104 protein-coding genes and 1 pseudogene (2 of these 105 running past the window's edge) are annotated in these 112,528 nt (G+C 71.4%); 54 read left to right on the top strand and 51 right to left on the bottom strand.

Features of this window, described 5'->3' with window-relative positions:
- Nucleotides 1–732 carry the 3' portion of a phosphoglycerate dehydrogenase gene (gene serA, locus NYZ95_RS10400; RefSeq protein WP_262851545.1) on the top strand. The gene continues 513 nt to the left of window position 1, outside the view, so 732 of the gene's 1,245 nt are visible here — the last part of the coding sequence; its start codon lies beyond the left edge, outside the window; its stop codon occupies nt 730–732.
- Nucleotides 733–739: 7 nt separating this feature from the next.
- Here serA and NYZ95_RS10395 read toward each other — a convergent pair whose 3' ends face one another.
- From NYZ95_RS10395 to NYZ95_RS10360, 8 genes are all read right to left on the bottom strand, one after another.
- On the bottom strand, nt 740–1,279 hold the full coding sequence (locus NYZ95_RS10395) for a DUF1697 domain-containing protein (protein WP_262851202.1): 540 nt from the start codon (nt 1,277–1,279) through the stop codon (nt 740–742).
- Nucleotides 1,260–2,099, bottom strand: a complete 840-nt coding sequence (locus NYZ95_RS10390) for a hypothetical protein (protein WP_262851201.1) — start codon at nt 2,097–2,099, stop codon at nt 1,260–1,262. Before NYZ95_RS10390 ends, NYZ95_RS10395 begins: the two co-directional genes overlap by 20 nt.
- 22 nt (nt 2,100–2,121) lie before the next feature.
- Nucleotides 2,122–2,268, bottom strand: coding sequence for a GPGG-motif small membrane protein (locus NYZ95_RS10385; RefSeq protein WP_262851200.1), 147 nt, complete (start codon nt 2,266–2,268; stop codon nt 2,122–2,124).
- 113 nt (nt 2,269–2,381) lie between these two features.
- The gene (locus tag NYZ95_RS10380; RefSeq protein WP_262851199.1) at nt 2,382–3,092 is read right to left on the bottom strand and encodes a L,D-transpeptidase family protein; all 711 of its coding nucleotides are present in this window, start codon (nt 3,090–3,092) and stop codon (nt 2,382–2,384) included.
- Complete coding sequence (locus tag NYZ95_RS10375) at nt 3,092–4,132, bottom strand: class I mannose-6-phosphate isomerase (RefSeq protein WP_262851198.1); 1,041 nt, start codon at nt 4,130–4,132, stop codon at nt 3,092–3,094. The genes NYZ95_RS10380 and NYZ95_RS10375 overlap by 1 nt, the downstream gene beginning before the upstream one ends.
- Nucleotides 4,129–5,025, bottom strand: coding sequence for an aldo/keto reductase (locus NYZ95_RS10370; protein WP_262851197.1), 897 nt, complete (start codon nt 5,023–5,025; stop codon nt 4,129–4,131). Before NYZ95_RS10370 ends, NYZ95_RS10375 begins: the two co-directional genes overlap by 4 nt.
- Before the next feature lie 34 nt (nt 5,026–5,059).
- A complete protein-coding gene (locus tag NYZ95_RS10365; protein ID WP_262851196.1) occupies nt 5,060–5,533 on the bottom strand; it encodes a MarR family winged helix-turn-helix transcriptional regulator in 474 nt (157 codons plus the stop codon).
- 38 nt (nt 5,534–5,571) lie between these two features.
- Nucleotides 5,572–7,602 carry an NADPH-dependent 2,4-dienoyl-CoA reductase gene (locus tag NYZ95_RS10360; protein ID WP_262851195.1) on the bottom strand — a complete coding sequence of 677 codons (2,031 nt, stop codon included), beginning with the start codon at nt 7,600–7,602 and terminating at the stop codon, nt 5,572–5,574.
- Between the two features lie 26 nt (nt 7,603–7,628).
- Here NYZ95_RS10360 and NYZ95_RS10355 point away from each other — a divergent pair, with 26 nt between their 5' ends.
- The gene (locus NYZ95_RS10355; protein WP_262851194.1) at nt 7,629–7,880 is read left to right on the top strand and encodes an SCO4848 family membrane protein; all 252 of its coding nucleotides are present in this window, start codon (nt 7,629–7,631) and stop codon (nt 7,878–7,880) included.
- Here the strand turns inward: NYZ95_RS10355 and NYZ95_RS10350 are convergent.
- Nucleotides 7,837–8,409 (bottom strand): PadR family transcriptional regulator, encoded by a 573-nt coding sequence (locus NYZ95_RS10350; protein ID WP_262851193.1) that lies wholly within the window; start codon nt 8,407–8,409, stop codon nt 7,837–7,839. The genes NYZ95_RS10355 and NYZ95_RS10350 overlap by 44 nt on opposite strands.
- Nucleotides 8,410–8,459: 50 nt before the next feature.
- Nucleotides 8,460–9,554, bottom strand: a complete 1,095-nt coding sequence (locus NYZ95_RS10345; protein WP_262851192.1) for an FAD-dependent oxidoreductase — start codon at nt 9,552–9,554, stop codon at nt 8,460–8,462.
- Nucleotides 9,555–9,607: 53 nt separating this feature from the next.
- On the opposite strand from NYZ95_RS10345, the gene NYZ95_RS10340 reads away from it, so the two are divergent.
- Nucleotides 9,608–10,000 (top strand): VOC family protein, encoded by a 393-nt coding sequence (locus NYZ95_RS10340; protein WP_262851191.1) that lies wholly within the window; start codon nt 9,608–9,610, stop codon nt 9,998–10,000.
- Here the strand turns inward: NYZ95_RS10340 and NYZ95_RS20410 are convergent.
- On the bottom strand, nt 9,997–10,581 hold the full coding sequence (locus NYZ95_RS20410) for a YdeI/OmpD-associated family protein (RefSeq protein ID WP_262851190.1): 585 nt from the start codon (nt 10,579–10,581) through the stop codon (nt 9,997–9,999). The two genes, NYZ95_RS10340 and NYZ95_RS20410, sit on opposite strands and share 4 nt — an antisense overlap.
- Nucleotides 10,578–11,150 carry a dienelactone hydrolase family protein gene (locus NYZ95_RS10330; protein WP_262851189.1) on the bottom strand — a complete coding sequence of 191 codons (573 nt, stop codon included), beginning with the start codon at nt 11,148–11,150 and terminating at the stop codon, nt 10,578–10,580. Before NYZ95_RS10330 ends, NYZ95_RS20410 begins: the two co-directional genes overlap by 4 nt.
- A gap of 60 nt (nt 11,151–11,210) precedes the next feature.
- On the opposite strand from NYZ95_RS10330, the gene NYZ95_RS10325 reads away from it, so the two are divergent.
- The gene (locus NYZ95_RS10325) at nt 11,211–11,600 is read left to right on the top strand and encodes a YybH family protein (RefSeq protein WP_262851188.1); all 390 of its coding nucleotides are present in this window, start codon (nt 11,211–11,213) and stop codon (nt 11,598–11,600) included.
- A 3-nt stretch (nt 11,601–11,603) separates the two neighbouring features.
- Here NYZ95_RS10325 and NYZ95_RS10320 read toward each other — a convergent pair whose 3' ends face one another.
- From NYZ95_RS10320 to NYZ95_RS10295, 6 genes are read right to left on the bottom strand one after another with little or no spacing between them, the layout of a single operon-like run.
- Nucleotides 11,604–12,281: a response regulator gene (locus NYZ95_RS10320; protein ID WP_262851187.1), complete on the bottom strand. Its 678-nt coding sequence runs from the start codon at nt 12,279–12,281 to the stop codon at nt 11,604–11,606.
- Nucleotides 12,278–14,821 carry a sensor histidine kinase gene (locus tag NYZ95_RS10315; RefSeq protein WP_262851186.1) on the bottom strand — a complete coding sequence of 848 codons (2,544 nt, stop codon included), beginning with the start codon at nt 14,819–14,821 and terminating at the stop codon, nt 12,278–12,280. Before NYZ95_RS10315 ends, NYZ95_RS10320 begins: the two co-directional genes overlap by 4 nt.
- Nucleotides 14,822–14,834: 13 nt before the next feature.
- Nucleotides 14,835–15,479 (bottom strand): K(+)-transporting ATPase subunit C, encoded by a 645-nt coding sequence (kdpC, locus tag NYZ95_RS10310; RefSeq protein WP_262851185.1) that lies wholly within the window; start codon nt 15,477–15,479, stop codon nt 14,835–14,837.
- Nucleotides 15,480–15,499: 20 nt separating this feature from the next.
- Nucleotides 15,500–17,506: a potassium-transporting ATPase subunit KdpB gene (gene kdpB / locus NYZ95_RS10305; protein WP_262851184.1), complete on the bottom strand. Its 2,007-nt coding sequence runs from the start codon at nt 17,504–17,506 to the stop codon at nt 15,500–15,502.
- Nucleotides 17,503–19,164 carry a potassium-transporting ATPase subunit KdpA gene (gene kdpA / locus NYZ95_RS10300; protein WP_262851183.1) on the bottom strand — a complete coding sequence of 554 codons (1,662 nt, stop codon included), beginning with the start codon at nt 19,162–19,164 and terminating at the stop codon, nt 17,503–17,505. Before kdpA ends, kdpB begins: the two co-directional genes overlap by 4 nt.
- Complete coding sequence (locus tag NYZ95_RS10295; protein ID WP_262851182.1) at nt 19,164–19,253, bottom strand: potassium-transporting ATPase subunit F; 90 nt, start codon at nt 19,251–19,253, stop codon at nt 19,164–19,166. Before NYZ95_RS10295 ends, kdpA begins: the two co-directional genes overlap by 1 nt.
- 122 nt (nt 19,254–19,375) lie before the next feature.
- On the opposite strand from NYZ95_RS10295, the gene ilvA reads away from it, so the two are divergent.
- The gene (gene ilvA / locus NYZ95_RS10290) at nt 19,376–20,638 is read left to right on the top strand and encodes a threonine ammonia-lyase IlvA (RefSeq protein ID WP_308212232.1); all 1,263 of its coding nucleotides are present in this window, start codon (nt 19,376–19,378) and stop codon (nt 20,636–20,638) included.
- Nucleotides 20,639–20,659: 21 nt separating this feature from the next.
- On the opposite strand, the gene NYZ95_RS10285 is transcribed toward ilvA, so the two are convergent.
- Both NYZ95_RS10285 and NYZ95_RS10280 read right to left on the bottom strand, forming a co-directional pair.
- Nucleotides 20,660–21,151, bottom strand: coding sequence for a DUF4383 domain-containing protein (locus NYZ95_RS10285; protein ID WP_262851181.1), 492 nt, complete (start codon nt 21,149–21,151; stop codon nt 20,660–20,662).
- A 56-nt stretch (nt 21,152–21,207) separates the two neighbouring features.
- Nucleotides 21,208–21,528, bottom strand: a complete 321-nt coding sequence (locus tag NYZ95_RS10280) for a cupin domain-containing protein (RefSeq protein ID WP_262851180.1) — start codon at nt 21,526–21,528, stop codon at nt 21,208–21,210.
- Between the two features lie 116 nt (nt 21,529–21,644).
- On the opposite strand from NYZ95_RS10280, the gene NYZ95_RS10275 reads away from it, so the two are divergent.
- From NYZ95_RS10275 to NYZ95_RS10255, 5 genes are read left to right on the top strand one after another with little or no spacing between them, the layout of a single operon-like run.
- A complete protein-coding gene (locus tag NYZ95_RS10275; protein ID WP_262851179.1) occupies nt 21,645–25,523 on the top strand; it encodes a nitrate reductase subunit alpha in 3,879 nt (1,292 codons plus the stop codon).
- Nucleotides 25,524–25,538: 15 nt separating this feature from the next.
- Nucleotides 25,539–27,203 carry a nitrate reductase subunit beta gene (gene narH / locus NYZ95_RS10270; RefSeq protein WP_262851178.1) on the top strand — a complete coding sequence of 555 codons (1,665 nt, stop codon included), beginning with the start codon at nt 25,539–25,541 and terminating at the stop codon, nt 27,201–27,203.
- Nucleotides 27,203–27,841 (top strand): nitrate reductase molybdenum cofactor assembly chaperone, encoded by a 639-nt coding sequence (gene narJ / locus NYZ95_RS10265; protein ID WP_262851177.1) that lies wholly within the window; start codon nt 27,203–27,205, stop codon nt 27,839–27,841. Before narH ends, narJ begins: the two co-directional genes overlap by 1 nt.
- Nucleotides 27,838–28,575 carry a respiratory nitrate reductase subunit gamma gene (gene narI / locus NYZ95_RS10260; protein ID WP_262851176.1) on the top strand — a complete coding sequence of 246 codons (738 nt, stop codon included), beginning with the start codon at nt 27,838–27,840 and terminating at the stop codon, nt 28,573–28,575. The genes narJ and narI overlap by 4 nt, the downstream gene beginning before the upstream one ends.
- A 22-nt stretch (nt 28,576–28,597) precedes the next feature.
- Nucleotides 28,598–29,830 (top strand): MFS transporter, encoded by a 1,233-nt coding sequence (locus NYZ95_RS10255; protein WP_262851175.1) that lies wholly within the window; start codon nt 28,598–28,600, stop codon nt 29,828–29,830.
- On the opposite strand, the gene NYZ95_RS10250 is transcribed toward NYZ95_RS10255, so the two are convergent.
- The gene (locus tag NYZ95_RS10250) at nt 29,827–30,609 is read right to left on the bottom strand and encodes an alpha/beta fold hydrolase (RefSeq protein ID WP_262851174.1); all 783 of its coding nucleotides are present in this window, start codon (nt 30,607–30,609) and stop codon (nt 29,827–29,829) included. The two genes, NYZ95_RS10255 and NYZ95_RS10250, sit on opposite strands and share 4 nt — an antisense overlap.
- 109 nt (nt 30,610–30,718) lie before the next feature.
- Between NYZ95_RS10250 and NYZ95_RS10245 the strand changes: the two genes are divergently transcribed.
- From NYZ95_RS10245 to NYZ95_RS10215, 7 genes are all read left to right on the top strand, one after another.
- A complete protein-coding gene (locus NYZ95_RS10245) occupies nt 30,719–31,897 on the top strand; it encodes a CaiB/BaiF CoA transferase family protein (RefSeq protein WP_262851173.1) in 1,179 nt (392 codons plus the stop codon).
- Nucleotides 31,898–31,925: 28 nt separating this feature from the next.
- Complete coding sequence (locus NYZ95_RS10240; protein ID WP_262851172.1) at nt 31,926–33,068, top strand: acyl-CoA dehydrogenase family protein; 1,143 nt, start codon at nt 31,926–31,928, stop codon at nt 33,066–33,068.
- Between the two features lie 46 nt (nt 33,069–33,114).
- Entirely contained in the window at nt 33,115–33,534 is a 420-nt protein-coding gene (locus tag NYZ95_RS10235) for a universal stress protein (RefSeq protein ID WP_262851171.1), read from the top strand.
- Complete coding sequence (locus NYZ95_RS10230; RefSeq protein WP_262851170.1) at nt 33,531–34,265, top strand: MerR family transcriptional regulator; 735 nt, start codon at nt 33,531–33,533, stop codon at nt 34,263–34,265. Before NYZ95_RS10235 ends, NYZ95_RS10230 begins: the two co-directional genes overlap by 4 nt.
- A 40-nt stretch (nt 34,266–34,305) precedes the next feature.
- A complete protein-coding gene (locus tag NYZ95_RS10225; RefSeq protein WP_262851169.1) occupies nt 34,306–35,181 on the top strand; it encodes an alpha/beta fold hydrolase in 876 nt (291 codons plus the stop codon).
- A 115-nt stretch (nt 35,182–35,296) separates the two neighbouring features.
- Complete coding sequence (locus tag NYZ95_RS10220; RefSeq protein ID WP_262851168.1) at nt 35,297–36,508, top strand: acetyl-CoA C-acetyltransferase; 1,212 nt, start codon at nt 35,297–35,299, stop codon at nt 36,506–36,508.
- 36 nt (nt 36,509–36,544) lie between these two features.
- The gene (locus NYZ95_RS10215) at nt 36,545–38,746 is read left to right on the top strand and encodes a 3-hydroxyacyl-CoA dehydrogenase NAD-binding domain-containing protein (RefSeq protein ID WP_262851167.1); all 2,202 of its coding nucleotides are present in this window, start codon (nt 36,545–36,547) and stop codon (nt 38,744–38,746) included.
- Here NYZ95_RS10215 and NYZ95_RS10210 read toward each other — a convergent pair.
- Together NYZ95_RS10210 and NYZ95_RS10205 are read right to left on the bottom strand one after the other, a co-directional pair.
- Nucleotides 38,691–39,629 (bottom strand): cytochrome c oxidase assembly protein, encoded by a 939-nt coding sequence (locus tag NYZ95_RS10210; RefSeq protein WP_262851166.1) that lies wholly within the window; start codon nt 39,627–39,629, stop codon nt 38,691–38,693. The two genes, NYZ95_RS10215 and NYZ95_RS10210, sit on opposite strands and share 56 nt — an antisense overlap.
- Nucleotides 39,626–40,228, bottom strand: coding sequence for a DUF2243 domain-containing protein (locus tag NYZ95_RS10205; RefSeq protein ID WP_262851165.1), 603 nt, complete (start codon nt 40,226–40,228; stop codon nt 39,626–39,628). Before NYZ95_RS10205 ends, NYZ95_RS10210 begins: the two co-directional genes overlap by 4 nt.
- A gap of 47 nt (nt 40,229–40,275) precedes the next feature.
- Here NYZ95_RS10205 and NYZ95_RS10200 point away from each other — a divergent pair, with 47 nt between their 5' ends.
- The 4 genes from NYZ95_RS10200 to NYZ95_RS10185 all read left to right on the top strand — a co-directional run bounded on the left by NYZ95_RS10200 (nt 40,276) and on the right by NYZ95_RS10185 (nt 43,801).
- A complete protein-coding gene (locus NYZ95_RS10200) occupies nt 40,276–40,926 on the top strand; it encodes a GntR family transcriptional regulator (RefSeq protein WP_262851164.1) in 651 nt (216 codons plus the stop codon).
- Nucleotides 40,927–40,991: 65 nt separating this feature from the next.
- Nucleotides 40,992–42,428: an APC family permease gene (locus NYZ95_RS10195; RefSeq protein WP_262851163.1), complete on the top strand. Its 1,437-nt coding sequence runs from the start codon at nt 40,992–40,994 to the stop codon at nt 42,426–42,428.
- Entirely contained in the window at nt 42,425–43,309 is an 885-nt protein-coding gene (locus NYZ95_RS10190; protein WP_262851162.1) for a universal stress protein, read from the top strand. Before NYZ95_RS10195 ends, NYZ95_RS10190 begins: the two co-directional genes overlap by 4 nt.
- A 3-nt stretch (nt 43,310–43,312) precedes the next feature.
- On the top strand, nt 43,313–43,801 hold the full coding sequence (locus tag NYZ95_RS10185) for an Rv1443c family protein (RefSeq protein WP_262851161.1): 489 nt from the start codon (nt 43,313–43,315) through the stop codon (nt 43,799–43,801).
- An 11-nt stretch (nt 43,802–43,812) separates the two neighbouring features.
- Here NYZ95_RS10185 and NYZ95_RS10180 read toward each other — a convergent pair whose 3' ends face one another.
- Nucleotides 43,813–45,135 (bottom strand): SLC13 family permease, encoded by a 1,323-nt coding sequence (locus NYZ95_RS10180; protein WP_262851160.1) that lies wholly within the window; start codon nt 45,133–45,135, stop codon nt 43,813–43,815.
- A gap of 102 nt (nt 45,136–45,237) precedes the next feature.
- Here NYZ95_RS10180 and NYZ95_RS10175 point away from each other — a divergent pair, with 102 nt between their 5' ends.
- On the top strand, nt 45,238–45,912 hold the full coding sequence (locus NYZ95_RS10175) for a FadR/GntR family transcriptional regulator (RefSeq protein WP_262851159.1): 675 nt from the start codon (nt 45,238–45,240) through the stop codon (nt 45,910–45,912).
- 39 nt (nt 45,913–45,951) lie between these two features.
- Here NYZ95_RS10175 and NYZ95_RS10170 read toward each other — a convergent pair whose 3' ends face one another.
- From NYZ95_RS10170 to NYZ95_RS10150, 5 genes are all read right to left on the bottom strand, one after another.
- Nucleotides 45,952–46,986 carry a LacI family DNA-binding transcriptional regulator gene (locus tag NYZ95_RS10170; protein WP_262851158.1) on the bottom strand — a complete coding sequence of 345 codons (1,035 nt, stop codon included), beginning with the start codon at nt 46,984–46,986 and terminating at the stop codon, nt 45,952–45,954.
- On the bottom strand, nt 46,983–48,389 hold the full coding sequence (locus NYZ95_RS10165; protein WP_262851157.1) for a GH1 family beta-glucosidase: 1,407 nt from the start codon (nt 48,387–48,389) through the stop codon (nt 46,983–46,985). The genes NYZ95_RS10170 and NYZ95_RS10165 overlap by 4 nt, the downstream gene beginning before the upstream one ends.
- Nucleotides 48,386–49,294 (bottom strand): carbohydrate ABC transporter permease, encoded by a 909-nt coding sequence (locus tag NYZ95_RS10160; protein ID WP_262851156.1) that lies wholly within the window; start codon nt 49,292–49,294, stop codon nt 48,386–48,388. Before NYZ95_RS10160 ends, NYZ95_RS10165 begins: the two co-directional genes overlap by 4 nt.
- 10 nt (nt 49,295–49,304) lie before the next feature.
- Entirely contained in the window at nt 49,305–50,216 is a 912-nt protein-coding gene (locus NYZ95_RS10155) for a carbohydrate ABC transporter permease (protein ID WP_262851155.1), read from the bottom strand.
- 110 nt (nt 50,217–50,326) lie between these two features.
- A complete protein-coding gene (locus NYZ95_RS10150) occupies nt 50,327–51,625 on the bottom strand; it encodes an extracellular solute-binding protein (protein ID WP_262851154.1) in 1,299 nt (432 codons plus the stop codon).
- A 272-nt stretch (nt 51,626–51,897) separates the two neighbouring features.
- Here NYZ95_RS10150 and NYZ95_RS10145 point away from each other — a divergent pair, with 272 nt between their 5' ends.
- From NYZ95_RS10145 to NYZ95_RS10125, 5 genes are read left to right on the top strand one after another with little or no spacing between them, the layout of a single operon-like run.
- Nucleotides 51,898–52,746: an SDR family NAD(P)-dependent oxidoreductase gene (locus NYZ95_RS10145; RefSeq protein ID WP_262851153.1), complete on the top strand. Its 849-nt coding sequence runs from the start codon at nt 51,898–51,900 to the stop codon at nt 52,744–52,746.
- On the top strand, nt 52,743–53,414 hold the full coding sequence (locus NYZ95_RS10140; RefSeq protein ID WP_262851152.1) for a histidine phosphatase family protein: 672 nt from the start codon (nt 52,743–52,745) through the stop codon (nt 53,412–53,414). Before NYZ95_RS10145 ends, NYZ95_RS10140 begins: the two co-directional genes overlap by 4 nt.
- Before the next feature lie 17 nt (nt 53,415–53,431).
- Nucleotides 53,432–54,190: an SDR family oxidoreductase gene (locus NYZ95_RS10135; RefSeq protein WP_262851151.1), complete on the top strand. Its 759-nt coding sequence runs from the start codon at nt 53,432–53,434 to the stop codon at nt 54,188–54,190.
- 43 nt (nt 54,191–54,233) lie between these two features.
- Nucleotides 54,234–54,839 (top strand): flavodoxin family protein, encoded by a 606-nt coding sequence (locus NYZ95_RS10130; protein ID WP_262851150.1) that lies wholly within the window; start codon nt 54,234–54,236, stop codon nt 54,837–54,839.
- 12 nt (nt 54,840–54,851) lie between these two features.
- Entirely contained in the window at nt 54,852–55,325 is a 474-nt protein-coding gene (locus tag NYZ95_RS10125; RefSeq protein ID WP_262851149.1) for an aminoacyl-tRNA deacylase, read from the top strand.
- 1 nt (nt 55,326) lies between these two features.
- Here NYZ95_RS10125 and NYZ95_RS10120 read toward each other — a convergent pair whose 3' ends face one another.
- From NYZ95_RS10120 to NYZ95_RS10110, 3 genes and pseudogenes are all read right to left on the bottom strand, one after another.
- On the bottom strand, nt 55,327–57,639 hold the full coding sequence (locus tag NYZ95_RS10120) for a glycoside hydrolase family 3 C-terminal domain-containing protein (protein ID WP_262851148.1): 2,313 nt from the start codon (nt 57,637–57,639) through the stop codon (nt 55,327–55,329).
- A gap of 54 nt (nt 57,640–57,693) precedes the next feature.
- Nucleotides 57,694–58,681, bottom strand: a pseudogene (locus NYZ95_RS10115) (DUF2804 domain-containing protein).
- Nucleotides 58,682–58,685: 4 nt separating this feature from the next.
- The gene (locus NYZ95_RS10110; protein ID WP_262851147.1) at nt 58,686–59,510 is read right to left on the bottom strand and encodes an MOSC domain-containing protein; all 825 of its coding nucleotides are present in this window, start codon (nt 59,508–59,510) and stop codon (nt 58,686–58,688) included.
- Nucleotides 59,511–59,614: 104 nt separating this feature from the next.
- On the opposite strand from NYZ95_RS10110, the gene NYZ95_RS10105 reads away from it, so the two are divergent.
- The 10 genes from NYZ95_RS10105 to NYZ95_RS10060 all read left to right on the top strand — a co-directional run bounded on the left by NYZ95_RS10105 (nt 59,615) and on the right by NYZ95_RS10060 (nt 72,006).
- The gene (locus NYZ95_RS10105) at nt 59,615–60,214 is read left to right on the top strand and encodes a TetR/AcrR family transcriptional regulator (RefSeq protein ID WP_262851146.1); all 600 of its coding nucleotides are present in this window, start codon (nt 59,615–59,617) and stop codon (nt 60,212–60,214) included.
- Nucleotides 60,214–61,071: a TIGR03084 family metal-binding protein gene (locus NYZ95_RS10100; protein WP_262851145.1), complete on the top strand. Its 858-nt coding sequence runs from the start codon at nt 60,214–60,216 to the stop codon at nt 61,069–61,071. Before NYZ95_RS10105 ends, NYZ95_RS10100 begins: the two co-directional genes overlap by 1 nt.
- Nucleotides 61,068–62,843 (top strand): acyclic terpene utilization AtuA family protein, encoded by a 1,776-nt coding sequence (locus NYZ95_RS10095; RefSeq protein WP_262851144.1) that lies wholly within the window; start codon nt 61,068–61,070, stop codon nt 62,841–62,843. The genes NYZ95_RS10100 and NYZ95_RS10095 overlap by 4 nt, the downstream gene beginning before the upstream one ends.
- Nucleotides 62,840–64,042, top strand: coding sequence for an acyl-CoA dehydrogenase family protein (locus tag NYZ95_RS10090; protein WP_262851143.1), 1,203 nt, complete (start codon nt 62,840–62,842; stop codon nt 64,040–64,042). Before NYZ95_RS10095 ends, NYZ95_RS10090 begins: the two co-directional genes overlap by 4 nt.
- Before the next feature lie 10 nt (nt 64,043–64,052).
- Nucleotides 64,053–65,306: a winged helix DNA-binding domain-containing protein gene (locus NYZ95_RS10085; RefSeq protein ID WP_262851142.1), complete on the top strand. Its 1,254-nt coding sequence runs from the start codon at nt 64,053–64,055 to the stop codon at nt 65,304–65,306.
- Nucleotides 65,303–66,910, top strand: a complete 1,608-nt coding sequence (locus NYZ95_RS10080; protein ID WP_262851141.1) for an acyl-CoA carboxylase subunit beta — start codon at nt 65,303–65,305, stop codon at nt 66,908–66,910. Before NYZ95_RS10085 ends, NYZ95_RS10080 begins: the two co-directional genes overlap by 4 nt.
- Before the next feature lie 26 nt (nt 66,911–66,936).
- Entirely contained in the window at nt 66,937–68,955 is a 2,019-nt protein-coding gene (locus NYZ95_RS10075) for an ATP-binding protein (protein WP_262851140.1), read from the top strand.
- On the top strand, nt 68,952–70,121 hold the full coding sequence (locus NYZ95_RS10070; RefSeq protein WP_262851139.1) for an acyl-CoA dehydrogenase family protein: 1,170 nt from the start codon (nt 68,952–68,954) through the stop codon (nt 70,119–70,121). The genes NYZ95_RS10075 and NYZ95_RS10070 overlap by 4 nt, the downstream gene beginning before the upstream one ends.
- A gap of 40 nt (nt 70,122–70,161) precedes the next feature.
- Nucleotides 70,162–70,911: an enoyl-CoA hydratase-related protein gene (locus NYZ95_RS10065; protein ID WP_262851138.1), complete on the top strand. Its 750-nt coding sequence runs from the start codon at nt 70,162–70,164 to the stop codon at nt 70,909–70,911.
- A 123-nt stretch (nt 70,912–71,034) separates the two neighbouring features.
- Nucleotides 71,035–72,006: a TAXI family TRAP transporter solute-binding subunit gene (locus tag NYZ95_RS10060; protein ID WP_262851137.1), complete on the top strand. Its 972-nt coding sequence runs from the start codon at nt 71,035–71,037 to the stop codon at nt 72,004–72,006.
- 3 nt (nt 72,007–72,009) lie between these two features.
- On the opposite strand, the gene NYZ95_RS10055 is transcribed toward NYZ95_RS10060, so the two are convergent.
- Nucleotides 72,010–72,357, bottom strand: coding sequence for an ArsR/SmtB family transcription factor (locus NYZ95_RS10055; protein WP_262851136.1), 348 nt, complete (start codon nt 72,355–72,357; stop codon nt 72,010–72,012).
- 16 nt (nt 72,358–72,373) lie between these two features.
- Between NYZ95_RS10055 and NYZ95_RS10050 the strand changes: the two genes are divergently transcribed.
- Nucleotides 72,374–72,847: an SRPBCC family protein gene (locus NYZ95_RS10050; protein ID WP_262851135.1), complete on the top strand. Its 474-nt coding sequence runs from the start codon at nt 72,374–72,376 to the stop codon at nt 72,845–72,847.
- Here NYZ95_RS10050 and NYZ95_RS10045 read toward each other — a convergent pair.
- Nucleotides 72,838–74,214, bottom strand: coding sequence for a sensor histidine kinase (locus NYZ95_RS10045; protein WP_262851134.1), 1,377 nt, complete (start codon nt 74,212–74,214; stop codon nt 72,838–72,840). The two genes, NYZ95_RS10050 and NYZ95_RS10045, sit on opposite strands and share 10 nt — an antisense overlap.
- Before the next feature lie 2 nt (nt 74,215–74,216).
- On the bottom strand, nt 74,217–74,870 hold the full coding sequence (locus tag NYZ95_RS10040; RefSeq protein ID WP_262851133.1) for a response regulator transcription factor: 654 nt from the start codon (nt 74,868–74,870) through the stop codon (nt 74,217–74,219).
- 105 nt (nt 74,871–74,975) lie between these two features.
- Here NYZ95_RS10040 and NYZ95_RS10035 point away from each other — a divergent pair, with 105 nt between their 5' ends.
- The 5 genes from NYZ95_RS10035 to NYZ95_RS10015 all read left to right on the top strand — a co-directional run bounded on the left by NYZ95_RS10035 (nt 74,976) and on the right by NYZ95_RS10015 (nt 81,002).
- The gene (locus NYZ95_RS10035; protein ID WP_262851132.1) at nt 74,976–77,099 is read left to right on the top strand and encodes a TRAP transporter permease; all 2,124 of its coding nucleotides are present in this window, start codon (nt 74,976–74,978) and stop codon (nt 77,097–77,099) included.
- A 7-nt stretch (nt 77,100–77,106) separates the two neighbouring features.
- The gene (locus NYZ95_RS10030; protein WP_262851131.1) at nt 77,107–78,093 is read left to right on the top strand and encodes a TAXI family TRAP transporter solute-binding subunit; all 987 of its coding nucleotides are present in this window, start codon (nt 77,107–77,109) and stop codon (nt 78,091–78,093) included.
- 252 nt (nt 78,094–78,345) lie between these two features.
- The gene (locus NYZ95_RS10025; RefSeq protein ID WP_262851130.1) at nt 78,346–79,266 is read left to right on the top strand and encodes a MetQ/NlpA family ABC transporter substrate-binding protein; all 921 of its coding nucleotides are present in this window, start codon (nt 78,346–78,348) and stop codon (nt 79,264–79,266) included.
- A gap of 6 nt (nt 79,267–79,272) precedes the next feature.
- Nucleotides 79,273–80,301, top strand: coding sequence for a methionine ABC transporter ATP-binding protein (locus NYZ95_RS10020; RefSeq protein ID WP_262851129.1), 1,029 nt, complete (start codon nt 79,273–79,275; stop codon nt 80,299–80,301).
- A 50-nt stretch (nt 80,302–80,351) separates the two neighbouring features.
- Nucleotides 80,352–81,002 (top strand): methionine ABC transporter permease, encoded by a 651-nt coding sequence (locus NYZ95_RS10015; protein ID WP_262851543.1) that lies wholly within the window; start codon nt 80,352–80,354, stop codon nt 81,000–81,002.
- Nucleotides 81,003–81,054: 52 nt separating this feature from the next.
- On the opposite strand, the gene NYZ95_RS10010 is transcribed toward NYZ95_RS10015, so the two are convergent.
- The 3 genes from NYZ95_RS10010 to NYZ95_RS10000 all read right to left on the bottom strand — a co-directional run bounded on the left by NYZ95_RS10010 (nt 81,055) and on the right by NYZ95_RS10000 (nt 86,433).
- A complete protein-coding gene (locus tag NYZ95_RS10010; protein ID WP_262851128.1) occupies nt 81,055–81,279 on the bottom strand; it encodes a hypothetical protein in 225 nt (74 codons plus the stop codon).
- A gap of 92 nt (nt 81,280–81,371) precedes the next feature.
- Complete coding sequence (locus tag NYZ95_RS10005; RefSeq protein ID WP_262851127.1) at nt 81,372–82,595, bottom strand: FlgD immunoglobulin-like domain containing protein; 1,224 nt, start codon at nt 82,593–82,595, stop codon at nt 81,372–81,374.
- 157 nt (nt 82,596–82,752) lie between these two features.
- Nucleotides 82,753–86,433, bottom strand: coding sequence for an Ig-like domain-containing protein (locus NYZ95_RS10000; protein WP_262851126.1), 3,681 nt, complete (start codon nt 86,431–86,433; stop codon nt 82,753–82,755).
- Between the two features lie 291 nt (nt 86,434–86,724).
- Between NYZ95_RS10000 and NYZ95_RS09995 the strand changes: the two genes are divergently transcribed.
- From NYZ95_RS09995 to NYZ95_RS09985, 3 genes are read left to right on the top strand one after another with little or no spacing between them, the layout of a single operon-like run.
- Nucleotides 86,725–87,669: an aliphatic sulfonate ABC transporter substrate-binding protein gene (locus NYZ95_RS09995; protein WP_262851125.1), complete on the top strand. Its 945-nt coding sequence runs from the start codon at nt 86,725–86,727 to the stop codon at nt 87,667–87,669.
- Nucleotides 87,666–88,517 (top strand): ABC transporter permease, encoded by an 852-nt coding sequence (locus tag NYZ95_RS09990; protein WP_262851124.1) that lies wholly within the window; start codon nt 87,666–87,668, stop codon nt 88,515–88,517. Before NYZ95_RS09995 ends, NYZ95_RS09990 begins: the two co-directional genes overlap by 4 nt.
- A complete protein-coding gene (locus NYZ95_RS09985) occupies nt 88,490–89,203 on the top strand; it encodes an ABC transporter ATP-binding protein (RefSeq protein ID WP_262851123.1) in 714 nt (237 codons plus the stop codon). The genes NYZ95_RS09990 and NYZ95_RS09985 overlap by 28 nt, the downstream gene beginning before the upstream one ends.
- Nucleotides 89,204–89,233: 30 nt before the next feature.
- Here the strand turns inward: NYZ95_RS09985 and NYZ95_RS09980 are convergent, their stop codons facing one another.
- The gene (locus NYZ95_RS09980; protein WP_262851122.1) at nt 89,234–90,145 is read right to left on the bottom strand and encodes an ornithine cyclodeaminase family protein; all 912 of its coding nucleotides are present in this window, start codon (nt 90,143–90,145) and stop codon (nt 89,234–89,236) included.
- Nucleotides 90,146–90,272: 127 nt separating this feature from the next.
- Between NYZ95_RS09980 and NYZ95_RS09975 the strand changes: the two genes are divergently transcribed.
- Entirely contained in the window at nt 90,273–92,405 is a 2,133-nt protein-coding gene (locus tag NYZ95_RS09975; protein ID WP_262851121.1) for a HelD family protein, read from the top strand.
- Between the two features lie 31 nt (nt 92,406–92,436).
- Here the strand turns inward: NYZ95_RS09975 and NYZ95_RS09970 are convergent, their stop codons facing one another.
- The gene (locus NYZ95_RS09970) at nt 92,437–92,946 is read right to left on the bottom strand and encodes a flavodoxin family protein (protein ID WP_262851120.1); all 510 of its coding nucleotides are present in this window, start codon (nt 92,944–92,946) and stop codon (nt 92,437–92,439) included.
- 96 nt (nt 92,947–93,042) lie between these two features.
- Nucleotides 93,043–95,127: a discoidin domain-containing protein gene (locus NYZ95_RS09965; protein WP_262851119.1), complete on the bottom strand. Its 2,085-nt coding sequence runs from the start codon at nt 95,125–95,127 to the stop codon at nt 93,043–93,045.
- Between the two features lie 140 nt (nt 95,128–95,267).
- On the opposite strand from NYZ95_RS09965, the gene NYZ95_RS09960 reads away from it, so the two are divergent.
- From NYZ95_RS09960 to NYZ95_RS09950, 3 genes are all read left to right on the top strand, one after another.
- Nucleotides 95,268–96,932 (top strand): metallophosphoesterase family protein, encoded by a 1,665-nt coding sequence (locus NYZ95_RS09960; RefSeq protein WP_262851118.1) that lies wholly within the window; start codon nt 95,268–95,270, stop codon nt 96,930–96,932.
- A gap of 89 nt (nt 96,933–97,021) precedes the next feature.
- Nucleotides 97,022–97,624: a hypothetical protein gene (locus NYZ95_RS09955; RefSeq protein WP_262851117.1), complete on the top strand. Its 603-nt coding sequence runs from the start codon at nt 97,022–97,024 to the stop codon at nt 97,622–97,624.
- A 157-nt stretch (nt 97,625–97,781) separates the two neighbouring features.
- The gene (locus NYZ95_RS09950) at nt 97,782–99,677 is read left to right on the top strand and encodes an anthranilate synthase family protein (RefSeq protein ID WP_262851116.1); all 1,896 of its coding nucleotides are present in this window, start codon (nt 97,782–97,784) and stop codon (nt 99,675–99,677) included.
- Nucleotides 99,678–99,756: 79 nt separating this feature from the next.
- Here the strand turns inward: NYZ95_RS09950 and NYZ95_RS09945 are convergent, their stop codons facing one another.
- The 8 genes from NYZ95_RS09945 to NYZ95_RS09910 form a co-directional block, all read right to left on the bottom strand.
- Nucleotides 99,757–101,097 (bottom strand): S1C family serine protease, encoded by a 1,341-nt coding sequence (locus tag NYZ95_RS09945; RefSeq protein ID WP_262851115.1) that lies wholly within the window; start codon nt 101,095–101,097, stop codon nt 99,757–99,759.
- 63 nt (nt 101,098–101,160) lie between these two features.
- Nucleotides 101,161–102,573, bottom strand: a complete 1,413-nt coding sequence (locus NYZ95_RS09940) for a sensor histidine kinase (RefSeq protein WP_262851114.1) — start codon at nt 102,571–102,573, stop codon at nt 101,161–101,163.
- Nucleotides 102,574–102,589: 16 nt separating this feature from the next.
- Nucleotides 102,590–103,285 (bottom strand): response regulator transcription factor, encoded by a 696-nt coding sequence (locus tag NYZ95_RS09935; RefSeq protein WP_262851113.1) that lies wholly within the window; start codon nt 103,283–103,285, stop codon nt 102,590–102,592.
- Nucleotides 103,286–103,336: 51 nt separating this feature from the next.
- The gene (locus NYZ95_RS09930; protein WP_262851112.1) at nt 103,337–104,221 is read right to left on the bottom strand and encodes a fructosamine kinase family protein; all 885 of its coding nucleotides are present in this window, start codon (nt 104,219–104,221) and stop codon (nt 103,337–103,339) included.
- Nucleotides 104,222–104,259: 38 nt separating this feature from the next.
- A complete protein-coding gene (locus NYZ95_RS09925) occupies nt 104,260–104,778 on the bottom strand; it encodes a low molecular weight protein-tyrosine-phosphatase (protein ID WP_262851111.1) in 519 nt (172 codons plus the stop codon).
- Between the two features lie 57 nt (nt 104,779–104,835).
- Nucleotides 104,836–105,213 (bottom strand): phage holin family protein, encoded by a 378-nt coding sequence (locus tag NYZ95_RS09920; protein ID WP_262851110.1) that lies wholly within the window; start codon nt 105,211–105,213, stop codon nt 104,836–104,838.
- A 42-nt stretch (nt 105,214–105,255) separates the two neighbouring features.
- Nucleotides 105,256–106,215 carry an EamA family transporter gene (locus NYZ95_RS20405; protein ID WP_262851109.1) on the bottom strand — a complete coding sequence of 320 codons (960 nt, stop codon included), beginning with the start codon at nt 106,213–106,215 and terminating at the stop codon, nt 105,256–105,258.
- A gap of 26 nt (nt 106,216–106,241) precedes the next feature.
- Nucleotides 106,242–106,739, bottom strand: coding sequence for a hypothetical protein (locus NYZ95_RS09910; protein ID WP_262851108.1), 498 nt, complete (start codon nt 106,737–106,739; stop codon nt 106,242–106,244).
- Nucleotides 106,740–106,802: 63 nt separating this feature from the next.
- Between NYZ95_RS09910 and hisC the strand changes: the two genes are divergently transcribed.
- Nucleotides 106,803–107,867 (top strand): histidinol-phosphate transaminase, encoded by a 1,065-nt coding sequence (hisC, locus tag NYZ95_RS09905; RefSeq protein WP_262851107.1) that lies wholly within the window; start codon nt 106,803–106,805, stop codon nt 107,865–107,867.
- Nucleotides 107,868–107,873: 6 nt separating this feature from the next.
- Here hisC and NYZ95_RS09900 read toward each other — a convergent pair whose 3' ends face one another.
- Nucleotides 107,874–109,193, bottom strand: a complete 1,320-nt coding sequence (locus NYZ95_RS09900) for an ATP-dependent 6-phosphofructokinase (RefSeq protein ID WP_262851106.1) — start codon at nt 109,191–109,193, stop codon at nt 107,874–107,876.
- A gap of 187 nt (nt 109,194–109,380) precedes the next feature.
- Here NYZ95_RS09900 and NYZ95_RS09895 point away from each other — a divergent pair, with 187 nt between their 5' ends.
- On the top strand, nt 109,381–110,001 hold the full coding sequence (locus NYZ95_RS09895) for a LysE family translocator (RefSeq protein ID WP_262851105.1): 621 nt from the start codon (nt 109,381–109,383) through the stop codon (nt 109,999–110,001).
- A 1-nt stretch (nt 110,002) separates the two neighbouring features.
- On the opposite strand, the gene ligD is transcribed toward NYZ95_RS09895, so the two are convergent.
- The gene (gene ligD / locus NYZ95_RS09890; protein WP_262851104.1) at nt 110,003–110,992 is read right to left on the bottom strand and encodes a non-homologous end-joining DNA ligase; all 990 of its coding nucleotides are present in this window, start codon (nt 110,990–110,992) and stop codon (nt 110,003–110,005) included.
- A gap of 112 nt (nt 110,993–111,104) precedes the next feature.
- Here ligD and NYZ95_RS09885 point away from each other — a divergent pair, with 112 nt between their 5' ends.
- Complete coding sequence (locus NYZ95_RS09885; RefSeq protein WP_262851103.1) at nt 111,105–112,031, top strand: alpha/beta hydrolase family protein; 927 nt, start codon at nt 111,105–111,107, stop codon at nt 112,029–112,031.
- A gap of 163 nt (nt 112,032–112,194) precedes the next feature.
- A protein-coding gene (gene pdhA / locus NYZ95_RS09880) for a pyruvate dehydrogenase (acetyl-transferring) E1 component subunit alpha (RefSeq protein ID WP_262851102.1) crosses the window boundary here: on the top strand, nt 112,195–112,528 show its 5' portion. The gene runs 773 nt beyond the window's last position; 334 of the gene's 1,107 nt are visible here — the first part of the coding sequence; its start codon is at nt 112,195–112,197; its stop codon lies off the right edge, out of view.

Below are 112,528 nucleotides of genomic sequence, written 5' to 3'. Positions count from 1 at the left end.
TCGGTGATCGCCGAGGCGCTGGGCATGCAGGTCTTCTACTACGACGTCGCCGACAAGCTCGCGCTCGGCAACGCCAAGCGCTGCACGACCCTCGAGGAGCTGCTCGAGACCGTCGACGTCGTCACGCTGCACGTCGACGGCCGCCCCGGCAACGCGGGGCTGTTCGGTGCGTCGGAGTTCGCCCGGATGCGCCCGCGCTCGCTGTTCCTCAACCTCTCGCGCGGCATCCTCGTGGACACCAAGGCGCTGCGCACCCACCTCGAGTCGGGTCACATCGCCGGTGCCGCGGTCGACGTCTTCCCCGTGGAGCCCAAGAAGCAGGGCGACCCGTTCGAGTCGGACCTGCGCGGTCTGCCCAACGTCATCCTCACGCCGCACGTCGGAGGCTCGACGATGGAGGCCCAGCAGGACATCGGTCGCTTCGTCTCGGGCAAGCTGCACACCTACCTCACCGAGGGCTCGACCGACCTCTCCCCGAACCTGCCGCACCTTCAGCTCCCCTCGTACGGGGAGCACCACCGACTCGCGCACCTGCACCACAACGTGCCCGGGGTCCTGTCGTCGATCAACGTGATCCTCGGCGACCACGGCGTGAACATCGACGGGCAGACGCTGGGGACTCGCGGCGACATCGGGTACGTGCTGACCGACATCGACAAGGAGCTGGAGCCGGAGACGCTGGCCGCGCTCGGCACGCTTCCCGAGACGATCCGGCTGCGCCAGCTGAGCTGACCGGCGCTCAGCGCGTCATCGCGGCGAGCTTCTCGACCGTACGCAGGTTGCGGCCCGTCCCCGCCACGCCAGCGAGCCTGAGGAGGCGTGGCGCGGTGATGCTGCTGCGCCCGGCGCCGTCGGCGTACCAGATGTGGAGCTCGCGCCCGATGACGCGCACGCGGTCGTCTCCGAAGTCGTAGGCCTCGACGGCCCCGGCGCCCTCGCGCGTGGGCTCGGAGGCGAAGAACCAGACGTGGCAGAACTTCGGGTCGTGGATCTCGTGCGGGTACGCCTCGAGAGCGGCCTGCAGCTCAGACCCCGTACGTCCGATGGCGTCGGTGGTCACGCCCATGCGCTCAGCGATCCCCGCAGCGAGCGCGGTGCCGAAGTCCTGGGGGTCGCCTGGCGGGGTGCAGACGAGGTTGCCGGAGGCGACGTAGGTCGCGACGTCGTCCGCGCCGAGGTCGGACGCGAGCGTGCGCAGCTGCGCCATCGGCACCTTGTTGCCGCCGACGTTGACCGCGCGCAGGAGGTAGGCGACCTTCTCAGAAGTCGAAGCCGCCACCGAAGTCGAATCCTCCGCCGTCGCCGCCACCACCGAAGTCGAACCCGCCCCCGTCGCCACCGGCGTCGCCGCCCATGTCGCCGCCGCCGTCACCTCCGCCGTCACCGAAGTCGCTGCCCTCGGAGCCGTCGCCGTACTCGGCCGGGTTGAGCCCCGCGTCGCTGGCGAACATGCCGCCGAGCATCGTGCCCATGAAGAGTGCGGGCATGAAGGCGAAGGCCGAGAAGTAGCCGGCGGCGTAGGGGGCGTAGGCGGGTCCGGCCTGCCAGTACGGCACGCGCTGGGGGCCGACCATCACCTTGCGGGTGTCGGGCTCGGCGCCGGCCCTCACCCGCTGGGCGTCGAGCGCGCATGCGGGGACGTCTCGGAGGGTGCCGCCGTCGGGGGAGTACGGGACATCCTCGACGGAGAGGCCGTGCCGTGGGTCGAAGAAGCACATGGCCCGCTTCGCAGGAAGCGGGCTGTTGGTCACGCGGGCCTCCACGCAGGCGATCGCGTAGCGCCCGTCCTCGAGGATCTCGGTGACGTGCCGGACGTCCTCGGGCTTCTCGAGGGCATCGACGGCGGACTTGGCCGACTCATAAGCATCGAGAGCGCGCTGGTAGTCGGCCTGCGCGCCCTCGTCGAGCGGAGCCCCCACCAGATCGGCATCGAGCTTCTGGAGCTCCTCGCCGAGGGCGGTGACGTCCTCGAAAGCTGTCTTGCGAACGGCCTCTACCTGGCCAGCGAGCTCGGCCTGTTCACGGGCCTTCGTCTTTCGACGGTCGCTGACCAGGTAGAGGGCGATCGCGGCGATGACGACAAGGATCACGAGCTCCATGTCGTCAGCCTACGTGGAACTCCTAGACGTTGAACACGCTCACACCACCGGGACCCACGAGGAGACCGACGATGATGAGAACCGCGCCCCACAGGAACTGGCGCCGAACGAGGGCGACGATACCTGCGACAACGAGGATGACAGCGAGGATCCAGAGCAAGAAGGCCATGCTTCACTCCGTTCTCCGGGCGGGGGGCCCGGGTTCGTTAGCCCATGGCTGGGCGACACACGTTAGTTCGTGACGCTAGAGGAGGTGCCCCGGCTCTGCGCGCTCAAACGCCGCTATTTTGCGATCGAGATCACAGGTTTTCGCTGAGATTTCAGCCTTCTGAGGACATACCGGACGAAAGAGGCAGGCGCCGAGACGCATCCTGCGGTGGCGCCCTTGCCGTTCGCGTGGAGGAAGATGCCGGAGCCGCGGTAGCGGACCGCGCCCGGCGGACGGTTGAAGTCGATGACCACCGACCACACGTACTGGGTGCGGTAGTCGCGCAGCCGCTCGGACGCGTTGCGGTGCGAGGCGGGCAACCACCAGCGGAAGCCGCCGGCCGACTTGTTGCGCAGCGTGTTGTAGTGCGCCGAGCGGTTGTCCTGCACCCAGTAGTCGCCGCGCCGCACCTTCCGGTACGGCAGGCGGGTGCCCTTCGGCTTCGCGCGGAGCCCGAACGCCTCGGTCATCGTGAATGTGCCGAGCGGCGTCGTCCCTGTCGACTGCTTGCGTTTGCTCGCCTTGACCAGCCCGCCGTACCCGATCCGGCCGTCGTTCGTGCGCCGCTTCGCGACCCACCGGCCGTCGCGCTTGACCCAGAAGACGACGCGCGCGCGGTACGAGCGGGTGCGGTTGACGGTCACGACCTGGCTGGTCCCCGCGCGCAGCCGCACCGTCACGCCGTCGAGCCGCACGGTGTCCGTCGAGGTGGCAGCTACGGCCGTCGGCACCGCCCCCGCGACGAGGGCGACAGCGGCGGCGAGCCCGGCCGTACGAGTCAGCATCACCCCACGATGCGCCCGTCGGGCGAGCCGCGCCACCCTTCGCCGGGCCGGGCTGCCAGCACCCGTGCGTCACCGACCAGGCGCCAGGAGCCGAAGGCGGCCGGCACGACGAACGACTGCCCGCCACCGACGGGGACTGCGTCGGTGCCCTCGATGACGCCGGTTCCAGACAGCACGACGAGCACGGCGAAGCCCGCCGGCAGCACGGTCTCCTGGCCCGGCGGCGGCGCGAGGAGATCGAGCCGGAAGTATGGGTCGCCGGCCTCCGGCAGCAGCGGCACGGCAGCGCCCGTACGCGTGGTCAGGTCGTGGTGGACGGTGAAGCCTGCCAAGGCTTCTGTCCCGAGCGCGGTCGTCGACACCGCGTCCATCGCGAGGTCGAACCCGAGCCCGAGGTGCGACTCGTCTCGTGTCGCGGTCGTGACCGACCACTCGAGCAGGAGGGAGAAGTCGGTCGGCTCCTGGACCTCGGCGACGAACACGCCCGCCCCGATGGCGTGCGGGGTGCCCGCCGGGACGAGGAACCCGTCGCCGGGTCGGACTGGGATGCGGTGCAGCTGCTCCAGCATCCAGTCGCTGTCCTGCGCGTCGCGCCGCTGCGCGAGCTCGACCGGATCGACGTCGGACCTCCATCCGAGGTAGACGACGGCACCGTCGTCGGCGTCGAGCACGAGCCAGGCCTCGGTCTTGCCGTAGGGACAGGCGAGGTGGCGTGCGGCGAACGCGCGATCGGGGTGCGCGTGGACGGGCAGGCGCTGGGCGGCGTCGAGGAGCTTGAGGAGGACGCCGGTGTCGCCGCTCGTGCTCGCCGCGCCGACCCAGGCGAGCGGGTCGGCCGCGACGAGGTCCCGTACGAGGGCGCCGTCGGCCGTGCGGGCGAGCCCGACGTCCGCGGAGTCGGCGCGCGTGACGGTCGCCCCCACCCATTCCTCCGGGCAGCGTTCGACCGGCGGGAGCCCGCGGAGCTCGGCGATGCGCGCGCCTCCGGCGTAGAAGTGGTGCACGAGGTTCGGCTGCAGCAGCCGCGGGACGGCGGTCACGGGACCGAGACCCCACGCGCGGCGGTCCACAGGGACCACCACTGGGTGCGGGTCATCGCCTCGGCGACCTCCTCGGAGTCTGCGCAGGCGCGGATGCGCGCGGGGTCGGTCGTGCCGATCACTGCGACGATCTGCGCGGGGTGCTTGAGGAGCCAGCCGAGCACAACCGCCTCGGGGGTCGTGCCGAGCTCGGCGGCGTACCGGGTGACGAGCAGCCCCGCTGCCTCGTCCTCCGGGCTCCTCGGGCGGCCGGTGAAGCGGCCCTGGGCGAGCGCGCCGTACGCCTGCACCGCGATGTCGTGGTCGGTGCAGAACTCGAGCAGGCCCGGCGCGGCCGCGTACGTGCGCCCGTCGGGATGGTTGACCAGGACGCCTGCCTCGATGAGGTCGCGGTGGCCGAGGCCGAGCTCGACCTGGTTGGCGTCCAAGGGCTGCCGTACGACGGCGTGCAGGTGAGCGATCTGCGCGGCGTCCATGTTGGAGACGCCGAAGCTCGCGACCTTGCCGGCCGCGCTCAGGGTGTCGAACGCCGCCGCGATCTCGTCCGGGTGCGCGAGCGGGTCGGGTCGGTGCAGCAGCAGCCGGTCGACGTGGTCGACGCCGAGGCGTTCGAGGCTGCCGTCCACCGAGCGGAGAAGGTGCTCGCGCGACAGGTCGTACGCGTTGCCGCCCTCGGCGCCGCCGAGCACGATCCCGCACTTGGTCTGGATCGCGATCTCCTCGCGCAGCCCCGGGTGGCGCGCGAGCACCTCCCCGAAGACCGACTCGGCCACGCCGCCCCCGTAGATGTCGGCGTGGTCGAAGAGCCGGATGCCGCTCTCGTACGCGGCCACGACCGCAGCCTCGGCACGCGCGACGTCGGCGAGCCCCATGCAGCCGTAGGCGAGTCTCATGCCGCCATCTTCGCCGAGTTGTCCCGGCGGCGCGTCACTCCGCGATGTTGGGGTCGCCGCCCAGGTTCGCGACGATGCGACGCAGCGTGTTGATGGTCGTGACGAAGTCGTCGTCCGAGATGCCGTCGAGCGTCTGGCGGTGGACGCGCGCGCTGCGCTCGCGGACGCGCTCGAGCCCGGCCGCTCCGGCGTCGGTGAGGGTCATGGTGCCGTTATCCTCGCGGAGCCAGCCGCGCGCGACCAGGTCGTCGTACACGTCGTCGAAGTCGATCCCGAGATCCTCGTACGGGGCGAGACGCGCGGTCAGCTCGTCGCGCCCCCAGCGGCCCGGGGCGCCGGCGGCGTGGTTCAGCGTCCACCAGTGCGGCTGGGTGAGGTCCTCGACGGCGAGGGCGTCGCGGATCGCGCCGACGACGCGGCGGTACGCGTCGCCCGTCCACGCCCCGATCGGCTGCGCCGCGATCACGTCGGCGGGGTAGTCCTTCAGGTGCTCTGCGGTGCTCGTCATGCCGTCACGCTAGGAGCTCAAGCGCGCTCGAGGTCAAGTCACAGCCGGGCGGCCAGCTCCGTGGCCTGGCGGATCGCGCGCTTCGCGTCGAGCTCCGCGGCGACGTCGGCCCCGCCGATGACGTGCACGGGCACGCCCGCTGCGCGCAGCGGCTCCGCGAGGTCGGTGACCGACTCCTGTCCAGCGCAGACGACGACGGTGTCGACCTCCAGGACGTGCGCGGTGCCGTGCTCGTCACGGATGTGCAGACCGGCGTCGTCGACGAACTCGTACGTGATGCCGCCGAGCATGTGCACGCCCGCGTCCTTGAGCGTGGCGCGGTGGACCCACCCCGACGTCTTGCCGAGGCCCTTGCCGAGCGGGGCGGGCTTGCGCTGGAGCAGCCAGACCTCGCGCGGCGGGACGGTCGTGACCTTCGTGCCGAGACCACCTTGCGCGAGCGCCGGGTCGGTGACGCCCCAGCGTGCCAGCCAGGCGTCGAGCGGTTCGTCTGGCTCGTGCAGGAGGAACTCGGCGACGTCGAAGCCGATGCCGCCGGCGCCGATGATCGCGACCTTCTTGCCTGCCTCGACCCGTCCGTCGATGACGTCGGCGTACGAGGCGACGCTGGCGTGGTCCATGCCCTTGATCTCCGGTACGCGGGGAACCACGCCGGTCGCGACCACGACCTCGTCGTACGCGCGCAGCTCGTCGGCGTCCGCGCGCGTGGAGAGGCGGACGTCGACGCCGGTGATCTCGAGCCTGCGCGTGTAGTAGCGCAGCGTCTCGGCGAACTCCTCCTTGCCCGGGATCAGCCGTGCCAGCCGGAACTGGCCGCCGAGCTGCGCGTCGGCCTCGTACAAGGTGACGGAGTGGCCGCGGCCGGCGAGCTCGGTCGCGGCGGCGAGCCCGGCCGGACCGGCGCCGACCACCGCGACCTGCTTGCGGCGCGTCCGCGGGACCGGGAGGAGGCGCAGCTCTGTCTCATACCCGGCGCGCGGGTTGACCAGGCACGTGCAGCGCTGGTTCTTGAAGGTGTGGTCGAGGCACGCCTGGTTGCAGCCGATGCAGGTGTTGATCTCGTCGGCACGGCCCTGTGCCGCCTTGTTGACGAACTCGGGGTCGGCGAGCATCGGCCGTGCGAGGGAGACCATGTCGGCCTGGCCGTCGGCGAGGATCTGCTCGGCCACCTCGGGAGTGTTGATGCGGTTCGAGGCGATCACGGGGATGTCGACCTCGGGCCGAAGCTTGCCGGTGACCCAGGCGAACGCGGCGCGGGGGACGGACGTGACGATCGTGGGGACGCGCGCCTCGTGCCACCCGATGCCGGTGTTGAGCATCGACGCACCCGCCGCCTCGATCTTGCGCGCGAGCTCGACCGTCTCGTCCCAGGTCTGGGAGTCGTCGACGAGGTCCAGGAGCGAGATGCGGTACTGGACGATGAAGTGCTGGCCGAGCTCCTCCCGGATGCGGCGCACGACCTCGACGGGGAAGCGCATCCGCTTCTCCGCGCTGCCGCCCCACGCATCCGTACGGTCGTTGGTGCGCGCGGCGAGGAACTGGTTGATGAGGTACCCCTCGGACCCCATCACCTCCACCCCGTCGTACCCCGCGCGCTGGGCGAGCCTCGCGGCGCGGACGAAGTCGCCGATCGTCTCCTCCACCTCGCGGCTGCTCATCGCGCTCGGCTTGAACGGCGTGATCGGTGACTGCTTCGAGGAGACACCCTTGGAGAACGGCGAGTAGCCGTAGCGGCCGGCGTGCAGCACCTGCATGAGGATGCGGCTGTCGTGCTCGTGCACCGCCTCGGTCACCGTCCGGTGCTTGTCCGCCATCCGCCGGCTCGCCATCGTCGACCCCATCGGCGAGAGCCACCCGCGCCAGCTCGGGGCGTACCCGCCCGTGACGAGGAGGGCCGCTCCACCCTTCGCCCGCTCGGCGAAGTACGCCGCAAGCTTGGGGATGTCACCGGCCCGGTCCTCGAGCTTGGTGTGCATCGAGCCCATCATCACGCGGTTGCGCAGCGTGAATCCGGCCACCTCGAGCGGTCGGAGGAGGTGCGGGTACGGGGAGGGGGTCGGGTCAGGCATGAGGACCTCTGGTGTCTACTGGAAGGGTGATCTCTCGACGTGCTGCGTGGTTCCTGGTGCTCGCCGGGGTCTTCAACATCGCCATCTGGCCGCGGTTCGGGATGGCGGTCTGGGACGACGAGCGCGCGTGGCAGGGAGCGGTCGGCGACAGCACGCCGACGGGGTTCTTGTGGGTGCACGCGGTGCTGATCGTCTCGGCGGTCACGATCGCGATCGGCGTCCTGTGGGTGGCGTTCACGGCGCTGCGCTCCCGGCGTCGCCGTCCGACCACGGAGTAGCCCCGAGCAGCTCCAGCACCTCTTCGCACCAGGCGAGCCCGGACTCCTCGAGGAGGATGCCGCCGCGGAGCACCGCGTACTTCGCGCGCTGGCCCTCGTCGAGCGCCTCGACGTCGGGGAACGTGCGGGCGGCGTCGGCGCGGTAGTACGCGAGCCGCTCGCGGTGCGCCTCAGCGCGACGGGCGACGTCTGCGAGGATCGCGTCGCGGTCGCCGTACGGGAGTCCCCGCACCTTCACGGCGAAGTCGCTGCGGGCGGGCTCGATCGGGCTCGGCTCGCGCGACCACTCGCGAAGCGCGTCGTACCCCTCGTCGGTGATGACGTAGACCTTTTTGTCGGGCCGTCCCTCCTGCGGGACCGCGGTCGACGCGACGAGGCCGGCGGTCTCCATCCGGCCGAGCACCTTGTAGATCTGCTGGTGGCTCGCCTTCCAGAAGTGGCCGATCGACTTGTCGAAGCGGCGCGTCAGGTCGTACCCGCTCGCCGAACGCTCGGCGAGCGAGACGAGGATCGCGTGCTCCAAAGCCATGCCGAGGAGTATATGCATCTCGATGCACTGCGTCGAGATGCAGTGTCACATCAGGACGCGGACGCGGTGCGGAGGGCGGCGCGGGCAGCGACGCGGCCGGCGCGATTCGCCCCGATCGTCGAGGCGCTCGGGCCGTACCCGACGAGCTGCACGCGGTGGTCGCGCGCTGCGGTCGTCGGGGTGTGGGCGTCCTCGCGGGCGACGAGCCTGACGCCGCCGGACTCCTCGCGGAGCCGGAGCGGCGCGAGGTGGCCGAGCGCCGCGCGGAACCCTGTCGCCCACACGATGACGTCGGCGTGCTGGTACGACCCGTCGGCCATGCGGACGCCGTCCGGCTCGATGCGCGTGAACATCGGGTGCCGCTCGTACGCCCCGAGGGTGGCCGCGCGTTGCTCCTGCGGGCGGAGCATCAGACCGGTGACGCTCACGACGCTCTGCGGAGGGAGCCCGCGGGTCACCCGCTCCTCGACCTGCGCGACGGCGGCCCGTCCGGCGTCCGGGTCGAAGTCGTCGGTCCGCCACACCGGCTCCCGCCGGGTCACCCACGTCGTGGAGGCGGCCAGCGGGGCGACCTCCCCGAGGATCTGCACCGCCGACGCCCCGCCGCCGACGACGACCACGTCGAGCCCGGCCATGTCCTCCGGGCCCTCGTAGTCGACGGTGTGGAGCTGCCGGCCACGGAATGCGCTCGCGCCGGGATAGCGGGGCCAGAACGGGCGTTCCCAGGTCCCGGTGGCGTTGACGACCGCGGCCGTACGCCACGCGCCGGCGTCGGTCTCGACGAGCAGGTCGCCCTCCGTCTCACCGGGAACGGCGTCGCGGACCGCGCGCACCCGCACCGGTCGTACGACGGGCAGCGCGAAGCGCTCCTCGTACGCCGCGTAGTAGGCCGGCACGAACTCCCGCGCGAGCGCCTCGTCGTCGACGTCGGGAACGTCGAGACCGGGCAGCATGGCGATGCCGTGGACGTCACGCATCGTGAGCGTGCGCCAGCGGTGCTGCCAGGCGCCGCCGGGAGCGCTGTTCGCATCGAGGACCACGAAGCGAGCCCCCAGCCGCGCCAGGTGGTACGCCGCCGAGAGGCCGGCCTGGCCTGCGCCGATGACGACGACGTCGACGTCGTCCACCGGGGCAGGAGTGCTCACGTCCTTCTCAACCGCCTCCGCCGCCGACCTGTTCCGCCACTAGCGTGAGCGGCATGACCGACCATTCCGACCCGGGGCACCTCGCGTTCGTGCACCTCCACCACGTGCAGCTCGCGATCCCGCCGGGCGGGGAGGAGGAGTGCCGTGCCTTCTGGGGTGACGTCCTCGGGATGCACGAGCTCGAGAAGCCGCCCGTCCTCGCGGCGCGCGGTGGCTGCTGGTTCCGGTCCGGCGGGTTCGAGATCCACCTCGGGGTCGAGGACGACTTCGCGCCCGCGCGCAAGGCGCACCCGGGCATCCTCGTGGCCCGCATCGACGATGTCGCCGCACGGCTGGTCGCTTCGGGCGTCGAGGTGACGTGGGACGACACCTTCCCGGGGCACCGTCGCTTCTACGCTGCGGACCCGTTCGGCAACCGGCTGGAGTTCTTGCAGCCGCACAACTAGCGGTCGTTCGCGGCGACCCCCTGGGCCGCGAGCCGGACCACCTCCGCGATGCGCTTCTCGCGGGTGCTGGGACGCTTCGCATCGACCAGCCAGCGCAGGATCTGCTTGCGTCTGCCCGCCGTGAACGCGTCGAAGTGGCGACGCGCCTGCGGGTCGGCGTCGAGCGCCGCAGCCAGGTCGTCGGGGACCTCCATCGCCTCGACGGAGTCGAGGATCGTCCACGACCCGTCGGCCTTCGCGCGGTCGATCGCCGCCTGCCCCGCGGGCGTCATCCGACCAGACTCCACCACGCGGGTGACGCGCTCCTTGGACAGCCGGCTCCAGACCGACCCCGGACGACGCCGCGTCATCCAGAGCATGGAGTGGTCGTCGTCGAGCCCCTTGGCCTGGCCGTCGATCCACCCGAACGCCAGCGCCTCTTCGATCAACGCCTCGTACGACAGCGCGGGGCGCTCGCTCTCACGGCGCCGCCACACGATCCACACACCCGGCTCGGCGTCGTCATGGTGCTCGGCCAGCCACGCGCGCCACTGCTCGGCCGAGTCGACCGGCAGCCGCGGCGCGTCGCCGAACGTGCTCACCGGTGCTCGCGCTCGGCGAGGAAGGCGAGGACCCGCTCGCGCAGGAGCCCTGCGGCCTCGGCGTCGTAGTCGGCGTTGCCGACCTCGCCGAACAGGTGGCCGGAGCCGGGGTAGCGGAACACCTCTGCGCCGGAGGCGTCCGCGAAGGTCGCGACCTCGGCGTCCCAGTCCATCCACGGGTCGTCGACCATGCCGTGGACCTGCGCAGGCAGGCCCTCGGGCCAGGCCGAGCCGAGCTCGTCGGGCGGGAGCGCACCGTAGAGGAAGAGGCCGCCGAGCGCCCCTGGCCTGGTCTGGGCGTAGAGCTGGGCGAAGACGACGCCGAGCGACATCCCCATCCAGACGACCTCCGACGGAAGCCCTTCGACGCCCGCGGCGGCGCGCCGCATCATCTCCTGGTGGCCGAGCTCGTCGCGGTGACCGACGCCCTCCTCGACGCTGGGGAACGTCCGCCCCGCGTAGTAGTCGGGCGTGTGAACGACGTGGCCGGCGGCACGCAGCTCGTCGGCGAACGCGTGGAAGCCCTCGGTCTGACCCTGCGCGTGGTGGAAGAGCACGATCTCCGTCATGGCCGTCACGCTAGACCTGGGCACCGACAAGTGTCAGCCGCCCGACCTAGTCTCGAACACATGTCCACCGCGTCTCGGCAGCCCCTCACGACGACTCCTCCCGATCCCCGCACGCCCGACGCGCTCGGTGCCGCGCTCGCCGACCGGCTGCACGCTGGCGACCTCGACGGCCTGGTGGCGCTGTACGAGCCGTCCGCCGTGCTCGAGCTCCCCGACGGGTCCGTGGCGACGGGGCACGCGCAGATCCGCGACTTCTACGAGCGCGTCCTCGCGCGGGAGGCCGCGATGCCGACGGGGGTGCAGCGCCGACCGCTGGTCCAGGGTGACCTCGCGCTCACCACGACGGTGCTCCCGCGCAGCGCCGGCGCCGGCAGCGCGACCTGCGAGGTCGCCCGCCGTCAGCCCGACGGCACGTGGCGATGGATCATCGACAGGCCGAGCGTGCGGTGAGGCTCACCCGACGAAGCGGTAGCCCAGTCCCGGCTCGGTGACGAAGTACGCCGGGCGGGCCGGGTCGTCCTCCAGCTTGCGGCGGATCTGCGCGAGATAGACCCGCAGGTAGTGGGTCTCGCGCTCGTACGCGGGGCCCCACACCTCGCGGAGCAGCTCGGCCTGCCGGACGAGCCGCCCGCGCCGTCGGACCAGCGCGCCGACGATCCGCCACTCGGTCGGCGTCAGGTGGACCTCCGCACCGTCCTTCGTCGCCGTGCTGTCGTCGACGTCGAGGACGAGGTCGCCGACGACGACGCGCTCGGTCGCCGACGCGGCAGGAGCGCCGCGGCGCACGGCGGCGCGCAGGCGGGCCAGCAGCTCCTCCATGCCGAAGGGCTTCGTGACGTAGTCGTCGGCGCCTGCGTCGAGGGCCTCGACCTTGTCGTCGGACTCGTGGCGGGCCGACAGCACCACGATCGGCACCGCGCTGCTCTGACGGATCCGGCGGATCACGGCGACACCACCGAGGTCGGGGAGCCCGAGGTCCAGGAGGACGGCGTCGGGCTCCCGCTCGGCCACGACCTGCAGCGCCGACCGGCCGTCGCCGGCGGTCTCGACCTCGTAGTCGCGCGCACGCAGGTTGATCCGCAGGGTCCGCAGGATCGCGGGGTCGTCGTCGACCACCAGCACGAACGTCATCGTCTCTCCTCCGGTGGCGCCGTCGTCCCTGTGACGGCCTGGGGCAGGGTCAGCACGAACGTGAGCCCGCCACCGGGCGTCTCCTCGGCGTCCAGCCGACCGGACATGGCCTCGGTGAGACCGCGCGCGACAGCGAGGCCGAGCCCGACGCCGTCTCCCTGCGGCACATCGCCGAGCCGTTGGAAGGGCGCGAAGAGCCGGGCGAGGTCGGCATCGGCCACTCCGGGCCCGTGGTCGACGACACGGACACAGGTCCGCGGGTCCCCGTCCGCCTCGACGTAGCTCGAGACCTGGACCAGGACACGGCTCGAGGTGTGCTTCAGCGCGTTCTCGCACAGGTTGGCCAGGACGCGTTCGAGCAGACCCGGGTCCGCGTGCGCCGGCGGGACGTCGTGCTCACCGCGCACCTCCACCCGCTCGGCGTCGGTGAGCGGGGCGACCGCCAGGCGCGCCAGCTCGACCACGTCGACGTCGGTGGCGTGCACGCTGAGCGCCCCGGTGCGCAGGCGGCTCATGTCGAGGAGGTTCGCGACCAGCGCGTCCAGGCGGTCGGCCGACTCCTCGATCGTCATCAGCAGCTCGGCCTCGTCCTCCTCGGACCAGGTGATCGCGTCGTTGCGCAGGCTCGTGACGGCCGCCTTGATCGCGGCCAGCGGGCTGCGCAGGTCGTGCGAGACGGCGGCCAGCAGCGCCGTACGGGTCCGGTCGGCCTCGGCCAGCTCGTGGGCCCTCGCATGCTCCTCGGCCGCGGCCGTCCGCTCGATGACGACGCCCGCGTGCGCCGCGTACGCGGTGACGAGCCGGCGGTCGGAGGCGTCCAGCGTGCGCCCCCGAAGGACGAGCAGCGTCGTCTCGTCGATCGGCACGTCGACGTCGGCGTCCCCGACGCTCCGCGGGGCGTCGCCGTACGCGACCGACGTCGTCCAACCGCCGTTCGTCCGGGTGAGGATGGCCGCTCCCCGCATCCCGAACACCTCGGTCGCCTGGGACAGGAGCTCGGGCAGGCTCTCCCCGGCCTGGAGCAGGCTGTGCGAGAGGACCGAGAGGGCGTCAGCCTCTGCCGAGGCGCGGCGGGCCTGCGCGGCGCGCCCGGCGGCCAGGTCGACGACCGACGCGACCGCGAGGCCGACGACGACGAAGACGGCGATCACGAGGACGTACTGTCCCTGCGCGATCGTGAGGGTCTGCACGGGAGCGACGAAGAACCAGTTGAGGAGGAGTGCGGACAGCACCGCGGCGACCATGGCCGGGACCAGCCCGCCCACCAGGGCGACCACGACGACCACGCTCAGCATGAGCATCGACTCGAGCGTGAGGTCGTGGACGTCGCCGGTCGCGTCGAGCACCAGCGCGGTGACGACGGGGGCGAGCACGCCGAGGACGTACCCGAGCACGGTACGGCCGCGGCCGAGGTCGGGACGTCTCTCCCGCTCGCGCGACCCGCGGCGCGCCTGGTCGTGGCTCACGATGTGCACGTCGATGTCGCCGGAGCCCGCGATCACGCGCTCCCCGACGCCCGGGCGCAGCGCCGCCGACCATCGGGGGCGCCGCGACGCGCCGATGAGGATCTGGGAGGCGTTCTCGGCGCGGGCGAACGCGAGGAGACCCGCCGCGACGTCGTCCGCGACGACGGTGTGGAAGCTGCCGCCCATGTCGCGCACCATGGCGTGCTGCTCGGCGAGCTGGTCGGGCGAGGTCCCTGACAGTCCGTCGCGGCGGGTCACGTAGACCGCCATCCACTCGCCCCCTGTCGTCCGGCCCGCGATGAGCGCGGCCCTGCGCAGCAGCGTGGCCGACTCCGGGCCGCCCGTCACCGCGACGACGATCCGCTCCCGGGTGGCCCACGTCGCGTCGATGCGGTGCTGCTGGCGGTAGCGGGCCAACCCTTCGTCGACCCGGTCGGCGACCCACAGCAGCGCGAGCTCGCGCAGCGCCGACAGGTTGCCCTCGCGGAAGTAGCGGGCGAGCGCGGCGTCGACCTTGTCCGCGGCGTAGACGTTGCCGTGGGCGAGACGGCGACGCAGCGCCTGAGGGCTCATGTCGACGAGCTCGACCGCGTCGGCGTCCCGCACGACCTGGTCGGGCACGGTCTCGCGCTGGCGGATGCCGGTGATCGACTCCACGACGTCGTTGAGCGACTCGAGGTGCTGGACGTTCACCGTGGTGACGACGTCGATGCCGGCGTCGAGGAGCGCCTCGACGTCTTCCCACCGTTTCGTGTAGCCGGCCCCCACGACGTTGGTGTGGGCGAGCTCGTCGACCAGCGCCACCTCCGGCCGCCGGGCGAGCACCGCGGCGAGGTCCATCTCCTCATACGTGGACCCGCGGTACTCCAGCCGCTGCCGGGGCACGATCTCGAGACCCTCGAGCTGCTCTGCGGTGTGGACCCGCCCGTGCGTGTCGACGTACCCGACGACGACGTCGGTGCCGCGTTCGGCACGACGCCGCCCTTCGTCGAGCATCTTGTACGTCTTCCCCACGCCGGGGGCGGCTCCGAGATAGACCCGGAGCCGCCCCCGACGGACGGGCGGGTGGTCCATGCCCGCCATCCTGTCAGCCCTGCACGGCGTCGAGGACCGCGATGTTGAGCAGCAGCACGTTCACACCCTCCTCACCGAGGAACCCCAGCGTCCGCCCATCGGTGTGCTCGGCGACCAGCTCCCGCACGGCGGACGGGTCCAGGCCCTGGGCCCGCGCGACACGGGCGACCTGGAGATCGGCGTACGCCGGCGAGATGTGCGGGTCGAGGCCGGAGCCTGAGGCGGTGAGTGCGTCGGCAGGGACGTCGGTGGGGTCGACGCCCTCCTCTTCGGCCACCGCCGCCCGGCGCTCCTCGATCGCCGCGAGGAGGTCGGGGTTCGACGGTCCCAGGTTGGACGCGGCGCTCGCCAGGCCGTCGTACTCCGCGGCCGAGGGGCGGGTGTGGAAGAGCCCGGGGTCGTCGAAGGTCTGACCGAGGAGGGCAGAGCCGACCGGCTGCCCGTCGACCTCGACGATCTGTCCGTTCGCGCGGTCGGCCGCGACGACCTGGCCGACGGCCCAGACGGCGGCGGGGTAGCCGATCCCCAGGATCACCGTGAGGACGAGGAGGATCCGCAGGCCGGTCGCGGTCTGCCGCAGCAGCCCGGTGGCGAACGGGGTCCGCGAGAGGACGGGGCTGGAGTCGTGGTCGGTGGGGGCGGAGGTGGTGGTGTTCATGCGGGTGCCTTCCGTGTGGCTCACAGCGCGGAGCCGAACAGGCTGGAGAGGAGGAGGTCGACGAGCTTGATCCCGACGAAGGGCACGACGAGACCGCCCAGCCCGTAGACCAGGAGGTTGCGCCGCAGCAGGCCGGCCGCCGTGGCGACCCGGTACGCGACGCCCCGCAGCGACAGCGGGATCAGCGCGACGATGACGAGCGCGTTGAAGATGACGGCCGAGAGGATCGCGGACTCCGGGCTGTGCAGCCGCATGACGTCCAGCGCCTCCAGGCTCGGGTACGCGGCGACGAGCATCGCGGGGATGATCGCGAAGTACTTGGCGACGTCGTTCGCGACCGAGAACGTCGTCAGCGCTCCCCGGGTGATGAGCAGCTGCTTGCCGATCTCGACGATGTCGATGAGCTTCGTCGGGTCGGAGTCGAGGTCGACCATGTTGCCGGCCTCCTTCGCCGCCGACGTACCCGAGCTCATCGCGACGCCGACGTCGGCCGCCGCGAGCGCGGGGGCGTCGTTCGTGCCGTCTCCGGTCATCGCGACGAGCCGCCCGCCGGCCTGCTCCTGGCGGATGAAGGCCATCTTCTCCTCGGGCGTCGCCTCGGCGAGGACGTCGTCGACCCCGGCCTCGGCCGCGATCGCCTTGGCGGTGATCGCGTTGTCGCCGGTCACCATGACGGTGCGGATACCCATCCGCCGCAGCTCGGCGAACCGTTCGGCCATGCCCGGCTTGACGACGTCCTTGAGGTGGACCACGCCGAGGATCTGCCCGGCCTCGCCGGGGCGTCGTACGGCCACCACCAGCGGCGTGCCCCCGTCCGCGCTGATGTGCGCGACGGCGGACTCGACGCTCGGCGGCAGCGAGGTCCGGTCGAGCCACGCGAGGACCGCCGACGCGGCGCCCTTGCGCACCACCGTCCCGTCTGCCAGATCCAGTCCGGACATCCGCGTCGTCGCGGAGAACGCGACGATCTCCGCGCCCGCCGGCAGCGGTACGTCGGGTGCGCCCTGCTCCAGCGCGAGCTCGACGATCGAGCGGCCCTCGGGCGTGGGGTCGGCCAGGCTGGACAGCCGGGCGGTGTCGCGCAGCAGCTCCGGGTCGACGCCCGCCTGGGCGACGAACGACGTGGCGCGACGGTTGCCGTACGTGATCGTGCCCGTCTTGTCGAGCAGCAGCGTGCCGACGTCACCGGCCGCCTCGACGGCCCGGCCCGACATCGCGAGGACGTTCACCCTGACCAGGCGGTCCATGCCGGCGATGCCGATCGCCGAGAGCAGCGCGCCGATCGTGGTCGGGATCAGGCACACCAGAAGCGCCACCAGGACGACCGTGCGCTGCGGGGCGCCGGCGTAGTCGGCCATCGGAGCCAGCGTCGCCACGGCGAGGAGGAAGACGATCGTGAGGCTGGACAGGAGGATCGTCAGCGCGTTCTCGTTGGGGGTCTTGCGCCGGGAGGTGCCCTCGACCAGCGCGATCATCGTGTCGAGGAACGTGCTGCCGGGGGCGGCGGTGATCTTCACGACGATCCGGTCCGAGAGCACGGTGGTGCCGCCCGTCACGGCGGACCGGTCGCCGCCGGCCTCGCGGATCACCGGTGCCGACTCGCCCGTGATCGCCGACTCGTCGACCGAGGCGATGCCCTCGACGACGTCGCCGTCACCGGGGATCACCTCGCCGGCCTCCACGACGACCCGGTCGCCGACCACGAGGTCGGTGCCCGGCACCTCCGTCACGGAGCCGTCGCGCTCGAGGCGACGCGCGACCGTGTCCTTGCGCGCGGCACGCAGCGAGGCGGCCTGCGCCTTGCCGCGGCCTTCGGCGACCGCCTCGGCGAGGTTGCCGAAGAGGACGGTCAGCCACAGCCAGGCCGCGATCGCGACCGTGAAGCCGTCGGGGTCGGCGACCGCGAGGACCGTGGTGAGGACCGACCCGACGAGGACCACGAACATCACCGGGTTGCGCCACATGTGGCGCGGGTCGAGCTTGGCCAGCGCCGTCGGCAGCTGGCGCACGAGCAGGGAGAGGGTCATGCGAGGGCCTCCGCGATCGGACCGAGAGCGAGCGCGGGGAAGTAGGTCAGGCCGGTCATCACGAGGATGACCCCGACCAGCAGGCCCGCGAACAGGGGAGTGTGGGTGGGCAGCGTCCCGGTGGTGGCCGGGACCTTGCCCTGCCGTGCCAGCGAGCCCGCGAGCGCCAGGACGAACAGGATCGGGACGAACCTGCCGAGGAGCATCGCGCCGGCCAGCATGAGCTGGAAGAAGGTCGAGGTGACGGTGATCCCGCCGAACGCGCTGCCGTTGTTGTTCGCCGCGGAGGTGAACGCGTAGACGACCTCCGTGAAGCCGTGGCCGCCCGGGTTGCCCATCGCGTCGGCGGTGCTCGGCAGGGCGATCGCGATCCCGACCCCGACGAGCACGAGCGCGGGAGTCGTCAGGGTGTAGAGCGCCACGTAGCGCATCTCGGTCGAGCGGATCTTCTTGCCGAGCAGCTCCGGCGTGCGCCCGACCATGAGCCCCGCGACGAACACGGCGAGGATCGCCATGACGAGGATCCCGTAGATGCCCGCGCCGACACCGCCCGGCGACACCTCGCCGAGCATCATGTTGACGAGGACGGCGCCGCCGCCGGCCGGGGTGAAGGAGTCGTGCGCCGAGTTGACCGCACCGGTCGAGGTGCCGGTGGTCGCCGTCGCGAAGAGGGCGGAGGCCCACTCGCCGAACCGTGTCTCCTTGCCCTCCATCGCCGCGCCGGCCGCCTGCGCTGCCTGCCCGTGGGCCCCGACCTCGGCCCAGGTGGTGATCGCCAGCGACGTCACGATCAGCGCCGTCATCGCGCCCAGCACCGCGTACCCCTGCCGGCGGTTGCCCAGCATGGTCCCGAGCGTGCGGGTGAGCGCGACGGGGATGAGGAGGATGAGGAAGATCTCGAGCAGGTTCGAGAAGCCGTTCGGGTTCTCGAACGGGTGGGCCGAGTTGGCGTTGTAGAAGCCTCCGCCGTTGGTGCCCAGCTCCTTGATCGCCTCCTGGCTCGCCGCCGGGCCGGTCGTGATCGTCTGCTGGCCGCCGGTCAGCGTGTCCACGACCTGGTCGGACGAGAAGCTCTGCACGGTCCCGGCGACGACGAGGAGCACCGCACCGACGAAGGCGATCGGGAGGAGGACCCGCAGGGTCACGCGGACGAGGTCGACCCAGAAGTTGCCGAGCTGGTCGGTCCGGTTTCTCGTGAAGCCACGGATGAGCGCCACGGCGACGGAGATGCCGACGGCCGCCGAGACGAAGTTCTGGACGGCGAGACCTGCCGCCTGCGCCGTCCACCCCAGCGTCGACTCGCCTGCGTACGACTGCCAGTTGGTGTTGGTCACGAACGACACGGCGGTGTTGAGGGCCATGTCCCACGGCATGCCCGCCTGTCCCCGCGCGTACGGCAGGAACGACTGCAGGACGAGCAGGAGGAAGAGGAGCGCGAGGCTGACGACGGAGAACCCGACGACGGCGAGCGCGTACGAGCGTGTGCTCTGCGCGGCGTCGGGGTTGACGCCGGCGAGCCGGTAGAGCGGGCGTTCGAGACGGCTGTGGCGCGGGCTCTCGAGGGTACCGGCGATGAAGTCGCCGAGGGGACGGTAGGCGAGGGCCAGCAGGCCGACCAGGGCGAGCAGGCTCAGGACGCCTGCGACAGCATCGCTCATCAGAACCGCTCCGGGTGGACGAGGGAGGCGACCAGGTAGCCGATCAGGAGGGCCACCAGGAGGATCAGGAGGCCGGTGTCAAGACTCATGTCTCGAGTCTTCGCCGCGTTCTCGGCGATCGGGGCGTCCTTGACGCGACCTTGACCGGCCTTGACGCGATCTTGACGGGCGGCGTCGAGGCGCGCTGCGGTCTCTGCTTACTCTGGAGGACGTGCCTGTGAACGCCGACTCCATCGACGCCGCGTACGAGCCCGTCTCGCGCGTCGCGACCCGTACGCCGCTGGAGCGCGCCGCGCGGCTGAGCGAGCGCACCGGCGCGGACGTGTGGCTCAAGCGCGAGGACCTGCAGGCCGTACGTTCGTACAAGCTGCGCGGTGCCTTCCACATGATCTCGCGGCTCACCGCCGAGGAGCGCGGGCGCGGCCTCGTCGCCGCCAGCGCAGGCAACCACGCGCAGGGCGTCGCGTACGCGGCGCGGGCGCTGGGGACCACCGCGCGGATCTACCTGCCGCGGACGACTCCGCGCCAGAAGCGCGAGCGGATCGCCGTGCTGGGCGGCGAGCACGTCGAGGTCATCGTCGGGGGCGACACGTACGACGCCGCCAGCGCGGCCGCCTCCGCCGACGCGGCGCGGACCGGCGCCACGGTCGTGCCCGCGTTCGACCACCCCGACGTGATCGCGGGGCAGGGCACCGTGGCACGCGAGGTCAGCGAGCAGCTGGGGGACTGCGTCCCCGACGTCGTGGTGGTGCCGGTCGGTGGTGGTGGGCTGATCGCCGGGATGGCGACGTGGCTCGCCGCGCACCACCCGCAGACCAGGGTCGTGGGCGTGGAGCCGTCCGGGGCGGCGAGCATGGCGGCGGCCCTCAAGCACGGCGCTCCCGTCACCCTCGACGAGGTGGACGCCTTCGTCGACGGTGCCGCGGTGCGGCGTGCCGGCGCGCACACGTACGCGACGCTGGCCGCGCTGGAGGCGGCGGGACGCCCCGTCGAGCTCGTCACCGTCGACCCCGGGCGCGTCAGCGAGGAGATGCTGGACCTCTTCGAGGTCGACGGCGTGATCGCGGAGCCCGCGGGTGCGCTGGCGGCAGCCGCCCTCCGGCTGCCGGGGATCGTGCTCCCGGGCGAGACCGCGGTCGTCGTGGTCTCCGGTGGCAACCACGACGTCAGCCGCTACGCCGAGGTGATCGAGCGTGCGCTGGTGTCGAAGGGGCTGAAGCACTACTGGCTCGTCGACTTCCCGCAGGAGCCCGGCGCGCTGCGCCGGTTCCTCGACGTGGTGCTCGGCCCGGACGACGACATCACGCTGTTCGAGTACGTGAAGCGGCACAACCGCGAGACCGGCCCGGCGCTGGTCGGGATCGAGCTGGGCGCGCCGGCGAACCTTCCCGGACTGCTCGAGCGGCTCGACGACTCGCCGCTGCGGGCGCAGAAGCTGTCACCGGACGACCCGGCGTTCCAGTTCCTCGTCTGAGGCCGCGAGAGGTCCGACGACTCAGTCGGTCGGGTATCCGGGTGCGCGCGCGGCGGCGCGCGGCGTGAGCAGGCCGCGACCGACTGCGGCGAGCAGCATCATCACGGTGGCGAGGCCCAGGTGCAGCCAGTCGTCGGCCTCGTCGACGGGCACGATGTTGGCACCGTGGTCGTGGTCGACGATGACCCCGTAGGCCCAGAGCACCAGGTACGCGACGCCGCCCCACAGCAGGAAGCGCAGGGAGCCCACGACGCTCCTCGCGAGCACGAGCCCCACCACGCCGAACGCGAGGTGGAGGAGGTTGTGCAGGACCGAGACCTGGAAGACCCCGAACAGCTGGGCACCGCTCTCGTGCCCGGCCCAGGTGAGGCTGCCGAGATCGGTCGTCACTCCGGGGACGAACCCGAGGATGCCCGCCAGCACGAACGCGGCGGCGACGACGGTCGCCATCGCGCGGACCGTCTGCACGGCCTTGTGCTCCGGGGTCGTGGTAGCAGCGATGTCTTTGGCCATGTCCGGCCGGTACCCACGCGAGGACGGGATAGCCGCGCCGTCAGACGCTCCGCGCCTCAGATGTCGGTGACGGCGGTGAGCAGGAACGCCGAGGGGACGAGCGCGCGTACCGAGTGACGCTCCCGCGGGACCTCGGTGATCATCCCCGTCTCGAGCGCGAGCGTCCCGGACGCGCTCACGATCTCGATCGAGCCCTTGAGCACGAGCACGCTGGCGGCAGGCGGGGCGTCGTGCTCGGCGAGCTCGGCCCCCTCCGCGAGCCCCAGCACGCTCTGGCGCAGCGGCCCGTCCTGGAGGACCAGCTCGGCGCTGCGGCCGTGCGGCGAGCTGCTGGCCGCCTCCACGTACTCCTCGGTCAGCGCGGCGATGTCACGCATCGCGTCTCCCTCCTGCGAGGCCCTGGGTCCCGGCGAGCGTAGCGCGGGTCGGCGTCCGCGGCTTCCGGGTGCGGGTCCGGCGCGCCGGACCTACGTTGACCCGAAGGAGGTCTGCGATGACCGAGACGACCCGTGAGGGACGCGCACGATCGCGACGCCGAGGCGCGACGCCGGGGACCGACGGCCCCGCGTCCGAGGCGCTGCTCGCGCTGGGAGACTTCTTCACCCGCTGGGACGAGAGCCCCGACCGACGCTCCGTCTACCGCGAGGGCGGGCGCAGCGGCGACGTCTTCTACCGCGATCGCTGGAGCCACGACAAGGTCGTCCGCTCGACGCACGGGGTGAACTGCACCGGGTCCTGCTCGTGGAAGGTGTACGTCAAGGACGGCATCATCACGTGGGAGGCCCAGCAGACCGACTACCCGAGCACCGGTCCCGACCGGCCGGAGTACGAGCCGCGGGGGTGCCCGCGAGGGGCCGCGTTCTCTTGGTACACGTACTCGCCGACCCGCGTCCGCTACCCGTACGGGCGGGGGACGCTCATCGAGATGTACCGCGAGGCGAAGAAGCGCCTGGGCGACCCGGTGCTCGCGTTCGCCGAGATCGCCGCCGACCCGGAGAAGCGGCGCCGCTACCAGAGCGCCCGCGGCAAGGGCGGTCTCGTCCGGATCTCCTGGGACGAGGCGATCGAGATCGCCGCCGCCGCTCACGTCAACACCATCAAGACGTACGGACCCGACCGCTGCGCGGGGTTCTCCCCGATCCCGGCGATGTCGATCGTGTCCCACTGCGTGGGCACGCGGTTCATCCAGCTCATCGGCGGCGTGATGACCTCGTTCTACGACTGGTACGCGGACCTGCCGGTCGCGAGCCCGCAGGTCTTCGGCGACCAGACGGACGTCCCGGAGTCCGGAGACTGGTGGGACGCCTCGTACCTGATGATGTGGGGCTCCAACGTGCCCGTGACCCGCACGCCGGACGCGCACTGGATGGCGGAGGTGCGCTACCGAGGCACCAAGGTGGTCGCGGTGTCGCCCGACTACGCGGACAACACGAAGTTCGCCGACGAGTGGATGCCAGCCCAGGCCGGGACCGACGCCGCACTCGCGATGGCGATGGGGCACGTGATCTTCAAGGAGTTCTACCTCGAGCGGCAGGTGCCGTTCTTCACCGACTACGTGAAGCAGTACACCGACCTGCCGTTCCTCGTGCGGCTCTCGCAGAGCGAGGACGGGGCGTGGGTGCCGGAGAAGTTCCTCACCGAGGCCGACCTCGGCGGGACGTCGGAGAACGCGGAGTCGAAGACAGTCGTCCTCGACGCGACCACGAACGACACCGTCGTCCCGAACGGGTCGATGGGCTTCCGCTACGGCGAGACCGGTGAGGGCCGGTGGAACCTCGATCTCGGCGAGGTGGACCCGGCGCTGTCGGTGATCGGCCCCGACGCGCGACCCGGTGAGGTCCTGATGGCGACGTTCGACACGCCGGACGGCTCGGGTTCGCTGGTGCGCCGCGGCATCCCGGTCCGTCAGGTCGCCGGCCACGCGGTGACGACGGTCCTGGACCTCATGCTCGCCCAGTACGGGGTGGGCCGTGACGGCCTTCCGGGAGAGTGGCCGACGGGGTACGACGACGCCTCCACCCCTTACACGCCCGCCTGGCAGGAGGAGATCACCTCCGTCCCCGCGGAGCAGTGCATCCGGATCGCGCGCGAGCTGGCCCGCAACTCCGAGGAGTCCGGAGGCCGCTCGATGATCATCATGGGCGCCGGCGTGTGCCAGTGGTTCCACGGCGACGTCAGCTACCGGGCGATCCTCACGCTCCTCATGGCGACAGGAGCGATGGGACGCAACGGCGGTGGCTGGGCGCACTACGTGGGGCAGGAGAAGTGCCGCCCGATCACCGGCTGGATCTCGCTGGCGAACGCCCTGGACTGGACGCGGCCGCCGCGGACGATGACCGGCACCTCGTACTGGTACATGCACACCGACCAGTGGCGCTCCGACGGCTCCCACCAGGACGTGCTCACGTCGCCGCTCGCGGAGGGGCACCTCGCGGGCCTGCACACCGCCGACGTGATCGCGAAGTCGGCGCGGCAGGGCTGGATGCCGTTCTACCCGCAGTTCGACCGCAACCCGCTCGACCTGGCCGACGAGGCGAGCGCGGCCACCGCCGACGGCAGCGCCGCCGATGCGGGGGCGTGGGTCGCCGACCGCCTGCGCGACGGCAGCCTGAACGCCGCGATCGACGACGTCGACGCGCCTGAGAACTGGCCGCGCACGCTGGTGCTGTGGCGCTCGAACCTCTTCGGCAGCTCGGCCAAGGGCAACGAGTACTTCCTCCAGTACCTCCTCGGCACCCAGTCCAACGTCGACGCGCCGGACGCCGCCGAGGCGCCCAAGACGATCCGCATGCGCCCCGAGGCGCCGCAGGGCAAGCTCGACCTCCTCGTGTCGGCCGACTTCCGCATGACGTCGACGACCCTGCTGAGCGACATCGTCTTCCCCGCCGCGACCTGGTACGAGAAGTACGACCTGAGCTCGACCGACATGCACCCGTACGTCCACGCGTTCACGCCGGCGATCGACCCGCCGTGGGAGGCGCGCAGCGACTACGACATGTTCGTCGCCCTCGCCCGTCGTCTCTCCGAGCTGGCGAAGACGCACCTCGGGACCCGCAAGGACCTCGTCACCGTGCCGCTGCAGCACGACACCCCGGGTGAGATCGCCCAGCGGGGCGGACGTGACCTCGACTGGCGCGAGGGCGAGGTGGAGCCGGTCGCGGGCAAGACGATGCCGGCGGTCGCGGTCGTCGAGCGGGACTACACGGCGATCGCCGACAAGCTCGTCACCGTCGGTCCGAAGGCCGAGCAGCTCGGCTTCGCCGTCAAGAACGTCACGTACCAGCTCGACGAGGCGGTGCGGTCCCTCGCGGCCAAGCACGGCGTGATGTCGTCGGGCCCGGCGGCCGGCCGGCCGGCGATCGACACGGACGCCCGGCTGGCGGAGGCGGTCCTCACCTTCTCGGGGACGACCAACGGCGCCCTCGCCGTCCAGGGATTCCGCGACCTCGAGCGTCGTACGGGCAGGCGGCTCGTGGACCTTGCCGAGGGTGCGGAGGAGAAGAAGATCACCTTCGCGATGACCCAGGACTCCCCGCAGCCGGTGATCACCTCGCCGGAGTGGTCGGGCTCGGAGACCGGAGGGCGACGGTACGCGCCGTTCACGGTCAACATCGAGCGGCTCATGCCGTTCCGTACGCTCACGGGCCGCATGCACTTCTTCCTCGACCACGACTGGATGCGCGACTACGGCGAGCAGCTCCCGACGTACCGGCCGCCGCTGGACATGCACCTCATGTACGGCGACGCACGGCTCCCGGACGGCCATGCCCCAGGTGGTCGAGTAGAGCGGAGCGCCAGCGGAGCTCGTATCGAGACCTCGGGTCTCGATACGTCCTCGCCTAGCGGCTCGGACTACTCGACCGGCCAAGGGGGCGGCTCGGACTACTCGACCGGCCAGGGTGAGGGTGGCTCGGTGCAGATCGCGGTCCGCTACCTGACGCCGCACAACAAGTGGTCGATCCACTCCGAGTACCAGGACAACCTGCTGATGCTCTCCCTGTCGCGCGGCGGCCCGACGGTGTGGATGAGCATCGCCGACGCGGACAAGATCGCGGTCGTCGACAACGACTGGGTCGAGTGCGACAACGCCAACGGCGTCTTCGTCGGCCGCGCGATCGTCAGCCACCGGATGCCCGAAGGCGTGGTCTACGTCCACCACGCGCAGGAGCGGACGATCGACGTCCCCAAGTCGCAGAAGACGGGCCGGCGCGGCGGCATCCACAACTCGGTCACGCGCCTGCTGGTCAAACCGACGCACATGATCGGCGGGTACGCCCAGCTGTCGTACACGTTCAACTACCTCGGCCCCACCGGCAACCAGCGCGACATCGTCTGCACGGTGCGCAAGCGGACCGCTCCCGTCAGGTACTGAGGAGGTGGCGACGACATGAAGGTCATGGCACAGGTCGCGATGGTGATGAACCTCGACAAGTGCATCGGGTGCCACACGTGCTCGGTGACCTGCAAGCAGGCGTGGACCAACCGCGCCGGCGTCGAGTACGTGTGGTTCAACAACGTCGAGACGCGGCCCGGTCAGGGCTATCCGCGCCGCTACGAGGACCAGGAGAAGTGGCGCGGCGGGTGGGTCCGCAACCGGCGCGGGCGGATCTCGCTGCGCACGGGCAGCCGCGCCCGGCGCCTGATGACGATCTTCGCGAGCCCGGTCCAGCCGGAGCTGTCGGACTACTACGAGCCGTGGACGTACGACTACGAGAACCTCACCCGCGCGCCGCTCGGCGACGACTTCCCCGTGGCGCGCCCGAAGTCGCTGATCACCGGCGACGACATGGCGATCACCTGGTCGGCGAACTGGGACGACAACCTCGGCGGAGGTCCGTCGGCGATCGCGCAGGACCCGATCGTCGAGAAGGTGCGACGCGAGTCGGAGGAGAAGATCCGCACCGACCTCGAGAGCACCTTCATGTTCTACCTGCCGCGGATCTGCGAGCACTGTCTCAACCCGTCGTGCATGGCGTCGTGCCCGAGCGGGGCGATCTACAAGCGCTCCGAGGACGGCATCGTGCTCGTCGACCAGGACCGGTGCCGCGGCTGGCGGCAGTGCATCACCGGCTGCCCGTACAAGAAGATGTACTTCAACCACAAGTCGGGCAAGGCCGAGAAGTGCACGTTCTGCTACCCGAGGGTCGAGGTCGGCATCCCGACGGTGTGCGCGGAGACGTGCGTCGGGCGGCTGCGTTACATCGGGGTCTTCCTGTACGACGCCGACCGGGTCGCCGAGGCGGCGGCGGTGGAGGACGAACGCGACCTGTACGAGGCGCAGCTCGACCTGATGCTCGACCCCGACGACCCGCGGGTCGTGGCGGAGGCCCGGGCCCAGGGGATCCCGGAGGACTGGATCAACGGGGCGCAGCGGTCGCCGGTCTACGCGCTGGCGAAGAAGTACCGGATCGCGCTGCCGCTGCATCCGGAGTACCGGACGATGCCGATGGTCTGGTACGTCCCGCCGCTGTCGCCGATCGTCGACCTGCTCGCCGGACAGGGCCACGACGCGGAGGATGCCGGCACGCTCTTCGGGGCGATCGAGGCGCTGCGCATCCCCGTCGAGTACCTCGCCGAGCTGTTCACCGCCGGCGACACCGACATCGTGACCGACGTGCTGCGCAAGCTGGCCGCGATGCGGTCGTACATGCGCGGCCTCAACCTCGGCAAGGAGCCCGACGCCTCCATCCCCGAGTCGGTCGGGATGACCGAGGAGGCGATGTACGAGATGTACCGCCTCATGGCGCTGGCGAAGTACGACGAGCGGTACGTGATCCCGACGGCGCACACCGAGCAGGCGCACGACCTGGAGGAGATGGGCTGCTCCCTCGACTTCGAGGAAGGGCCGGGCATGTACGAGTCCGGGCCGGTCGGAGAGGCGAGCGGACGTCCCGTACCGGTCGCCGTCGAGACGTTCCACGCGCTGCGCCAACGCCAGGAGTCCGACACGATCGCCGCTCCCGACCCGCAGCGCAGCGGCCAGGTGAACCTCCTCAACTGGGACGCGCGAGGCACCGCCGACGGGGTCTTCCCGGGGAGGGGTGACGGCTGATGAAGGACCACCGGGTCGTGCACCGCGCCGCGGCGATCCTGCTGGCCTACCCCGACGACGAGACGTACGCCCGCCTCCCGCTGGTCCGCAGCGCCCTGGAGGAGAGCGCGCCGAAGGGTGGTCGAGACCTGCTTGCCTTCGTCGACGCGGCCGAGACCACGCCGCAGGAGACGCTCGCCCGGCGCTACGTCGAGGTGTTCGACCTCGACCGCAAGCACCCTCTCTACCTGTCCTACTTCACCGACGGCGACACGCGGCGGCGTGGCGAGGTGCTCGCCGGCATCAAGCAGGCGTACCGCGACTCCGGCCTCGTCGTCGACACCCACGGCGAGCTGCCCGACTACCTGCCGATGGTCCTCGAGCTCGCCGCGCACGATCCTGAGCGGGGTCGGGCGCTCCTGGAGCAGTACCGCCCCAGCGTCGAGCTGCTGCGGCTGGCGCTCGAGGCCGCCGAGACGAAGGCGCCGACGCCGTGGGCGCACGTGCTGCGTGGCGTCTGCGCGACGTACGACGGCCCCGGGCCGCGCGACAAGGCGGCGGCGATGGCGATGGCCGGGCCGCCGACCGAGACCGTCGGCCTCGACGCGTACGACCCCCGCCTGCTGCCGATGCACGAGACGAGCGGAGGCTCACGATGAGCACGGTGCTGTGGGGAGTGATCCCGTACCTCGTCATCGCGGTCTTCGTGGGCGGGCTGATCTGGCGCTACCGCTACGACCAGTTCGGCTGGACCACCCGCTCGTCGCAGCTGTACGAGTCGCAGCTCCTGCGGATCGCGTCCCCGCTGTTCCACTTCGGCATCCTGGTGGTCGTCATCGGGCACGTGATCGGGCTCGTGATCCCGGAGTCGTGGACCGACGCGATGGGCGTCAGCGAGTCGCAGTACCACGCGCTGGCGCTGAGCCTGGGAGCGATCGCCGGCTTCGCCACGCTCGTCGGCGTGGGGCTGCTGATCTACCGCCGTCGCAAGACTGGTCCTGTCTTCATGGCGACGACCAAGAACGACAAGACGATGTACGTGGTGCTGGTTGCCGCGATCGTCGCCGGGCTCGCGACGACCGTCATCAGCGTTTTCGACACCAACGTCACCGACTACCGGCACACCGTCTCGCCGTGGTTCCGCTCGTTGTTCGTGCTGCAGCCCGACGTCGACGCGATGGCCGCGGCCTCCACGTCGTTCCAGGTCCACACGCTGGTCGGTCTCGCGCTGTTCGCGATCTGGCCGTTCACGCGGCTGGTGCACGCGTTCACCGCGCCGCTGCACTACTTGTTCCGCCCCTACATCGTCTACCGCAGCCGCGACGCCGTCCCTGCGACCCGGGCCCCGCGGCCGGGCTGGGATCCCGTCGGCACCCGCGACCGCGACCGCTGACCTGAGGTCGAGAGGGCCCATCATGAGCACCGAAGCCACCACACTGCCGGCGCTTCCGAAGGCCGCGCAGACCCGCAACCTGATTCTCGCCACCTGGGCGTTCGCGATCAGCTTCTGGGCGTGGAACCTCATCGGCCCCCTCGCTGCGCGGTACGCGACCGAGATGGACCTCTCGTCGACGCAGAAGTCGTTCGCCGTCGCCGTCCCGGTGATCGTCGGTGCGCTGGGGCGGATCGCCGCCGGGACCCTCACCGACAAGTACGGCGGACGCCTCATGTTCACCGTGCTGCTGGTGCTGTCGGCGCCGTTCGTCATCCTCGTCGCGGTCGCCGGCAACGCCGACTCGTACGCGATGCTGGTGGTCTTCGGGTTCTTCCTCGGCATCGCAGGCACGACGTTCGCCGTCGGCATCCCGATGGTGAAGGCGTGGTACGAGAAGCCGCGGCAGGGGTTCGCGACCGGGCTGTTCGGCGCGGGCATGGGCGGCACCGCGCTGTCGTCCTTCTTCACGCCGCGCTTCGTCGACTGGTTCGGCTACACCGTGACGCACGTGATCATCGCGGTCGCGCTGCTCGTGACCGCGGCGCTGTGCTGGTTCTTGATGCGGGACTCGCCGCGCTGGTCGCCGTCCTCCCAGCCGGCGACGCCCAAGCTGGTCGCGGCCCTCAAGGAGCCGGTCACGTGGCAGATGTCGTTGCTGTACGCGATCGCGTTCGGCGGCTTCGTGGCGTTCTCGACGTACCTGCCGACCTACCTCGGCGACGTCCTCACGTACGACTACGACCTGACGGCGGCCGGCGAGCGGACCGCGGGCTTCGCGATCGCGGCGGTGGTCGCCCGTCCGATCGGCGGGACGCTCTCCGACAAGCTCGGACCGCGGCTGGTCACGATGATCTCGCTCGCGGGCACCGCCGTGATGGCGGTCGTGCTGGCGCTGAGGCCGGAGCCGGAGTGGCCGGCCGGTATCTCGTTCGTGCTGATGGCGACGTTCCTCGGGCTGGGTGCCGGCTCGGTCTTCGCCTGGGTCGCGCTGCGAGCGCCTGCGGACAAGACCGGCTCGGTGACCGGCATCGTCGGTGCGGCCGGCGGGCTCGGCGGGTTCTTCCCGCCGCTGGTCATGGGCGCGACGTACAACGAGCAGGACCACACGTACACGACCGGACTCCTGCTGCTGTGCCTCAGTGCGGCGCTCGTGCTCCTGTACACCGTGTTCGGCCTGCGCGAGCGTCCTGGCGGTCGCCGCAAGGCCACCTAGGCGGCGCGGACTTGGTCGAGGATCACCTGGGTCACGAGCTCGGGCTCGTCGATCATCGGCACGTGCCCTGCGCCGGGCAGCAGTACGTGGGTGAGCCCGGGCAGCTGCGCACGGGCACGCTCGGCCTGGACGGGCAGGAGGATGCGGTCCTTCGTGCCCCAGGCGATCGTCGCGGGGACGGACGGCTGGGAGCGGTAGGCGTAGCGCGCGCCGGCGCGCAGCACCCGGTTGAAGGCCGTGCAGCCGCGCAGCGCACGCAGGTCGCCGAGGAACGCGTCCGACGCGAGACGTCCTCCGTGCGCGTGCAGGCTCGCCATGGCGATCCCGCGTGCCCAGTCGCGCTGGGCCACCTGCTGGGTGACCGGGTTCGGCAGGTACGAGGAGGCGCGGATCGACATGAGCACCGTGAACGCCCACAGACGCTCGCGCTCGGTCCAGAAGCCGGCGGGGGAGAGGGCGGTGGCGCTTCGGACCGAGCTGCGGGCGGCCAGCTCCAGCGCGATCGCGCCGCCGAGGGAGTTGCCCGCCACGTGCGGACGATCCAGGCCGAGATCGCGGAAGAACCCCTCCAGCGCCTCGGTGAGGTGGTCCATCCGGTCGCGGCCCTGCCGGGGCAGCTGCCCGGACGCGCCGAACCCGGGCAGGTCGAGCGCGATGAGGTCGTGGTGCGCGGCCAGCCGGTCCGCGACCGGCCCCCACGCCTCCTTGCGGTGGCCGATGCCGTGGATGAGGACCAGCGGCTCGCCCGAACCCCGGCGGCTGTACACGATGTCGCCCATCGGAGACTCCTGTCACCCATGATGTGACATGCGGCATGTCACGTCCTGGCGGCAGAATAGCTCACCTGCGGGTTGACAACCATGACAGTCCTACTGTCAGAATCGGAGCGTGACCCACACCACGTCCTCGCCGGCGGCCCCCGCTGGCGGCCCGCTCTCCGGTGTCCGTGTCGTCGAGATCGCCGGGATCGGTCCCGGCCCCTTTGCCGCGATGCTGCTCGCGGACCTCGGGGCCGACGTGATCCGCGTCGACCGGGTGACCCCAGGCGGACTTGCCGTGATCCCGCAGGACAAGGACCTCCTCGCGCGAGGGCGGCGGTCGGTCGCCCTCGACCTCAAGCGCCCCGCGGGCGTCGCCGTGCTGCTCGACCTGGTCGGGCGGGCCGACGTGCTCGTCGAGGGCTTCCGTCCTGGGGTGGCCGAGCGCCTCGGGTTCGGTCCCGACGTGTGCCTCGGGATCAACCCGCGACTCGTGTACGGGCGGATGACCGGCTGGGGCCAGGAGGGACCGCTGGCTCCCAGTGCGGGCCACGACATCAACTACGTCTCGGTGGCGGGCGCGCTGGACCCGATCGGGCGCGCAGGCGGACCCCCGCAGATCCCGATGAACCTGCTCGGCGACTTCGCCGGCGGCTCGATGTACCTCGTCGTCGGCGTGCTGGCCGCGCTCGTCGAGGCCCGCGAGTCCGGTCGCGGCCAGGTGGTCGACGCCGCGATCGTCGACGGCACCGCGCACCTGCTGACGATGATCTCGAACCTCCAGCAGGTGGGGGCGTGGAGCGACGCCCGGGGGACCAACCTGCTCGACAGCGGGTCGCCCTTCTACGACGTCTACGAGACCGCCGACGGGCTGTGGATGTCGGTCGGCGCGCTCGAGCCGCAGTTCTACGACGAGATGGTCACGCTGCTCGAGCTCGAGGACCTTCCCGACCGCTTCGACGTCACGCAGTGGCCCCGGCTGCGCGAGCGGTTCGCGGCACGCTTCGCCGAGCGCACGCAGGCCGAGTGGGCGGCGGTGTTCGAAGGCACGGACGCGTGCGTGGCGCCCGTGGTGCCGATGCGCGACGCGCCGAAGCACCCGCACCTCGTCGCCCGCGGCACGTACGTCGAGCACGACGGCGTCGTCCAGGCGGCACCCGCACCCCGGTTCTCCCGTACGCCTGCCTCCCTGGGCCGTGCGCCGTCCAAGCCCGGTGCCGACACCCGCGAGGCGCTCGCCGCGTGGGGCATCGAGGACGTCGACGCCCTCATCGACTCCGGCGCCGCCGTGCAGCGCGACGCCGACTGACCCGTACGCCCGCCTCACGAGGAGCACCATGAAGCGCACGATCTTCACCCCCGAGCACGACGCGTTCCGAGACGCCTTCCGCACGTTCGTGGACAAGGAGATCCGGCCGTACCACGACCAGTGGGAGAAGGACGGGATCGTCTCGCGCGACATGTGGCGCGCCGCCGGCAAGCAGGGGTTCCTCGGCTTCATGATGCCCGAGGAGTACGGGGGCGGCGGCGTCTCCGACTTCCGCTTCAACGCGATCATCGACGAGGAGCTGGCGCGTGCGCACGCCAGCGGCGTCGGCTTCCCGCTGCACGTGGACCTCGTGTCCGGCTACCTGCTGTCGTACGCGACCGAGGAGCAGAAGGCGCGTTGGCTGCCGAAGTTCTGCACCGGCGAGTCGATCGCCGCGATCGCGATGACCGAGCCCGGCACCGGCTCCGACCTGCAGTCGATCGCGACCACGGCGATCGACCAGGGCGACCACTACCTGGTGAACGGGCAGAAGACGTTCATCTCCAACGGCATCCTCGCCGACCTCGTCGTCGTCGCGGTCAAGACGGACCCCGACGCCGGCGCACGCGGCGTCTCGTTGATCGTCCTCGAGCGGGGGATGGAGGGCTTCGAGCGCGGACGCAACCTCGACAAGCTCGGCCTCAAGGCGCAGGACACCGCAGAGCTCTTCTTCACCGACGTCAAGGTGCCCAAGGAGAACCTCCTTGGCGAGGAGGGCAAGGGCTTCATCTACCTCATGGAGAAGCTGCCGCAGGAGCGCCTCGCGATCTCCGTCGCCGCCGCGGCCGCATGCCGTGCCGTCATCGACCTCACGCTCGAGTACGTCAAGGAGCGCAAGGCCTTCGGCCGGCCGATCGGCTCCTTCCAGAACAGCCGCTTCGTGCTCGCCGAGCTCGAGACCGAGGCGCAGATCGCCCAGGTCTTCGTCGACCGCTCGATCACCGAGCTCAACGCCGGCACCCTGTCGGTCGCCGACGCCGCGATGGGCAAGTGGTGGACGACCGAGCTCCAGAAGAAGACGGTCGACAAGTGCCTGCAGCTGTTCGGCGGGTACGGGTTCATGTCGGAGTACCCGATCTCGAAGGCGTACGCGGACACCCGCATCCAGACGATCTACGGCGGCACGACCGAGATCATGAAGGAGATCATCGGCCGCACGATGGGGATCTGACCGAGCCCTGGTCGCTTGCGGCTCGCAGACCCGACAGGATGGCGCCATGAGCGAATCTCCCCAGAAGACCGGCACGATCCTCGTCGGCAGCGACGGCTCGGCAGGGGCCCGGCGCGCGCTGCACTGGGCGATGACCGAGGCGGACCTGCGCCGCGCGGCCGTGCGCGTCGTCGTCACCGTCGACCCGGAGCGGTCCTCGGTCACGTCGGTGGCCGAGGGTGAGCGGATCGCCGCCGAGACCACCGAGGCGGCGACGCTGCACGGCGGTGACACCGAGGTCACCGTCGGAGTCCACGAGGGGCTGCCGGTGGACGTGCTCCTCTCGGAGGCGGCCGGCGCGCAGATGCTCGTCATCGGCAGCCACGGCACCTCCTCGATCCGCCACAACGCGCTCGGGTCGGTCAGCGACGTGCTCGCCCGGACGGCGCCGTGCCCGGTCGTCATCCTCCCGATGGGTGCCGCGTGAGCGACCCCCGTGCGGGCATGCCGACGTCGTCCGAGCGGATGACGGTCGAGCAGCTCGCCGAGCGCGTCGGGATGACCGTCCGGACGATCCGCTTCTACGCCGGGCGCGGCCTCATCCCGCCGCCCGTGCGAGAGGGGCGCAACGGCTTCTACGGCCCCGACCACCTCGCCCGCCTCGAGCTGGTGCGTGAGCTGCAGGCGCACGGGTTCACCCTCTCGGCCATCGAGGGCTACCTCGAGCGCCTCCCGGCCACGGCGTCGCCCGCCGACGTCGCGCTCCAGCGCACGATGCTCGCGCCGTGGCTCTCCGACCTCCCCGAGACCGTCGCCCGCGACGTGCTGGAGATCCGGGCAGGGCGTTCGCTCAGTGACGACGACGTCGAGCTGCTCGTGGCCCTCCGCGTCGTCGAGCCGACGCCGGACGAGGACGTCTTCCGGGTGTCGCCTGCGCACCTGTCCGTCGGGGTGGCGATGATCGACCTCGGCCTGCCGCTGGACGCCGCCGTCGAGGCCGAGCGCCTCTTCGAGTCCCACGCGCGCGCGATCGCCCGCGAGCTGACCGACATCTTCCGGCAGAAGGTCCTGCCGCACTACCGCGCGAGCGGGGAGTCCGCCGAGGCGATCACCGCGATGGTCGAGCGGTTCAAGCCGCTGACGGTGCAGGCGCTGGTCACCGCGTACGAGAGCGCCGTCAACGAGACCAAGCGAGAGACCGTGCGCCGCCGCACGTAGGGTGTCAGCGCCGTTCGCTGTCCGTCCCGGAGGAGGCGCCGTGTCCGACGTGCCCGCCTGGTTCACACACGCCGTGGAGACCCCGTACGACCGCCGCGAGGTCGAGGTCCAGGGCGCCCGCATCACGTACCGCACGTGGGGGGCGGCGGGGGCGCCCGTCGTCGTCCTCGTCCACGGGGGTGCCGCCCATGCCGGTTGGTGGGACCACGTGGCGCCGTTCCTGGCCACCGCTCACCGCGTGGTCGCGCTGGACCTGTCAGGCCACGGCGACTCCGGCCGGCGCCCGGCGTACGACCTCGAGACGTACGCCGCCGAGGTGCTTGCGGTCGCGGAGGCGGAGGCGTCCTCCGGGGAGGAGAACCCCTGCGTGATCGGCCACAGCATGGGCGGGTTCGTCGCGCTCACGGCGGCTCGTGACCACGGGGCGCGCCTGGCGGGGGTGTGCGCGATCGACTCGCCGGTGCGGCAGATGTCTCCCGAGGCACGTGCCTGGCGCGAGTCCGGTCAGCGCCCGCCCGACAACAAGGTCTACCCGTCGCGCGAGGCTGTCCTCGCGCGGTTCCGCCCGCTCCCGAACGACGGCCCGGTCCTGCCGTACGTGAAGGACCACGTCGCGGCCGCCTCGGTCCGCGAGGTCGAGGGAGGCTGGTCCTGGAAGTTCGACCCTGCCATCTTCTTCGGTTCCGCGATGGAGCCGGAGGAGCTCGCCGAGTCGGTCTGCCCGGCGGCGCTGATCCGAGGCGAGCGCGGGCTGGCGACCACCGACATCACCTCGACCGTCGCCGAACGGCTCGGCGGTCACGTCCCCGTCACCGTGATCCCCGACGCCGGGCACCACATCATGCTCGACCAGCCGGTGGCGCTGATCGCCTCGCTGCAGGCGCTCGTCGGGGAGTGGCGTCGCCCGTCTGGGTAGCCCAAGGGCCGCTTGGCACTGTGACAGTGCTGCTGTCATAGTGATGTCGGTATCATTGACTTACTCGTTACTCGCAAGTAACTTTTGCCGGGTCGTCAACGAACGAAGGACCGCCATGACTGAGGCATTCATCTACGACGCGATCCGCACCCCCCGCGGGCGCGGCAAGAAGACCGGATCCCTGCACGAGGTGAAGCCCATCAGCCTCGTGACCGGCCTCCTCGAGGAGGTCCAGAAGCGCAACCCGACGCTGGACGCGGGGCAGGTCGAGGACGTCGTCCTCGGGTGCGTCACGCCCGTCGGCGACCAGGGTGCCGACATCGCGAAGACCGCCGCGCTCGCCGCCGGCCTCCCCGACACCGTCGCCGGTGTCCAGCTCAACCGCTTCTGCGCCTCGGGTCTCGAGGCCGTCAACCAGGCCGCGCAGCGCGTGCGCTCCGGCTGGGAGGACCTGATCCTCGCCGGCGGTGTCGAGTCGATGAGCCGCGTCCCGATGGCCAGCGACGGCGGCGCGTGGGCCATGGACCCGCAGACCGCGTTCGACACCGACTTCGTGCCCCAGGGCATCGGCGCCGACCTCATCGCGACCATCGAGGGCTTCACGCGCACCGACGTCGACACGTACGCCGCCGAGTCGCAGGCGCGTGCCGCCAAGGCGATCGCCAACGGCTACTTCGCCAAGTCCGTCGTGCCGGTGACCGACATCAACGGCCTCACGATCCTCGACCACGACGAGTTCGTCCGTCCCGGCACGACCGTCGAGTCGCTCAGCAGCCTGCCGCCGTCCTTCGAGGCGATCGGCGACTTCGGCGGCTTCGACTCGGTGGCCCTCGAGAAGTACCGCCACGTCGAGAAGATCAACCACGTCCACCACGCCGGCAACAGCTCGGGCATCGTGGACGGCGCCGCGATCGTCGTCATCGGCAGCGAGGAGGCCGGCAAGCGCAACGGCCTGACCCCCCGCGCGCGGATCCTGGCGACGGCCGTCTCCGGCTCCGAGCCGACCATCATGCTCACCGGCCCGGCGCCGGCGACCCGCAAGGCGCTGGCCAAGGCCGGCCTCGAGGCGAGCGACATCGACCTGTACGAGATGAACGAGGCGTTCGCCGCGGTCGTCCTGCGCTTCATGAAGGACATGTCGGTCCCGCACGACATCGTCAACGTCAACGGCGGCGCCATCGCCCTCGGCCACCCCCTCGGTGCCACCGGCGCGATGATCCTCGGCACCCTCGTCGACGAGCTCGAGCGTCGCGACCAGCGCTACGGCGTCGCCACGCTGTGCGTCGGCGGCGGCATGGGCATCGCCACCGTCGTCGAGCGTCTCTGACCCTCGCCCACCGACTCACACACGGAGCAGATTTTCATGACTGACAACACTGTGCCGTCGGCGGCCGAGGCCGTCCGCTACGAGCGTGACGAGGACGGCATCGTCACCCTGGTCCTCGACGACCCCAACCAGAGCGCCAACACGATGAACGCGGCCTACCAGGCCTCGATGGCCAAGGCCGTCGAGCGTCTGGTCGCCGAGCGCGACGACGTCGTCGGCGTCGTCATCGCCAGCGCCAAGAGCACCTTCTTCGCCGGTGGCGACCTCAAGCTCATGACGCAGATGACCCCGGCGGACGCCGAGGCCGTCTTCACCGAGGTCGAGTCGATGAAGGCGACGCTGCGCACGCTGGAGACCCTCGGCAAGCCCGTGGTCGCCGCGATCAACGGGGCCGCCCTCGGTGGCGGGCTCGAGATCGCGCTCGCCGCGCACCGCCGCATCGCAGTCGACGGCCGCTACGAGATCGGCCTCCCCGAGGTCACCCTCGGTCTGCTGCCCGCAGGCGGCGGCGTCACGCGTACGGTCCGCATGTTCGGCCTCCAGAAGGCGCTCATGGAGGTGCTCCTCCAGGGCCCGCGCATGAAGCCGGCCCGCGCCAAGGAGACCGGTCTGATCGACGAGATCGTCGCGACGCAGGACGAGCTCGTCCCGGCCGCCAAGGCGTGGATCCTCGCCAACAAGGACGATGCCGACGCCTTCACCCAGCCCTGGGACAAGAAGGGCTACCGGATGCCGGGCGGCACGCCGTCCTCGCCGAAGCTCGCGCAGTTCCTCCCCGCGTTCCCCTCGAACCTGCGCAAGCAGACCAAGGGCGCGCCGATGAAGGCACCGCGCAACATCATGTCGGCAGCCGTCGAGGGTGCGCAGGTCGACTTCGACACCGCCTCGCGGATCGAGTCGCGCTACTTCGTGGACCTGGTCACCGGCCAGCAGTTCAAGAACATGACCCAGGCGTTCTTCTTCGACCTCGGTGCCATCAACGCGGGCGGCTCGCGTCCGGCCGGCATCGAGAAGACGAAGGCGACCAAGCTCGCCATCCTCGGCGCGGGCATGATGGGCGCCGGCGTGGCGTACGTGTCGGCGCGCGCCGGCATCGACGTCGTCCTGAAGGACGTCTCGCTCGAGGCCGCCGAGAAGGGCAAGTCCTACAGCACCAAGCTGCTCGACAAGCAGGTCGAGAAGGGCCGCCTGACGCCGGAGAAGCGCGACGAGATCCTCGCCCGCATCCACCCGACCGCCGACTACGCCGACCTCGAGGGCTGCGACTTCGTCATCGAGGCCGTCTTCGAGTCGGTCGACCTCAAGAAGCAGGTCTTCGGCGACCTCGAGCCGGTCGTGAAGCCGGACGCGCTGCTCGGCTCCAACACGTCGACGCTGCCGATCACGATCCTCGCCGAGGGCGTGAAGCGTCCTGAGGACTTCATCGGGATCCACTTCTTCTCGCCGGTCGACAAGATGCCGCTGGTCGAGATCATCGTGGGCGAAAAGACCTCGGACGAGGCCATTGCGCGTGCGCTGGACTACGTCAAGCAGATCAAGAAGACCCCGATCGTCGTCAACGACAGCCGCGGCTTCTTCACCAGCCGCGTCTTCGGCACCCTGACGATGGAGGGTGTCGAGATGCTCGCCGAGGGTCTCGATCCGGTGGCGATCGAGCGCGCCGCGACGACCAAGGGCTTCCCGGCCCCGCCGCTGGCGATGATCGACGAGGTCACCCTGACGCTCCCGCAGAAGATCAACGCGGAGGCCAAGGCGGCCGCGGAGGGCGAGGGCAAGGCGTTCCCCGACAGCGCGGCGATGGACGTCATCAACGCGCTCGTCGACCAGGACCGCAAGGGCAAGGCGGCCGGTGCCGGGTTCTACGAGTACCCCGCCGACGCCAAGAAGCGTCTCTGGGACGGCCTCTCGCAGTTCCGCAAGGAAGGCGCGGAGATCCCGTGGGAGGACATGCAGGAGCGGTACACGTTCATCATGGCCCTCGAGACGGTCCGCTGCCTCGAGGAGGGCGTGCTGCGCACGGTCGCCGACGCCAACATCGGCTCGATCTTCGGCATCGGCTTCCCCCCGCTGTACGGCGGCGCGCTGCAGTACATCAACGGGTACGAGGCCGCTGACGGCCGCATCGGCGTGAAGGCGTTCACCGAGCGTGCTCAGGAGCTCGCGGAGCGTTACGGCGAGCGCTTCACTCCGCCGGCGCTGCTGCTCGAGAAGGCGTCGAAGGACGAGAAGTTCTTCTGATCGGCCACCGCGAGCCGATCGACGCTGCGAGGCCCCGGGACCGTACGGTCTCGGGGCCTTCGCGCGTCCGGCGCACGTCGGGCCGCCAGGTGAGCAGCAGTGCGAGGGCGAGCATCAGCTCGACGATGTCGCCGCCGAAGTACATGAGGCTGCCGGCGGCGCGCAGCTCGTCGGCCGGTGCGTCGACCTGGACGAAGAGGCCGGCGTACAGGAGCTGCGACACGGTGGCGTGCAGCGCGATGGCCACGCCGAGGACAACGAGGCGCACGCGTACGGAGGGTCGGCCGGGTGCCGGGTCCGGCCCGGCGATGACCCACGCGAACAGCAGCCCCGCGAGCAGCAGGTGCACGTGCACGAGGGCGTGGACCGCCGTGCTCTGCGTGCTCCACGCGTACAGCGGGGTGAGGTAGAGGACGAGCAGCCCGCCGCTGTTGAGCAGGAGCGCGACGGACGGCCGGCTGAGCAGGGCGACCGGGCGTGAGCGCAGCACGTGGCCCAGGGCCAGCGCGCGTCGGCGCGGCAGCGCCCGGAGCGCCAGGGTCACCGGTGCGCCGAGTACCAGGAGGAGCGGAGCGAGCATGGCGAGCAGGAGGTGCTGCGCGGCGTGCCCGGAGAAGCTCTCGTCCGAGAGCCGCTCCATCGGAGGTGAGAGCGACAGTGCGAGCACGAGGCCTCCACCGACGAACGCGAGGGTGCGGGCGGTCGGCCATCCGCGCCCGCGGCGCTCGGCGACGGCCGCCGCGACGTACGCCGTCACGGCGATCGCGACGACGGCCAACGGCACCGTCGCCAGCAGGAGGTCGAACGCCCGCGCGAACGTCCCGTCGCTGTCACCGGGGCCGTGCGCGACCAGGACGCCGTGCGACGTCAGCGGTAGCCTCATGCCTCGCCGCGGTCACGCGTGGCGTCGGTGTACGTCGCGCCCCGTTGCAGGAGGTACCCGGCGACGACGAGCACGGCGCCGAGCGCCAGGAAGCCGAGGTCCCACGCCAGCTCGTTCGGGCCGCTGCGGACGTGGTGGATGCCGAGGATGTGGTGGTCGACGATCCCTTCGACGAGGTTGAAGACGCCCCATCCCGCGAGCACCCACCCCCACAGCGCGCGCGAGGCCCACACGCGTCCGCGCGAGTGCTGGATGCGCGAGTAGAGGAGCGCCAGGCCGAGGAGCACCATCACCCAGGTGAACGTGTGGAAGACGCCGTCCCAGACCGTGTTCATCCGCAGGCCATGGACGGTGTCGGCCGGATACGTCGGGATGCCGACGTTGTCGCTGCCGGTCGACGTCAGCATGTGGTGCCACTGCAGGATCTGGTGCAGCAGGATCCCGTCGACGAAGCCGCCGAGCCCGACTCCCAGGACGAGGCCGGGAAGCCGGAGGGAGGGGGGTGCGCCGACCGTGCGTACTCGCGCGTCGCTGCGGACGTGGTCATGCTCCTCCCTCCGACGGACGGCTAGTACCCGTGCTTGTGCCTCGTCATGCACCGCGATTTCCCGCGCCGAGAGGCGCGTGCCGGTATACCCTCGGCTATATGTCCGGTCTCGCCCACTTCCGGCCGCTGCGCGAGGAGGTGCGCGACGAGCTCCGGTCACGCATCACGAGCGGCACCTATGCTCCCGGCACACGCCTGGTCGAACGGACGATCGCCAGCGAGCTCGGCGTCTCGCGCGTGCCCGTACGGGAGGCGCTGCAGGCTCTCGTCCTCGAGGGGTTCGCGGAGGACCGTCTGACGAGGGGCATCGCGGTGCGCAGCTACGACGCCGCGCAGATCGCCGACCTCGCTCAGGTCGGCGGTGCGCTCGAAGCGGTCCTCGTCCGCCGGCTCGCCACCTATGCGCGGCCGTCGGACCTCGCGCCGCTTCGCGACGTCCTCGACGAGGCCGCGTTCGTCATCGGTGCCGGCGACGTGCCGGCGGCGGTGGCCGCGAACGCGCGCTTCCACGAGGTCCTCCAGGAGCTCGGCCGCGGAACGATCGTGGGGGAGGTGCTCACCACGATCGGCGAGCGGCGGCGCTGGCTGATGCGTCAGCACACCGACCCGGCGCCGATCCACGCGGAGCACGAGGCCTTGTACGCGGCGCTGGTGGCGGCCGACGTCGAGGGCGCGGTCGCGCTCGTCGAGGCGCACGCCCGGGGCTCGGTCGTCCACGCCGTGACCAGCCAGCCGGGCGCCCGCCGCTAGCGCGGTACCGCTCCCGCGCCGGCTTCCGACTTGCGCCATCGACACCGGCGTGCGTTTGATCGGTCATGGCCGAGCACCCGACGTCGTTCGCCGCGCAGATCTTCCGACGCATGCCGGTAGGTCGGCGTCCGCACACCGAGGAAGGGCTCAAGCGCAGCATCGGTCTGGTCCAGCTGGTCGGCTTCGGCGTCGGCGCCACCGTCGGCACCGGCATCTTCTTCGTCCTGACCGAGGCCGTGCCGGACGCGGGTCCGGGGGTCGTGGTCTCGTTCGTCATCGCTGCCGTCACCGCCGGCCTGACCGCGCTCTGCTACGCCGAGCTCGCCGGCAGCGTCCCCGTGTCGGGGTCGTCGTACTCCTACGCCTACGCGACGCTCGGCGAGGTCGTGGCGATGGTCGTCGCCGCCTGCCTCCTGCTCGAGTACGGCGTGTCCGCGTCGGCCGTCGCGGTCGGGTGGTCGGAGTACCTGAACCAGCTCCTCGACAACCTCTTCGGTGTCGAGATCCCGCACGCGCTGTCGTACGCGCCCGAGGCCGGTGGCGTCGTCAACCTCCCGGCGATGGTGCTCGTCGCCCTCTGCGCCCTGCTGCTCATCCGCGGCGCGAGCGAGTCCGCGACCGTGAACACGATCATGGTCGCCATCAAGGTCGGGGTGCTCCTCCTCTTCATCGCGATCGCGGCGACCGGCTGGAACAGCGACAACCTGGCCGACTTCGCCCCGTTCGGCGTCGCCGGCATCCAGGCGGCGTCGGCAACGATCTTCTTCTCCTACATCGGGCTCGACGCGGTCTCGACGGCCGGGGACGAGGTGAAGGACCCGGCGAGGACGATGCCGAAGGCGATCATCCTCTCGCTGATCATCGTCTCCACCCTGTACGTCGCGGTCGCCCTCACCGCGGTCGCTGCGCAGCCCTGGCAGGACTTCGAGGGCCAGCAGGCCGGGCTGGCGCAGATCCTGGAGAACGTCACCGGCTCGACCTGGCCGAGCACCGTGCTCGCCGCCGGCGCGGTCATCTCGATCTTCAGCATCACGCTCGTCGTGATGTACGGGCAGACACGCATCCTCTTCACGATGGGGCGCGACCGGATGCTGCCCCCGATCTTCGCGCGGGTGAACCCTCGCACGCTGACCCCGATCCCCAACACGATCATCGTGGCGGTGGTGGTGGCGCTCATCGCAGGGTTCATCCCGCTGAACTGGCTGCTCGACACCGTCAGCATCGGCACGCTCGTCGCCTTCATGGTCGTGTCGCTGGGCGTCATCATCCTGCGCCGCCGCGCGCCCGACCTCGAGCGCACCTTCAAGGTGCCCCTGTATCCGGTCCTGCCGCTGCTGTCGATCGCCGCCTGCCTCTACGTGCTCACAGGCCTCGCGCTGGTCACCTGGGTGGTGTTCCTCGTGTGGGTCGCGGTCGTCCTGGCGTTCTACTTCGCGTACGGGTTCCGGCGTTCGACCTTGCGGGCAGGGGCGGGGAGCGGCGACGAAGGACGGGCGCCATGACCGTCGTGGCGGGGATCGGCCCGGACGGCAGGGGGACGCACGCCGTCCACCTTGCCGGTCGCATCGCCGCGTCGACGGGCGAGGACCTCCTCCTGTGCTGCGTCGTCTCGGACGCGTGGGGCAGGGGGACGGCGGTGTCGGGGCCCGACGCCGACTGGCGCCGTCACCTGGAGGCGATGGCGAGCGACGCCGTCGCGGAGGCACGTGACATCCCGCCGCCGGACGTACGGGTGGACGCGGTCGTGCGCACGTCGCGCTCCGTGCCGCGCGAGCTGGTCGCCGAGTCCGAGCGGGTCGAGGCGTCGATGCTGGTGGTCGGCTCGGCCGGGGACGCACTCATGGGCCACGTCGCGCTCGGCAACGTGAGCACGTGGCTGCTCCACCGTGCGCCGCTGCCGGTGGTCCTCGCCCCGCGGTCGTTCTGGTCGGAGCCGGACGACCGCCTCGAACGGCTCGTCCTGGCCGTCGACTCCGACGCCGCCGTCGACTCCGCGCTCGATGCCACCACCTGGTTGGCGCGTCGGGCCGGTGTGGGCATCGGGCTCGCGACGTTCGGGGTCCGGCGGCTGCCGGCGCTGCCGGACGGAGGGGGCCGTCGGGCCGACGACGCCGTGTACGAGGCGTGGCGCGAGGACATCGACGTTCTCCAGGCGCGGGCGGCGTCGCTCGTGGTGGAGACCGGCGTCCCCGTCACCGACCGGATCGTCGCGGTCGCCGACTCCTGGCGAGGTGCGGTCGACAAGCTCCACTGGCGTGAGGGCGACCTTCTCGTGATGACGTCGAGCCGCGAAGGACCGGTCCGCCGGATCTTCCTCGGGTCGAACGCGCCGAGGATCATGAGTCACGTCCCGGTCCCCGTCCTCACGCTTCCTCGGAGGTAGCCGATGCCCGTCGTCGACCGCCGTGCCGTTCTCTCGGCCCCGGCGGAGCAGGTGTGGGCCCGCGTCACCACGCCCGAAGGGATCGCCGACGAGCTCGCGCCTTGGCTGTCGATGACGGTGCCGCCCGGGCTGCGCGGCAAGACCCTCGCCGACCGTGATGCGGTCGTCGGCGGGCCGCTGGGCAAGGCGTGGGTGCTCCTCGGAGGCGTGCTCCCCGTCGAGTACGACGACATGACGCTCGTCGACGTCGAGGAGACCTGCTTCCACGAGCGCTCCCGGATGCTCACCCTGGCGCGCTGGGAGCACGAGCGCTCCGTGCGACCGCTCACCGACGAGGCGTGCGAGCTGCGCGACGTCCTGACCTTCACCGTACGGCGGGGTCTGGCCGCGCTCCCGGGTGCCGACGCTCTCGCGACCCGCCTCGTGTCGGCGCTCTTCTCCCACCGGCACCGTCGACTCGTGTCCGCCTTTCCCGCTCCCGGCGAGGGGTGACCCGCACCGCCTCAGGTCGTGGGGAGCACGAGGACCGCCCATGTCGTCAGCGGGGCGAGCACGACGAGGGACATGCCCCACCGCATGAGGCGTGTGAAGACCAGCTCGCGGTCGTCCTCGTCGGCGTTGGCCACGATCAGCGCCCCGTTGGTGGAGAACGGGCTGCAGTCGACGACGGAGCTCGAGATCGCGAGCGCCGCGACGAGACCGACGGCGCTGACCTCGTCGATGAGCAGGAAGGGGACCGCCAGCGGGATGAGGGCCCCGATGATGCCGGTCGTCGACGCGAACGCCGAGACGACCGCGCCGATCACGCAGATGAGGAGGGCGGCGAGGAGCGGGGCCCCGACCTCGGCGACGCGGTCCCCCAGCCAGGTGACGACACCGTGGCTCTGGAGGAGGTTGACGTAGGTGACGATGCCGCCGACCAGCAGGATCGTGCCCCAGCCGATCTTCTCGACCGCGCCTCTGGCCGAGGGTGGGAAGACAAGTGTCAGCGCGACGGCGACGGTCAGTGCGGTGAAGCCGACGTCGAGGTCGAAGGCGAGGGCGCCGACGATGAGGGCGACGAGGCCGACGAGGGTGGTCGACCGCTCCGCGTTGAGCCGACCGTCGTCCGTGGCAGGGCCGCTGCTGGAAGCCGCGGGGACGGGGCGCTGGGTCGCGGTCCGGCTCGCGGCGGTGGCGGCCGTCCCGAGCCCTCTGAGTGCACGCTCATCCTTGCCGCGCCGGATCAGCTCGTGCCCTCCGAAGGCGACGTAGGTGGCCAGGGCGATCAGGAGCGCCGCCGCCATCGCGGAGAGGAAGAGGAAGGTCGGGCTGCTGTCGAGATGGTTCGCCTCGACGACGCCGTTGGTGATGCTGCCGAAGATGCCGATCGGCGAGAAGCTGCCACCGGTCGCCCCCTGGACCACCATCATCCCCATCATGACGGGGTGGATGCGGTAGCGGTGGGCGAAGCCCGTCGCCACCGGAGCGACGATCGCGACCGCGGCAGGGCTGACGGCGCCGATGCTGGTGACGGCCGCGCAGACGAAGAACATCGCCCACGGCACGAGAGCGACGCGCCCGCGGACCGCGCGTACGGCGCCCTGGACGATCCAGTCCACGGTGCCGTTGTTCTTCGCGAGCGCGAAGAGGTAGGTGACGCCGACGAGGATGACGAACAGGTCACCGGGGAAGCCGGCGACGATCGCGTCGGCGTCCTCACCGAAGACGCTCAGCCCGACGACGAAGGCCGCCACGAGCGCGAGCGCGCCCATGTTGATGCTGCGCAGGGTCGCGACCAGGAAGACCAGTGCGAGCACGGCCAGCGCAATGACTTCGGGGGGCACGCCCGTCACCTTTCGAACCGGGAGTCTTCGATGTGGGGGAGACCACAGGCTCAGTGGCCTGGCCTCTGAGCCAAAGGCCTGGATCTCACGTATTCTCCCACCATGCGCCAGTCCGACGAACAGCGCGGGCCGCGGCCCGTGCAGCGTCCTCGGCTCTACGAGCACCTCGCGCAGCACATCGCGTCCTTCATCGAAGCGCAGGGCCTCGTCGCTGGCGACCGACTTCCTCCCGAGCGGCAGCTCGCTCGTGACCTCGGCGTCAGCCGCGCCACGCTCACGCGGGCGCTCGCAGCCCTCGAGACCCAGGGTCGGGTCGAGGTCCGTCACGGCGTCGGTGCCCTCGTCCGTCAGGCGCCGCCACCCGGTGACCTCACCGGCCGTATCGCGGCCCACCCCACGTCCGAGGTGGCGGTCGCCCGCGAGGCGGTCATGGTCGGTGTCGCGCGCGCCGCCGCGAGCCACCCTCACAAGGGCATGCGGATCGCGATGCTCGGCGACGACGGAACGATCCCGACCTTCGACGAGGTCTGGCGCTGCGTGCGCCGCCTCGCCGGCAAGAGCCTCCTCGTCGAGCTTGACGACGTGCTCGCGGCGCAGTGCGCCGACCCTGAGGAGACGTCGGGCCTGCGCTCGCGCCTGGACGACCTCGCCGTCGCCGTCGTCCGCGGGGATCCCGACGCTGCCGCCGCGGCGTGCACGGGCATCCTCGCGCCCGCGACGGCGCCACAGACTGCCTCACCCGTGACGGGGGACACGGGTAAGGCATACACGTCCTGAGGGTGGCCCGCCACCGGCGGGCCACCCTCAGGACGGACCTCAGGTCGTGCCGCGCACGACCAGGCTGGTCGGCAGGACCACGCTGCGGGTCTCCTCGCCCTCCGGCTCGGCCAGCGCGGCCAGGAGCATCTCCGCCATCTCGCGACCGAGCCGGTCGGCCGGCTGGTTGATGGTCGTCAGCGGCGGGTCGCTCATCGCCGCCATCGGGGAGTCGTCGAAGCCGACGACCGCGACGTCGCTCGGAACGGCGCACCCTGACTCGCGCAGCGCCCGCAGGGCCCCGAGCGCCATCGGGTCGGACGCCGCGAACACCGCGTCCACGTCCGGCCTGCGCGCCAGCAGCCGACGCATCGCCTGCCAGCCGCCGGGCTCGGTGAAGTCGCCCTCCTCGACCAGGCTCGGGTCGTACGCGACGCCGGCGGCGGCGAGCGCCTCCCGGTAGCCCTGAAGACGGTCGCGACCGGCCTGCATGTCCGGAGGGCCGGCGATCGTCGCCACGGTCCGGCTCCCGCGCTCAAGGAGGTGGTGCAGGGCCGCGCGCGCTCCGCCGACGTTGTCGACGTCCACGTAGCTGGCGTTCTCCACGCCCGGCGGCCGGCCACCGTGCACGAGCACCAGCCCGCGCTCGCGCAGCTGCTGGGGCAGGTCGTCGCCCTCGTGCTGGGAGAGCAGCAGCGCACCGTCGACGTGCTGGGGACTCAGGTACGCCGCCGGCTCGTCACGCCGTTGTTCGGCTCCGTGGACGAGGACGAGGACCAGCTGGCGGTCGCGCTCGTCCATCACCTGCGAGATCCCGCGGACGACCCCCGCGAAGAACGGCTCGCTGAACAGTCGCTCCTCGGGCTCGGAGATCACCAGCGCGATCGCCCCCGTGCGACGGGTCACCAGCGAGCGCGCCGCCTGGTTGGGGACGTACCCGAGCTCGGCGACCGCCTTCATGACGGCGTCCCGCGTCTGCGGCGCGACCGAGGGCGAGCCGTTGATGACCCGCGAGGCGGTACCCCGTCCGACGCCGGCAAGCGCCGCCACCTGCTCGAGCGTCGGACGCCGACCCGTCTCCGCCCCACCCGTCATGCGCCCAGTATCCCGCTCCGGTGCGCCGCCATGAGCGATGCGTACCACCGCGCGCTGTCCTTGGGCGTCCGCAGCTGCGTGTCGTAGTCGACATGGACGAGGCCGAACCGCTTCGCGTAGCCCTCGGCCCACTCGAAGTTGTCGACCAGCGACCACGCGAAGTAGCCCGCGACGGCGACGTCGTCGGCGGCCAGCCGCGCCATCGCCTCGAGGTGGGACTTGAGGTAGGCGAGCCGTTCGACGTCGTGCACCTGCCCGTCGGCCGACACGACGTCCTCGTACGCGGCGCCGTTCTCGGTGAGGTAGATCGGCAGGGCCGGGTACTCGTCGTGGACCCGGCGCACGACGTCGTACAGCCCGTCGGGGTCGACCTCCCACCCCATCGCCGTCGTCGGCCAGCCCCGCTTGCGGAACTCCACCGACGCGGTGCCGGGGTACGCGCCCGGGGCGACCATGTGGCGCGTGTAGTAGTTCACGCCGAGGAAGTCCAGCGGTGCCGCGATGAGTTCGGTGTCGCCGTCGTGGACGAACTCCAGCGACGACGTGGGGCGAACGTCCTCGACGACGTCGGCGGGGTAGCCGCGGCCGAAGACGGGGTCGAGGAACCAGCGGTTGCACAGCCCGTCGACACGGCGGACCGCGTCGTCGTACGCGGCGCGGTCCGGGCCGTCGTACCCCTCCGGCAGCGCCGGAGACGTCGGGTAGAGGTTGAGCGTGATCCCGAGCGGGGTCTCCGGGGCCGCTGCCCGGATCGCCTGCGCGGCCAGACCGTGCCCGAGGAGCAGGTGGTGCGACGCGGCGAGCGCGGCTGCGCCGTCGGTGCGTCCCGGGGCGTGGATCCCGTTGCCGTAGCCGAGGAACGCCGAGCACCACGGCTCGTTGAGCGTGATGAGGCCGTGGAGCCGGTCGCCGAGCGCGTCCGCGACGATCCCGGCGTACTCGGCGAACCGCTCCGCCGTGTCGCGCGCCGGCCAGCCGCCCGCCTCCTCCAGCTCCACGGGAAGGTCCCAGTGGTAGAGCGTCGCCCAGGGCGCGACGCCCCGGTCGAGCAGCGTGTCGACCAGGCGGTCGTAGAAGGCGAGCCCCTTCGTGTTGACGGGTCCGGAGCCGCCGGGCTGCAGCCGCGGCCACGAGATCGAGAACCGGTACGCCCCGAGGCCGAGGTCGCTCATCAGCTCCACGTCGGAGGTCATCCGGTGGTAGTGGTCGACGGCGACGTCGCCCGTGTCGCCGTTGGCGACGCGTCCGGGCTCGTGGGAGAAGGCGTCCCAGATCGACGGGGTCCGGCCGTCCTCGCGGACGGCGCCTTCGACCTGGTACGCCGCGGTGGCGGCGCCGAAGACGAAGTCGGACGGGAACGACGCTGCGAGCGTGGTGAGGGGATCGGTGACGACGTCGGTCATCCCTTGAGCCCACCTTCCATGATTCCGCCGACGATGCGGCGACCGAAGAGGATGAAGACCAGGACGAGCGGGACGGTGGCGAGCAGCGTGCCCGCCATCACCAGCGCCTGGTCGGTGTAGTAGCCGCCCGACAGCCGAGAGAGGGCGACCTGGACGGTCGGGTTCTCGGGCGCGAGCGTGAGGTAGGGCCACATGAAGTCGTTCCACCGCTCCATGAACGTGAGCAGCCCGAGGACGGCGACCGCCGGTCGCAGCGCGGGGAAGACGACCTGCGCGAAGATGCGGAAGGTCGACGCGCCGTCGACGCGGGCGGCCTCGATCAGCTCGTCCGGGATCGCCTGGCTGACGTACTGGCGCATGAAGAACACGCCGAAGCCCGTCACGAGGAACGGCAGCACCGCCGACCAGAGGCTGCCGGCCAGACCGAGCCAGCCCATCAGCATGTAGAGAGGGACGAGCCCCAGCTGGACCGGCACCATCATCGTGCCGATCACCGCCAGCAGGAAGATGTTCTTGCCGCGGAAGCGCAGCTTCGCGAACGCGAACCCGGCGAGCGACGAGAGCGTCACCACCGTGAGCGTCGCGACGGCCGAGACCATCAGCGAGTTGAGCAGCGCCTGCGCGAAGACCACGTCGGGGTTGTCGAAGACCCGCGTGACGTTCTCGCCGAGCTGGTCGCCCGGGGTGAGCGGCGGTGGGTTGGACGTGATGTCGCTGTTGGGCCGCGAGGCCATCACCAGCATGTAGTAGAGCGGCCCGATCGAGGCGAGGACCACGAAGACGAGGACGAGGTACGTCAGCGGCGACGCCTTGCGGCTGCGCACCCGCCGACGGCGGCGGCGTACGGGCTCCGGCTCGTCGAGGTCCTGCGCGACCGTGGCCACGGGGATGAGAGGTGTGGTCATGCGAGGCTCCTCAGTCGACCGAGCGGATGCGGCGTACGAGCAGGGAGTTCACGATCGAGACGACGACGATGACCGCGAACAGGATCCAGGCCACCGTCGCGGCGTACCCGAACCGCTGACCGGTGAACGCCTGCTCGACGAGGTACATCGCGCTCGTCTGGAACTGCCGGGTGTCGCCGCCGGTGATCGCGTTGGCCCCGGGGTTGAACAGCAGCGGCTCGGTGAAGAGCTGGATGCCGCCGATCGTCGCGACCGTGACCACGAACATCAGCGTCGGTCGCAGCATCGGGATCGTGATCGAGCGGAACTGCCGCAGCGCCGACGCCCCGTCGAGCCGTGCGGACTCGTAGAGCTCCTTGGGCACCGCCTGGAGGGCGGCGAGCAGGATCAGGGCGTTGTAGCCGGTCCAGCGCCAGTCGACCATCGTCGCGATCGCCAGCCACGACGGGAGGCGTTCCTGGTTCCAGGCGATCGGCTCGACGCCGAAGAGCCCGATGAACCAGTTCACGATCCCGAAGTCCCGGGAGAACATCATCGCGAAGATGATGCCGACGGCCGCGATCGACGTGGCGGTAGGGATGATGACGCCGATCCGCCAGAACGTCAGCGCCCGCAGGCTGCTGTTGAGGACCTGGGCGAGCGCGAGCGCCGCCAGGATCTGCGGGATGGTCGCGATGAGGAAGATCGCGAACGTGTTGAGCAGGCTGTTCCAGAAGTAGTCGTCGCTGACCAGCTCGGTGTAGTTGGCGAACCCGACCCAGCCTTCGTTGCCGCCCAGCAGGCTCCAGTCGTGCAGCGACACCCAGAGGGTGTAGCCGAGCGGGAAGAGCCCGAAGATGCCGAAGAGCACGAAGAAGGGGGCGATGAACAGGTAGGGCGCGCTGCTGATCTCGAGCCGGGCGAGCCGGTCGCGCAGGTGCATGAGGTGCTCCCGAGGTCGAGGGGGCGGACGGGTGGCGCGTGGTGCCCGCGCCGCGGTAGGGGGCGCGGCGCGGGCACCACGGGTTCAGGGTCTCCGCGAGACCTCTCGACCTAGCCTGCCGCCTTCTCGGCGTCCTTGACCGCGGTCGACCAGCCCTCCGACGCGTTGCGCTGGCCGTTCTCGACCGACCGCATGGCGTTCTCGACGGCGTCGCGGACGGGCTGGTTCTTCGCACCGAGGAAGACCGGCTCGAGCTGCGAGGCGCCGGCGATGAAGAGCTGTCCGACGGGCGCGTCGTTGAAGTACGGGTTCGTGGCCTCCTGGAGCGCCGGGTCCTCGTACAGGTTGGGGTTGGACGGGAGGTTGCCGACCTCCTTGAACGCCGCGAGCTGGCCGTCGGCGCTGCTGAGGAACTTCACGAGCTCGATCGCGACGTCCTGGTTCTTGCTGGCTGCGGGGACCGCGAGCCAGGAGCCGCCCCAGTTGCCGCCGCCGCCGGGAACAGTGGCGATGTCCCACTTGCCGGCGTTCTGCTCGCCGGCCTGGTCCTTGATGTAGCCGGTCATCCACGCGGGGCACGCGATGGTGGCGAAGTCGCCGTTCTTGAAGCCGGCGTTCCACTCCGGCGAGAACGACTTCAGCTCTGCGGAGATGCCCTTCTCGTCCATCTCCAGCGCCTTGTCCCACGCCGCCTTGACGGCCGGGTTCGACTCGATCACGAGGTTGTCCTCGCGGTCGAAGTACGTGTGGTCGGCGCTCTGCATGAGGATCGAGTTGTACGTGTTGGTGGCGCTGTCGATGAACTTCGCCTTGCCGTTGCCGATCCCGTCCTGGAACTTCTCGCCGGTGGCGATGAAGTCGTCCCAGGTCGGCCACAGCGCGGCTACGGCCTCACGGTCGGTCGGCAGGCCGGCCTTCTCGAAGAGGTCGCGCCGGTAGCACATCGCGAGGCCGCCGACGTCGGTCCCGAGCCCGATGGTCGTCGAGCCGTCGGCGGTCGTGGCGCCCTCGAACTTCCACGGGAGGTACTGGTCCTTGAGGTCGTTCGCCCCGTGGTCCTGCAGGTTGACGAACTTGTCCGCGCTCGCGAGGAAGTTGACCGCCTGGCCCTCCTCGATCGCGACGACGTCACCGGCGCCCGAGCCGGCGGCGATGCGCTGGGTGAGCACGGTGTTGTACTTGCCGAGGTCGCCCTCGGCGGTCTCGACGATCTTGACGCCCGGGTGCTCCTTCTCGAACTGCTTGTAGAGCTCGGTGTACCCGAACTTCCCGAACAGGTTCACGCGGAGCGTGACGTCGTCCCCGGACCCGCTGTCGGAGTCCGAACCGCCACAGGCGGTGGCCAGCAACGACAAGCTGGCGAGCGCGGCTGCTCCAGCCAGCCAGCGCGAACGGCGTGTGTGTGACACGGTGACCCTCTCCTTCGCCGCTCCCGCCGGTGGGAGCGCTCCCATGCACTGTGGCCTGGCTCACACGCTACGGTCAAGAGGGGATGGGAGCGCTCCCATGCCTCGTTACACAAACGTGACACGCGTCGTCCCACAGCACGTGCCGCGACGAAGCCACGGTTTCTGGGACGAAGCCACACGTACAAGGCGCGCTTGGTACCGGAAGCCGTCGCTTCGTGGCCCTCTCCCCGAGCCGGGCCCGAGGTAAGCGAGCGCTCGGTACGCTTCGGCGCATGACTGTACGTACGGGTGACCGCGTCCTCGTCACCGGTGCCGCCTCCGGGCTGGGCCTCGCCCTCGTGGCCAGGCTCGCGGAGCGGGGCTGCCGGGTCCTCGCCACCGATGTCCACGCGCAGACGCCCGGGCCGGTGGGCGCGGTCGCCGGCGACGTCACGTACCGGCACCTCGACGTCCGCAGCGACGCCGACTGGGACGACGCCCGGGCCTGGGTGGAGGAGACCTGGAAGGGCGTCGACCTCGTCGTCAACAATGCCGGCGTCGCGTCGGGTGGCCGGATCGAGCTCACCACGCCCGACGAGTGGGAGTGGATCACCCAGATCAACCTGCTCGGCGTCGCCCGCGGCTGCCGGACCTTCGCGCCGGTGCTCAAGGCGCAGCGCACGGGGCGGATCGTCAACACCGCCTCGGCCGCGGGGCTCGTGCACCCGCCCCGGATGAGCGAGTACAACGCCGTGAAGGCCGGCGTGGTCGCCCTGAGCGAGACTCTGCGGTGGGAGCTCGAGCCGTACGGCGTCGCCGTCTCGGTGATCTGCCCCAGCTTCTTCAAGACCAACCTGGCCGACTCGATCCGCAGCGCCGACCCGAGCGCGCAGGAGTCCGCGCGCACGCTCATCGACGGAGCCAAGCGCAGCGCCGACACGGTCGCACGCGAGGTCCTCCGGCAGGTCGACGCCGGCACGTTCCTCGTCCTGCCCGACCGCGAGGCCCGCGCGGCGTACGCGGCAAAGCGGTTCGCCCCGCGGCTGTACGCGGCGGCGATGCGACGCGCCGCCCGCAAGGCCGCGGCCGAGGAGGCCGCCGCCGGTGGCGCCCGGACCGCCGGCGCGCAGGTGACTCGGTGAGCGCGCTCTACCTGGTGCGGCACGGCCAGGCGTCGTTCGGTGCCGACGAGTACGACCAGCTGTCCGACCTCGGGTACGCGCAGGCGTCGGCCCTGGGTCAGTCGTGGGAGGCCTCGGGGTTCCTGCCGACGCACGCGGTCGCGGGCTCGATGAAGCGGCACGCGCAGACCGCGATCGCCGCTCTCGACGCCGCAGGACCCTCCGACGGCTACGACGTGGACGAGGGGTGGGACGAGTTCCCCCACGAGTCGGTCGTGGAGGCGTACGCGCCCGGGCTGGTGACCGACGACCCGAAGGAGTTCCAGAAGATCTTCGTCTCGGCGGTCGGGCGCTGGGCCGGCGGCGAGCACGACGACGAGTACGCGGAGCCGTACCCGCACTTCACCGCCCGCGTCCTCGGCGCGTTCGACCGGCTGACCGCCTCGCTCGGGCGAGGCGAGAGCGCCGTCGTCTTCACCTCGGGCGGGCCGCTCGCCGTCGTCGCCGCCCACCTGCTGGCCGGAGACGCCCCGCGGTGGACGCCGCAGGCGCAGGCGATCTGGCCTCGCCTCAACACCGTGACGATCAACGCGGGGGTGACGACCGTCGTCACCGGGTCGTCCGGACGCACGCTGCTGTCGTTCAACGAGCACACCCACCTCCCGTACGACCTCGTGACCTACCGCTGACCACCAAGGAGCCCCCCGTGCGCAAGACGATCCTCATCACCGGTGCCAGCTCCGGCCTCGGTGCCGGCATGGCCCGCGTCTGGGCCGCCCAGGGCCACGACCTCGCGCTGACCGCGCGGCGCGTCGAGCGGCTCGAGGCGCTCAAGGCCGAGCTCGAGGCGGCGCACCCGTCGATCAGGGTGGTCGTGCACGCGCTCGACGTCACCGACCACGCGGAGGTCTTCCGCGTCTTCGCCCGTGCCGCGCAGGACCTCGGTGGCCTCGACCGCGTCGTCGTCAACGCCGGTCTGGGCAAGGGCGGGCGGATCGGCACCGGGAAGTTCGAGGCCAACCGCGAGACCGCGGAGACCAACTTCGTCGCCGCGCTCGCGCAGTGCGAGGCCGCGATGGAGCACTTCTACGAGCGCCGCGCGGGCCACCTCGTCGTCGTGTCCTCCGTCTCGGCGATGCGGGGGATGCCCAGCTCGATGACGACCTACGCGGCGACCAAGGCGGGGCTCGCCGCGCTCGCGGAGGGGATCCGGTCGGACCTCGTCAACCGCAAGGGGCACGACATCGCGGTGACCACCGTCTACCCGGGATACATCGCGTCGGAGATGAACGAGAAGGTCGAGCAGAAGCCGAAGGGCATGGTCGACAACGAGACCGGGTCCCGTGCGCTGGTGGCCGCGATCGAGACCGAGAAGCCCGAGCGCATCGTGCCCGCGTGGCCGTGGCGCCCCGTGTCGTTCGTGCTGCGCCACGCGCCGCTGGGGATCGTCCGCCGCATGGTCTGAGCCGGGACGGGTACGCCTCGAGGTAGCGAACCGAGGAGGACCCGTGCACGCCACGCTGCTCAACTGCTCGTTGAAGCGCTCGCCCGAGCCGTCGAACACCCAGATGCTCGCGGACTCCGTCGTCGCAGTGATGAAGGGCTGGGGCGTCGAGACCACCTCGTACCGCCTCGCCGACCTGCGGCTGGCGCACGGGGTCGCGACGGAACTCGGCGAGGGCGACGAGTGGCCGCGGGTCCACCAGTCGATCCTGGCCAGCCAGATCCTCGTCGTCGCCACGCCGACCTGGGTCGGGCACCCCAGCTCGCTCGCCCAGCAGGCGATCGAGCGGATGGACGCGATGATCTCCGAGACCGGGGACGACGGCCGCCCGGTCGCGTACGACAAGGTGGCCGGAGTCGTGGTCACCGGCAACGAGGACGGCGCGCACCACGTCATCTCCGAGGTCGCCGGGGCGTTGGTCGACATCGGGTTCACGATCCCGGGCCAGGCGTGGACGTACTGGAACCGCGGCCCCGGGCCAGGCCCCACCTTCAGCGAGACCTCGGAAGGACGCGAGTGGTCGTACCGGACGGGGCGCGCGATGGCCGCCAACCTGGTGGCAGTGGCGAAGGCGTTGGCGGAACGGCCGATGCCCGCTCCGCCGTCGTGATTCGATGGCGGCATGACTGCTGATCCCTCCGACCGCTCGGCGCGTGCGATCGCCGCTGCCGAGGCTCTCGGGCTCGACCACGCCGTCACGCGCCACGGACGCGCCCGCTCCCTCGAGGAGGCTGCGGCCGCACGGGGCATCGCGCCGCGTGCGCTGCTCAAGACGCTCGTGGTGCGGGTGCGCGACGGCGACTACCGCTTCGTCATGGTGCCGGGCGACCGCGAGTTCTCCTGGCCCAAGCTGCGCGCGCTGCTCGGCGTCAACCGCGTGTCGATGCCCGACGCCGCCACCGCGCAGGAGGTCACGGGGTACGAGCGCGGCACGATCACGCCCCTGGGCAGCACCACAGCCTGGCCTGTCGTGATGGATGCGAGCATCGCGGGCCCGATCTCCGTCGGTGGCGGCGGCCACGGCGTCGGTCTCACCGTCGACGCCGACGCGCTGGCCGAGGCCCTCGGGGCCGAGCGCGCCGACATCAGCGAGTAGGTCAGGCCCCGTCGTCCTGGGCCCCGTCGTCCTGGGCGTCGTCGTCTGAGGTGTCGGCGCCGCCCGCCGCCTCGACGAGGGCGTCGATGTTCTCGCGCGGGAAGCCGGCCAGGCCCACGAGGACGTCGAGCGGCACCTCTGCCGCCATCGGGTTGGCCTTCAGCTCGGCGCCCCGCGCGCCGAACGCGCTCGCGAGGAGCGGTCCGCCGACAGGGTCGGCCTCCCACTCGGCCACCGTCGACTGCGGGGTCAGCGGCGTACGGATCTCGGTCCCCTCCACCGTGACCGTCACGCTGCGGCGCAGGTCGGCGGCCGAGGCGCCGACCGAGACGGTGAACGTGCCGGGCTCGACGACCCAGCGGCGCAGGACAGGGTGCCAGTACGCGAACGCGCGTGGTCCGAGCTCCAGCTCGACGCGCTCGGAGGCCCCGGGCTCGAGCGTCACCTTCGCGAAGCCCTTCAGCTCCCGCTCGGGGCGCGCGACGGGGGAGTCCAGGTCGCTGACGTAGACCTGCACGACGTCCGTGCCCGTACGCCCGCCGGTGTTCGTCACCGTCACCGAGACGCTCGCCCGCACCTCGTCCCCGCTGCCGGTGACCTCGACCGAGAGGTCACCCTGCGAGAACGTCGTGTAGCCCAGGCCGTGGCCGAACGGGTAGGCCGGCGGGATGCGCTTCACGTCGTAGTACCGGTAGCCGACGAAGACACCCTCCCCGTACCGCGAGTGTCCGAGGTGGCCAGGGAAGTCGAGGAACGCAGGCGTGTCCTCCAGCCGGAACGGGATCGTCTCGGCCAGCCTGCCGGTCGGCTCGGCGCGCCCGCTGAGCACCTCGGCGATCGCCGACCCGACGGCCTGCCCGGCCAGCCACGTCTCGAGCAGCGCAGGGACCTCGCGCGACCAGGCGACGGGCGTGACGATGCCGCCGTTGGCGAGCACCACGACGACCCGCGGGTTCACCGCCACGAGCTCTTGGACGAGCTCGACCTGCGCGGGCGGCAGGTCGAGGTGGTTCCGGTCGTACCCCTCCGACTCGTACGACTCCGGCAGGCCCAGCAGGCAGACGACCGTACGCCCGCCTCGCGCGGCCTCGACGGCCTCGGCGCGCAACGCGCGGTCCTCCTCCGGGCTCCCGTCGAGCGTGTAGCCGGCGGCGAACGGCACGTCGTCGCCCCAGGTCTCGCGCAGCGCGTCGAGCGGGACGTCGACGCGCGTCGGGTTCACCCGCGACGAGCCGGAGCCTTGGAAGCGAGGGGTACGGGCGAGCTCGCCGACGACCACCACCTCCGCCGACTCGCTCAAGGGCAGCAGCGGTGCGCCACCGACGGGCTCGTTCTTGAGCAGCACCGATCCGGCGACGGCTGCCTCACGGGCGAGCGCGTGCGGGTCCAGCGTGTGGGTGTTGGCCTCGGCCGCCTCGCCGGCGCGGTCGACCAGCGCCAGCACTCGGCGTACGGCCTCGTCGAGGACGCCCTCCTCGAGCGTCCCGCCGCGTACCGCCTCGACGACCACCTCGTCGTCGCCGAAGGGCGGCATCGCGAGGTCGGTGCCTCCGCGCAGCGCGGCGACGCGGTCGTGCACGGCACCCCAGTCGGAGACCACCACGCCGTCGAACCCCCACGTGTCGCGCAGCACCTCGCGCAGCAGCCAGGCGTTCTCGGTGGCATAGGTGCCGTTGACCTTGTTGTACGAGGCCATCACCGTCCACGGGTCGCCTGCGGTGACGACCCGTTCGAACGCGGCGAGGTAGATCTCGTGGAGCGTCCGCTCGTCGACGTCGGCCGACACCCTCATGCGGTCGGTCTCGGCGTTGTTGGCGGCGAAGTGCTTGACCGAGGCGCCGACGCCTTCGGCCTGCAGGCCACGCACGAACGCCAGTCCGAGCTCGCCCGAGAGGTACGGGTCCTCCGAGAGGTACTCGAAGTTGCGGCCGCACAGCGGCGATCGCTTGATGTTGACCCCCGGCGCGAGGATGACCGAGACGCCCTCGGCGCGGGCCTCGCGCGCGATCGCGGCGGCCACGCGCTCGACGAGGTCGGGGTCCCACGAGGAGCCCAGCGACGTCGCCGTGGGGAAGCAGGTCGCGGGCACGCTCTTCCCCATCCCGAGCGAGAGACCGGGTTCACCTGCCTGCTTGCGCAGCCCTGTCGGCCCGTCGGCCATCATGATCGCCGGGACGTCGGCCTCCTCGACCGGCTGCGTGTGCCAGAAGTCGCTGCCGGACGTCAGCGACGCCTTCTGCTCCAGGGTCAGCCGTGCGGCGGAGTCCGCCGCTCCTGCTGAATCGTCCCCTGACATCGTTCCCCCGATCGCCATGTGAATCTGCGGTGACTGTAACCACGCGAGGGGGTTCGCGCAGGACACCCGCGCTCACCAGCGGTTACGGGCCTCCTCCGCCCACCCGACGAGGCCGTCGAGAGCCAGCGTGGTCCCGTCGTCGGCCCGTGCGGACCCCGTCCAGGTGCCGAAGGCCTGGTGGGTGGAGCTGCCGAGGACGACGAGCTCCGTACGAGCCACGCGGACGTGCTCGGGGAGGAAGGTCGCGGCGGGCGCCGTCGCCCGTGACGCGCCACGGCGCCCGCCAGTCGTCGCGGTCGTACGACCAGGTGAGCGGCGCGCCGATCTTGTGGACAGTGCCGCCGACGACGAGGGCGTTCTCGGTCGAGCCGGTGCCGTCGGTCCAGCGGCCGCCGAGCTGGACGGCGTCGCCTCCGGGGCCGGATCCGGCGCCCCAGTTCCACGTCATCCGGTACGGCCACACGCCGCGTCCGTGGTCGAGCACGGCGTACGCGTCGGTGACCGGGTGGGCGACGCCGTCGATCCCGAGCGTGCCGCGGGCAGGGCGGGCGAGGTCCTTCACCGTGTATTGGAACCGCCGCCGGCTCCACGGCACCACGACCCCCATCGACTCGTGGCCCTCGGGCTGATCGACGGTGAGCGCCACGGAGATCCGAGGCGCGGTCGCGCGGATCGTCGTCGGCCCGGTCGTCCCCGCGGTCGGCTGCTCGATGTCGACCGTCAGGTCGCCGGCGACGACGGCGACGCGCCCGCTGCCGGCGCGGTCGGGAAGGACGACGCCGCGGCCGAGCGGGACCGTCGCGTCGTGACGCCACTCCTCGCCGCTGCGGCGGTCGAGGACGTACAGGCCGTGCACCGCCGCGTAGTCCAGCGACGCCACCTGGAGACCGATCACGTGCGTGGGGGAGACGACTCCCCAGTACTCCCACCGCTTCGTCCGGCCCCAGCCGCGGAGGTTCGCGCGGTGCAGCGGCCGGCGCGTCCAGCCGACCGCGTCGGGGTTCAGGCGCCCGTCGGGACGGCAGAGGTCGACAGGCGTGGTGATCTCGCGCTCGCGCATGCGGTCACGGTAGTGCGCGGGTCACCGTCACCGGGGCGCCGACCTCGAGGGTGCCGATGGCCGTCGGCGCCATCCGCACGCCGAACCACGTGACTCCGTCCCACTTGCGCCGGCGGGCCAAGGTACGGATGGGCTCGTGCCCGCGTTCGAGGGTCTGCGGATCGACGAGCGTGATCGCGCAGCGGTCGCACAGCTCGGCGAAGCGGAAGGGCACGTCGCCCAGCAGAACGGTCCGCCACCGGTCCTCCGCGAACGGCGCGAGCTCGTCGGGGTCCGCCTCGACGACGACGTTGGGGCGGAAGCGGGCCATCGCGAGCGGGGCGTGGTCCGACGTCTCGGCGATCCACTCGTCGAGCCGGGCGAGCGAGGGCGTGGTGGTGAGCAGGATCGGTGCGGTGTCGGCGAGCGACAGCGGCTCGCTGCCCGTCCCCCCGTGGGACAGCGACATCGGACGCCGCTGCGGATCGTCCAGCCACACGAGTCGTGCGGGCGTGCCGATCGCCTTGGACATCCAGGCCTCGGCGTGGCGCCCCGCGTACCGCAGGGTCTCGAGCCGGGACACGCCGACGGGCACCGGCGTGCCGTGGACCGGTCGGGCGACCGCCAGCTCGGCGAGCCCGTCGGCCCGCAGGAGAAGCCCGTCGACCGTGGGGGTCGCACGCACCGACAGGATCCGGGGGTGTGCGATGGCGTCGACCTTGTGTCCGTCCGGACCCACCACGAGCCACCGTCTGTCGCCGGCCAGTCCCCACGGCTCGACCGTGGCGCGGTCCACGTCGTGGGCGGCGGTGGACTTGACGGGATAGAGGTGCAGAGACGCGATGCGCACGGGGTCAGCGTAGGGGGAGCGACGCGGCGGCTCGACCGGCTTTTGCCGTCTCGCAGAAAAAGACAGGGTTGACTGTTTGTTAGTTGGCGAGTGATGATGGCACGGTGACGGCGACCACACGGACCCCGCAGGGTGAACGCAGCCGGCTGATGCGCCAGCGGCTGCTCGAGGCGACCGTCGACTCGCTCGTCGAGCTCGGCTGGTCCGGGACGAGCACGACCGTCGTCTCCCAACGCGCGGGTGTCTCCCGAGGCGCCCAGCTGCACCACTTCCCGAGCAAGCAGGCCCTCGTCATCGCCGCGGTCGAGCACCTGACCGAGCGACGCCGCGAGGAGCTCGCCGCCGCTGTCCAGGCCCTGCCCGCCCAGGGGCGTACGCGGGCGGTCCTCGACGTCCTCGCCGCCCAGTTCGTCTCCCCGGTCTTCTTCGCCGCGCTCGAGCTGTGGGTCGCCGCGCGCACCGACGACGAGCTGCGCGCCGCGGTCGGTCCGCTGGAGCGCCGCGTCGGCCGCGAGGTGCACGCGTACGCCGTCGACCTGCTGGGCATCGACGACAACCGCGGCCGCAACCGGCAGCTCGTGCAGGCGACGCTCGACCTCATGCGCGGGCTCGGGCTCGCCGCCTCTCTCTCAGACGACACCGCACGCCGCACGTCGATCCTCGACGCGTGGGCGATCACCCTCGACACGGAGCTGGAACGCTGATGAGCACCGAAAACTCGCCCGACCCGACCGCCGACCCGAGCCGCTCCGCGGTCCTCGAGTCCGTGCTCGCCGACCTCGACGCCGAGAGCCAGGAGCTCGACGCGATCGTGGCCGGCCTCGACGACGACGGCTGGGCCACCCCGACGCCCGCGCCAGGCTGGGACGTCGCGCACCAGATCGCGCACCTCCACTGGACCGACAGCGCCTCGCTGGCGGCGATCGAGGGTGGCGAGGCGTTCGCGACGCTGATCAAGAACGCGGTCGACAACCCGACCGGCTACGTCGACGCCGAGGCCGACCGCCTCGCCGCGCTCACCCCCCAGGAGCTCCTCGCCACGTGGCGCGAGGGACGCCGCGCGCTCGCCGACGCGCTGCGTGCGGTGCCCGCGGGCGAGAAGATCGCGTGGTTCGGCCCGCCGATGAGCCCGGCGTCGATGGCGACCGCGCGCCTCATGGAGACCTGGGCCCACGGCCGCGACGTCGCCGAGGCGTTCGGCATCGAGCTCCCGCGCACGGCGCGGGCCAAGCACGTCGCCAACCTCGGCTTCCGTACCCGCGGCTTCGCCTACCTCGTCCGCGGTCGGGAGATCCCGTCCACGCCCGTGCGCGTCGAGCTCGTCGGGACCGACGGCGAGACCTGGGCCTGGGGGCCGGAGGACGCGACCGACCGCGTGACCGGTGACGGCTACGACTTCGCGCTGCTCGCCACCCGCCGCCGTACCCGCGACGACGTCGACGTCGTCGCCCACGGCGACGCCGCCGACGAGTGGCTCGACATCATCCAGGCCTTCGCCGGGCTCCCGGGTCCCGACCCGCAGCCGCGCGGAAGCAAGCAGACCGGGGAGGGCGCGGCATGATCCGCATCGGCAACTGCTCCGGCTTCTACGGTGACCGTCTCGCCGCCATGCGGGAGATGCTGACCGACGGCGACCTCGACTACCTGACCGGCGACTACCTTGCCGAGCTCACGATGCTCATCCTCGGCCGCGACCGGATGAAGGACGCCTCGCTCGGCTACGCCAAGACGTTCGTCCGCCAGATGACCGACTGCATGGGCCTGGCGAAGGAGCGCGGCGTCCGGATCGTCACCAACGCCGGCGGCCTCAACCCGGCAGGCCTCGCCGAGAAGCTGCGCGAGATCGCCTCCGAGCAGGGTCTCGACATCGTCGTCGCCCACGTCGAGGGCGACGACCTGCGGCCGCGGGCCGACGAGCTCGGCCTCGTCGGCCACGGCGGGCAGCCGCCGATCACCGCCAACGCCTACCTGGGCGCGTTCGGCATCGCCGCCGCCCTCGACGCCGGTGCGGACGTCGTCGTGACCGGCCGCGTCACCGACGCCTCGGTCGTCGTCGGACCGGCGATCCACGCGTACGGGTGGGGGCGCGAGGACTACGACGCCCTCGCCGGCGCCGTCGTCGCCGGTCACGTCGTCGAGTGCGGGGCGCAGGCGACCGGCGGCAACTTCTCCGGATTCGCGACGCTCGACCCCAAGACGATGCTGCACCCCGGCTTCCCGATCGCCGAGATCGCCGCCGACGGCAGCAGCGTCATCACCAAGCACGAGGGGACCGGAGGCGTCGTCTCCGTCGACACCGTCACGGCGCAGCTCGTGTACGAGATCGGCGGCCCCGCGTACGCCGGCCCTGACGTCGTCACCCACCTGGACTCGGTCGTCCTCACGCAGGACGGCGAGGACAGGGTGGCGGTGTCCGGAGTGCGCGGGTCCGCTCCGCCGGCGACGACGAAGGTCGCGCTCAACTCCTTCGGCGGTTTCCGCAACAGCGTCGAGTTCGTGCTGACCGGGCTCGACATCGAGGAGAAGGCCGCGCTGGTGCGGCTGCAGGTCGAGGACGCCCTCGCGCAGTCGCCGGCGGGGATACCCGACGAGGTCGTCTGGGACCTCGACCGCACCGACGTCGAGGACCCCGAGACGCAGGGACGCGCGACCGCGCTCCTGCGCTGCCACGTGAAGGCGATGTCTCCCGACCCGGTCGGGCGCGCGTTCTCCTCCGCGGCGGTCGAGCTCGCCCTCGCGTCGTACCCCGGCTTCACCGTCACCCGGCCGCCCGCGGCGGGGACGCCGTACGGGGTCTACACCCCGGCCTACGTCCCGCAGGAGGTCGTCCCGCACACCGTGGTGCTCGCCGACGGCACCCGCCTCGACATCCCCGCCCCCACTTCCACGCTCGCGAGTCACCCCGCGCACACTCGCGAGTCACCTCGCGCACACTCGCGAGAGGATTCCGCACCCGCGGTGACTCGCGACCCCGCACGCGGTGACTCGCGAGCGGTGCCGCTGGGGCGGGTGGTCCACACCCGCAGCGGCGACAAGGGCGGCGACGCCAACGTCGGCGTCTGGGTCCGCAGCGACGTCGCCGACCCCGACGCGGCGTACGCGTGGCTGGTCGAGCTGCTCGACGCCGAGACCTTCAGGACATTGATCCCCGAGGCGGCCGACCTCGACCTCGAGATCCACCCGCTGCCCAACCTGCGCGCCGTCAACGTGGTCGCGCACGGCTTCCTCGGTGACGGGGTTGCCGCATCCACCCGCTTCGACCCCCAGGCCAAGGCGCTGGGCGAGTGGCTCCGTGCCCGTGTCGTCGACGTCCCCGAGGAGCTCCTCCCATGACCGTGTCCGCCCCGTACGACGCCTGGTCGACGCCCGAGCGCACGGCGCTGCGCGAGGCCGTCACCCGCTTCACGACCACGGAGATCACCCCGTTCCTCGCCGGCTGGGAGGACGACGGCGAGATCCCGCGCGAGCTGCACAAGAAGGCAGCCGCCGCGGGGATCCTCGGCATCGCCTTTCCCGAGGAGGTCGGCGGCCAGGGTGGTGACATCGTCGACATCTCGGTCGTCAGCGAGGCGATCATCGAGGCCGGCGGCTCCTCCGGACTGATCGCGGCGCTCTTCACGCACGGCATCGCGCTGCCGCACCTGGTCAGCGCCCACCGGATGGCGCCGACCGAGCGCACCGAGGCGCTGGTCGAGCGGTACGTCCGCCCGACGCTGGCCGGCGAGATGATCGGCTCGCTCGGCGTGACCGAGCCGAGCGGCGGCTCCGACGTCGCCAACCTGCGCACCCGCGCGGCGCGCGACGGCGACGCGTACGTCGTCAACGGCGCGAAGACCTTCATCACCTCCGGCGTCCGCGCCGACTTCGTGACGACCGCGGTGCGCACCGGTGGCGACGGCTTCGGAGGCATCTCGCTGCTCGTCGTCGACAAGGGGACGCCGGGCTTCGCCGTCCAACGCCCGTTGCGCAAGATGGGGTGGCACTGCTCGGACACCGCCGAGCTCGCCTTCGACGACGTCCGCGTGCCTGCCGAGAACCTCGTCGGCGAGGAGAACGGCGGCTTCGTCCTCGTCATGCAGCAGTTCGTGAACGAGCGGCTGAGCCTCGCGGTCCAGGCGTACGCGACCGCGCAGCGTGCTCTCGACCTCGCCGCCGGCTACACCAAGGAGCGCGAGACGTTCGGGCGGCCGCTCGCGAGCCGCCAGGTGATCCGGCACAAGCTGGTCGAGATGCACCGGGCGACCACGACGGCGCGCGCGTTCACGCGGCAGGTCGTCGAGCGCGCGGCTGCGGCCTCCGCAGGTGCCGACATCGACCAGATGCGTCTGGCCGCTGACGCCGCTGTGGCGAAGAACGACGCGGTCGCGGCCTGCGAGTTCGTCGTGAACGAGGCAGTGCAGATCTTCGGCGGCGCCGGATACATGCGCGAGACGGAGGTCGAGCGCCACTACCGTGACGCGCGCATCCTCGGCATCGGTGGCGGCGCCACCGAGGTGATGAACGACCTGGTCGCCAAGATCCTGGGGTTCTGAGGAGTTCTCCATGGTCGCCACGTACTCCGAGCCCGCAGACGGTGACTGGTCGCCGCTGCGCAGCGCCCGCCTGAGCCGGCAGCGGCTCGTCGGCGAGCCGTTCGCCTCCCCGGTCGACGTGGTCGAGCGGCTCGGCGCGGTGCAGGCGCAGGAGTACGTCGACGCCGGGTGGGCGCTCTCGCAACGCAGCGAGGGCGCCCCGACGGCGGCCGAGGTCGAGGCGCTGGTGGCGGCCGGAGAGATCCTGCGCACCCACGTGCTGCGCCCGACCTGGCACTTCGTGCGTCCCGCGGATGCGCGCTGGATGCTGGAGCTCACCGGGCCACGCATCGTGCGCTCCTTGGCGTCGGCGTGGCGGGCGAACGGGCTCGACGACCCGCACGAGCGGGCCCGGATCCTCGACGCCGTCGGTGAGATCCTCGCCGACGGCGAGCACCTCACCCGCAAGCAGATCGCGGAGCGGCTCGAGGCGCGCGGCGTCGACACGACGAAACGCGCAGGCTTCCTCACCCTCGCCGCCGAGCTCGACCGGGTCGCGATCAGCGGTGCGCCGCAGGGCAAGCAGCAGACCTTCGCCGCCTTCGACGACCGGGTGCCGGCCGCCGACCCCGTCGACCACGACGAGGCGGTCGCCCGGCTGGCGGAGTGCTACCTCCGCGGCCACGGCCCGGCGACGCCGCACGACCTCTCCTGGTGGGGCGGCATCACGGTCGGCGACGCGCGGCGCGGGTACGAGGCGGCCGGCGCGGTCTCGTACGAGCGCGAGGGGCTGACGTACTGGGACCTGGAGGGTCTCGATACGGCCTCGCCTAGCGGCTCGGCCTACTCGACCAGCGTGGGGGGTCTCGATACGGCCTCGCCTAGCGGCTCGGCCTACTCGACCAGCGTGGAGGGTCTCGATACGGCCTCGCCTAGCGGCTCGGCCTACTCGACCAGCGTGGAGGGCTCGACCAGCCGGCTGCTGCCGCCGTACGACGAGTACCTCATCGCCTACAAGAACCGCCAGGCCGTCGACGCGAGCACGGACTACGTGCGCGAGCCGATCGAAGGCCTCTTCTTCTGGGGCCTCGCCGTCGACGAAGGGCGCGTCGTCGGCGGCTGGAAGTGGACGCGCCCCACCCGCAAGAACGATCCCGCGAGCGTCAGCCTGACGCTCCTCACCGACACGACCTCGGCCGTCCGCGACAGGTTCGCGGAGCAGGCCGACCGCTTCTCCCACTACCTCGACACCCGGGTCGAGCTGATCATGGAGGCACCACGATGACGACGACGGTGGACACCGCGTCACCCACGTACCACGAGAACCGCGAGGCGTTGCTCGAGAAGATCGACGACCTCGCCGAGCAGCACGCGAAGGCGCTCGCGGGAGGCGGTGAGAAGTACGTCGCCCGCCACCACAAGCGTGGGAAGCTGCTCGCGCGCGAGCGCATCGAGCTGCTGCTCGACGAAGGCGCGCCGTTCCTGGAGCTGTCCACGCTGGCCGCGTGGGGCACCGACTTCCCGGTCGGCGGCTCGCTGATCTCCGGCATCGGCGTCGTCGAGGGCGTCGAGTGCATGATCATCGCGAACGACCCGACGGTGAAGGGCGGCTCCAGCAACCCCCTCACCGTCAAGAAGGGCCTGCGCGCCGCGCAGATCGCCGCCGAGAACCGGCTCCCGACGATCAACCTCGTCGAGTCCGGCGGCGCCGACCTGCCGACGCAGAAGGACATCTTCATCCCCGGCGGCGCGACGTTCCGCAACATCACGCAGTCGAGCGCCGCGCGCGTACCGACCGTGGCGCTCGTCTTCGGCAACTCGACCGCCGGTGGCGCGTACGTCCCGGGCATGAGCGACTACGTCGTCATGGTCAAGGAGGGCGCCAAGGTCTTCCTCGGCGGCCCGCCGCTGGTGAAGATGGCCACCGGCGAGGAGTCCGACGACGAGTCGCTGGGCGGTGCGGAGATGCACGCCCGCGTCTCGGGTCTCGCCGACTACCTCGCGGTGGACGAGCGCGACGCGATCCGCCTCGGCCGCCAGATCGTGCGCCGCCTCAACTGGCGCAAGCAGGGTCCGACGCCGAAGGCGTCGTACGCCGAGCCGGCGTACGACCCCGAGGAGCTGCTCGGGATCGTCCCGAGCGACCTGAAGGTCCCGTTCGACCCGCGCGAGGTGATCGCGCGCATCGTGGACGGCCCGGAGGTCGACGGTGGGACGGGCTTCGACGAGTTCAAGCCGCTGTACGGGTCGTCGCTGGTCACGGGGTTCGCCCAGATCCACGGCTACCCGATCGGCATCCTGGCCAACGCGCAGGGCGTCCTGTTCAGCGAGGAGGCGCAGAAGGCGGCGCAGTTCATCCAGCTGGCCAACCAGACGGACACCCCGCTGCTGTTCCTCCACAACACCACCGGCTACATGGTGGGCGCGGAGTACGAGCAGGGCGGCATCATCAAGCACGGCGCGCAGATGATCAACGCGGTCTCCAACTCGACGGTGCCGCACATCTCGGTCGTCATGGGCGCCTCGTACGGTGCCGGGCACTACGGCATGAGCGGTCGTGCGTACGACCCGCGGTTCATGTTCAGCTGGCCCAACGCCAAGTCGGCCGTCATGGGTCCGGCTCAGCTGGCCGGCGTGATCTCGATCGTCGCCCGCGGAGCGGCCGAGGCCAAGGGCATGCCGTACGACGAGGACGGCGACAAGCAGATGCGCGCGTTCATCGAGAAGCAGATCGAGGAGCAGTCGCTGGCGTACTTCACGTCCGGGCTGCTGTACGACGACGGTGTCATCGACCCGCGCGACACGCGCACCGTGCTCGGCATCTGCCTGAGCGCGATCGCGAACGCCCCGATCGAAGGGGCCCGTGGCTACGGGGTGTTCCGGCTGTGACGGTTTCTACCAACGGAGAGAGCAAGATGATCCAGAAGGTGCTCGTCGCCAACCGCGGCGAGATCGCACGCCGTGTGTTCGCGACGTGCCGTGCGCTCGGCATCGCGACCGTGGCGGTGCACTCCGACGCCGACGCGGACGCGCCGTTCGTGACCGACGCCGACGCGGCCGTACGCCTCCCGGGCAACGCGCCCGCCGAGACGTACCTGCGTGGTGACCTCGTCATCGCGGCAGCGAAGGCCACCGGCGCCGACGCGATCCACCCCGGCTACGGCTTCCTCTCCGAGAACGCCGAGTTCGCCGCGGCCGTACGCGAGGCGGGCCTGGTCTGGATCGGTCCGGACCCCGAGGCGATCGAGGCGATGGGCTCGAAGGTCCGCTCCAAGGAGCTCATGGCCCAGGCCGGTGGGCCCGTGGCGGGCATGCTCGAGCCGGAGGCGATGACCGAGGCCGACCTGCCGCTGGTGGTGAAGGCGTCGTCCGGCGGCGGCGGGCGCGGCATGCGTGTCGTGCGCGAGCTGGACGCCCTTCCTGCGGCGCTCGAGCAGGCAGCGGCCGAGGCCGGCTCGGCGTTCGGTGACGCCACGGTGTTCGTGGAGCACTACCTCGAGCACGCGCGGCACGTCGAGGTCCAGGTGATGGCCGACGTCCACGGCACCTGCTGGGTCGTCGGCGACCGCGACTGCTCGCTGCAGCGCCGTCACCAGAAGGTCGTCGAGGAGGCGCCGGCGCCCGGCCTCTCCGAGGCCACCCGCACCACGCTGCACGACGCAGCGCGTGCCCTGGTCAAGCAGGTCGGCTACACCGGCGCCGGCACCGTCGAGTTCCTCGTCGCCGAGCGCGACGACCGCGATGCCCTGGTGTCGTTCCTGGAGATGAACACCCGCCTGCAGGTGGAGCACCCCGTGACCGAGGCCGTCACCGGGCTCGACCTGGTAGCGCTGCAGATCGCCGTCGCCGAGGGGCGGGCGCTGCACGAGGTCACCGGGCTCGCCGAGCCGCCGGTGTCACGGGGTCACGCGATCGAGGTCCGTCTCTACGCGGAGGACCCGGCCGACGGGTTCGCTCCCCAGACGGGCACCGTGCGGGCGTTCGAGGTGCCGGGCGCGACGACACGCTTCGGGACGCTCACGGGGCACGGGCTTCGTCTCGACTCCGGCATCGAGGGCGGCAGCGAGGTCGGCATCCACTACGACGCGATGCTCGCCAAGATCATCGCGTACGGGCCGGACCGCGCGACGGCGACGCGCGCGCTGCGCGGCGCGCTCGACCGGACGCGGATCCACGGCGTCGCGACCAACCTCGACCTGCTCCGCGGGATCCTCGGGGCGGGGGAGTTCTCCGACCCCGCCGCGCTGAGCACGCTGCTCCTGGAGGAGAAGCTCGCGGACTGGTCGCAGCCGCGCGGCGACGCTTCCGTCGTCCGCCGGTACGCGGTCGCCGCGGCGCTCGCCTCGGCCACCGCCGCGGCGCAGGGGGCGCGAGTGCTCTCGCGCATCCCCGCCGGCTTCCGCAACGTGCCGTCCCAGCCCCTCACCGCCTCGTACGCCGTCGGCGGCGAGGAGCTGACGGTCGCGTACGCGTCCCAGCGCGGCCGGCTCGTGCCGGTCGGCGAGGACGAGGCCACCACGGCGGCGAGCGTCGCTGCCGACCGGGTCGTCCTCGTCCACGACGGCGTGGAGGAGTCGTACGCGGTCACCCTCGGTGCGGGCTTCGTCGATGTCGACGGGCCGCAGGGTCCGCTGGACCTCGCGGTCGTCCCGCGTTTCGTCGACCCGGCCGACCAGGTGGCCGAGGGCTCGCTGCTGGCCCCGATGCCCGGATCCGTGGTGTCGGTGGCGGTCGAGCAGGGCCAGAGCGTGGCGAAGGGCGACGTCGTCCTCGTCCTCGAGGCCATGAAGATGCAGCACACCATCACCGCGCCGACCGACGGTGTCGTCGCCGAGCTCGCGGTCGCGGCCGGCAGCCAGGTCGAGTCCGGTGCCGTCCTCGCCGTGATCGAGGAAGCCGCCGCTCAGGAGAACGTCGAAGGAGACCCCGCATGACCACCACCGCATTCTCCGAGTCCGAGGAGCGTCAGGCCCTGCGCAAGGCGGTCCGCGACCTGGGACGCAAGTACGGCCGTGACTACTTCAACCGGGCCGCTGCCGAGGGTCGCAAGACCACCGAGCTCTGGGAGGAGGCCGGCAAGCTCGGCTACCTCGGTGTCGCCGTGCCCGAGGAGTACGGGGGCGGCGGCGGCGAGATCGGTGACCTCGCCGCGGTCTGCGAGGAGCTGGCCGCCACCGGCAGCCCGCTCCTGCTCATGGTCGTGTCGCCGGCGATCGTCGGCACGATCATCGCCCAGTACGGCACCGACGAGCAGAAGCAGCGCTGGCTGCCGGGCCTGGCCGACGGGACGAGCACGTTCGCGTTCTCGATCACCGAGCCCGACGCGGGCTCGAACTCGCACAAGATCATCACCACCGCCTACCGCGAGGAGGACGGCGGCTGGCGTCTGACCGGCGGCAAGACGTACATCTCCGGTGTCGACGAGGCGAGCCACGTCCTGGTCGTCGCGCGGACCGAGGACCACAAGACCGGCAACCTCAAGCCGGCGCTGTTCCTCGTGCCGACCGACACGCCGGGGTTCACGTACCAGGAGATCCCGATGGGGATCGTGAGCCCGGAGAAGCAGTTCACGCTGTTCTTCGACGACGTCGCCCTGCCGTACGACGCGCTCATCGGCAGCGAGGACGCCGGGATCGAACAGCTCTTCGCGGGCCTCAACCCCGAGCGCATCATGGCGGCTTCGTTCGCGACCGGCACGGCGCGGCTCGCGCTCGAGATCGCGACCGAGTACGCCAAGACCCGGCAGGTCTGGAAGGCGCCGATCGGTGCCCACCAGGCGGTCGCCCACCCGCTCGCGCAGACGCACATCGAGATCGAGCTCGCCCGCCTGATGACGCAGAAGGCCGCCGCGCTCTACGCGGCCGGTGACCACATGGGGGCAGGCGAAGCGGCGAACATGGCGAAGTACGCGGCCGGCGAGGTCGTGTGCAACGCCGTGGACCGGGCGATCCAGACGCATGGCGGCAACGGACTGGCGGAGGAGTACGGGCTGGTGCAGATGCTTGCGGCGTCGCGGCTGTCGCGCATCGCGCCGGTCAGCCGTGAGATGGTGCTCAACTTCATCGCGCAGTTCTCGCTCGGCCTGCCGAAGTCGTACTGATGCCCGCCCCGACCCGCACCCACGTCGAAGGAGTCACCGCATGACCGAGCTCGTCCGCCTCGAGGTCGCCGACCAGGTCGCCACGATCACACTCGACAGCCAGCACAACCGCAACGCCTTGTCGGCGCAGCTCGTGACCGAGCTCGTCGGCCACCTCGAGACCGCGGCGGCCGATCCCGACGCGCTCGTCGTCGTGATCGCCGCGGCCGGTCCGGTGTTCTGCTCCGGCGCCGATCTCTCCGAGGCGGCGGGCGGCGGGATGGTCGAGGGCGCGAAGGGGCTGGTCGCCCTCCAGCGCCTCATCGCCACCCTGTCCAAGCCGGTCGTGGTCCGCCTCCACGGGCCGGTCCGCGCAGGAGGGCTCGGGATCGTGGGTGCTGCCGACGTCGTCGTCTGCTCCGACGACGTGACGTTCGCCTTCACCGAGGTCCGCCTGGCGCTCGCGCCTGCGGTGATCTCGTTGACCGCGCTGGAGAGGATGACACCCCGTGCTGCGGCACGGACGTTCCTCACGGGCGCGAAGTTCACGGCGGCCCAGGCCGTCGAGTACGGGCTGGTCACCGAGGCGGTGGCGCCCGACGCGCTCGACGCGGCGCTCGGTCAGGTCCTCGACGAGCTCCGCAAGGCGTACCCGCAGGGCCTGCGCGAGACCAAGGCGCTCCTCAATGCCGACCTCGTGGCGCGGATCGACCGCCTCGGTGACGAGGTCGCGGAGCTGTCGGGCCGGCTCTTCGGCTCGGACGAGGCGCGCACGGCGATGCTGGCGTTCCTCAACCGCAAGAAGGGCTGACGCGCAAGCGCCCGTGGGCACGATCGGTCCCCCGTCCGGTCGTGCCCACGGGCCTTCTTGCTTCCCCCGGACCTGCAGCGTATCCGAACATCTGTACGAGCTGCAAGCGGCTAGGATCCCCCTGTGCCCGAGCTGAGCCGCCGTCGCGCCCTGGCTGCTCTCGGCCTGCCTCTGCTCGCCGGCCTGACCGGCTGTGTCGGACCGCGCTGGGACGCCGTCGACGGCGCCGAGCTCTCGGTCGCGACGGGCAACCCGGGCGGCGTCTTCGTCCGTTACGGCCGGGCGCTCGCGGCAGTGCTCGAGCGCGAGCTCGACGGCGCGCGCGTGCGGACACGTACGACGAACGCCTCCCTCGAGAACCTCCGCCTCGTCGCGGACGGCGCGTGCGACCTCGGGTTCTCGCTCGGCGACGCTGCGGCCCAGGCGGTCGTCCCGCCGACGTCCGCGGCGACGGCGCGCGCGTACGAGCTGGTCGCGCTCGCCCGGATGTACGACAGCTTCGTCCACCTGGTCGTCCGCGAGGACTCGCCTCACCGCGAGGTCGCGGACCTCGCGCGCGCTCGGATCGGTGTCGGTGCCGACGGCTCCGGGACGCAGGTGATCGCGACGCGCATCCTCGAGGTCCACGACGTCCGGGCGCCGGCTGCGACGTTCGTCGACACTGCGCTCGAGACGTCGGCAGAGGCGTTGCGGGCGGGTCGGCTGGACGCGTTCTTCTTCGTGAGTGGGCTCCCCAACCAGGCGATCGCGGCGCTGGCGCGCGACGTCCCGCTGCGGCTCCTCGAGCTCGGCGGCACCGTCGAGCCGATGGTCGCCGCGCACGGCCCGCAGTACGTCCGCGCGCCGATCCCGCCTTCGGCGTACGGCCTGCGCGACGCGGTGAGCACGCTCAGCGTCAAGAACTACCTGATCGCCAGCCCGGCGATGCCGGAGCCGCTGGCGTACGCCGTCACGCGGGTCGCGTTCGAGCGGCAGGACGAGATCGAGCGCCTCGAGCCCGGGGTAGGGCAGCCGACGCTCGGAGCGGCGATCTTCACGTCGCCGCTGGCTCTGCACCCCGGTGCGCTGCGCTACTACCGTGAGCGGAGCGGCTGAGCGTCATCGAGCGGGGTCGTCGGGAACGTCGGAGTCCAGGCCTGCGAGCAGGTCGACCGCGGCCCGCGTGTAGTCGCTGATCCACCGGTCGTGGATGCGTTTGATCGGGAGCGGGGCGAGCGCGAGCCGACGCTCCCTGCCCACCTTGCGCCCGGTGACCAGGGCGGCGCGCTCCAGCACGCGCAGGTGCTGCAGCACGGTGGTCCGGTCGAGGTCGGGGAGGAGCGCGCAGAGCTCGCCCGTGGTCCGGGTGTCCTCGCGGAGGAGGTCGAGCATCCTGCGTCGGGTCGGCGACGCGAGCGCCTTGAAGACGAGGTCGTCGTCCGTGGGGTTGTGGGCACCGGGCGACATGTTGTAAAAATATCACATGAACGACAGCGCCCTTCACGAGCTCCGGTTCACCGTGTCCGGTCACGTCGCGAGGCCGTGCGCCGAGGTGTACGAGGCGATCGCCGACCCGGAGCAGCTCTCTCGCTACTTCACGACGGGAGGTGCTCGCGGTCGGCTCGAGGCGGGCAGCACCGTCACCTGGGACTTCCACGACTTCCCGGGCGAGTTCCCTGTGGTGGTCGTCGAGGCCGACCCGCCGCGGCGGCTCGTGATCCGCTGGGACGGTCAGGAGTCGGCTGCCGACGACGGCAAGACCACCACCACCTTCACGCTCGACCCCGTCGACGGCGACACCCGCACGCTCGTGACGATCACCGAGTCGTCATGGCGAGCGACGGAGGCCGGCGCGGAGAACGCGTTCGGCAACTGCGCCGGATGGACGGGCATGCTCGCCGCGCTCAAGGTGTGGCTCGAGCACGGCATCAACCTGCGCGAGGGCTTCTACGCCTGACCTGGGGACGGGCGGCGGCACGGGTGGGGCAGCGTGACCCGCACCTCGAAGCCCCCATCAGGAGGTCCGGCGACGGAGAAGGTCCCCCCGACCCGTACGACGTGGGCGCGCACGATCGCCAGGCCGAGTCCGGTGCCCCGGACGTTCTGGTGCTGGGCGCTGCGGAAGAACCGCGATCCGACCTTCTCGAGGTCGTCGCCCCGGATCCCCTCGCCGTGGTCCCTGACCGCGACGGACACGCCGTCGAGAGGGCGGGCCACCGTCACCTCGACCGGCGAGCCGGGCGCGAACTTCGCCGCGTTGTCGAGCGCGGCGTCGAGGAAGACGTCGACGACCTCGTCGCTCGCGAGCGCGACCGCCTCCGCCGGAGCGTCGACGACGAGGCCGGGCAGGGCGGGCTCCCACATCCGGCAGCGCTCCCGGACGGCGACGACGAGGTCGACCTCCTTCACCGGCGGCGGATCGGCACCGACCTGCCCGAGGTCGAGCAGCGAGTCCACGATCCGGGTGAGCCGGTCCGTCTCGGCGAGCACGAGGTCGAGCTGGGCGGCGTCCTCCGGCGAGGCGTCGGCCGACAGCGTCTCGACCCGCAGGCGCAGCGCGGTCAGCGGGTTGCCGAGCTGGTGGGACGCGTCGGCGACGAGGTCGCTCTGCTGGCGCTGGGCGAGCTGGACGTGGTTGGCCATGTCGTTGAACGACGTCGCGAGCCGGCGCAGCTCGGGCGGCCCGGTGCTCTCCGGCACGCGGGTCGTGAGCTCGCCGTGAGCCACGCGGCGGGCGGCGTCGTCGAGATCGCCGACGGGACGCAAGATCCACCGCACGAGCGGGACGGCCACTCCCGCCGCCGCGGCCAGCAGCACCGCGAACCCGGCCGCGACGAGCAGGGCGAGCCGCATCGCGACGTCGTGGCGCGCCGCCGCCGTGGGCGTCTCCATGACCACGGCGCCCAGCACGTGGGCGTCGCGCCCGATCGGCGACGCGATCACGAACGTGTCGTCCGACCAGGGCCAGACGGGATCGGGCTTCTCGGCGCTGTTGCCGGCGAGTGCCCGTGCCACCGGCCGGGCGACCGTCCCTGGGTCGAGGTCGCCAGGCGACGTCGCGACCGTCTGGCGGTCGGCGTCGACCACGACGACGCGCGCGCCGTGCACCTCCTCGTACCGATCGAGCTCCGCGCGCAACGAGGCGACCGACCCCGTCTCGAGCGCGGTCCCGGCGACCACCGCGAAGCGGTTGACGTCGGCCTGCCGGGTGACGAACAGCTCCTGCGTGCGGTCCGACGCGTACGTGCCGATCAGCGGGACGATCATCGCCGCGAGCAGGGCCGACAGGGCGATCGTCGAGAGCGTGAGGAGGCGACGGCGCACGATCACCCCGGGGCGCGGAGGCGGTAGCCGGTCCCCCTGATGGTCTCGACGAGGTCGCCGTCGCCGAGCTTGGCGCGCAGGCTCGCGACGTGGACGTCGAGGGTCCGCGAACCGCCGACCCAGGTGGTCTGCCAGATCCGCTCCATCAGCTCCGCGCGCGTGACGACGTGGCCGGCGTTCTGCGCGAGGACGAGCAGCAGGGCGAACTCCTTCCTCGTGAGGTCGAGCAGCTCGCCGCCGTACGTCGCCCGCTGCTCCTGCGGCTCCAGCGCGAGAGCACCGACCCGAACCTCGCCCACGGCGACACCGCGACCGCTCCTCCGCATGACGGCATCGATCCGGGCGAGCAGCACCTGGGTGCTGTACGGCTTGGTGACGTAGTCGTCGACGCCGGCCTGCAGCGCCGCCACCACCGACGCCTCGGCGCGGCGTGCGGTGACCGCGATGATCGGGACCTCGCTCGCGGAACGGATCCGGCGCGCCAGCGCGAGGCCGTCGGAGTCCGGAAGCCCCATGTCCAGCAGGACGAGCGACGCCTGGGTGTGCTTGCGCCATCCCTCCTCGGCGTCAGCGGCGCGGTCGACGGCCAGACCGACCCGCTGAAGGGCTGCTCCGAGCGCACCAGCCACCGCGTCGTCGTCCTCGACGAGCAGCACGCGCACGAGGGTCCTCCCGGGGGTGTCCGTGCGGACGTCAAGCCTGTGTAAAGCCTCGAGCCCGCGTGCACGGGTGTGACGTGGCTCACGGTTACGTTACCCGTCATGCCCAGGGCAACCTCCGACACCCCGGTCGACCAGACCGACCTCGACCACCTCGCCGCCGAGTACGACGAGGAGCGCCCGTCCCGGCGACTGTCTCCTCGCTGGGAGCGCCTGATCACGCTCTGGTGCTTCGTGGTCGCGGTGTTCGTGCTGCGCCAGGTGTTCTTCCCTCTGCGGGAGGGCAACCAGTACTACCTCGTGGTGTTCCTGGGTGTCACTCTGCCGCTGGCGTTCCTCCTCTACCGCGGTCGCGCCCGACGGAGCAAGTACGGCCGCGACGACCCGGGTCCCGTCGACTGGGCGCTCGCGCTCGCGGCGCTCGTCGTCGGCCTCTACCCGGTCCTCCCGCTCCCGGAGTGGGAGCAAGGGGGAGGAGGGTTCTCCGCCTTCCTGGACCGGCAGGGCGCCCTCGGTGCGATCGACGTCGCGGCCGGCCTTCTCCTTCTGGTGCTCGTCCTCGAGGCGACCCGCCGTACGACCGGCTGGGTGCTGCCGATCGTCTGCGCGGTGTTCCTCGCGTACGCGTACTACGGCGGGCTGCTGCCGCTCTCGTGGGCGATCTCGCACCGCGGCGAGGACATCGACCAGATCGTCAACGCCCTCTACAACGAGGCGAGCGGCTTCTTCGGGGTGCCGCTGGACGTCGCCGCGACCTACATCGTGCTGTTCACGATCTACGGTGCTGTCCTCGACCGGATGGGGGCCGGGCGCTTCTTCGTGGAGTTCAGCTTCTCGCTGTTCCGGAAGTCGGGCACGGCGCCGGGGCGTACGGTCGCGACCTCGGGCTTCTTGTTAGGAACCGTATCCGGGTCGGGCACCGCCACCGCAGTGACGCTCGGGTCGTTCGCGTGGCCGATCCTCAAGCGGGCCGGCTACCCGCGCGAGGCGGCGGGCGGCATGCTCGCGGCCTCCGGCATCGGGGCGATCCTGTCTCCGCCGACCCTGGGTGCGGCCGCGTTCATCATCGCGGAGTACCTCGGCGTCTCGTACCTCCAGGTGCTCGGCTGGGCGCTCGTCCCCACCCTGCTCTACTACCTCGGCATCTTCCTCGCCGTCGAGATCGACGCTCGCCGGTTCGGAGCGCGTCGCGTCGACGTCGACGTGAACAGCCCGTGGGCGCTCCTCGGGCGGTTCGGCTACCACTTCGTCAGCCTGGGCGTCATCGTCGTCTTCCTCGCCATGGACGTCCCGCCGTTCAAGGCCGTCGTGTACGCGACCGGGGTCGCGGCCTTCTTCGGACTGCTGGAGGCGCTGCTGTCGCGTCGCCGCTTCGTCGGCGGCATCGACGAGCGGCCTGAGGACGCCGAGCGCCTGCCGCTGCGGGAGTCGCTGAGCGACTACGTGCACCGGCTGTACGTGGCGCTCGCGACGGGGATCCGCGCCGCGGTGCCCGTCATCGCGGTGTGCGCGGCGGCAGGTGTCATCACCTCCACGATCGCCAAGACCGGCCTCGGGCAGGTGCTCTCGTCGCTCCTCGTCGACGCCGCGGACGCCCTCGCGCCCAACGACGCGTCGCTCGTCGTGCTGAGCGCGTTGTTCTCGGCCGTCGCGATCATCGTCCTCGGGCTCGCCGTCCCGGTGACCGCGTCCTTCATCCTCAGCTGGATCATCATCGGCCCGGCGCTGATCAGCCTCGGTGCGGGCGGCCCCGAGGTCGCGATGTTCATCTTCTACTACGCCGTCCTGTCGGAGGTGTCGCCGCCGACCGCGCTGGCGGCGGTCGCCTCGGCGGCGATCACCGGCGGCAAGGTCATCCCGACGATGTGGCAGGCGTGCAAGTACACGCTGCCTGCCTTCCTCGCGCCGATGGCCTTCCTCATGACCGACAACGGCGAGCACCTGCTGGGTCAGGGCGCGCTGATCGACGTCGTGTGGACCACCGTCGTCGCCGGTCTTGCCGTCGCTGCGCTCGCCGTCGCGACCTCGGGCTGGATGTTCGGACCGACGCGGCGCCCGGAGCGGCTGCTCTGCATCCCCGCCGCTTTGCTCCTCCTCTACCTCGTCCCGCTCTCGATCGCGATCGGGCTCGCGCTCCTCGCCGCGGCGGTGGCGCTCCACGTCGTCGGCCGCCGTACGAACCCACCCACCACGACACCGTCCGCCACACCCACCACCCAGGAGTGAAGAACCCATGAGACAGACCCGTACGCTGCTCGCCGTCGGCGCGCTCACCGCCTCCCTCGCCCTCGCGGCGTGCGGGGGACAGCAGGACGACAACCAGTCCGGCGGCGACGCCGACAGCTGCGACGCCGGATCCGGACGCATCGGCATCGCGACCGGCAACTCGACCGGCGTCTACTACGTGGTCGGCGGTGGTCTCGCGAAGATCATCAGCGACGAGACCGACCTCAAGGCCACCGCGGCCGAGACCGGGGCGTCGGTGCAGAACGTGCAGCAGCTCGTCGCCGGCGACTACGACCTCGCATTCTCCCTCGCTGACACCGCCGCCGACGCGGTGGCGGGGACCGGCTCGTTCACGGAGAAGCAGGAGGTCTCCTCGATCGGGCGCATCTACCCCAACTACACGCAGGTCATCGTCCGTACCGACTCCGGCATCTCGTCGATCGCGGACTTCAAGGGCAAGCGGATCTCGACCGGCTCGCCGAAGTCGGGCACGGAGGTCATCGCCCAGCGGCTCATCGAGGCGGCCGGCCTGTCCCAGGAGGACGTGTCGGCGCAGCGCCTCGACCTCACCAAGACCGTCGACGGCATGAAGGACGGCTCGATCGACGGACTCGTGTGGTCCGGTGGCCTCCCGACGCCGGCCATCACCGACCTCTTCACGTCGATGGGCGACAAGGTGACGTTCCTCGACATCACGACCGAGCTCCCGGCCCTCCAGGAGATCAACCCCGTGTACGAGGAGGGCAGCATCCCGGCGGCGACGTACGAGCTCGACGCCGACGTGCCGACGGTCGTCGTCCCGAACGTCCTGCTCGCGCGCAACGACATGGCCGACAACGTGGCCTGCGCGCTGACGACGATCGTCTTCGAGGAGACCGACGCGTTGACCGCCGTGCACCCGGCGGCGAAGGACATCCGCCTCGAGGACGCCGCCTCGTCCGACCCGATCCCGGTCCACCCGGGCTCGCAGCGCGCGATCGACGACTTGCAGTAGCGGCGGCGGGCTCTTCGTCGGCCCCACGCAGCGTGCGTGCCCCACTGGTTGCTTCCAGTGGGGCACGCACTCTGCGGTGGGGTGCCGGTTTCGTGGTGTCCGTCACGCGGCTTCTCGTCGATCCCCATGTTTCCCGGGGATTTCCGACTCGTCCTGGATCTCAGATCGTGAGACGACTGGTCAGAATGCGGGATCGCGACGCAGTCTCGATGGCGGGCGAACATTCCGAAACCATCCATACGAGGAGCCATGATGTCTGAGCAGGTCCCCCAGGTCGCACCGCCGAAGTCCCGCAAGGGGGTGTGGATCGTCGCCGCCGTCGTCGCGCTCGCCGTGGCCGTCGGCGTCTTCTTCGCCGTACGTGGGGGAGACGACGCAGCCGCGGGGATGACCAAGGTCAAGCTCGGCGTGGTCGGAGCGAGCGACCCGTACTGGAAGACGTTCAAGGAGGAGGCTGCCAAGGAGGACATCGACGTCGAGGTCATCGACTTCGCCGACTACGCGCAGCCGAACCCGTCGGTCAGCGAGGGTGAGATCGACATCAACCAGTTCCAGCACATCATCTACCTCGCCGACTACAACGTGAAGAACGACGACGACCTCTACCCGATCGGGTCGACGGCGATCTACCCGCTCGGTCTCTACTCGCAGAAGGTCGACTCGGTCGAGGCGATCAAGGACGGCGACACGGTCGTCGTGCCCGACGACGACACCAACCAGGCGCGCGCCCTGCTGCTCCTTCAGTCGGCCGGTCTCATCTCGCTGAAGGACGGCGGCAGCCCGTTCTCCACGCTCAACGACGTCGAGGAGTCCTCGCGCGTCAAGGTCCAGGCGATCAAGGCCGACCTGACGCCGACCTCCCTGCCGGACGTCGCCGCGGCCGTCATCAACAACGACTTCGTCGAGAAGGCCGGTCTCACGTTCTCCGACGCGCTGGTCACGGATGACGCGAGCGACCCGAGCGCGCAGCCGTACGTCAACATCTTCGCGGTCCGCGCAGAGGACAAGGACAACGAGACCTACCTCAAGCTCGTCGAGATCTTCCAGAACAGCCAGCCCGTCATCGACGGTCTGCAGGAGGTCTCGGGTGACACGGCGGAGGTCGTCAAGCTGTCGGGCGACGAGCTCGCCGGCACGCTCGAGGACGTCCAGTCGAAGATCCGGGAGCAGTAGGTCCGCATGGCTCTCGTCGAGATGCGCGGCGTCTCGAAGGTCTTCCCCGCTGCGTCGCGTGACGGCTCGCCCGTCCATGCGATCGACGACGTCGATCTGGACGTCGAGGCGGGGGAGATCTACGGGATCGTCGGCTACTCCGGCGCCGGGAAGTCGACCCTGATCCGCCTGGTCAACGCGCTCGAGAGCGCGACGGCCGGGTCGATCAGGGTCGACGGCACGGAGATCACCGGGCTCCGTGAGCGGCAGCTGCAGAAGGTACGGCTGGGGATCGGCATGATCTTCCAGCAGTTCAACCTCCTGCGGTCGCGCACCGTCTACGGCAACGTGATCTATCCGCTCCAGGTCGCGGGGGTCGGCAAGGCGGAGGCGCACGCGCGGGTCGCCGAGCTGCTCCAGTTCGTCGGGCTCGCCGAGAAGGCGCACACCTACACCGACCAGCTCTCCGGTGGACAGAAGCAGCGTGTCGGCATCGCCCGTGCGCTCGCGACCTCACCCAAGCTGCTGCTCGCCGACGAGTCGACGAGCGCCCTGGACCCGGAGACGACGCAGGAGGTCCTCGGTCTGCTGCGTCGGGTCAACGAGGAGCTCGGCCTCACGATCATGGTCATCACCCACGAGATGGACGTCGTGAAGTCGATCGCCCACAAGGTCGCGGTGATGGAGGCCGGCCGGATCGTCGAGCGCGGTCCGGTGTTCGACGTGTTCTCCGACCCGCAGCAGCCGGTGACCCGTCGCTTCGTGTCGACGATCATCGACGACCTGCCCGACCCCGAGGCGCTGGGCGCGCTGCGCGAACGGCACCCCGGCCGCTTCGTGCGGCTCGCCTTCCGTGACGAGGGCGTGCGGCAGGCCGAGGTCTTCGCGGAGCTGATCGCGCGCGACGTGACGTTCGAGCTGGTCCACGGCGGGATGGAGGACATCGGCGGCCGTACGTTCGGCAACCTCACGCTGTCGCTGCGGGGCGCCGACACCGACGTCGACGCGGCGCTGCGCGCGATCGGCGCGCGTCTCGAGACGAGGGAGCTGCGATGAGCCCGTCGTTCGACCTCGCAGCCACCGAGGTGCTGGCGGCCGACACCCAGATGGGCGAGCTGTGGCCGTTGTTCTGGGAGGCGACGTGGCAGACGCTCTACATCGTCGCGATCGCGCTGACGCTCGGTGGGCTCATCGGGATGGGTCTCGGGCTCGCCCTGTACGTGACGCGTCCCTCGGGTCTCTACCCGAACCGCATCGTGAGCGTCGTCCTGAACGTGTTCGTGAACTTCTTCCGTCCGATCCCGTTCGTCATCCTCATCGCGGCGCTGCAGCCGATGGCGCGCCTGGTCGTCGGCATCGGGATCGGCAACAAGGCGATCATCTTCGCGATGACGTTCGCGGCGGCGTTCGGGATCTCGCGCATCGTCGAGCAGAACCTCGTCACCGTCGATCCCGGCGTCATCGAGGCGGCACGCTCGATGGGAGCGAGCCGGATGCGCATCGTGCGTACGGTGCTGGTCCCCGAGGCGCTCGGCCCGTTGATCCTCGGCTACACGTTCGCCTTCGTCGCGATCGTGGACATGTCGGCGATCGCCGGTGTCATCGGCGGCGGCGGGCTGGGCAACTTCGCCCTGCAGTACGGCTACCGCCAGTTCGACACGGTCGTCACCTGGACCGCGGTGATCATGATCGTGATCCTCGTCCAGGTCGTGCAGTTCGGCGGGAACGCGCTCGCCCGCCGCGTCCTGCGACGCTGACACGACGACGGCGACCCGCCCCGTCCTCGGGTGCGGGTCGCCGTCGCGTCGCCTACTTGCTGGGCTCGATGTCGCAGTCGATCTTCGGGTTCGCGCCGACGTAGTTGAGCGGGCCGGCGATGATCGTCACCGTGATCGTCCCGAGCTTGGCACAGGTCGCGTCCGAGCCCTTGAAGTAGCCGCGCTGGGCTGCAGCGAGGGCGCCGATCACGAGCCACACCACGACGATGACGGTGACGACTTGACGGGTGGAGGCTTTCCTGGACGTACGTACCACGAGGTCTCCCTTGGTCACGAGACCGCCGCGGGGTCGGCGGTCGAGTCCGACACACTAGCGACATCGGTCGCGCGTGCGCCAGATCGCGCGACTCAGCCGACGGGCTGGACGCTGCTGGGCACGGCGTGTGCGCCGCGCGCGTTCGGGTCGACCAGCGTGCGGTACGTGATCGTGATCCGGAACGCCTTAATGTCGTAGCGACTTCCTTCGAGCGCAGCCACGCCCCAGTAGAGCTCGTGGCGGTTGGTGAGGTACGCGCGCGCTCCTGCGGCCGAGAGCGAGAGCATCGTCCGCGTGCCCGAGCGGTGCGAGAGCCGGCGGTCCTTGCCGAGCGTGCCGTTCTTCTTCCTGCTGTAGCCGATGGCCCAGTTGCGCTTGCTCTTCGTGTGCCCGGCGCCAGTCACCTCGAGCTTCAGCGAACGGACGTCGTACGCCTCGGGCCACCACGCGCCGAACTGCGCCTCGACGAGGCCGGAGTACTTCCCGCCCTTGCACTTGTGGCGGCTCGCGATCCCCACCGACTTCTTCCATGCCTTGCCCTTGCGTGCGGGCGCGAACGTCTTGCCGCACTTGCCGGTGTAAACGCCCGTGGCGTACCTGCGCGGCGAGACCTTCTCGACCATCTTCCGGGTCACCAACCGCTTCGCCGAGACGGTGAGCGCCCGCGTGGGGCTGTAACCGACGAGCCCGTCGGAGTCGACGAAGCGCGAGCGCACCCGGTACGTCCCGGCGGGCGCGATCGAGCCGTTGCTGGTGCGCCCGGTCCATCGCGCAGACGAGCCGGCCGCGGACCACACCACGGTGCCTGCGGCGTTGAGCACCTGGATCGAGGCGTTGGCCCCGGTCTCCGTCACCGGGGCAGGGCCCGTGATGGTCACGGCGTCTCGGTAGCCGTCGGTCCACGGGAACACGCTGGTCGCGGAGACCGCCGGGGCCACGGTGGCGCGGGGCGCGACGAGGTTGACACGGACGTTCGACGTGTCGGCGAGCGGCGTCTCGCTCCCCGCGGCGCGAAGGGTGGCGACGTACGTGCCGTCCGGCACAGGCATGCCGGTGGCCGTCCGCGCGTCCCAGGTGGCGCTGGCCGCGCCCGGCAGGAGGTCTCCGAGGTCGGCGGAGGCCACGACTGTGGTGGTGCCGGTTCGACGGATCTCGAGCACCACGGCGTTCAACGCCTCGGGCAGGGTGAAGGAGAAGGTCACCGGGCCGCTCGTCGGCGTCACGACCGACGGGGTCGAGGGACCGGCATCGGCCGGTGACGCCGCCACGAACGGCATGAGGGCGAGCACGAGAGCAGGGGCGAGAGTGCGACGCATACGGGACCTCGGTCGGAGTCAGGCTCGCCGGGGTCGGCGTGCGCGCTCAGACTAGAGGGCGCCACAGCTCGCGCGAAACGCTGTTTTCCGAACCGTGACACGAGAAGGGGCGGACCCTGCCGAAGCAGGTGCCGCCCCTCCGCGTCGGCCGTGCGCGTCAGCGCTTCACGGTCACCACCTTCACGGCCGAGGTGCTCTTGCCGTAGCGGGCGTCACCGCTGTAGACGACCTTCACGCGCAGCTTCTTCGCGCTCGGCGCCGTGGACGAGACCTTCACCGTGCCCTTCTGGGCGGCGGCGAGGCGGACGCTCTTGACGGCCTTGTACGTCCCGCCGTCCTTCTTGACGTACACCGTCACCGTGCCGGTCGGCTGGGTCCCGGCGACAGCGCCGCGCACCTTCGTGCTGACCGTCAGCTTCTTGCCGCGCTTGACCGACGCCTTGGTCGAGACCGCCGTGGTGGTGGCCTTCTTGGCGACCTTGAGGGTCACCGTGGCGGTGCCGCTCGGCGCCACCTCGTCGGTCCCGAGGAAGGTCGCCCGGACCGCGTACGTCCCGGGGGCGAGCGTCGCCGGCAGGGTGAACGTCGCCTTGCCGCCCTTCGCCGTCACCTGTGCGGTCGCGGTGCCGTAGCGGATCTCGACCGGGCCGGAAGCCGAACCCTCGACCGCGACCGTGCCGCTGACCCGCGACCCGAAGGTGCTGGCCGTCGTCGACAGCGTCAGCGCGACGGTGGAGCTGCCCTTCTCGAGCGTCAGCGTCGTCGTCTCCGAGACCGACGCGTCGGTGGTCGCGGTGGCGGCGTACGAGGCCGTGAGCGCGTGCTTGCCGGCCTTGAGGCCGGCGAGCTCGAGCGTCGCGACACCGTCGACGACCTCGGCCGTGCCGAGCGTGGTCGAGCCGTCGGTGAACGTCACCGTCCCCGTGGTGGCGCCGGAGACCGTCGCCGTCAGGGTCACGGGCTGGCCGACCGCCGGCAGGGCCGGGTCGATCGTGAGCGCCGTCGTGGTGGTGCCGAGGACGGTGAGCTCGGTGGCCGCCGTACGCAGCGAGCCGGCGCCCTTCGCCGTCACCGAGACCGGACCGGTCTCGGCGTCCGCCGGCACGACCAGGTCGTACGAGACGAGTCCGGCGGTGTCGGCCACCGCGGACCCGACCGTGTCGTCTCCCAGGGTGACAGTGACCGACTCGCCGGCGCGGAAGCCGCCCGCGGTCAGCGTGGTGGTCTCGCCCGGTCCCGGCGTCGGGTCGCTCGCCTCCAGCTCTGCGGTGGTGCCGCGGGCCGCCAGCTCCGCGCACGGGTCGCCCGGCGTGCCGACGGCAGGTGCAGAGGTCGACGCGTCGTTGTCGTCCTCACGGACCGTCAGCCAGTCGAGCGCGCCGGTGCCCATGACACCGTTGCTGGTGTTCGTGACCGTGGCGCGGAACGTCACGGACGGGGACGCCGACGGGTCGGCGTCGCCGTACGTCGGGGCGGAGACGACCTTGCACACCTCGCCGGGCGCGAAGGTCACCTTCTGCATCGCGCGGCCGACCTTCGCTGTGGCGCTGGCCGTGCCGAGCACCGAGGCATAGGCGACCACGGGCTCGTCCGACGGACGGTCGAGGGTCACGGCGACGTCGACCGTGCCCGGCCCACGGCCCTCGTCGACGTTCTGCGCACCGACGTTGACCGACGAGCGGGTGACTGACTCCGGGTTGCCCAGCGTCGGCGACTCCAGCGCGAGATCGGAGAGGAAGACCGCCCCGGCCTCGGCCGTACCCGCCCCGAAGCGGACCTCACGCAGGTCCGTGAGGTCGAGGCCCAGGCCCTCCAGCGGCAGGTTCACCTGCTGGAGCACGATCTTGCCGAGCATGGCGGCACCCGTGCCGGTGCTGATCGGCATCCGCTGGAGCGCCAGCGGGTTGAGCTCCGAGACCTTCTTGGTGACGGAGGCGCCGGAGCCGTCGACGAGCGTGATCGCCATGTCGGTGCCCGTGGCCACGGACTCGCCCGCGGCGACCTTCAGCGCGAGGCGCTCGTACGAGGAGGCGTCGCGTGCCTCGCGCGGGACGGTGAGGCGGACCTCGCCGGTCGCGGTCGTCCACGAGAACGCACCCATCGGCGAGGCGGGGACGTCCTCGCTCCAGCGCATCGCGGCCCAGTGCGGCACCTGCGCGCTGGCGAGCGCGGTGGTTGCGCACCCGGGCAGCTTCTGCGAGACGGGACGGCCCGACTGGCTGGCGCAGACCGCGACCGTCGCGGTGCCGTACGGGCGCAGGTTGTTGCCCGCCTCGGTGAACGTCTCGATGTCGGTACGGGCCGACGGCGCCTGGACGGCGGTCGTGCGGATGTCCTTGCCGACGAGGCTGCCGGCGACGGCGCCCGTGCCGTCGAAGATCGGCAGCAGCTGCTCCTCCTCGCCCAGGGTGAGGCGGAAGAAGCCGGCGACGAGAGCGGTGCCCACGTCGTACTGCTCCGACGGCGACATGCGGATCGAGGTGCTTGCGACGGATTCGGCGGTGCCGCAGACCGGGTCGGTCGAGCGGCTCCAGTCGTCGGAGACCGAGTACGGGTAGACGCCCGGGGTCCAGACCGTGTTGAAGAAGTTGTGGTTGGCGCCCATCACCCACATCGCCGAGCGGAGCACGTCGTCGTCGAACGCGTAGCGCGAGTCGTCGAACATGTGCTGGCCCTGCTGGTTGGAGACGTCGCCGTCGCAGTACGGCAGCAACGTCATCATCGTGACGTCGGGGATCGTGAAACGGTTGAAGTCGACCGGCGCGAGCGGCAGCACGGACTTGATCGCCCACGGCTCGTCCAGCGCCGCGTTGAGCACGGCGGCGGAGGCGACGCCTTCACCACCGCGGGAGTGGCCCATGAGTCCGATGCTCGAGAAGTCGAAGCGGCCCTCGAGGTCCGCCGCGGTCAGCGCCGCCTCGTGCTCGGCGTCGAGCATCTCGTCGTCGGTCTCGGCCAGCGCCTGGTCGAGCGTGACGTCACGGTCGAGGTCGGCGTCGTACAGCGAGATCGCCTTGCCCTCGTTCGCGTCCTTGAGCAGCGACAGGGTGTCGAGCGTGAGCTGGCCGCGGGTCAGCTGGCCGTAGTCGATCGACAGCTGGTTGTCGTTGGCGTTGATCGCGTTGGCCGAGATCGACACGACCGCGTAGCCGTGGCTGGCCAGCGCGCGGGCGGCGTCGTCGTACCCCTGGTAGCTGGGGATCCGCACCTGGTTCGGGCCGCAGGGCCAGCGGTTCGGGTTGGCGGTGCCCTGCGAGCAGGAGGTGTGGCGGCCGTGCATGAAGATCACGACCGGGCGCGCTCCGCCCGTACGGGGCAGGTAGACCTTGCCGCGGACCTCGCCCCGGATGCCGCCGATCGAGGTGAGGTCGATGGCCTGGTCGCCGAAGTCGTAGATGTCCTCGTCCCACGCGTACGAGCCGCGCGACCCCGGGTCCTCGTCGATCGTGGCCTGCGCGTCGTCGAGGTCCGGTGCCGTCGCGGCGACGGCACCGCGTGCCTTCGCGGCGGCGTCGACGGCGGCGCTCTCGATGCTCGACCAGCCAGGCTCGAGCGACGTCGCGGTGAGGACGGAGGCGTCGGAGGTGACGGTGGTCAGTGTGGTGCCGTCGACCGACTCGGCCGCGAGGCCGATGCTGTGGCCGTCGGCCTCGATCGTCGGAGCGTCGGACTTCATCGGCAGGGGCTCGTCGAGCTCGACGGTCACTTGGTACGCGCCGCCGAGGTCGGTGACGGTGAACCCGTCACCGCTGCGGAGCGCGCCGTCGTCGGCCTGCGCGGCGAGCGGTGAGGCGGCGATGACGCTTGCGGTCAGACCCGCGGCGAGCAGGCCGTGCACCAGCCGCCGGGTAGTGGTTGTTCTCTTCACAAAGGACTCCAGCTCGGGCGTCTGTGAGGGCAGACGCTAAACCGCGGAGCACAGGTTCGGCTCCCGCGAAGGACGCTAAAATTCGTCGTCGCATGAATGAAGACGGCTGTGTGTCAAGAACGTAAATTCGGCCCTTTGTCCGGATCCGGCCACCGCGCCCGCGGCGGAGCGTTTCCCTCGGCACGAGCGCAACCCTGGCTGGCCCTCACCCCCCTCGGAAGACTGGCCGCCGTTGCTCCGGTCGACCTCTGAGGACTCTCCATGCGCCGCACCACCGCCACCCTGACCGCCGCTGTCGCCCTCCTGATGGCGAGCTGGCTGTCGGCCTGCGGTGGTGAGGGGGAGGCCGACGCGTACGAGCCGCTCAAGATCGGCTACCAGCGCTTCGGCGGCCTGAGCCTCGTCAAGGCGAAGGAGGCCGCACCCGACGCCGAGTGGTCCTTGTTCGAGAGCGGCCCGGCACTCACCGAGGCGCTCAAGGCCGGCGCCATCGACATCGGCCAGACCGGCGAGGCGCCGCCGATCTTCGCTGCGGCGGGCAAGACGGACTTCCGGATCGTCGCGACGTCGGCGCCCGTCCCCAAGGGGGAGGCCGTCCTGGTGAAGGAGAAGAGCGGCTTCACGTCCTTCACCGACCTCAAGGGCAAGACCGTGGCGCTCAACAAAGGCTCGAACGTCAACTGGCTGCTCGTGAAGCTGCTCGAGGCGAACGACATGACGATCGACGACATCGACGTCAAGTACCTCAAGCCCGCCGAGGCACGACCCGCCTTCGACAACGACCAGGTCGACGCGTGGATCATCTGGGACCCCTACTTCGCGCTCGCCGAGCAGCCCGGCGTGAAGGTGCTCGTCGACGCCACCGGGCTCGCGCACAACCGTGAGTACGTGCTGGTCACCCCGGAGGCGCTGGAGGAGAAGCCGGAGAAGGTGGAGGCGTTCCTGAAGGAGTACCGCGAGGTCACCGACTGGGGGATTGCCCACCCGCAGGAGCGAGCCACGCTCCTCGCGCCCGAGCTCAAGATCCCGCTCGACACGACCACGCGCGCCCTGGAGCGAAGCGCGCAGCCGCTCGCCGCGCTCACTCCCGAGATCGCTGCCGAGCTGCAGGAGATCGCCGACGGCTTCGCCGACCTCGAGCTGATCCCGGAGCCGGTCGACATCGCCGGCCGCGTCGACGACCGCTACTCGGACATCCTCGAGTGAGCGACGTACGGCTGGCTCCCGCCGCGACCGGTCCGCCGACGGCGACGAGCGCGCGCCCGCGGTCCGGCCGTCTCCGCTCCCGAGCGGACGTGCGGCTGCGCCGTGTCCGGCTGATGACGCCGGTGGTGCTTCTCGGCGCGTGGGAAGTCCTCGCCCGGGTGGGCGTCCTGTCACCGGACAAGCTGCCGCCACCCAGCGAGGTGCTCGCCGCCGGCTGGCGGCTGACGCAGGACGGGAGCCTCCCCGCCCACGTGTACGAGTCGCTGACCCGCGCGGTCGTCGGGCTGGCGATCGGGGGCGGGCTCGCGCTCGTCCTGGGCGCGTTCGCGGGACTGCTCCGCGTCGGCGACGCGTTGGTCGACCCCACCGTCCAGATGGCGCGCATGCTCCCGCACCTCGGCCTCGTCCCGCTGCTCATCATCTGGCTGGGCATCGGGGAGCCGCTCAAGATCACCCTGGTCGCTCTCGGCGCGTTCTTCCCGATCTACCTGAACCTCTACGCCGGCATCCGCAACATCGACGAACGCCTCGTCGAGGCGGCACGGACCTGCGGGTTGTCGGCGCTCGAGCGCGTCCGGCACGTGGTCGTCCCCGGCGCGATGCCGTCGCTGTTCCTCGGCGTGCGGCTCGCCTTCGCGGCAGGCTGGCTGAGCCTCGTGGTGGGGGAGCAGGTGAACACCGACTCGGGGCTCGGCTTCATGATGATGGAGGCACGCGAGTTCTCCCAGACCGAGATCGTGCTCCTCGGTCTCCTCTCGTACGCGGTGCTGGGGCTGCTGTCCGACATCGCGCTGCGCGCGGCAGAGAGGAGGGCGCTCTCGTGGCGACGCGGACTGCAGGCGTCGTAGCCGCGCGCGACGTGCGCCGGTCCTTCGGCGACACGGTCGTGCTCGACGGCATCGACCTCCACCTCGAGCGCGGCGAGGTCGTCGCGCTGCTCGGTGCGAGCGGCTCGGGCAAGAGCACCCTGCTACGGATCCTCGCCGGCCTCGACCACGAGGCGACGGGCGAGGTCGAGGTCTCGGCGTCGTCCGCCGTCGTCTTCCAGGAGCACCGGCTGCTCCCGTGGAAGCGGGTCGCGGGCAACGTCGCGCTCGGCGTACGAGGGGCCGACGTGGCCGGGCGGGTCTCGGCCGCGTTGGGCGAGGTCGGACTCGCCGATCGCGGGCGGGCGTGGCCGGGCGAGCTCTCCGGCGGTCAGTCGCAGCGCGTCGCGATCGCCCGCGCGCTCGTACGACGTCCCGAGCTGCTGCTGCTCGACGAGCCCTTCGGCGCGCTCGACGCCCTCAACCGGCTCAAGATGCAGCGACTGTTCCGTGAGCTCCAGTCGGCCCACGACTTCGCGGCGCTGCTGGTGACGCACGACGTCGACGAGGCCGTCCTCCTCGCCGACCGCCTCCTCGTGCTCGACGGGGGGCGGCTCGTCGAGGAGATCGTGGTGCCGATGCCGCACCCGCGTGCGGTCGACGATCCGCAGTTCGGTGCGCTGCGGCGTCGGCTCCTGGCGCTGCTCAACGTGCCCGTGGAGGCGTGACCGGCGCCTGCCCGGACGTCAGCTCGACGGTCAGCCCAGGCTGGTGAGCTTCGCCAGGAGGTACGGCTCGGTCCCCGCGAGGCCGACGGAGTAGAAGACGCAGACCTGGTCGTGCGACGTCCGTCCGGTGGCCGCGCCGTCCAGGACGGCGCCGAGCTCGTGGAGGTGGTCCTCGACGCGTGTCCCGACGACGGTGCTGGGCGGTTCCTGCTCCAGCGCCTGCGCAAGCGAGTCGGTGACCACCACGTCTGCGGCCTCGAGGAGGTCGATCCCGATCTCGTGACGGCCCATCTGCTTCGGGCCGAGGGTCGCGACGTACGCGCCGGGGGCCAGCCAGTCGTACGACAGCACCGGCTCGGTGCTCGGCGTCGCGCACACGACCAGGTCCGCTCCGTCGACGGCGTCGCGCGCCGAGCGGCTCGGAACGCAGGCGACGCCCAGCTGTTCGCGGGCGCGTCGGGCGAAGCCGTCGGCGTGGGCAGGGTCGCGGGTGAAGACGCGCACCTCCGCCAGGTCGCGTACGGCATCGATCGCCCACAGCTGCGTCCACGCCTGGGTGCCCGCCCCGATCAGCGCGAGACGCGAGGCGTCGGCCGTCGCGAGGACGTCGGCCGCGGCGCCACCGAGCGCGCCCGTGCGGCGAGGGCCGAGCTCGGCGCCGACGGCCATCGCGTGGACGCGGCCGAGCTCCGCGTCGTGGACCACCACGACCTGCTCACCGGCGACCAGCCCGAACGTGTCGTACGCCCGGTAGCCGTACCACCGGCCGTCCAGGTGGCCTGCCGTCACGACCAGCGAACCGGCCCCGATGTCGGCGCGGATGCGGGCGGGGGCGTGGAGCTGCCCGCGGTGCGCGGCGACGGCTGCGTCCTTCATCCACTGGACCGCGTCACGGGCACGCAAGGTCGCCAGCACGGCGGTGTCCGTCAGCAGCTCGACCATGGCTCCACCGTGGCAGAGTCGGTGCCTGCGAGCACGGCGGGACGCAGTGCCGGGACGACGGCGGGAATGCCGGACGGTCCAGATACACTTGACAGTTCTGTCCCTGGTGTCGCGAACGAGGAGCAACGTGGCAGACCACCCCAGCCAGCCGTCGGCCGAGCAGCGAGAGATCGCTGCCGAGCAGGCGTACGTCGACGTCGTCTACGGACGTCTCGAGGAGTCGACGAAGGCGGCCCAGGCGCTGGCCCGTGAGGGCTACGCGCGCGGGCACGTCGGTCACGAGGGCGGTCTCGTGGAGCGGGACGCGATGGTCTACCAGGCCTCCAAGCGCATCGCCGCGCTGAACGCCGCGCACGAGGGGCTCGTCTTCGGCCGCCTCGACCTTCGTGACGGCGACCGACGCTACATCGGCCGCATCGGGGTCCGCGACGCCGAGCGCGAGGTGCTGCTCATCGACTGGCGCGCTCCCGCGGCGGCGGTGTTCTACCAGGCCACGGCGCAGGACCCGGCCGGCGTCGTGCGTCGCCGGGTGCTCCGCAGCCGCGGTTCCACGGTGGTCGGTGTCGAGGACGACCTCCTCGACGGCGAGCACGCCCCCGACGACATGGTGGTCGTCGGCGAGGGCGCGCTGCTCGCCAGCCTGTCGCGCGCCCGCGACGCGTCCATGCACTCGGTCGTCGCCACGATCCAGAAGGAGCAGGACGAGGCGATTCGCGCACCCAGCCGCGGTGCCACCACCATCGGGGGCGGCCCGGGCACAGGCAAGACCGTCGTCGCCCTGCACCGCGCCGCGTACCTCCTGTACGTCGACCGTCGCCGCTTCGAGAGCGGAGGCGTGCTCGTCGTCGGGCCGTCGGGCGTCTTCATGAACTACATCGAGCGCGTCCTCCCGAGCCTCGGCGAGACCTCGGTGACGCTGCGCTCGCTTGGCGAGGTCGTCGACGGCGTCTCCGCCGGCGCGCACGACCGCGCCGACGTCGCCGCCGTCAAGGGCTCGGCGCGCATGGTCGAGGTGCTGACCCGCGCCGCCCGCGCCGCCCAGCCGGGCGAGCCGACCGAGTTCCGCTACTTCTACCGCGACGACGTCCTGCGCCTCGATGCCGCCGCGCTCGACCGGCTGCGTCGCCAGCTCGTCTCGGGACAGCAGCGCAACCGTGCGTACGGGCGCGTCCAGAAGACCCTCCTCGACGCGCTGTGGGCGCAGGTCGAGGGCGAGCGTGCGCTCGAGAAGGAGCGCGACGAGTTCGACAAGGTCCTCACGGGCGACGACGCGTTCCTCGACTTCGCCGCCGCGTGGTGGCCGCCGCTCGACCCGGTCGACGTGTGGGAGTCCCTCGCCGACGTCGAGGTGCTGCGCCGCTACGCCGAGGGCGTTCTCAAGCGTCGCGAGATCGAGCTGCTCGCCGCAGCGTGGCAGGAGGCTGGGGGCGTCCCCTCGATCGAGGACGTGCCGCTGATCGACGAGCTGCGCTACCTCCTCGGTGAGGTCCCGCCGGCCGACGAGGACGACGACCCGTTCGACGTCAAGCAGCTGATGTCGTTCGAGCGCGAGGAGCAGGCGTCGCGCAAGCAGCGTGCGACGCAGTCGATCGAGGACGACTCGTACGCGCACGTGCTGGTCGACGAGGCCCAGGACCTCTCGCCGATGCAGTGGCGCATGCTGGGCCGGCGCGGCAAGTACGCGAGCTGGACGATCGTCGGCGACCCGGCGCAGTCCTCGTGGCCGTACCCGGACGAGGCGGCGGCCGCCCGCGCTGCCGCGCTCGACGGGAAGGACGAGCACTTCTTCCGGCTGTCGACCAACTACCGCAACTCCGCCGAGATCTACGACCTGGCGGCCGAGGTCGCCCACGCGACGATCCCGGGTGCTGACACCCCTGACGCCGTGCGCCGCACGGGGCAGGAGCCGCGCCACGTGCTCGTCGCGCCCGACCTCGTGCACGCCGAGGTGCGCAGCGGCGTGCGCGACCTGCTCGCCGCGGTGGAGGGCACGGTCGCCGTCGTCGTCCCGGCGGCCCGCCGTGACGAGATCGCGGACGCCCTCGCCGAGGAGCGGGAGGAGTTCGACCGCCTGCGCGTGCTCGACGGTCTCGACACCAAGGGGCTGGAGTTCGACGCCGTGCTCGTGGTGGAGCCGGACCAGATCGTCGCGGAGTCCGACGCAGGCTGGCGCACGCTCTACGTCGTGCTCACCCGTGCGACGCAGCTGCTGCTGACGGTCGGCTCGACGCGCGACTGGCTGGACCGCATCGGCCACTGAGCCCGCGAGTCACCGTGTGCGTGCCCGCGAGTCACCGCGCGCGGTCGGCGAGCTGCGCGCCCCACGCGCGCGCACGCTCGAGCTCGCCGTCCGCGAGCGGACCCTCGTACCCGTGCACGCCGAAGGTCTCGGCCTTCGCGGCGGGCTCGTACCCGAGGGAGACGAGCCGCTTCAGGGCCTTCTTCGCGGCCGACCCCGGCAAGCGTGGCGAGACCGTCCTCGTGTCGAACGTCGCGACGGCGACCCTCGTACGCGGCGCGCCTAGCGCGTCGATCCACTCGCGGATCCCGCGGGCGGGGATCGTCGTGGCGCCGCGTTCCTTCGCGCTCTCTCGCGTCGCGGGTCGCGACATGCCGAACGCGTGCGTCGGTCCGCCCACGACCAGGAGCTGCGTCGACGGATCCGGACCGGTCTCGTCCGACGCCGCTCGTACGGAGACCTCCGCCTCGCCGAGCCGGGAGGCGATGCCCTCCGCGACCGCGCGGGCGACCGCCTCGGTGTTCCCCCAGATCGACTCGTACACGACCTCTGCTCGCGCCATCGCACGCACCCCCTGTGGTCACGCTAGGGCACCCGCACCGGGGTCGCGAGCCACGTGCAACGTGACTCGCGACCGCGGTGGCGGTGACTCGCGGGGTCAGCTGAAGACGCCGAGCTCGCGGATCGAGATGCCGTAGTCCGTCGCCCGGTCGACGCCCTGCACCCGTACGTACCGTGCCGAGCGTGGGGGGAACGTCGCCGTGTCCGAGCCGCCGTTGGAGGAGTCGACCGTCGCTGCCGTGCTCCACGTCTTGCCGTCGGTCGAGACCTCGACGCGGTACCGGGACGCATACGCCGCCTCCCAGTCGATCGTCACCCGCGAGACCTGCCGCGCGGTGTTGAGATCGACCTGGAACCACTCGTCGTCGTGTCCCCACCGGCTTGCCCAGCGCGTCGACAACGAGCCGTCGACCGCCTGCGCCGGCTTGAGCCGCCCCAGCAGCGTCCACTCGGTGGAGCTTGCGCTCGCCGCCGCGCCGCGCGCCAGGTTGAGGCCCGGGGCCCAAGCAGCGGCCGCGGTCCACGTGTCGAGGTACGACTGCGCGCCGGCCATCAGGTCGTCGGTGAGCGCCGACCCGGCCGTACGACGCAGGCTCTCGATCCAGTCCGGGACCATCCCGTAGTGCGCGACGCCCTCGGTGTTGTAGTCCCACACGCGCTCGCCCGTACGCTGCCGGTCGAGCACCGCCCCACCGTCGACGGAGGTGAAGGGGTACGTGATCTTCTGGGCGTCGTCCGCCGGGGGAGCGGGGGTCCCGCCGAACCCGTTCATGTCCGTCCCGTACCCGTACGCGACGCCGTACTTCTGGCGCAGCGGGCGCGTCGCCTGCCAGTCGGCGACGAACTCGCCGACGGAGTGGCCGTACTGCGTCGCGAACCCGCCGAGCTTGTAGAGGCGCTCCGTCGAGGTGCCGGCGAGCCAGCTGTGGCTGGAGAGCGCGCCGGGGTAGCCCGACGCCTCCATGACCTCGAACGCGCGGTCGGCGGCCTTGGCGCTCATGTGGTCCAGCTCGACCATCATGTTGCGCTGCAGCATGCCCTTCAGGGCGTACTCGCCCAGGTCGCTCAGCCCTCGCGGGTTGCAGTGCGGGCCGGTCGGGTAGACCGGGAGCACCGCGGGAAGGCCCGGGATCACGGCGAGCTCCTTCGGGATGACGCCGCCGATCACCGTGTTGTCCGGGGTCTGGCCCGGCTTGCAGGGCTGCGGGTTCCACCAGGTGCCGGTGGTGAGGAACTGGCCGATGTTGACGATGAGCCCGGTGGTCCCGGCGTCGTAGCGCACGCCGCAGAGCGCGTTGTCGAACTTGTGGCAGAGGAACATGCTGCTGACGCCGAGGCTCTTCAGCTCGTCCAGACCGCGGTCGATGTCAGCCTTGCTGCACTGCGCGACGCCGAGGACCTGCTTGCACCCGAACGGCTCCGAGACCTCGACGCCGAGGACCACGGCCAGCTTGCCCTGCTCGACGACGCTGCGCGCCTGCTGCGGGGTGGTGACGACACGGAACCAGCCCTTGCCGGCACCGCCGTACTGCGCGTCGATGTACGACTGGAGCTCGTACGTCTTGCGGGCCTGCCTGCGTACGGCGTCCATGTCGTCGCACGGTGCCTCGTTCGGCCCGGCGACCAGGCCGAGGATCGTGCAGAGGCCCGTGTTGGAGACGAGGTCGTTGACCATGATCCGCTGGCCGCCGCGCCACGCCCGCTCGACCCACTTGTAGTACATCTGCTGGTGCGTGAACGACGAGTACGTCGGCCACTCGGGGAACGTCGGCCAGCCCGTCGTGTCGTGCTTGTCGAGGGGTCCGGCTCCCTTGGCGGAGTTGGTGAGGTTCTCCAGCAAGGAGACGCCGTGGCCGTCGCAGTCCTGGAGCGCCTTCGCGATGCCGTCGGGGTTGAACGTCTCCCCGCAGACGGCGTGCCCGCCGAAGCCCTCGTCCGAGAACATGTGAGTGTGCGCGTCGACGTAGCCGCGGACGTCGCCGCTCGGCGCGGTGCCGGTGAACGGCGCCCCCGTCACGTTGACCTCGGACTCGACCGCCGGCGGGTTCGTGGGCTCCCACCACTGGCCTTGCGCGGCGGCCGGACCGCCCGCCGTCGCCGCCACCAGGAGCCCGAGCGCGGCCGCCACCACGCCGACCGCCCGTGCTCTGCGTCCTCGTCCTCGACCGCTGCTCGCTCTCATCACGCCCGCCTCCGCTCGCCCGCCACTTGGACGTGAATGTTAGGTGCGTCACATCTTGTACGCCAGTCCAAGTTGTGCAGGTGTCCGAGAGTGAGACACGCCGCAGCCGTCGCTCGGTCCCGTACGCCAGACTGGAGGGGATGCCTCAGTCGAACGAGACCCCCGCTGCTGCCGATCCCGTGCCCGTCGCTGCTCGACGTGGCCGGCGCCGGTGGATCCCTGTCATGCTGCTCGTCGTCCTCGGCCTCGCCGTGTCGTGCGTCGTCGCGCTGACGATCTTCACGAACGCGCACCGCCCGGTGCTCGTCGGCGCGCACTCCGGCGTCGTGACCCCGACGTTCGACGGGCACGCGACGCTCGACTTCGGCTCCGTCCTGCCCCAGGTCCGGATGCCGATCGACGCGCCCCTCGGCATCGGCGTCTCGATCGACATCGGTGACACAGAGGCCGACAGCCTCGACGAGCTGGTCGCGCGCGACGCGGTCATCGCCTCCCAGCCCGAGGCGGAGATCGAGCAGATCAGCACGGTCGTCCGCGACATCGCCATCGCGTCGGCGCTGCGCGGGCTCGGGGTCGGGCTCCTGACGGTCCTGGCGCTCGTCGCGGTGTGGATGCTGGTCGGGCGTCGCCGGCGCCACGAGCTCGGCGAGCGGGTGGGGGCCGCGTGGCACCGTCGCCGGCTGCCGCACGGACCTGCACGAGCTCTCGTCGCCCTGGCCCTCGCGACCGTGCTCGCCGTCGCCCTGCTGGCGTGGCCGCAACCGGCGGTCCAGGAGGTCGCGGACAAGCGCTGGCGGCCGATCGGCGAGGTGTACCCCGAGATCCCCGACGACCTCGACCTCAGCGCGGTCCAGATCTCCTCGGGCAGTGCGACCGACGCGAGCCGTGCGATCGTCGAGTCGGCGATCTCCACGTACGGCACGTCGGTGAAGTTCTACGGCGCGATGGCAGACCGAGTGCCGGAGATCGCGGCCGAGCTGCGCCAGCCGGCCGAGGGCGAGATCGTCGCCGTCCTCGTGGCGGACCGGCACGACAACGTGGGCATGGACTCGGTGGTTCGGGCGGTGGCCGACGAGGTCAGCGCGTCGCTGCTCATCGACGCCGGCGACGACACCTCGACCGGGGGGTCGTGGGAAGGCTTCAGCATCCGCTCGCTCGCGCGCCAGTTCCGCGACATCCCGACCGTCGCGGTCGCCGGCAACCATGACGAGGGCGACTTCGTCACCGAGCAGATGAAGGACGAGGGCTTCACGGTCCTCGACGGCGACCCGACCGACGTCGAGGGCATCAGCTTTCTCGGCTACAGCGATCCGCGCAGCTCGGGGCTGACGGCCGGGTGGGAGCAGGGCTCCACCTCGATCCGGGAGCAGGGCCAGGCGCTCACGGAGACCGCGTGCGAGGACGGAGGGGTCAGCACGGTCGTCGTGCACAGCCCGACGACGGGCGAGGAGGTCGCGGCGTCCGGGTGCGTCGACCTCGTCCTCTCCGGTCACCTCCACGTCCAGCGGGGTCCCACGGTGACCACGGCTCCGAACGGCCGCCAGACCGTCTCGTACACGAACGCGAGCACCGGTGGCGCCGCGTTCGCGTTCGCGCTGGGCAGCAAGCTGCGGCGGCAGGCGCAGGCCACGCTGATCACCTACAAGGACGGTCGCCCGGTCGGGCTCCAGCCGGTGAACTTCAACCCCGACGGGACGATCGCGGTCGCCGAGTACGTCGCGTTCGACCTGGCGACCGAGGCCTCGCCGGCCGACGCCCCCACCACGACGCCCTCGACGAGCACACCGGAGACGGCAGGCGAGTAGGGGCCTCCGGGACCTTCCGGGGTCCTCTCGGTGGTCTCACCGATGGGCGCACCGGCGCCGTACGGTGCACCGTGGAGAGCATGACACCCATGGCTCCTCTCGGCCCGCGCCACCCGCTCGTCGTCGGCCCGGCGCTCGTCGCGCCGCTGCTGATCCTCGTCGCGGGCCTGCTGCGCCTCGTCGACGCGATGGACGGCGGGTACGGCGGGGGGACCGCCGGGGACCTGGGTCATGCCGCGCTCCTGTTCGCGGCGCTCCTGCTCGCGGTCCTGGTCGTCGGGCTCGCCCGCAGCGTTCCTCCCATCACCGGGTCGGGTCGCGGGGTGACAGAGGTGGCGGTCGCGGCGGGCCTGCTCGGTGCGGCCGGGTCGATGTGGGCCTCGGCGGGCGCGCTGTGGGTGGACGGTCCGGCAGCGTCTCGCCCCGAGGTGGTCGCCGAGGCGGCGCCCGCCCTGCTCGTCGCAGGCCTGGCGACGTTGCTGCTCCTCCTCGTCGAGCACGGCGAGCTGGCGTGGTGGAGCCCCGCCTGCGTCGTCACCGGCGCGTTCCTCGTGGCCGCGAACGCCGACCTCACGCCGTTCGCAGCGTCCTTGCTGCTCCTCGGCCTCGCCCCACTCACGTCGTTGCGGCTCCCGCTGCCCGCGGGCTCGCCTCTCGCGCGGCGCGACGCCGGCAGAGGCCGGTCAGCGTGAGGCCGTGCCCCCACGGTGCGCTACGCTCGCGCCCATGAACGCACACACCACGCTCGGTTGGTGGCGCCGCCTGTAGGCGGCGTCTCGTGCTTTCCCCCAGACCCGCCACTCGGCCGGTCTGGGCAACCCGTCGGCCGACGACCACGAAGGACCGACGATGACCTCACCTGATGTCGCTGCGGCGCTCGCGCACCTCGTCACGCTCCCCTCGTACGCGCTCGTCCGCGTGCGGGACTCCGACCGTGTCATCCTCCTCGGGGGGACCCGCACGGACGTGGACTCGCTCATGGACGTCCCTGTGCCCGATCCGGTGCCGGGCGCACCGGCCTCGTACGACAACCTCGTCCTGGTGCCGTTCCGGCAGGTCCGCGAGCGGGGCTTCGAGGCGCACGACGACGGCACGCCGCTGTCGGTGATCGCGGCCGAGACGTCGCTGGAGGTGCCCCTCGACGCGCTGCTCGAGGTGCTGCCGGACGGCGAGGTCGCGCTGGCCGACAAGGGTGGCTTCGAGACCGACGACGCGACGTACGCGCAGCTGGTGCGCGAGGTGATCGACACCGAGATCGGTCAGGGCGAGGGCGCGAACCTCGTGATCGGACGCCACTACCGTGCCCGGCTCGCCGACTGGGGCGCGACCGGGGCGCTGACCGTCCTGCGGCGGCTGCTCGAGCGCGAGCGGGGTGCGCACTGGACGTTCCTGGTCTTCACCGGCGAGCGCTACCTGATCGGCGCGAGCCCGGAGCGCCACGTGAGTGTCGACGCGGGCCAGGTCCGGATGAACCCCATCTCGGGCACGTTCCGGCTGCGCGGGCTCGAGACGCAGGCGGACCGCAAGCGCGAGCTCCTGAGGTTCCTCGACGACGAGAAGGAGATCTACGAGCTCTTCATGGTCGTCGACGAGGAGCTGAAGATGATGTGCGACATCTGCTCCGAGGGCGGCCTGGTGCTCGGTCCGTACCTCAAGCCGATGACGCACCTCGTGCACACCGAGTACCTCCTCGCCGGACGCACCCACCGCGACGTACGCGAGGTGCTGCGCGACTCGATGTTCGCCGCGACCGTCACGGGGAGCCCGGTCGAGAACGCGTGCCGGCTCATCAAGAAGTACGAGACGCACGGCCGCGGCTACTACGCGGCAGCCGCCGCGCTGCTCGGCCGCGACGACGAGGGCCGACCCACTGCCGACTCGCCGATCCTCATCCGGACGGCCGACGTCGACCTCGACGGCAACCTCCTGGTGACCGCGGGGGCGACGCTCGTCCGCGACTCCGACCCCGACTACGAGACGGCGGAGACCCACGCGAAGGCTGCCGGGGTGCTCAGCGCGTTCGGTCTCGTGCCGGCCGCACCGGCTCCGTCGGAGGGGTTCGACGCGTTCGCGCACGACGACGAGGTGCTGATCGCGCTCGGCTCGCGCAACCAGCGGCTCAGCCAGTTCTGGTTGTCCGACCAGTCGGGGGCCGCTCCCGCCGCGCTGCTGGCCGGCAAGCGCGCGGTCGTCCTCGACAACGAGGACGACTTCGTCAACATGCTGGCGCACGTCCTCGGCGTCCTCGGGATCACGACCGACGTGCTCCGTCACGAGGAGTACGCCGGCCCGCAGGCGTTCGACGGGTACGACCTCGTGATCGTCGGCCCGGGTCCGGGCGACCCGCGGACGCTGGAGGACCCGAAGATCGCGACCGTACGCCGCGCGGTGGACGACCTGCTCGCGGCGGGGCGCCCGTTCCTCGCCGTCTGCCTCGGCCACCAGGTCCTGTGCGGGGCGCTCGGCCTCGACCTCGCGTACAAGGACATCGTGTTCCAGGGGACGCAGAGCGCGCTCCCGCTGCGCGGACGGACCGAGACCGTCGGGTTCTACAACACCTTCGTCGCCCGGGTGCCCGACGCGGGGCTGCCCGAAGGAGTGACGGTCGAGACTGACGCGGAGTCCGGTGACGTGCACACGGTCGCGGGTCCGGGCTTCCGGGGGATCCAGTTCCACGCCGAGTCCATCCTCACCCAGCACGGCGACCGCATCATCGGCGACCTCGTCGCCGAGCTGCTGGGCTGAGCGCCGGCACCGGGAAAGCAGAAGGGCCACGCGCACCCCCGGTGCGCGTGGCCCTCTTCTCTGGAGGGGCCCAGGTGACTCAGGACCCGAGCGAGCCGCCGTCGGAGTCGAGCGTCACGTCGGCCGTGTGCTGCTCGCCCCCACGGGTGTAGGTGATCTTCACCTTCTCGCCCGGCTGGTAGCCGCGGATCGTCGCCACCAGGGCGTCCGAGCTGGCGACCGGCTGGTCGCCGACCCGGATGATCACGTCACCGGTCTTGAGACCGGCCTTCGCGGCGGCGCTGTCGTTCGACACCGACTTCACCTCGGCGCCGATGGTGGTCATGCCGTCGGACTCGACCGCGTCGGACACGGTCACGCCGATGCGGGCGTGGGCGACGGTGTCGCCCTTGACCAGCTGGGACGCGACGTTCTTGGCGAGGTCGACCGGGATGGCGAAGCCGAGGCCGATCGAGCCGGACTCGCTGCCGCCGCTGGTGCGGATCGCGGTGTTGATGCCGATCACGGCGCCGTTGAGGTCGACGAGCGGGCCGCCGGAGTTGCCGGGGTTGATCGCCGCGTCGGTCTGGATCGCGGGGAACACGTTGCGCGACTCGGCGGTCTCGCCCGCGGTCACCGGCCGGTTGAGCGCCGACACGATGCCGGACGTCACCGTGCTCTCCAGCCCGTACGGCGAGCCGATGGCGACGACGTCCTGGCCGACGCGCAGGTCGGCGGAGTTGCCCAGCGTCGCCGGGGTGAGGTCGCTCTTGCCCTCGGCCTTGACGACCGCGAGGTCGGTGACCGGGTCGCGACCGACGATCTGGGCGCGGGCGATCGAGCCGTCGCTGAAGGAGACGGTGATCTCGCCGCCGTCGGCAGCAGTCTCGACCACGTGGTTGTTGGTGAGGATCTCGCCGTCGGAGCTGATGATGATGCCCGTGCCGCTGCCGCCGCTGTCGCCGCCGCGGACGTTCAGCTGGACGGTGGAGGGGAGCACCTTCTGGGCGACCTTCTCGATCTCACCCTGGCTGATCGAGGCGCTCGAGGCGTTGGAGGTGTTGTCGAGCGAGGAGGTCGAGGACGACGGGCCGGAGCTGTCGTCGTTGAGCGCCTGGTAGCCGGCCGCACCGCCGATGCCTCCCACGAGGCCGGCGACGAGGGCACCCGCGACGACCGCCGCGGCGAAGCCCCCGCCGCGCTCCTTCTTGGGCGCGGGCGTACGGGACTCCTGCGGCGTGAAGCCGAAGGGGTAGGGCTGCGTCCGCTCGCCGGCGTTCTCGCTCGGGTCGGACGCGGCACCGTACCGGTGCGTGTACGGCGTGCTGCTCGGGTATCCCGTGCTGGCGCCGCTGCCGGTCGCCGCAAACGGGGTGGAGGGCTGCGGCGCCTGCTGCGGGGCCGAACCCTGCGGGTCTGTAGGACGGGACTGATCGTTCATGCCTCCAGCATGACGCGTACGACTAAGAGGCCGCTGAGACGGTTCTGGGACGATCGGAAGAGGTTACTGGGGATCTGCTGAGAGCTCGGGCCCATCCTGTGGTCGCGCCGGCTGACCGGGGATGCGCATCGTCATCAGCGCGCCGCCCGACGCCGCTCGGCCGGCCGTGACCTGCCCGCGGTGGCGGTGCGCGGCCTGCGCCACGATCGCGAGCCCGAGGCCCGAGCCCGGCAGACGCCTCGCGTCGCGCGAGCGGTAGAAGCGCTCGAAGACGTGCGGGAGGTCCTCGTCGCTGATCCCCGGGCCGGCGTCCTCGACGGTGAGCGTGCCGTCGTGCAGCCGCACGCGGACCTCGCCGAGAGGCGGGCTCCACTTCGCGGCGTTGTCGAGAAGGTTGGTGACGGCGCGCTCGAGCGTGCGGGATTCGCCGACCACGATCCAGGGCTCGGTGTCGACCTCGAAGGCGATCCCGGGGGCGCGGCGCTGGACGCGCTCGACCGCGGTCGCCACCACCTCCGAGAGGTCGATCGGCTCGGGGTCGGGCGCGCCCTCGTCGCGGGCGAGCTCGACGAGGTCGCCGACCAGCGTCGCGAGCTCGTCGACCTGGGCTCCGACGTCGGAGATGAGCTCGAGGCGCGCCTGCTGTGGCATCCCGCCGCGCTCCTCCGCCTGGCCGAGGAGCTCGATGTTGGTCTTGAGCGAGGTCAGCGGCGTACGGAGCTCGTGCCCGGCGTCGGCGACGAGCTGGCGCTCACGCTGTCGGGAGGCGTCGAGGGCCACCATCATCTGGTTGTACGCCGTCGTGAGCCGTCCGAGGTCGTCCGTGCCGTGGACGGCGATCGGGCGCAGCTCACCGGTCCGGGCGACGTGCTCGACCGCGGTGGTGAGACGTCGGACGGGGCGCAGCCCGCCCGTGGCGACCACCGAGCCGAGCAGCCCCGCCACGAGCACGCCGAAGATCCCGACCGCCCACAGGACGAACCCGAGCCGGTCCAGCGCGGCGTCCATGCTCGCCATCGACTGGGCGACGACCAGTGCGCGTCCGGATCCGGCGTACACGGCGACCACCCGGTACGAGGTGCCGTCGATGTCGGCCGTGCGCAGCGAGTGCGTGCGTTCGCCCGAGGCGACCTCCTCCTCGTCGGGACCGACGTAGTCGGCGAGGCGCGGGTCGGGTTCGCCGGACCGGATGACGGTCATCTTGACGTCGCTGGCGATGAGCGCCGTCTGGGGGATGCCGCGGATGTCCCACTCGGTGGCGATGCCTGCCTGGACGGCGGCGACGGCACGGCGCTGGAGGTTCTCGTCGAGGCTGGAGGTGAACTCGGCCTTGACGCTGACGTACACGATCACGCTCACGAACGCGAGGGTGATGCCGACGGCCGCCGTCGTCAGCAACGAGATGCGGGTGGCGAGAGGGAGGCCCTCGGCCCGGTCGTGCAGCCAGCGGCGGAACGACGCGACGTCGCGGCCCATCACCAGGGCTCCGCTCTCACGGCGCGGTCTCGCGCAGGACGTACCCGACGCCTCGTACGGTGTGGAGCAGGCGGGGTTCGCCGTCGGCCTCGAGCTTGCGGCGTACGTACCCGACGTAGACCTCGAGCGAGTTGGCCGTGGTGGGGAAGTCGAAGCCCCAGACCTCCTCGAGGATGAACGAGCGCTCCAGGACCCGCTTCGGTCGCTCCATGAACAGCTCGAGCAGCGCGAACTCCGTACGGGTGAGCGAGATGTGCCGCTCCCCGCGGGTGACCTCGCGGGTGGCGGTGTTCATCGTGAGGTCGGCGAACTCGAGCACGACGTCCGCGTCCTCCTCGGCCGAGCCCGAGCGCGCCGACCGACGCAGCAGGGCGCGGACGCGCGCCAGCAGCTCGGCGAGGGCGAAGGGCTTGGTGAGGTAGTCGTCCGCCCCTGCGTCGAGACCGTCGACCCGCTCGTCGACCGCGTCCTTCGCGGTCAGGACCAGGATCGGGACGTCGTTGCCGGCGGTGCGCAGCGCCCGGGTCGTCTCGAGACCGTCCAGGCGCGGCATCATCACGTCCATGATGATCGCGTCGGGGTGGATCATCGGTACGCGGGCGAGCGCCTCGGCGCCGTCGGAGGCGACGTCGACCGTGTAGCCGTTGAACTCCAACGAGCGCCGGAGCGAGTCACGGACCGCCCGGTCGTCGTCGACCACGAGGATGCGCATGGGGACAGCGTGCCAGGTCGCGCCCAGCCCCACCGGCGAGTCGGGGGCGCGTCAGGTCGTCGTAGAGGCCGACCCGGCGAGCAGCTGCTCGGCCGCGGCACTGGCCCGCGCGCCGTACGTGCCGCCGAAGAGGGCCGCGTGCACGAGCAGCGGATGGAGCTGGTGGAGCGGCACCCGTTCGCGCCACCCGTCCGCGAGCGGCGAGGCCTCGTCGTAGCTGTCCACGATCCGTTGGAGGTGCTGGATCCCGAAGAGCGCGAGCATCGCGAGGTCGGTCTCGCGGTGGCCTCCGTACGCGGCGGGGTCGATGAGGAAGGCCCGGTCCTCGGTCGACCAGACGACGTTGCCCGACCACAGGTCGCCGTGCAGGCGCGCCGGTGGCTCGGCCGGCCCCGCGAGCTCGTCGAGGCGGCGGACCACCTCCTCGACCGGTGCCGCGTCCTCGCTCGTCATCGCGCCGCGGTCCACGGCGACCTTGAGGTACGGGAGCACGCGGCGGGTCGCGTAGAACTCGGTCCAGGTCGCCGCCGGCTTGTTGGGAAGGGGAGCGAGGCCGATGTAGCCGTCGCGAACGAAGCCGAACTCCTCGGCGCCGGCCGCATGGGTCTGGGCCAACGCCCGGCCGAACGCCTCGGCGGCGTCGGCGGTCGCCTTGGCCGGCTCGATCCACGACACGATGAGGCAGTCCTCGGAGACCCCGAGCACCTCGGGCACCGCGACCCCACCGGCCTCCGCGAGCCAGCGGAGCCCGTCGGCCTCCGCGGTGTAGAAGTCGTGCGGCGCGTGCGGTCGCGTCTTGAGCACCGCACTGCGTCCGTCGGTGAGCCGAAGCCTGATCGCCGTGTTGGTGTCACCGCCGGCTACCGGTGTGGTGGCGACGACACCTGCCCCGAGCAGGGCCTCCGCCTTCGCTGCAATGCCCCCCATGCGCGCCATGTGCTGACGCTACACACGCGCGAGGGTTCCCGCCGGGATCACTGCGTGAGCTCGCGCACGAGCTGCGGCGCGTGCGCGACGATCGCGTCCGCGGTGCGCTCGATCAGGCCGAGCACGTGCTCGAAGCCTTCGGGGCCTCCGTACCAGGGGTCGGGGACCTCGTCGTCTCCCGGCGTCGCCACAGGGTCGTACGACCGGAACATCGCGATCTTCGCGCGGTCCGAGGGGGTGCGGGCGAGCGCGGCGACGTCGTCGTAGTTCGACGCGTCCATGGTCAGGATGAGGTCGTGGTCGGCGAACCACTCGCTCGTGATCTGCTGCGCGCGGTGGCGGGTGGGGTCGTACCCGTGCTCGGTGAGGACGGCGGCCGCGCGGGGGTCCATCGGCTCACCACGATGCCAGCCACCGGTCCCTGCGGAGTCCACGCGGACCTCGTCGGAGAGGCCGGCGTCGTCGAGCTTCTGCTCCAGCACCACGTCGGCCATCGGTGAGCGGCAGATGTTGCCGAGGCAGACGACGGCGATCCGCAGCGGGTGTCCGGGCTCGGTGTCGGTCATGCCCCCACGCTAGTCCGCGCCCGTGCTCGTGCGCGTCGGCGCTAGTTCGCGTCGACGCTAGTCCGCATCGACGAAGAGACGCAGCGCCATGTTGACGAGCGAGATGACGATCGAGCCCCAGAGCGCGACCCAGAAGCCCTCGACGTGGAACTCGACCGGCAGCGCCTGCGTGATCCACGCGGTGAGCCGCAGCAGGAGCGCGTTGAGGACGAGCAGCAGGATGCCGAGCGTCAGCACGATGAACGGGATGGAGAGGAACTTCAGGACCCGGCCGACCGTCAGGTTGATCGCGGTGAACACCGCGGCGACGATGAGCAGGGCGCCGGCCTTCTCCCAGCCGTCCTGTCCGGCGTCGCCGATGCTGATGCCGCTGAAGATCCAGGCCGCCACGGCGATCGCGGCAGCGTTGCACAACCAGGTGAGGACGAGCTTCATGCGTCCATCCAAGCAGACGGACCCGCCGTACCCGCCCGGTGCTCAGCCCGCGACCTCGGGCACCGGCGAGGCGGGGGTCGGGGAGGGGCGCGACAGCTGCGCGAGGGCGATGCCGGCGACGACGAGCAGGCCGCCGAGGATCTGCACGGCGTCGAGAGACTCCCCGAACCACACCCATCCGAGCGCAGACGCACCGACCGGCTCGAGCGTCGCGACCATGGTCACGACGGTCGCGGGCAGGTACTGCAGGGCACTGAGCTCCATGAAGAACGGCGCGAGCGTGCCGAGCACGACGATCCAGGCGAGGACGGCCCAGAGCGGCACCTCGTACGCGTCGAGCGCGCCGAGCAGGTTGGCGGAAGCGTCGAGGCCGTCAGCGGTCCACACCGGGCGGACGAGGTTCATCGCGAGCGCGGCGAAGCCGAAGGCCCACACCACGACCCGGATCGGGTCGGCCTCGCGCACGCCGTGCTCGCCGACGAGGAAGTACACCGCGAAGCAGACCGCGGCCGCGAGCCCAGCGAGCATCCCGAGCCCGTCGAAGGCGAGCCCTTCGGCGATCTGGGCGACGAGCGCCAGCCCGAGCAGGGTCATGGCGACGGCGACCCACATCGTGCGCCGGACCTGCTGCCGTTGGACGAAGCGCGCCCACAGCACGACGAGCACGGGGGCGAGGTACTCGAGGAGCAGCGCCATCCCGACCGGGATGCGGTCGATGGCGATGTTGTAGGTCCACTGCACGCCAGCGACACCGACGATGCCGAGGAGCAGCAGCATCACGAGCTCGCGCCCGCGCGGCAGGCGCAGCGCGGAGCGGTCGGTGAGCGCGGCGAAAGCGAGGAAGAGGAGCGCCGAACCGGTCGTGCGCAACGAGGTGAGCAGCGCCGGGTCGACCCCGGCGCGCAGGGCGACCCGGGAGACGCCGGCGTTGACGACGAAGAGGACTGCGCCGCCGACGACGAGCCCGTACCCGATTCCTGCCGACGACTCGGTGCGTGCCACCTCGGGATGCTCTCACGGAGCAACGGCTACTTCTGCGGCACCCACGTCCGCCCGGCTGCTGCGCCGGTGCTCACCACGAAGGGCGGCGACGGCTCGGTGCGGGCGACGACACCCGACCTGCGTGCCGCCTTCGCGACGCGGTCGCGGAAGTCGAGCCAGGCGGCCCCGTCGGGTGCGCCGTCGTCGTCGGGAGCGCTCAGCGGCGCCAACGTGACCGCCCCGGGGTCCGTACGGACGAAGCCGGCCGTCGCCTCGTACCGGTCGAAGCCGGTCAGCAGCGACCAGCGACCAGGGGCGACCGGCCTCGACATCGTCGCCTGCGCCACCTTCGCGACGACCGCGTCGGCGGTGTCGCGGTCGGTCTCGAGGACCAGACGGGTCGCCAGCCACTCCTCGGCCCCGCCGCCTCGGGGCTTCTCGCCACGCTCGGCCCGGCGTCGCGCCGCCGCCTGTCGTCGCCGCTGGTCCAGCCAGAGCAGCACCAAGAAGACGGCGACTCCGACGAGGAAGGTCGTGGAGGGCACGTCGGCGAGGCTAGCAGCCGCTGCCCGCTCGACCCTGGACGACGACGGGCCTAGGGTGCGGGCATGGGCGAACCCCGCATCAGAGAGGCGCTCGACGGCGTGCCGGAATACCGACCGGGACGACCGCCGAACGCCGCCGACGACCGAGTGCCGTACAAGCTGTCGAGCAACGAGAACCCCTTCCCGCCGCTGCCGGGCGTGCTCGCGGCCGTGCAGGACGCAGCCGGCACCATCAACCGCTATCCCGACATGGGAGCCACAGAGCTGTACGCGGCCCTGTCGCGGCACCACCAGGTGCCGGTGACCGACCTCGCGGCCGCGACCGGGTCGGTGGCCGTGCTCTACCACCTGCTCCAGTCGACCTGCGAGAGCGGCGACGAGGTCGTCTACGCGTGGCGGTCGTTCGAGGCCTACCCGATCGCGGTCCGTCTGGTCGGCGCGACACCGGTCGAGGTCCCGTTGACGCCGACCGCCGAGCACGACCTCGACGCCATGCTCGCCGCGCTCACCGACCGCACGCGGGTCGTGATCGTGTGCACGCCCAACAACCCCACGGGGACCGCGGTCGACGCCGAGGCGCTCGCGGCCTTCGTCGCTCAGGTGCCTGAAGACGTCCTCGTCGTCGTGGACGAGGCGTACGTAGAGTTCGCGGCGACGCCCACGGGTGCGCTGGAGCTCTCCCGTGCCCGCGACAACGTGGTGGTGCTGCGGACGTTCTCGAAGGCGTACGGGTTGGCGGGTCTGCGGGTCGGGTACGCCGTGGCGCCCGCCCGGATCGCGACGGCCGTGCGGAAGGTCGCGCTGCCGTTCGGCGTGTCCGCGCTCGCGCAGACGGCGGCCGTCGCCTCCCTGGAGGCGGAGAAGGAGCTCCTGGCCCGTGTCGAGTCGCTGGTCGCCGAGCGCGACCGGACGGTCTCGGCCGTGCGTGACCTCGGCTGGTCGGTCCCGGACGCCCAGGCCAACTTCTTCTGGCTGCCCACGGGCGAGCGTACGACCGAGGTGGCCGAGGTGTTCGGGCGCGACGGCCTGTCCGTCCGCCCCTTCGCCGGCGACGGCATCCGGATCACCGTGGGGGAGCCGGAGGCCAACAACCGTGTGATCGAGGTCCTCCGGCGCCTGGCCGGCTGACCCCGCTCAGCGCATGTCGACCGGCTGCGACGTCGACTCCAGCACCGAGAGCCACAGGTCGCCGTCGGGCGAGACCGAGTGCCGGCGTTCGATCACCAGCGGGATCGGCACGTGCACGAAGCGGTGGCGTCGCCGGCCGACGACCATGTCCGTACGCCCGGCCATCGCGGCGTGCACGGCGACCTGCGCCAGCCGGGCGCAGTACACGGAGTCGGACGGGTCGGCCGGGATCGCGCGGATGCCGTAGCCGGGGTCGAGGAACTTCAGCGTCAGAGGCTCGCCCCGGTCGCGGAAGTCGTTCTCGATGGCCTCGCGGACGACGGTCGCGATGTCGCCCAGCTCGCTGTTGCCTGACGCGTCGGAGCGGCCGGTCGCGCCGGTGAGGTCCTGGCCTGCTCCCTCGGCGAGGACGATGACGGCGCTGCCGTAGTCGCGCACCCGCCGCTCGAGCGAGCGCAGCAGGCCGTTCTCGCCCTCGAGGCTGAAGGGCACCTCGGGGATCAGGACGAAGTCGGCGTCGTGGTTGGCGAGCGCCGCGTAGCAGGCGATGAAGCCCGCGTGGCGGCCCATGACCCTGACGAGCCCGACGCCGTTGTAGGCGGACTCGGCCTCGATGTGGGCCGCGGAGATCGCGCGCGACGCCTCGCCGAAAGCCGTGGCGAAGCCGAAGCTCTGGCCGATGTGCGGGATGTCGTTGTCGATCGTCTTGGGGATGCCGACGACGCCGATCGGGAGGTCGCGGCGGGTGATCTCCTCGACGATGCGGTGGGCGCCGTGCATCGACCCGTCGCCGCCGATGACCAGGAGGGCGTCGATGCCGAGCTCGACGAGCCGGTCGACGATCACGGCCGGGTCCTGCGCGCCGCGGGAGGTGCCGAGGATGGTGCCGCCGCGCTCGTTGATCGAGCCCACCAGCTGCGGGGTCAGGTCGATCGGCTCGAGACCGAGCTCGGGGACCAGCCCGGCGTACCCGTTGCGGAAGCCGGTCACGCGGGTCACGCCGTAGTGCGTGTAGAGCTCCAGCGTGACGGCGCGGATCACGTCGTTGAGGCCGGGGCACAGGCCGCCGCAGGTGACGACGCCGACGTGGGTGGTCGCCGGGTCGTGGAAGATCGCGGGACGAGGCCCTCCAGGCTCGAAGGACGGCCAGCGTTCGATCGGCTCGTTGCGCTGCTCCAGGAGCGAGATCGTGTCGTCGTAGAGGACTCGGTCGCCCTCCGACACGTAGTACTCGTTGGTCTTGCGTCCCGCGACGTAGCTGCTCAGCGGCGACTCGTACGTGCAGGGGCCGAGGGTGGAGACCTGGAGGTCGTCGAGGGTAGGCACAGGACGAGGGTAGGTGGCGCGGGACGGTCGGTGCGCGCGTTCGGTGGGCGGAGGAGGGCGGAACGGGCAGCCAAAGTGGGATCTGCGTTCGCATGTTGCCGACCGGTCTGCGTGCGGCGTGGACATATTGCTATGCTGATCGGCGTCGTCACCTTCATCTTGCCAATTTCGTTGTTTCCCAGGAAAAATGGACCTCTCGCTTCTCCTCGGCTTCGCAGGCCTGTGCGTCCTGCTCGCGCTCACTCCCGGCCCCGACACCTTCCTCGTGCTGCGTTTCAGCCTCGGAGGCACGCGTACGGGGCTGGCGGCCGCGCTCGGGTCGGCAACCGGCTCGCTCCTGTGGGCGCTGGCCGTCGCCGCCGGGCTCGCGACGCTGCTCGAGCAGTCGGCCGAGGCGTACCGCGCGGTCAAGATCGCGGGCGGGCTCTACCTGGTCTGGCTCGGCCTGCGCGCGCTGCTGCGCCGCGGCAAGGGGATCGGTGACGTGGAGGGCGCGTACGGGGTGCGGGCGCGCGCCGCGATGCGGGCGGGCCTGATCTCCAACGTCCTCAACCCGAAGGTCGGACTGTTCTTCGTCGCCGTCGTGCCGCAGTTCCTGCCGGGCCACGAGGCCTCGCTCGGCGCGACGATGGTGCTCGGAGCGATCTTCGCCGCGATCGGATTCGTCTACTTCGCGGGGATCGCTGCGCTCGCCGGCCGCGCGCTCACCTGGCTGCGGCGTCCGCGCGTGGAGCGCGCGATCGACCGCGGCACGGCCGGCGTCATCGCGACCCTCGGCGTCTCCACGCTGGTGTCCGCGGCCCGCTGAGTCAGGGCCCGATCGGCCGGGGCTCCTCGCGGACGACCTCGCGCGGGTCCTTGTCGTCGCGCAGGCCCTGGTAGCGCGGGTGGCGCAGGCGGCCGGCCCCCGTCCACTCGCTGAAGCCGATCTCGACGACGAGGCTCGGCTCCACCCAGTGCGTCTGCGACGGGCTCGAGCGGCTCGCCTTGCGGATCTCGGCCGCGGACTCGGCGAACGGGTTGGTGTCGCTGGCCAGGGGTCCCAGCAGCGAGCCGAGGTGTGCCAGGGTACGGGCGTCGAAGCCGGTACCGACCTTGCCGGCGTAGCGCAGCACGTCCCCGTCGTAGTAGCCGAGCAGCAGGGCGCCCAGGCCCGAGCGCGATCCTTGAGGATCGGTCCACCCGCCGACCACGAGCTCCTGGCCGCGGACGACCTTGAACTTGAGCCAGTCCGGGGACCGCCTCCCGGGCTGGTAGGTCGACGCGGCCCGCTTGGCCATCACTCCCTCCCAGCCTGCGTCCTGGGCGTGGTGGAAGAGCGCGAGCCCGCGCTCGGCCTCGTGCGTGCTCAGTCGGATCGTGTCGTCGTATGCGAACGCGTCGCGCAGCGCGTCCTTGCGGGCGGTCAGCGGCAGCGGGCACAGGTCGTGACCGTCGAAGCGTGGGAGGTCGAACACCCAGTACGCCAGCGTCACGCCGGCGTTCGCGATGGCGCGCCGGTCGGTGACGTGCATCCGCTTCTGCAGGTCCTCGAAGCTCGTCTGGTCGCCGCGCATCGCGCACAGCTCGCCGTCGATCACCCAGCTCTTCGGGCCCCGCAGGGCCTTCAGTGCGCGGATGACCTCCGGATAGCTGGCGCTCACGTCGAGACGGTTGCGGGTCCAGAGCCGGACGTCGGCGCCGTCGCGGACCGCCATCAGCCGCTCGCCGTCGAGCTTGCGCTCGAAGACCCACGCCGGGTCGTCGAAGCGTCGCGACGAGAGGGTCGCGAGCATCGGCGCGATCCATTCCGACGGCATGGCACGACCGTACGCCCATGTCGCGTGTCTTCGTGCCCCTTGACGGCAGCGACCCTGGCGCGGAAGGGTACCCCATCAATGGAACGCTGTTCCGATTTTGAAGGGATCACTCATGCATCGTGCTCGTCCCGCCCGGCTCGCCGCCGCTGCCGTCCTCGCCCTCGGCGCGCTTGCCTTCACCCCGTCCACCGCGTCGGCCGACCCCGCGCCTGCCGTCGCCCACTACTCGTCGCAGGTCGTCAACGACGGTGCCGACGTCTACTACCCGGCCGACGCCCGAGGGGACCTCCCCGTCGCGCTGCTCATGCAGGGGGCCCAGGTCCACCGCATGCACTACGCGGAGTACGCGCGCACGGTCGCGTCGTACGGGTTCGTCGTCGTGGTGCCGAACCACAAGCGCCTGGTGTTCTTCGACCACGACTACTACCCGTCCCAGAAGATGCCTGCGGAGGCGATCGAGTGGATGGACGACGAGAACGTCGATCCCGCCTCCCCGCTCGCCGGCAAGATCGACACCGACACGCTGGTTCTGCTCGGCCACTCCTTCGGCGGTGCCGCCGCACTCAACGTCGCGGGTGAGACCTGCGGCATCCCGTTCTGCACGACCCTCGGCTACACGCTGCCCGACGAGGTGAAGGCAGCGTCGCTGTTCGGCACCAACAACATCTCTCCGCTGCTCGGCACCTCCGCCCGCATCGACAACCAGATCCCCGTGCAGCTCGTCCAGGGCACGGTCGACGGCGTGGCGCTGCCGCAGGACGCGGAGACCTCGTACGCGAGCCTCGAGAACGGACCGAAGCAGATCGTCCGCGTCGCCGGGGCCAACCACTACGGGATCACCAACACGCAGAACCCCGCGGGAGCCGATCCTGACGCCAGCGTCCAGCCGATCTCGCAGGCTTCGAGCATCGCGACGTCGGCCCGCTGGGCGGCGCTGTTCCTCAAGGCGCAGCTCGGTGACGGTGCGGCCGCCGACTACGTCTTCTCCACCGGCGACGCCTCCGACCCTGCGGTGACGGTGACCAGCGCGACCGCCTGACGACGGGGCCGGTCCGTGCGGCGCTCGCGGTGCTAGCCTGACTGCACGGTGTGAGCCCGCTCACACCTGTGGGGCGTCTGCCCAACCACCGTTCGAGTGGCGTCCCGCATCTCACATCCGCCGGCCCGGTGATCCCGGGGCCGCCGAACGCGAGGAGTGCCGCATGGCCGACCCTGTCGACCCTTCGCTCGTCCAGCTGCTCACCCCTGAGGGAGAGCGCGTCGAGCACCCCGACTACCACTTCGACGGAGACGACGACGTCATCGCGGGCCTCTACCGCGACCTCGTCCTCACCCGGCGCATCGACACAGAGGCCACCGCCCTCCAGCGGCACGGTGAGCTCGGCATCTGGGCGTCGCTGCTGGGCCAAGAGGCCGCGCAGGTCGGCTCGGGTCGCGCGCTTGCCCCTCAGGACTACGTCTTCCCGACGTACCGCGAGCACGGCGTCGCATGGTGCCGGGGAGTCGACCCGATCGCGCTCCTGCGCCTCTTCCGCG

This window comes from Mumia quercus, from assembly GCF_025506335.1.
GTDB classification, from domain to species: domain Bacteria; phylum Actinomycetota; class Actinomycetes; order Propionibacteriales; family Nocardioidaceae; genus Mumia; species Mumia quercus.
Note: the sequence above shows the minus strand (reverse complement) of the source record. Positions and strands in the feature narration are given on the sequence as shown.

Excerpts from the sequence above, each read along its gene's own strand:
- NYZ95_RS10390 (WP_262851201.1), bottom strand. The coding sequence starts at position 2,099 with ATGGAGCTCGTGATCCTTGTCGTCATCGCCGCGATCGCCCTCTACCTG.
- NYZ95_RS10385 (WP_262851200.1), bottom strand. The coding sequence starts at position 2,268 with ATGGCCTTCTTGCTCTGGATCCTCGCTGTCATCCTCGTTGTCGCAGGT.
- NYZ95_RS10380 (WP_262851199.1), bottom strand. The coding sequence starts at position 3,092 with ATGCTGACTCGTACGGCCGGGCTCGCCGCCGCTGTCGCCCTCGTCGCG.
- NYZ95_RS10370 (WP_262851197.1), bottom strand. The coding sequence starts at position 5,025 with ATGAGACTCGCCTACGGCTGCATGGGGCTCGCCGACGTCGCGCGTGCC.
- NYZ95_RS10365 (WP_262851196.1), bottom strand. The coding sequence starts at position 5,533 with ATGACGAGCACCGCAGAGCACCTGAAGGACTACCCCGCCGACGTGATC.
- NYZ95_RS10360 (WP_262851195.1), bottom strand. The coding sequence starts at position 7,602 with ATGCCTGACCCGACCCCCTCCCCGTACCCGCACCTCCTCCGACCGCTC.
- NYZ95_RS10350 (WP_262851193.1), bottom strand. The coding sequence starts at position 8,409 with ATGGCTTTGGAGCACGCGATCCTCGTCTCGCTCGCCGAGCGTTCGGCG.
- NYZ95_RS10340 (WP_262851191.1), top strand. The coding sequence starts at position 9,608 with ATGACCGACCATTCCGACCCGGGGCACCTCGCGTTCGTGCACCTCCAC.
- NYZ95_RS10330 (WP_262851189.1), bottom strand. The coding sequence starts at position 11,150 with ATGACGGAGATCGTGCTCTTCCACCACGCGCAGGGTCAGACCGAGGGC.
- NYZ95_RS10325 (WP_262851188.1), top strand. The coding sequence starts at position 11,211 with ATGTCCACCGCGTCTCGGCAGCCCCTCACGACGACTCCTCCCGATCCC.
- NYZ95_RS10320 (WP_262851187.1), bottom strand. The coding sequence starts at position 12,281 with ATGACGTTCGTGCTGGTGGTCGACGACGACCCCGCGATCCTGCGGACC.
- NYZ95_RS10315 (WP_262851186.1), bottom strand. The coding sequence starts at position 14,821 with ATGGACCACCCGCCCGTCCGTCGGGGGCGGCTCCGGGTCTATCTCGGA.
- kdpC (WP_262851185.1), bottom strand. The coding sequence starts at position 15,479 with ATGAACACCACCACCTCCGCCCCCACCGACCACGACTCCAGCCCCGTC.
- kdpB (WP_262851184.1), bottom strand. The coding sequence starts at position 17,506 with ATGACCCTCTCCCTGCTCGTGCGCCAGCTGCCGACGGCGCTGGCCAAG.
- kdpA (WP_262851183.1), bottom strand. The coding sequence starts at position 19,164 with ATGAGCGATGCTGTCGCAGGCGTCCTGAGCCTGCTCGCCCTGGTCGGC.
- NYZ95_RS10295 (WP_262851182.1), bottom strand. The coding sequence starts at position 19,253 with ATGAGTCTTGACACCGGCCTCCTGATCCTCCTGGTGGCCCTCCTGATC.
- NYZ95_RS10285 (WP_262851181.1), bottom strand. The coding sequence starts at position 21,151 with ATGGCCAAAGACATCGCTGCTACCACGACCCCGGAGCACAAGGCCGTG.
- NYZ95_RS10280 (WP_262851180.1), bottom strand. The coding sequence starts at position 21,528 with ATGCGTGACATCGCCGCGCTGACCGAGGAGTACGTGGAGGCGGCCAGC.
- NYZ95_RS10275 (WP_262851179.1), top strand. The coding sequence starts at position 21,645 with ATGACCGAGACGACCCGTGAGGGACGCGCACGATCGCGACGCCGAGGC.
- narH (WP_262851178.1), top strand. The coding sequence starts at position 25,539 with ATGAAGGTCATGGCACAGGTCGCGATGGTGATGAACCTCGACAAGTGC.
- narJ (WP_262851177.1), top strand. The coding sequence starts at position 27,203 with ATGAAGGACCACCGGGTCGTGCACCGCGCCGCGGCGATCCTGCTGGCC.
- narI (WP_262851176.1), top strand. The coding sequence starts at position 27,838 with ATGAGCACGGTGCTGTGGGGAGTGATCCCGTACCTCGTCATCGCGGTC.
- NYZ95_RS10255 (WP_262851175.1), top strand. The coding sequence starts at position 28,598 with ATGAGCACCGAAGCCACCACACTGCCGGCGCTTCCGAAGGCCGCGCAG.
- NYZ95_RS10250 (WP_262851174.1), bottom strand. The coding sequence starts at position 30,609 with ATGGGCGACATCGTGTACAGCCGCCGGGGTTCGGGCGAGCCGCTGGTC.
- NYZ95_RS10240 (WP_262851172.1), top strand. The coding sequence starts at position 31,926 with ATGAAGCGCACGATCTTCACCCCCGAGCACGACGCGTTCCGAGACGCC.
- NYZ95_RS10235 (WP_262851171.1), top strand. The coding sequence starts at position 33,115 with ATGAGCGAATCTCCCCAGAAGACCGGCACGATCCTCGTCGGCAGCGAC.
- NYZ95_RS10220 (WP_262851168.1), top strand. The coding sequence starts at position 35,297 with ATGACTGAGGCATTCATCTACGACGCGATCCGCACCCCCCGCGGGCGC.
- NYZ95_RS10215 (WP_262851167.1), top strand. The coding sequence starts at position 36,545 with ATGACTGACAACACTGTGCCGTCGGCGGCCGAGGCCGTCCGCTACGAG.
- NYZ95_RS10210 (WP_262851166.1), bottom strand. The coding sequence starts at position 39,629 with ATGAGGCTACCGCTGACGTCGCACGGCGTCCTGGTCGCGCACGGCCCC.
- NYZ95_RS10200 (WP_262851164.1), top strand. The coding sequence starts at position 40,276 with ATGTCCGGTCTCGCCCACTTCCGGCCGCTGCGCGAGGAGGTGCGCGAC.
- NYZ95_RS10195 (WP_262851163.1), top strand. The coding sequence starts at position 40,992 with ATGGCCGAGCACCCGACGTCGTTCGCCGCGCAGATCTTCCGACGCATG.
- NYZ95_RS10190 (WP_262851162.1), top strand. The coding sequence starts at position 42,425 with ATGACCGTCGTGGCGGGGATCGGCCCGGACGGCAGGGGGACGCACGCC.
- NYZ95_RS10185 (WP_262851161.1), top strand. The coding sequence starts at position 43,313 with ATGCCCGTCGTCGACCGCCGTGCCGTTCTCTCGGCCCCGGCGGAGCAG.
- NYZ95_RS10175 (WP_262851159.1), top strand. The coding sequence starts at position 45,238 with ATGCGCCAGTCCGACGAACAGCGCGGGCCGCGGCCCGTGCAGCGTCCT.
- NYZ95_RS10170 (WP_262851158.1), bottom strand. The coding sequence starts at position 46,986 with ATGACGGGTGGGGCGGAGACGGGTCGGCGTCCGACGCTCGAGCAGGTG.
- NYZ95_RS10165 (WP_262851157.1), bottom strand. The coding sequence starts at position 48,389 with ATGACCGACGTCGTCACCGATCCCCTCACCACGCTCGCAGCGTCGTTC.
- NYZ95_RS10160 (WP_262851156.1), bottom strand. The coding sequence starts at position 49,294 with ATGACCACACCTCTCATCCCCGTGGCCACGGTCGCGCAGGACCTCGAC.
- NYZ95_RS10155 (WP_262851155.1), bottom strand. The coding sequence starts at position 50,216 with ATGCACCTGCGCGACCGGCTCGCCCGGCTCGAGATCAGCAGCGCGCCC.
- NYZ95_RS10145 (WP_262851153.1), top strand. The coding sequence starts at position 51,898 with ATGACTGTACGTACGGGTGACCGCGTCCTCGTCACCGGTGCCGCCTCC.
- NYZ95_RS10125 (WP_262851149.1), top strand. The coding sequence starts at position 54,852 with ATGACTGCTGATCCCTCCGACCGCTCGGCGCGTGCGATCGCCGCTGCC.
- NYZ95_RS10120 (WP_262851148.1), bottom strand. The coding sequence starts at position 57,639 with ATGGCGATCGGGGGAACGATGTCAGGGGACGATTCAGCAGGAGCGGCG.
- NYZ95_RS10100 (WP_262851145.1), top strand. The coding sequence starts at position 60,214 with ATGAGCACCGAAAACTCGCCCGACCCGACCGCCGACCCGAGCCGCTCC.
- NYZ95_RS10095 (WP_262851144.1), top strand. The coding sequence starts at position 61,068 with ATGATCCGCATCGGCAACTGCTCCGGCTTCTACGGTGACCGTCTCGCC.
- NYZ95_RS10090 (WP_262851143.1), top strand. The coding sequence starts at position 62,840 with ATGACCGTGTCCGCCCCGTACGACGCCTGGTCGACGCCCGAGCGCACG.
- NYZ95_RS10085 (WP_262851142.1), top strand. The coding sequence starts at position 64,053 with ATGGTCGCCACGTACTCCGAGCCCGCAGACGGTGACTGGTCGCCGCTG.
- NYZ95_RS10080 (WP_262851141.1), top strand. The coding sequence starts at position 65,303 with ATGACGACGACGGTGGACACCGCGTCACCCACGTACCACGAGAACCGC.
- NYZ95_RS10075 (WP_262851140.1), top strand. The coding sequence starts at position 66,937 with ATGATCCAGAAGGTGCTCGTCGCCAACCGCGGCGAGATCGCACGCCGT.
- NYZ95_RS10070 (WP_262851139.1), top strand. The coding sequence starts at position 68,952 with ATGACCACCACCGCATTCTCCGAGTCCGAGGAGCGTCAGGCCCTGCGC.
- NYZ95_RS10065 (WP_262851138.1), top strand. The coding sequence starts at position 70,162 with ATGACCGAGCTCGTCCGCCTCGAGGTCGCCGACCAGGTCGCCACGATC.
- NYZ95_RS10055 (WP_262851136.1), bottom strand. The coding sequence starts at position 72,357 with ATGTCGCCCGGTGCCCACAACCCCACGGACGACGACCTCGTCTTCAAG.
- NYZ95_RS10050 (WP_262851135.1), top strand. The coding sequence starts at position 72,374 with ATGAACGACAGCGCCCTTCACGAGCTCCGGTTCACCGTGTCCGGTCAC.
- NYZ95_RS10035 (WP_262851132.1), top strand. The coding sequence starts at position 74,976 with ATGCCCAGGGCAACCTCCGACACCCCGGTCGACCAGACCGACCTCGAC.
- NYZ95_RS10030 (WP_262851131.1), top strand. The coding sequence starts at position 77,107 with ATGAGACAGACCCGTACGCTGCTCGCCGTCGGCGCGCTCACCGCCTCC.
- NYZ95_RS10025 (WP_262851130.1), top strand. The coding sequence starts at position 78,346 with ATGTCTGAGCAGGTCCCCCAGGTCGCACCGCCGAAGTCCCGCAAGGGG.
- NYZ95_RS10020 (WP_262851129.1), top strand. The coding sequence starts at position 79,273 with ATGGCTCTCGTCGAGATGCGCGGCGTCTCGAAGGTCTTCCCCGCTGCG.
- NYZ95_RS10015 (WP_262851543.1), top strand. The coding sequence starts at position 80,352 with ATGGGCGAGCTGTGGCCGTTGTTCTGGGAGGCGACGTGGCAGACGCTC.
- NYZ95_RS10005 (WP_262851127.1), bottom strand. The coding sequence starts at position 82,595 with ATGCGTCGCACTCTCGCCCCTGCTCTCGTGCTCGCCCTCATGCCGTTC.
- NYZ95_RS09995 (WP_262851125.1), top strand. The coding sequence starts at position 86,725 with ATGCGCCGCACCACCGCCACCCTGACCGCCGCTGTCGCCCTCCTGATG.
- NYZ95_RS09980 (WP_262851122.1), bottom strand. The coding sequence starts at position 90,145 with ATGGTCGAGCTGCTGACGGACACCGCCGTGCTGGCGACCTTGCGTGCC.
- NYZ95_RS09970 (WP_262851120.1), bottom strand. The coding sequence starts at position 92,946 with ATGGCGCGAGCAGAGGTCGTGTACGAGTCGATCTGGGGGAACACCGAG.
- NYZ95_RS09965 (WP_262851119.1), bottom strand. The coding sequence starts at position 95,127 with ATGAGAGCGAGCAGCGGTCGAGGACGAGGACGCAGAGCACGGGCGGTC.
- NYZ95_RS09960 (WP_262851118.1), top strand. The coding sequence starts at position 95,268 with ATGCCTCAGTCGAACGAGACCCCCGCTGCTGCCGATCCCGTGCCCGTC.
- NYZ95_RS09955 (WP_262851117.1), top strand. The coding sequence starts at position 97,022 with ATGGCTCCTCTCGGCCCGCGCCACCCGCTCGTCGTCGGCCCGGCGCTC.
- NYZ95_RS09950 (WP_262851116.1), top strand. The coding sequence starts at position 97,782 with ATGACCTCACCTGATGTCGCTGCGGCGCTCGCGCACCTCGTCACGCTC.
- NYZ95_RS09945 (WP_262851115.1), bottom strand. The coding sequence starts at position 101,097 with ATGAACGATCAGTCCCGTCCTACAGACCCGCAGGGTTCGGCCCCGCAG.
- NYZ95_RS09940 (WP_262851114.1), bottom strand. The coding sequence starts at position 102,573 with ATGGGCCGCGACGTCGCGTCGTTCCGCCGCTGGCTGCACGACCGGGCC.
- NYZ95_RS09935 (WP_262851113.1), bottom strand. The coding sequence starts at position 103,285 with ATGCGCATCCTCGTGGTCGACGACGACCGGGCGGTCCGTGACTCGCTC.
- NYZ95_RS09930 (WP_262851112.1), bottom strand. The coding sequence starts at position 104,221 with ATGGCGCGCATGGGGGGCATTGCAGCGAAGGCGGAGGCCCTGCTCGGG.
- NYZ95_RS09925 (WP_262851111.1), bottom strand. The coding sequence starts at position 104,778 with ATGACCGACACCGAGCCCGGACACCCGCTGCGGATCGCCGTCGTCTGC.
- NYZ95_RS09920 (WP_262851110.1), bottom strand. The coding sequence starts at position 105,213 with ATGAAGCTCGTCCTCACCTGGTTGTGCAACGCTGCCGCGATCGCCGTG.
- hisC (WP_262851107.1), top strand. The coding sequence starts at position 106,803 with ATGGGCGAACCCCGCATCAGAGAGGCGCTCGACGGCGTGCCGGAATAC.
- NYZ95_RS09895 (WP_262851105.1), top strand. The coding sequence starts at position 109,381 with ATGGACCTCTCGCTTCTCCTCGGCTTCGCAGGCCTGTGCGTCCTGCTC.
- ligD (WP_262851104.1), bottom strand. The coding sequence starts at position 110,992 with ATGCCGTCGGAATGGATCGCGCCGATGCTCGCGACCCTCTCGTCGCGA.
- NYZ95_RS09885 (WP_262851103.1), top strand. The coding sequence starts at position 111,105 with ATGCATCGTGCTCGTCCCGCCCGGCTCGCCGCCGCTGCCGTCCTCGCC.